Annotated in this window: 84 protein-coding genes, 1 tRNA gene and 3 pseudogenes; 47 read left to right on the forward strand and 41 right to left on the reverse strand. The window is 60.0% G+C overall.

What is annotated here, in order from left to right:
* Positions 1–240 precede the first annotated feature (240 nt).
* The 8 genes and pseudogenes from AC0IXA_RS23850 (at position 241) to AC0IXA_RS23885 (ending at position 9,666) form a co-directional block, all read left to right on the forward strand.
* On the forward strand, positions 241–768 hold the full coding sequence (locus tag AC0IXA_RS23850) for an RNA polymerase sigma factor (protein ID WP_016773525.1): 528 nt from the start codon (positions 241–243) through the stop codon (positions 766–768).
* A gap of 101 nt (positions 769–869) precedes the next feature.
* Positions 870–1,835 carry a FecR family protein gene (locus AC0IXA_RS23855; protein WP_471814622.1) on the forward strand — a complete coding sequence of 322 codons (966 nt, stop codon included), beginning with the start codon at positions 870–872 and terminating at the stop codon, positions 1,833–1,835.
* Positions 1,836–1,957: 122 nt separating this feature from the next.
* On the forward strand, positions 1,958–4,543 hold the full coding sequence (locus AC0IXA_RS23860; protein WP_471814623.1) for a TonB-dependent receptor: 2,586 nt from the start codon (positions 1,958–1,960) through the stop codon (positions 4,541–4,543).
* A gap of 109 nt (positions 4,544–4,652) precedes the next feature.
* Positions 4,653–5,249 carry a biliverdin-producing heme oxygenase gene (locus tag AC0IXA_RS23865; RefSeq protein WP_110646603.1) on the forward strand — a complete coding sequence of 199 codons (597 nt, stop codon included), beginning with the start codon at positions 4,653–4,655 and terminating at the stop codon, positions 5,247–5,249.
* Positions 5,250–5,410: 161 nt separating this feature from the next.
* Positions 5,411–5,821, forward strand: coding sequence for a YbaN family protein (locus AC0IXA_RS23870; RefSeq protein WP_073472019.1), 411 nt, complete (start codon positions 5,411–5,413; stop codon positions 5,819–5,821).
* A gap of 441 nt (positions 5,822–6,262) precedes the next feature.
* Positions 6,263–7,270 (forward strand): annotated as a pseudogene (locus tag AC0IXA_RS23875) (methyl-accepting chemotaxis protein); the annotation flags it as partial.
* A gap of 330 nt (positions 7,271–7,600) precedes the next feature.
* A pseudogene (locus AC0IXA_RS23880) lies at positions 7,601–8,128 on the forward strand (methyl-accepting chemotaxis protein); the annotation flags it as partial.
* Between the two features lie 191 nt (positions 8,129–8,319).
* On the forward strand, positions 8,320–9,666 hold the full coding sequence (locus AC0IXA_RS23885; protein WP_471814624.1) for a CoA transferase: 1,347 nt from the start codon (positions 8,320–8,322) through the stop codon (positions 9,664–9,666).
* Positions 9,667–9,771: 105 nt separating this feature from the next.
* Here the strand turns inward: AC0IXA_RS23885 and arcD (AC0IXA_RS23890) are convergent, their stop codons facing one another.
* On the reverse strand, positions 9,772–11,199 hold the full coding sequence (gene arcD, locus AC0IXA_RS23890) for an arginine-ornithine antiporter (RefSeq protein WP_024014072.1): 1,428 nt from the start codon (positions 11,197–11,199) through the stop codon (positions 9,772–9,774).
* Between the two features lie 437 nt (positions 11,200–11,636).
* Between arcD (AC0IXA_RS23890) and arcD (AC0IXA_RS23895) the strand changes: the two genes are divergently transcribed.
* From arcD (AC0IXA_RS23895) to AC0IXA_RS23950, 12 genes are all read left to right on the forward strand, one after another.
* Positions 11,637–13,064 (forward strand): arginine-ornithine antiporter, encoded by a 1,428-nt coding sequence (gene arcD / locus AC0IXA_RS23895; RefSeq protein ID WP_016773517.1) that lies wholly within the window; start codon positions 11,637–11,639, stop codon positions 13,062–13,064.
* A 35-nt stretch (positions 13,065–13,099) separates the two neighbouring features.
* Positions 13,100–14,356 carry an arginine deiminase gene (gene arcA / locus AC0IXA_RS23900; RefSeq protein ID WP_016773516.1) on the forward strand — a complete coding sequence of 419 codons (1,257 nt, stop codon included), beginning with the start codon at positions 13,100–13,102 and terminating at the stop codon, positions 14,354–14,356.
* A gap of 69 nt (positions 14,357–14,425) precedes the next feature.
* On the forward strand, positions 14,426–15,436 hold the full coding sequence (locus AC0IXA_RS23905; RefSeq protein ID WP_041479782.1) for an ornithine carbamoyltransferase: 1,011 nt from the start codon (positions 14,426–14,428) through the stop codon (positions 15,434–15,436).
* Between the two features lie 139 nt (positions 15,437–15,575).
* Entirely contained in the window at positions 15,576–16,505 is a 930-nt protein-coding gene (gene arcC, locus AC0IXA_RS23910; RefSeq protein ID WP_122700292.1) for a carbamate kinase, read from the forward strand.
* Between the two features lie 62 nt (positions 16,506–16,567).
* On the forward strand, positions 16,568–16,930 hold the full coding sequence (locus tag AC0IXA_RS23915) for a DUF5064 family protein (RefSeq protein ID WP_471814625.1): 363 nt from the start codon (positions 16,568–16,570) through the stop codon (positions 16,928–16,930).
* Between the two features lie 204 nt (positions 16,931–17,134).
* Positions 17,135–18,643, forward strand: a complete 1,509-nt coding sequence (locus AC0IXA_RS23920) for a sigma-54-dependent transcriptional regulator (RefSeq protein ID WP_110646607.1) — start codon at positions 17,135–17,137, stop codon at positions 18,641–18,643.
* A gap of 450 nt (positions 18,644–19,093) precedes the next feature.
* Positions 19,094–19,477, forward strand: a complete 384-nt coding sequence (gene gcvH / locus AC0IXA_RS23925; protein ID WP_039758162.1) for a glycine cleavage system protein GcvH — start codon at positions 19,094–19,096, stop codon at positions 19,475–19,477.
* Between the two features lie 11 nt (positions 19,478–19,488).
* Positions 19,489–22,341 (forward strand): aminomethyl-transferring glycine dehydrogenase, encoded by a 2,853-nt coding sequence (gene gcvP / locus AC0IXA_RS23930; protein WP_471814626.1) that lies wholly within the window; start codon positions 19,489–19,491, stop codon positions 22,339–22,341.
* A 204-nt stretch (positions 22,342–22,545) separates the two neighbouring features.
* Positions 22,546–23,922, forward strand: coding sequence for an L-serine ammonia-lyase (locus AC0IXA_RS23935; RefSeq protein WP_125925570.1), 1,377 nt, complete (start codon positions 22,546–22,548; stop codon positions 23,920–23,922).
* Between the two features lie 51 nt (positions 23,923–23,973).
* Positions 23,974–25,098, forward strand: a complete 1,125-nt coding sequence (gene gcvT, locus AC0IXA_RS23940) for a glycine cleavage system aminomethyltransferase GcvT (RefSeq protein ID WP_471814627.1) — start codon at positions 23,974–23,976, stop codon at positions 25,096–25,098.
* Between the two features lie 403 nt (positions 25,099–25,501).
* A complete protein-coding gene (locus tag AC0IXA_RS23945) occupies positions 25,502–25,714 on the forward strand; it encodes a cold-shock protein (RefSeq protein ID WP_003227496.1) in 213 nt (70 codons plus the stop codon).
* A gap of 97 nt (positions 25,715–25,811) precedes the next feature.
* Complete coding sequence (locus tag AC0IXA_RS23950) at positions 25,812–26,300, forward strand: RDD family protein (RefSeq protein WP_024014082.1); 489 nt, start codon at positions 25,812–25,814, stop codon at positions 26,298–26,300.
* A 177-nt stretch (positions 26,301–26,477) separates the two neighbouring features.
* Here AC0IXA_RS23950 and nadA read toward each other — a convergent pair whose 3' ends face one another.
* From nadA to AC0IXA_RS24045, 19 genes are all read right to left on the reverse strand, one after another.
* A complete protein-coding gene (gene nadA, locus AC0IXA_RS23955; RefSeq protein WP_203419237.1) occupies positions 26,478–27,536 on the reverse strand; it encodes a quinolinate synthase NadA in 1,059 nt (352 codons plus the stop codon).
* Between the two features lie 272 nt (positions 27,537–27,808).
* Positions 27,809–27,884 (reverse strand) — tRNA-Lys (locus AC0IXA_RS23960).
* 63 nt (positions 27,885–27,947) lie between these two features.
* Positions 27,948–28,640 (reverse strand): 7-cyano-7-deazaguanine synthase QueC, encoded by a 693-nt coding sequence (queC, locus tag AC0IXA_RS23965; protein ID WP_471814628.1) that lies wholly within the window; start codon positions 28,638–28,640, stop codon positions 27,948–27,950.
* Position 28,641: 1 nt separating this feature from the next.
* On the reverse strand, positions 28,642–29,289 hold the full coding sequence (gene queE / locus AC0IXA_RS23970) for a 7-carboxy-7-deazaguanine synthase QueE (protein ID WP_016770671.1): 648 nt from the start codon (positions 29,287–29,289) through the stop codon (positions 28,642–28,644).
* A 167-nt stretch (positions 29,290–29,456) separates the two neighbouring features.
* Positions 29,457–30,296 carry a tol-pal system protein YbgF gene (gene ybgF / locus AC0IXA_RS23975; RefSeq protein ID WP_024014085.1) on the reverse strand — a complete coding sequence of 280 codons (840 nt, stop codon included), beginning with the start codon at positions 30,294–30,296 and terminating at the stop codon, positions 29,457–29,459.
* A gap of 6 nt (positions 30,297–30,302) precedes the next feature.
* Entirely contained in the window at positions 30,303–30,800 is a 498-nt protein-coding gene (gene pal / locus AC0IXA_RS23980; protein WP_003178634.1) for a peptidoglycan-associated lipoprotein Pal, read from the reverse strand.
* Positions 30,801–30,852: 52 nt separating this feature from the next.
* On the reverse strand, positions 30,853–32,133 hold the full coding sequence (gene tolB, locus AC0IXA_RS23985; protein WP_016773506.1) for a Tol-Pal system beta propeller repeat protein TolB: 1,281 nt from the start codon (positions 32,131–32,133) through the stop codon (positions 30,853–30,855).
* A gap of 17 nt (positions 32,134–32,150) precedes the next feature.
* Complete coding sequence (gene tolA, locus AC0IXA_RS23990; protein ID WP_016773505.1) at positions 32,151–33,227, reverse strand: cell envelope integrity protein TolA; 1,077 nt, start codon at positions 33,225–33,227, stop codon at positions 32,151–32,153.
* A complete protein-coding gene (tolR, locus tag AC0IXA_RS23995; protein ID WP_160767866.1) occupies positions 33,227–33,679 on the reverse strand; it encodes a protein TolR in 453 nt (150 codons plus the stop codon). The genes tolA and tolR overlap by 1 nt, the downstream gene beginning before the upstream one ends.
* A 23-nt stretch (positions 33,680–33,702) precedes the next feature.
* Entirely contained in the window at positions 33,703–34,398 is a 696-nt protein-coding gene (gene tolQ, locus AC0IXA_RS24000) for a protein TolQ (protein ID WP_008080223.1), read from the reverse strand.
* Positions 34,388–34,855 carry a tol-pal system-associated acyl-CoA thioesterase gene (gene ybgC / locus AC0IXA_RS24005; protein ID WP_041479792.1) on the reverse strand — a complete coding sequence of 156 codons (468 nt, stop codon included), beginning with the start codon at positions 34,853–34,855 and terminating at the stop codon, positions 34,388–34,390. The genes tolQ and ybgC overlap by 11 nt, the downstream gene beginning before the upstream one ends.
* Positions 34,856–34,982: 127 nt before the next feature.
* Positions 34,983–36,044, reverse strand: coding sequence for a Holliday junction branch migration DNA helicase RuvB (ruvB, locus tag AC0IXA_RS24010; RefSeq protein WP_471814629.1), 1,062 nt, complete (start codon positions 36,042–36,044; stop codon positions 34,983–34,985).
* Positions 36,045–36,653: a Holliday junction branch migration protein RuvA gene (ruvA, locus tag AC0IXA_RS24015; protein WP_024014088.1), complete on the reverse strand. Its 609-nt coding sequence runs from the start codon at positions 36,651–36,653 to the stop codon at positions 36,045–36,047.
* A 114-nt stretch (positions 36,654–36,767) separates the two neighbouring features.
* Positions 36,768–37,295 carry a crossover junction endodeoxyribonuclease RuvC gene (ruvC, locus tag AC0IXA_RS24020; RefSeq protein WP_016773501.1) on the reverse strand — a complete coding sequence of 176 codons (528 nt, stop codon included), beginning with the start codon at positions 37,293–37,295 and terminating at the stop codon, positions 36,768–36,770.
* Between the two features lie 155 nt (positions 37,296–37,450).
* Positions 37,451–38,197: a YebC/PmpR family DNA-binding transcriptional regulator gene (locus tag AC0IXA_RS24025; protein WP_076563942.1), complete on the reverse strand. Its 747-nt coding sequence runs from the start codon at positions 38,195–38,197 to the stop codon at positions 37,451–37,453.
* A gap of 119 nt (positions 38,198–38,316) precedes the next feature.
* Positions 38,317–40,092: an aspartate--tRNA ligase gene (gene aspS / locus AC0IXA_RS24030; protein WP_064365013.1), complete on the reverse strand. Its 1,776-nt coding sequence runs from the start codon at positions 40,090–40,092 to the stop codon at positions 38,317–38,319.
* A gap of 98 nt (positions 40,093–40,190) precedes the next feature.
* A complete protein-coding gene (locus AC0IXA_RS24035) occupies positions 40,191–40,412 on the reverse strand; it encodes an FmdB family zinc ribbon protein (RefSeq protein ID WP_016773499.1) in 222 nt (73 codons plus the stop codon).
* Between the two features lie 130 nt (positions 40,413–40,542).
* Positions 40,543–40,881, reverse strand: a complete 339-nt coding sequence (locus AC0IXA_RS24040) for a ribbon-helix-helix domain-containing protein (protein WP_038861040.1) — start codon at positions 40,879–40,881, stop codon at positions 40,543–40,545.
* Positions 40,882–41,062: 181 nt separating this feature from the next.
* The gene (locus tag AC0IXA_RS24045) at positions 41,063–41,533 is read right to left on the reverse strand and encodes a Dps family protein (protein ID WP_016773497.1); all 471 of its coding nucleotides are present in this window, start codon (positions 41,531–41,533) and stop codon (positions 41,063–41,065) included.
* Positions 41,534–41,844: 311 nt separating this feature from the next.
* Here AC0IXA_RS24045 and AC0IXA_RS24050 point away from each other — a divergent pair, with 311 nt between their 5' ends.
* The gene (locus AC0IXA_RS24050; protein ID WP_016773496.1) at positions 41,845–42,447 is read left to right on the forward strand and encodes a cold-shock protein; all 603 of its coding nucleotides are present in this window, start codon (positions 41,845–41,847) and stop codon (positions 42,445–42,447) included.
* A gap of 65 nt (positions 42,448–42,512) precedes the next feature.
* On the opposite strand, the gene AC0IXA_RS24055 is transcribed toward AC0IXA_RS24050, so the two are convergent.
* Together AC0IXA_RS24055 and AC0IXA_RS24060 are read right to left on the reverse strand one after the other, a co-directional pair.
* A complete protein-coding gene (locus AC0IXA_RS24055) occupies positions 42,513–42,719 on the reverse strand; it encodes a SlyX family protein (RefSeq protein ID WP_039758193.1) in 207 nt (68 codons plus the stop codon).
* 3 nt (positions 42,720–42,722) lie between these two features.
* On the reverse strand, positions 42,723–43,148 hold the full coding sequence (locus tag AC0IXA_RS24060) for an HIT family protein (protein ID WP_341638945.1): 426 nt from the start codon (positions 43,146–43,148) through the stop codon (positions 42,723–42,725).
* A gap of 888 nt (positions 43,149–44,036) precedes the next feature.
* Between AC0IXA_RS24060 and AC0IXA_RS24065 the strand changes: the two genes are divergently transcribed.
* Complete coding sequence (locus AC0IXA_RS24065) at positions 44,037–45,386, forward strand: OprD family porin (protein ID WP_076563946.1); 1,350 nt, start codon at positions 44,037–44,039, stop codon at positions 45,384–45,386.
* Between the two features lie 112 nt (positions 45,387–45,498).
* Here AC0IXA_RS24065 and AC0IXA_RS24070 read toward each other — a convergent pair whose 3' ends face one another.
* Positions 45,499–46,341: a mechanosensitive ion channel family protein gene (locus tag AC0IXA_RS24070; protein WP_471814630.1), complete on the reverse strand. Its 843-nt coding sequence runs from the start codon at positions 46,339–46,341 to the stop codon at positions 45,499–45,501.
* Between the two features lie 152 nt (positions 46,342–46,493).
* Entirely contained in the window at positions 46,494–46,979 is a 486-nt protein-coding gene (locus tag AC0IXA_RS24075) for a YajQ family cyclic di-GMP-binding protein (protein ID WP_110646614.1), read from the reverse strand.
* Positions 46,980–47,119: 140 nt separating this feature from the next.
* Between AC0IXA_RS24075 and AC0IXA_RS24080 the strand changes: the two genes are divergently transcribed.
* Genes AC0IXA_RS24080 through AC0IXA_RS24090 form a run of 3 tightly spaced genes read left to right on the forward strand, consistent with a single transcriptional unit; the run spans position 47,120 to position 50,707 of the window.
* A complete protein-coding gene (locus tag AC0IXA_RS24080) occupies positions 47,120–48,037 on the forward strand; it encodes a putative 2-dehydropantoate 2-reductase (protein ID WP_471814631.1) in 918 nt (305 codons plus the stop codon).
* Positions 48,038–48,082: 45 nt separating this feature from the next.
* The gene (locus AC0IXA_RS24085) at positions 48,083–50,119 is read left to right on the forward strand and encodes a sensor histidine kinase (protein ID WP_016773489.1); all 2,037 of its coding nucleotides are present in this window, start codon (positions 48,083–48,085) and stop codon (positions 50,117–50,119) included.
* A 3-nt stretch (positions 50,120–50,122) separates the two neighbouring features.
* Positions 50,123–50,707, forward strand: a complete 585-nt coding sequence (locus AC0IXA_RS24090) for a cob(I)yrinic acid a,c-diamide adenosyltransferase (protein WP_471814632.1) — start codon at positions 50,123–50,125, stop codon at positions 50,705–50,707.
* A 123-nt stretch (positions 50,708–50,830) separates the two neighbouring features.
* On the opposite strand, the gene AC0IXA_RS24095 is transcribed toward AC0IXA_RS24090, so the two are convergent.
* The 4 genes from AC0IXA_RS24095 to secA form a co-directional block, all read right to left on the reverse strand.
* Positions 50,831–51,775, reverse strand: a complete 945-nt coding sequence (locus AC0IXA_RS24095; protein ID WP_471814633.1) for a Nudix family hydrolase — start codon at positions 51,773–51,775, stop codon at positions 50,831–50,833.
* Positions 51,772–52,404, reverse strand: coding sequence for a glutathione S-transferase family protein (locus AC0IXA_RS24100; protein ID WP_471814634.1), 633 nt, complete (start codon positions 52,402–52,404; stop codon positions 51,772–51,774). The genes AC0IXA_RS24095 and AC0IXA_RS24100 overlap by 4 nt, the downstream gene beginning before the upstream one ends.
* Before the next feature lie 178 nt (positions 52,405–52,582).
* Entirely contained in the window at positions 52,583–53,800 is a 1,218-nt protein-coding gene (argJ, locus tag AC0IXA_RS24105) for a bifunctional glutamate N-acetyltransferase/amino-acid acetyltransferase ArgJ (protein ID WP_041479803.1), read from the reverse strand.
* A 122-nt stretch (positions 53,801–53,922) separates the two neighbouring features.
* Positions 53,923–56,664, reverse strand: coding sequence for a preprotein translocase subunit SecA (gene secA, locus AC0IXA_RS24110; protein WP_038861039.1), 2,742 nt, complete (start codon positions 56,662–56,664; stop codon positions 53,923–53,925).
* A 308-nt stretch (positions 56,665–56,972) separates the two neighbouring features.
* On the opposite strand from secA, the gene AC0IXA_RS24115 reads away from it, so the two are divergent.
* Positions 56,973–57,428 carry a DUF721 domain-containing protein gene (locus AC0IXA_RS24115; protein WP_110646619.1) on the forward strand — a complete coding sequence of 152 codons (456 nt, stop codon included), beginning with the start codon at positions 56,973–56,975 and terminating at the stop codon, positions 57,426–57,428.
* 90 nt (positions 57,429–57,518) lie between these two features.
* On the opposite strand, the gene AC0IXA_RS24120 is transcribed toward AC0IXA_RS24115, so the two are convergent.
* On the reverse strand, positions 57,519–59,006 hold the full coding sequence (locus AC0IXA_RS24120) for a helicase HerA-like domain-containing protein (RefSeq protein WP_341638938.1): 1,488 nt from the start codon (positions 59,004–59,006) through the stop codon (positions 57,519–57,521).
* Positions 59,007–59,192: 186 nt separating this feature from the next.
* Here AC0IXA_RS24120 and AC0IXA_RS24125 point away from each other — a divergent pair.
* From AC0IXA_RS24125 to AC0IXA_RS24145, 5 genes and pseudogenes are all read left to right on the forward strand, one after another.
* Positions 59,193–60,224: pseudogene (locus tag AC0IXA_RS24125) on the forward strand (HAMP domain-containing protein); the annotation flags it as partial.
* 93 nt (positions 60,225–60,317) lie between these two features.
* Positions 60,318–61,082 (forward strand): methyl-accepting chemotaxis protein, encoded by a 765-nt coding sequence (locus tag AC0IXA_RS24130; RefSeq protein ID WP_425375757.1) that lies wholly within the window; start codon positions 60,318–60,320, stop codon positions 61,080–61,082.
* Between the two features lie 216 nt (positions 61,083–61,298).
* Positions 61,299–62,390, forward strand: a complete 1,092-nt coding sequence (locus AC0IXA_RS24135; RefSeq protein WP_341639015.1) for a glycosyltransferase family 4 protein — start codon at positions 61,299–61,301, stop codon at positions 62,388–62,390.
* On the forward strand, positions 62,383–63,153 hold the full coding sequence (locus AC0IXA_RS24140; protein WP_341638936.1) for a polysaccharide deacetylase family protein: 771 nt from the start codon (positions 62,383–62,385) through the stop codon (positions 63,151–63,153). The genes AC0IXA_RS24135 and AC0IXA_RS24140 overlap by 8 nt, the downstream gene beginning before the upstream one ends.
* Complete coding sequence (locus AC0IXA_RS24145) at positions 63,150–64,148, forward strand: lysylphosphatidylglycerol synthase transmembrane domain-containing protein (RefSeq protein WP_110602535.1); 999 nt, start codon at positions 63,150–63,152, stop codon at positions 64,146–64,148. The genes AC0IXA_RS24140 and AC0IXA_RS24145 overlap by 4 nt, the downstream gene beginning before the upstream one ends.
* Here AC0IXA_RS24145 and AC0IXA_RS24150 read toward each other — a convergent pair.
* On the reverse strand, positions 64,132–64,308 hold the full coding sequence (locus tag AC0IXA_RS24150; protein WP_163018872.1) for a hypothetical protein: 177 nt from the start codon (positions 64,306–64,308) through the stop codon (positions 64,132–64,134). The genes AC0IXA_RS24145 and AC0IXA_RS24150 overlap by 17 nt on opposite strands.
* 81 nt (positions 64,309–64,389) lie before the next feature.
* Positions 64,390–65,238, reverse strand: coding sequence for a formyltetrahydrofolate deformylase (gene purU / locus AC0IXA_RS24155; protein ID WP_016773477.1), 849 nt, complete (start codon positions 65,236–65,238; stop codon positions 64,390–64,392).
* Between the two features lie 337 nt (positions 65,239–65,575).
* On the opposite strand from purU, the gene mvaT reads away from it, so the two are divergent.
* Positions 65,576–65,953: a histone-like nucleoid-structuring protein MvaT gene (gene mvaT / locus AC0IXA_RS24160; protein ID WP_016773476.1), complete on the forward strand. Its 378-nt coding sequence runs from the start codon at positions 65,576–65,578 to the stop codon at positions 65,951–65,953.
* Between the two features lie 98 nt (positions 65,954–66,051).
* On the opposite strand, the gene sbcB is transcribed toward mvaT, so the two are convergent.
* Positions 66,052–67,482 (reverse strand): exodeoxyribonuclease I, encoded by a 1,431-nt coding sequence (gene sbcB, locus AC0IXA_RS24165; protein ID WP_471814635.1) that lies wholly within the window; start codon positions 67,480–67,482, stop codon positions 66,052–66,054.
* 267 nt (positions 67,483–67,749) lie between these two features.
* On the opposite strand from sbcB, the gene AC0IXA_RS24170 reads away from it, so the two are divergent.
* From AC0IXA_RS24170 to AC0IXA_RS24195, 6 genes are read left to right on the forward strand one after another with little or no spacing between them, the layout of a single operon-like run.
* Entirely contained in the window at positions 67,750–68,466 is a 717-nt protein-coding gene (locus tag AC0IXA_RS24170; protein WP_041479810.1) for an RDD family protein, read from the forward strand.
* Complete coding sequence (locus tag AC0IXA_RS24175; RefSeq protein WP_341638933.1) at positions 68,463–69,440, forward strand: stage II sporulation protein M; 978 nt, start codon at positions 68,463–68,465, stop codon at positions 69,438–69,440. The genes AC0IXA_RS24170 and AC0IXA_RS24175 overlap by 4 nt, the downstream gene beginning before the upstream one ends.
* Positions 69,427–70,965 (forward strand): DUF4129 domain-containing protein, encoded by a 1,539-nt coding sequence (locus tag AC0IXA_RS24180; RefSeq protein ID WP_471814636.1) that lies wholly within the window; start codon positions 69,427–69,429, stop codon positions 70,963–70,965. The genes AC0IXA_RS24175 and AC0IXA_RS24180 overlap by 14 nt, the downstream gene beginning before the upstream one ends.
* A complete protein-coding gene (locus AC0IXA_RS24185; RefSeq protein ID WP_471814637.1) occupies positions 70,962–72,125 on the forward strand; it encodes a DUF4350 domain-containing protein in 1,164 nt (387 codons plus the stop codon). The genes AC0IXA_RS24180 and AC0IXA_RS24185 overlap by 4 nt, the downstream gene beginning before the upstream one ends.
* Positions 72,122–73,123, forward strand: a complete 1,002-nt coding sequence (locus tag AC0IXA_RS24190; RefSeq protein WP_041479813.1) for an AAA family ATPase — start codon at positions 72,122–72,124, stop codon at positions 73,121–73,123. Before AC0IXA_RS24185 ends, AC0IXA_RS24190 begins: the two co-directional genes overlap by 4 nt.
* Positions 73,120–74,448: a DUF58 domain-containing protein gene (locus AC0IXA_RS24195; protein WP_471814638.1), complete on the forward strand. Its 1,329-nt coding sequence runs from the start codon at positions 73,120–73,122 to the stop codon at positions 74,446–74,448. The genes AC0IXA_RS24190 and AC0IXA_RS24195 overlap by 4 nt, the downstream gene beginning before the upstream one ends.
* A gap of 13 nt (positions 74,449–74,461) precedes the next feature.
* Here AC0IXA_RS24195 and AC0IXA_RS24200 read toward each other — a convergent pair whose 3' ends face one another.
* The 4 genes from AC0IXA_RS24200 to AC0IXA_RS24215 all read right to left on the reverse strand — a co-directional run bounded on the left by AC0IXA_RS24200 (position 74,462) and on the right by AC0IXA_RS24215 (position 89,396).
* Positions 74,462–78,766: an Ig-like domain-containing protein gene (locus tag AC0IXA_RS24200; protein WP_471814639.1), complete on the reverse strand. Its 4,305-nt coding sequence runs from the start codon at positions 78,764–78,766 to the stop codon at positions 74,462–74,464.
* Entirely contained in the window at positions 78,759–82,844 is a 4,086-nt protein-coding gene (locus AC0IXA_RS24205) for a Tc toxin subunit A-related protein (RefSeq protein ID WP_471814640.1), read from the reverse strand. Before AC0IXA_RS24205 ends, AC0IXA_RS24200 begins: the two co-directional genes overlap by 8 nt.
* Positions 82,845–82,885: 41 nt before the next feature.
* Positions 82,886–86,536 (reverse strand): Tc toxin subunit A, encoded by a 3,651-nt coding sequence (locus AC0IXA_RS24210; protein ID WP_471814641.1) that lies wholly within the window; start codon positions 86,534–86,536, stop codon positions 82,886–82,888.
* Positions 86,537–86,669: 133 nt separating this feature from the next.
* Positions 86,670–89,396 (reverse strand): Ig-like domain-containing protein, encoded by a 2,727-nt coding sequence (locus AC0IXA_RS24215; protein WP_471814642.1) that lies wholly within the window; start codon positions 89,394–89,396, stop codon positions 86,670–86,672.
* 452 nt (positions 89,397–89,848) lie between these two features.
* On the opposite strand from AC0IXA_RS24215, the gene AC0IXA_RS24220 reads away from it, so the two are divergent.
* On the forward strand, positions 89,849–90,226 hold the full coding sequence (locus AC0IXA_RS24220) for a DUF6124 family protein (protein WP_024014114.1): 378 nt from the start codon (positions 89,849–89,851) through the stop codon (positions 90,224–90,226).
* 92 nt (positions 90,227–90,318) lie between these two features.
* Here the strand turns inward: AC0IXA_RS24220 and AC0IXA_RS24225 are convergent, their stop codons facing one another.
* Both AC0IXA_RS24225 and AC0IXA_RS24230 read right to left on the reverse strand, forming a co-directional pair.
* On the reverse strand, positions 90,319–90,678 hold the full coding sequence (locus tag AC0IXA_RS24225; RefSeq protein ID WP_125917092.1) for a PilZ domain-containing protein: 360 nt from the start codon (positions 90,676–90,678) through the stop codon (positions 90,319–90,321).
* A 230-nt stretch (positions 90,679–90,908) separates the two neighbouring features.
* Positions 90,909–91,295: a tetratricopeptide repeat protein gene (locus AC0IXA_RS24230; protein WP_016773461.1), complete on the reverse strand. Its 387-nt coding sequence runs from the start codon at positions 91,293–91,295 to the stop codon at positions 90,909–90,911.
* A gap of 172 nt (positions 91,296–91,467) precedes the next feature.
* On the opposite strand from AC0IXA_RS24230, the gene pyk reads away from it, so the two are divergent.
* Positions 91,468–92,919, forward strand: coding sequence for a pyruvate kinase (gene pyk / locus AC0IXA_RS24235; protein WP_024014116.1), 1,452 nt, complete (start codon positions 91,468–91,470; stop codon positions 92,917–92,919).
* 201 nt (positions 92,920–93,120) lie between these two features.
* Positions 93,121–94,416, forward strand: coding sequence for a hypothetical protein (locus AC0IXA_RS24240; protein ID WP_471814643.1), 1,296 nt, complete (start codon positions 93,121–93,123; stop codon positions 94,414–94,416).
* Positions 94,417–94,553: 137 nt separating this feature from the next.
* Here the strand turns inward: AC0IXA_RS24240 and AC0IXA_RS24245 are convergent, their stop codons facing one another.
* The 3 genes from AC0IXA_RS24245 to AC0IXA_RS24255 are packed head-to-tail and all read right to left on the reverse strand — an operon-like array spanning position 94,554 to position 97,360.
* The gene (locus AC0IXA_RS24245) at positions 94,554–95,297 is read right to left on the reverse strand and encodes an enoyl-CoA hydratase-related protein (RefSeq protein WP_341638923.1); all 744 of its coding nucleotides are present in this window, start codon (positions 95,295–95,297) and stop codon (positions 94,554–94,556) included.
* Positions 95,298–95,325: 28 nt separating this feature from the next.
* Positions 95,326–96,261 (reverse strand): iron-sulfur-binding ferredoxin reductase, encoded by a 936-nt coding sequence (locus tag AC0IXA_RS24250; protein ID WP_341638922.1) that lies wholly within the window; start codon positions 96,259–96,261, stop codon positions 95,326–95,328.
* Positions 96,254–97,360 (reverse strand): GGDEF domain-containing protein, encoded by a 1,107-nt coding sequence (locus tag AC0IXA_RS24255; RefSeq protein WP_341638921.1) that lies wholly within the window; start codon positions 97,358–97,360, stop codon positions 96,254–96,256. The genes AC0IXA_RS24250 and AC0IXA_RS24255 overlap by 8 nt, the downstream gene beginning before the upstream one ends.
* A gap of 486 nt (positions 97,361–97,846) precedes the next feature.
* On the opposite strand from AC0IXA_RS24255, the gene AC0IXA_RS24260 reads away from it, so the two are divergent.
* The 6 genes from AC0IXA_RS24260 to AC0IXA_RS24285 all read left to right on the forward strand — a co-directional run bounded on the left by AC0IXA_RS24260 (position 97,847) and on the right by AC0IXA_RS24285 (position 112,774).
* A complete protein-coding gene (locus AC0IXA_RS24260; protein ID WP_024014122.1) occupies positions 97,847–99,370 on the forward strand; it encodes a fumarate hydratase in 1,524 nt (507 codons plus the stop codon).
* A gap of 199 nt (positions 99,371–99,569) precedes the next feature.
* Positions 99,570–104,051 (forward strand): SpvB/TcaC N-terminal domain-containing protein, encoded by a 4,482-nt coding sequence (locus tag AC0IXA_RS24265; protein WP_341638920.1) that lies wholly within the window; start codon positions 99,570–99,572, stop codon positions 104,049–104,051.
* Positions 104,048–106,813 (forward strand): RHS repeat domain-containing protein, encoded by a 2,766-nt coding sequence (locus AC0IXA_RS24270; protein WP_471814644.1) that lies wholly within the window; start codon positions 104,048–104,050, stop codon positions 106,811–106,813. Before AC0IXA_RS24265 ends, AC0IXA_RS24270 begins: the two co-directional genes overlap by 4 nt.
* Positions 106,810–109,608: an RHS repeat-associated core domain-containing protein gene (locus AC0IXA_RS24275; RefSeq protein ID WP_341638918.1), complete on the forward strand. Its 2,799-nt coding sequence runs from the start codon at positions 106,810–106,812 to the stop codon at positions 109,606–109,608. The genes AC0IXA_RS24270 and AC0IXA_RS24275 overlap by 4 nt, the downstream gene beginning before the upstream one ends.
* A gap of 77 nt (positions 109,609–109,685) precedes the next feature.
* On the forward strand, positions 109,686–111,446 hold the full coding sequence (locus AC0IXA_RS24280) for an ATP-binding protein (protein WP_341638917.1): 1,761 nt from the start codon (positions 109,686–109,688) through the stop codon (positions 111,444–111,446).
* Positions 111,446–112,774, forward strand: a complete 1,329-nt coding sequence (locus AC0IXA_RS24285) for a sigma-54-dependent transcriptional regulator (protein WP_341638916.1) — start codon at positions 111,446–111,448, stop codon at positions 112,772–112,774. The genes AC0IXA_RS24280 and AC0IXA_RS24285 overlap by 1 nt, the downstream gene beginning before the upstream one ends.
* The last annotated feature ends 291 nt before the right edge of the window (positions 112,775–113,065 follow it).

Consider the following 113,065-nt stretch of genomic DNA (forward strand, 5'->3'; position numbering starts at 1 on the left):
CGATGATCAGTCGAGAACTATCGCTCCTGACGGAGCGTTAGTCGAGATACAAGGAGCTGCCGAAGGCTGCGATCTTTGCTTTTGACTTTCTAAAAACAAGATCAAAAGATCGCAGCCTTCGGCAGCTCCTACAGGAGTCCGGTTTCACACTGAGCTTTACCGTTCTCAGACAAATCAGCGCTTGACCATTTAGCTGGATGATAAGCATTATCATTCGCTCGAAATGGATCAGGTCCTCCCGTGAGTCAATCGCGCTTCAACCACGTCTTCCTCGCCCAGCGCACCTCCCTGCTGCGCACGCTGGAACGGATGGTCAACAATCACAGCACCGCTGAAGACCTGTTGCAGGAGACCTACCTGCGCGTGACCCGGGCGTTGAGCGAACGGGCCATCGATCACCTTGAACCCTTTGTCTTCCAGACCGCGCGCAATCTGGCGCTGGATCATTTGCGTGCGCGCAAGATCCATGCGCGGACCATGGTCGACGACGTGCCGCAAGATGTCGTGCAGAGCATCGCCGCGCCGGCCAGCAGCGCCGAAGACGCCGCCCATGCTGAACAATTGCTGGAGCGTTTGAACGTGAGCCTCAGCCAACTCAGCCCGCGTCAGCAGCAGATCTTCATCCTCAGCCGTTTGCACGGCCACAGCTATCAGGAAATCGCTGATGAACTTGATGTTTCGCTGAGCACCGTGCAGAAGGAACTGAAACTGATCATGTCGATCTGCATCGGCGTTGCCGAACGGCATAACGGCAGCGGCAAGTTTTGAGCTGCAAGCTACAAGTAAAAACAAAAAGCAGTATTGCATCCGGCTTGCAGCTTGCAGCTTGAAGCTAGAAACTGCTTCGCCAGAAGCCCTGAGGAACCACCGTGACGGACACCCACCGCTCGCCTTCGCCCGATTCGGCGCGGGACGCTGCAGCTGCAATGGACCAGGCGCTGGACTGGCTCATCGTGCTCGGCAGCCCGGATGAGGAACAGACCCGGCAATTTCATGCCTGGCTGGCGGCTGATCCGTTGAATGCCGAGGCGTTCGCCAAGGCCCAGGCGATCTGGGACGGCCCGCAAGTCGCGCTGTGCGCCGAGGCTCTGGCAGCAAAACCGGTAAAAATCACTTATCTCAAACGCTTGCTTCCGCACTGGAAACCGCTGGCCACCGCTGCGGTGCTGATCCTCGGGCTGTTCAGTTTCAGCAACCTGCCGATGCGCATTCAAGCGGATCACCTCACCGTGGTTGGCGAGCGTCAGCGGCTGCAACTGGAAGACGGCTCGAAGGTTCTGCTCAATACCAATTCGGCGTTTTCCAGCACCATCAACGATCAACAACGTGTGGCGCGGCTGTTTCAGGGCGAGGCGTTTTTCGAGATCGCCAGCGGGCGCAATCAGCCGCTGGAGATCGACGCAGGTCCGGTAACGGCCAGCGTCCACGACACCGCATTCGCCGTGCGCTACCTCGACGGGGTCGCGCAAGTGAATGTGCAGCGTGGCGATGTCGATCTGCGCGCTACCCACAACGATGCCCGGGTGCGCCTGCGCGCCGGGGAAAGCATTCGCATCGGCCCCAACGGTTTTGATCGTCCGGCCAAGCTCGACGCCAATGCCGATCTGGCCTGGGTTGAAGGCCGCCTGGTGTTCGAGAACTGCCCGCTGAATCAGGTGCTGGCCGAGCTGCGCCGCTACTATCCGGGCTGGATCATCAACAACAACGAGCAACTGGCCGACGTCGCCGTCACCGGCAATTACCGTCTCGACCAGCCGCTCGACGTGGTCCGCTCCCTCGCCCACATCACCTCGGCGCGCCTGCAGGAATTCCCTGCGCTGGTGATTCTGAACTGAATGAGAATTATTTTTACTCGATAGCCAATGGCAGTACGTCTCGTTATAGCCAATGCAATTGATTCGCATCTAACCATGCCGATCAGCACCTATAAAGATTCGTGCGACACGGAGCGCTATCGATGTCCTCACGCCTTACCCGCCAGACTGCTTCCCCTTCCCGCGTACTGTCGCTGCTGACTGCGGCCATCCTCATGGCTGGCACCGCACCGCTGCTGGCGGCCGCCGAGCAACCGACACGCAACATGGGCGATTACGCGTTCGCCATCGGCCAGCAACCACTGGTTTCGGCATTGAATGCCTTTACCGCCGTGACCGGTTGGCAGGTCGGCCTGCCGGCCGAGTTGGGGCAGAACGTCTCGTCGCCGGGCGTGCGCGGTTCGCTACCGCCGGAGAAAGCCCTCGAGCGCCTGTTGGTGGGGACCAACCTGAGCTTCCGCAAACTGAGCAACAACAATGTCGTGCTGGAAAAACGCAACAGCAGCGGCACGCTCAATCTCGATCAGGTGACCATCAGCGCCACTCGCCAGGAACAGTCGGTCAACAGCGTGCCCTCGACGGTCAGCGTGCATGATCGCCAAGCGCTTGACCGCAACAACGTCAACACGATCAAGGATCTGGTGCGCTACGAGCCGGGCGTTTCCGTTGGCGGCGCCGGTCAGCGAGGCGGCATCAGCGGCTACAACATTCGCGGTATCGACGGCGACCGCATCCTGACTCAAGTCGATGGCGTGGAGATCCCTAACGGCTTCTTCAACGGCCCCTACGCCAAGAGCCAGCGCAACTACGTCGACCCGGAAATCGTCAAGCGCGTGGAGATCCTCCGTGGCCCGGCCTCGGTGCTGTACGGCAGCAACGCCATCGGCGGCGCGGTCAGTTACTACACGCTGGACGCCGACGACATCATCAAACCGGGCAAGGACGTCGGCGCGCGTCTGAAAAGCGGTTACAGCTCCGCCGATGACAGCTGGCTGAAGTCCGCCACCGTCGCCGGCCGCAGCGGTCAGTTCGACGGCTTGCTGCATTACAGCCAGCGCGACGGACACGAAACCGAGTCCTTCGGCGGCAACAACGGCACCGGCCTTGCGCGCACCGCCGCCAACCCGGAAGACGTGCGCGCAACCAACGTCCTGGCCAAGCTCGGCTGGAACTACAACGACGATTCGCGCCTGGGCCTGACTTACGAAAAGTACAAGGACGATCGCGACACCGATCAGAAAAGTGCCTACGGCGGCCCGTACTTCAACGGCGCGCCGACCATTCCGAGCAGCGTCCTGCCCGGCGGCATGTACCAGTGGCGCACCGGCAACGACACCATCACCCGCGAGCGTTTCGGTATCGAACACTCGTTCGCCCTCGACAGCCTGCTGGTCGATAACGTCAAGTGGAGCCTCAATCACCAGATCGCCAAGACCGACCAGAGCACCGAGGAGTTGTACTACCCGATCACTCGTAAAGTGCTGCGTACCCGAGACACGATCTACGAAGAAAAACAGTGGGTGTTCGACGCGCAACTGGACAAGGCTTTCGCCATCGGTGACACCGATCACCTGCTGACTTACGGCACCACGATCAAACAGCAGAAAGTCACCGGTTCACGCAGCGGCGACGGCACCTGCGTGGCCGTCGGTCGCGGCTGCACGGCGATTGGCGCGACCAGTGCGGCGGACGTGCTGGCCAAGGCCTCTGATTTCCCCGATCCGACCATCAATACCTACAGCCTGTTCGCCCAGGATCAGATCAGCTGGAACGACTGGACCTTCCTGCCGGGCCTGCGCTACGACTACACCCAGCTCAAGCCGCACATCACCGAGGAATTCCTCAACACCGTGAATGCCGACGGCCAGGGCACGGTCAGCGACAAGAACAAGACCTGGCACAAAGTCTCGCCAAAATTCGGCCTGACCTATGCACTGACGGACAACTACACCTGGTACGGCCAGTACGCCGAAGGCTTCCGCACGCCCACGGCAAAATCGCTGTACGGGCGTTTCGAGAACAACACCACCGGCTACACCGTGGCGCCCAACTCCGACCTTGAGCCGGAAAAAAGCAAAGGTTTCGAAACCGGCCTGCGCGGGAATTTCGAGCAGGGCTCGTTCGACGTCGCGGTGTTTTATAACAAGTATCGCGACTTCATCAACGAGGATGCGGTCAAGCCGGGCGACGATCAGTTGACCTTCCAGAGCAACAACATCAAGCGCGCCACCATCAAGGGTGCGGAACTCAAAGGTCGCTTGAACCTGGATGCGTTCGGCGCGCCGCAAGGCCTGTATACCCAAGGCTCGATCGCCTACGCCTACGGGCGCAACAACGACAGCGGCGAGCCGATCAACAGCGTCAATCCGCTCACCGGCGTGTTCGGTCTCGGTTACGACCAGGACACCTATGGCGGCCTGCTGAGCTGGACCGTGGTGAAGAAAAAGGACCGCGTCGACGACAGCAATTTCAAATCGCCGGACGGCGTCAGCAGTCAGTTCAAAACCCCGGGCTTCGGCATTCTCGATCTGGCCGGCTATTACAAGGTGACCGACGACGTCACCGTCAGCGGCGGCGTCTACAACCTGACCGACAAGAAATACTGGCTATGGGATGACGTGCGCGGTTACGACAGCGTTGGCGAAGCCTCGGTGACGCAACCGGCCAACCTCGATCGCCTGACCCAACCGGGACGCAACTTCGCGATCAACCTGATCTGGGACATCTGACCCGCCCGGCCTCACTGCGCGTGTTATCGCTGCGCAGTGAGGTTTTTTTACTGTCCGCCGCCCGCCCGTACGTCTTGTTATCAAGCGCCTCATTTATCAAGGACACCCCATGACTGCCCCGGAAAAAGCCCTGCGTTCGCAACGCTTGAACCAGATCACCCACGAGCCGCACAGCAAACTCGATGCGCTGGTCAAAGCCCACGCGCCGTTCGAAACCCGCGCCAGCTTCGCCCGTTTCGTCGTCGCGCAATACCTGTTCCAGGCGGAACTGGTCGAGCTGTACAACGATGCCGAACTGACCGCGATCGTCCCGGATCTGCCGGCCCGTTGCCGCGCCGAAGCGGCCAGGGCTGACCTCGCCGACCTCGACACCGAAGTCCCGGCGCCGGTGGCCGGCGCGCTGAAAAACCCGAGCAAGGCGCGGGCGCTGGGCTGGATCTTTGTTTCCGAGGGTTCCAAGCTCGGCGCGGCGTTCCTGATCAAGCGCGCGGTGGCGCTGGAGTTGAGCGAAAGCTTCGGTGCCCGGCATCTGGCGGAACCGCAAGGTGGCCGCGCCGAGGGCTGGAAAAGCTTCGTACGCACCCTCGATGCGTTGCCGTTCACGGCAGAGGAAGAAGCCGAAGTGGAGCAAGGTGCACTGGATGCGTTCAACCGCTTTACCGTGCTGCTGGAACGGGCTTATGCCATAGAAGCCGAAGTGGCCTGAAGCAACTCTTATCCCTTGTGGGAGCGAGCCTGCTCGCGAAGACGGCAGCAAATTCAACATCAATGTGCCTGATCAACCGCTTTCGCGAGCAGGCTCGCTCCCACAGGGCTCACCACAAATCTGTAAGATCCCCGTTCCGCTTCAGAAGCCACCGCTGAGCCATGCCCGCACCCGCCCCATCAAAACTCGCCCGTCTGCTGTTCGGCCTGCTGGCCTATGTCAGCCTCGGCATTGGCCTGGTCGCCATCGTCGTGCCCGGTCTGCCGACCACCGAGTTCATCCTCCTCGCCGCGTGGGCCGCGACCCGCAGTTCGCCGCGCTTGAGTGCGTGGCTGGAAAATCATCGCCTGTTCGGGCCGATCCTGAGTAACTGGCGCAACGGCAGGATCATCGCGCGCAAGGCCAAGCTCAGTGCCACCGTCAGCATGCTGCTGTGTGCGACGTTGATGCTGGTGATGCTCGATCACGGCTGGCCGATCTATCTGGCGATTGCCGGCATGGGCCTGGGCAACCTGTGGATCTGGTCGCGCCCGGAGACGCCCGTCGCGGTAGTGAAACATCCCTGTAATTAAAGCCTTTTCAGCACTTTCCCCTGCGCAAACGTTTAGCAGCGACCGTCCGTCGGCAAGCGCCTCATGCCGTTTCGCTTAACGCCGATGAGCATTGAATGACGCTGAATGGATTTGGCAAACCGGGCTCCCGGCCCAGCCACCTGTTTATTCCATTCGCGAGATCGCCCCATGTTCGACTCTCTTTCCATTCGCCTGAAAATCGTCCTGCTCTCCGGCCTGTGCCTGCTCGGAGTGGTGGCACTGATTGTCAGCATGAACATCTACCAGACCAACCAGAACGACGCGCTGGTCAGTCAATCCAGCAACCAGTTGCTCACCGCCAGCGTGCAGAACCTGTTGCAGGCCAAGGCCGCCGAGCAAGCGGTGCGGGTGCAGAAAACCTTTGGTGAAAGCCTGCTGGTGGTCACCGCCCTCGCCGATCAGATCAAGGATCTGCGGACGATGGCGGCCAAGCGTTCACTCGAAGCCGGCGCCGTTCGGGAAGAGTTGAACCAGAGTCTGAAAACCGCTTTCGAGCGCAACGATAAAGTCCTCGGTATCTGGTTGGCCTTCGAACCCAACGGCCTCGACGGCAAGGACAGCGAATTCGCCAACGATGCCGCGCGGCAGTCCAACGAAGCCGGGCGCTTCGCCTCGTACTGGAGCCGTGCCGCCGGCGCCGCGCTGAATACAATCATGGTCGAAGACGACCTGACCAAAACCACCCTCAGCGTCAGCGGCACGCCGTACAACAGTTGGTACACCTGCCCTCGCGACAACAAGCGCACCTGCCTGCTCGACCCGTATGCCGACACCGTCGGTGGCAAGGAAATGCTCATGACGACCATTTCCGTGCCGCTGCTGGTGGATGGCAAAGCGATCGGCGTGGTCGGTGTCGACATCGCGCTCGACGCCCTGCAAGCCGCCGCCGTCGACTCGCAGCGCAGCCTGTTCAACAACGCCGGGCATATGCTGATCGTCTCCGGCAGCGGCGTGCTGGCGGCCGACAGTGCTGACGCGACGCGGGTCGGCAAAAAAATCGGCGACACCCTCGGCGCCGATGGCAATGATGTATTGCAACTGGTCGGCAGCGGTACGGCGAAAATCCTCGAACAGGGCGAGCTGATTCGCGCGGTTTACCCGGTCGACCCGATCGGCAATTCGCGCGCCTGGGGCGTGGTCATCGACCTGCCAGAGCACGTGCTGCTGGCCGATTCGGTGAAGCTGCAAGCGGTACTCGATGACGCACAACACACCGGCGTGATCACTGCCCTGCTGGTAGCGGGCGTGGCCGGTCTGGTCGGCCTGCTGCTGATCTGGCTCACCGCCTCCGGCGTCACCCGTCCGATCAACAGCGTCGCCGACATGTTGAAGAACATCGCCAGCGGCGAAGGCGATCTGACCCAGCGCCTGAACTACAGCAAGAAAGATGAACTGGGCGAACTGGTGAACTGGTTCAACCGCTTCCTCGACAAGCTTCAGCCGACCATCGCGCAGATCAAACAGAGCATCACCGAAGCGCGCGGCACGGCCGATCAGTCGTCGGAAATTGCCCGCCAGACCAGCGAAGGCATGCAGGTGCAGTTCCGCGAGATCGATCAGGTCGCCACCGCCTCCAACGAAATGAGCGCCACTGCCCACGACGTCGCCAACAGTGCCTCGAACGCGGCAAACGCCGCCAAGGGTGCCGATCAGTCGGCGAAGGACGGTATGGCGATCATCGAGCGCAGCACCCGCGACATCAATCAACTCGCCGATGAAGTCAGCAAAGCGGTGACCGAAGTCGAAGCGCTGGCGGTCAACAGCGAGCAGATCGGCTCGGTGCTGGAAGTGATTCGCAGCATCGCCGAACAGACCAACCTGCTGGCTCTCAACGCCGCCATCGAAGCCGCCCGCGCCGGCGAAAGCGGTCGCGGTTTTGCCGTGGTCGCCGACGAGGTGCGCAACCTGGCCAAGCGCACGCAGGATTCGGTGGAAGAAATCCGCATCGTCATCGAGCGCATCCAGACCGGCACCCGTGGCGTGGTCGCGACCATGCACTCGAGCCAGACCCAGGCGCACAACAATGCCGGGCAGATTCGTCAGGCGGTCGATGCACTGGGCAAGATCAGCGACGCGGTGACGGTGATCAGCGACATGAACCTGCAGATCGCCAGCGCCGCCGAAGAGCAAAGCGCAGTGGCCGAAGAGGTCAACCGCAACGTCTCGGCGATCCGCACCGTGACCGAAACCCTGACCGAGCAGGCCACCGAATCGGCAGCGATCAGCAGCCAGCTCAACAGCCTGGCGAGCCAGCAGATGAAATTGATGGATCAGTTTCGCGTGTAACTATCCAGCATAAATCCCTGTGGGAGCGAGCCTGCTCGCGAAGCGGTCGTCATATCCAACATCTGTGTTGACTGACACGACGCCTTCGCGAGCAGGCTCGCTCCCACAGGGGAAACGGGTTCACACCCTGGTTTCATCTAAACCGCGATTCTTTTGCACTATCATCGCCCTCTCGTTCCGGAGGGCCTTCGATGACTGATATGCTCACGTCCATCCAAACCGCACTCGGCCTGCCCCACACGCCGATCCCCTTCAACGGTGACGGCGCGTTGCCCTCGGCGTTCGCCGTCACTGAACTGGCCTGCGCCAGCATCGCCGCTGCCGGGCAAGCGCTCAGCGAATTGCTTCACCAGCAAACCGGGCATTTGCCTGCGGTTGCAGTCGACCGCCGTCTGGCCTCGTTATGGTTCTCCACCTCGCTGCGCCCGATCGGCTGGCAGGTGCCGCCCTTATGGGATGCGATCGCCGGCGACTATGCGACCCGGGACGGCTGGATCCGTCTGCACACCAACGCCCCGCACCACCGCGCCGCCGCAGAACGCGTGCTCGGTGCCTGGGCCGATCGTGCCGCAATGGCGGCGAAAGTCGCACAGTGGGCGAGCGCGGAGCTTGAACAGGCGGTGATCGATGCCAAGGGCTGCGCCGCCGAAATGCGCAGTTGGGCGCAGTGGCAGCAGCATCCGCAAGGGCTGGCGGTGAATGCCGAAGCGCTGGTGCAGTTCATCGAGCAGACGGACGAGAACCGCAGCCCATGGCAAGGTTCGATCGCACGACCGCTGGCCGGGGTCAAGGTGCTGGATCTGACCCGCGTCCTCGCCGGCCCCACCGCCAGCCGCTTTCTCGCCGGGCTGGGCGCCAACGTCTTGCGCATCGATCCACCGAGCTGGAACGAACCCGGTGTGGTCCCGGAAATGACCGTGGGCAAACGCTGTGCGCGGCTGGATCTGCAGGCTCCTGCGGATCGCGCGGTGTTTGAAGGCCTGTTGAAAGACGCCGACATTCTGCTGCACGGCTACCGCGCCGATGCGCTGGAAAATCTGGGGTTTGGTATTGAACGCCGAAGGCAACTGGCACCGGGGCTGATCGACGTCTGTCTCAACGCCTACGGCTGGAGCGGCCCCTGGCAGAACCGCCGGGGTTTCGACAGCCTGGTGCAGATGAGCAGCGGCATCGCCGAGGCCGGACAGCATTGGAAGCACAGCGATAAACCGACGCCGCTGCCGGTGCAGGCGCTGGATCATGCGACCGGGTATCTGCTGGCGGCGAGTGCGATCAGATTGCTGACTGAACGACTGGCCAACGGTCGCGGGGGCTCGGCGCGGTTGTCGCTGGCACGGACGGCGAAACTGTTGCTCGAGCATGGGCCGGGGACGCATGACCTGCTGCGGGCCGAAGATGCGCTGGATCAGGATCCGGCGATTGAACACACCGCGTGGGGGCCGGCGCGGAGGTTGCGCGTACCGGTGCAGGTCAGCGGGACGGTGGTGCGGTGGGATTGGCCGGCCGTCGAATTAGGGTCACATCAGGCGCAGTGGTGATTTTGAGGCCGCCTTCGCGAGCAGGCTCGCTCCCACATGGATTCGCGTAGTCCTGTGGGAGCGAGCCTGCTCGCGAAGGGGCCTGACCTGCCAAAGCAAATCCGCCTACAAACTCAATACCCCGCTATACAACCCATACGCCGCCAGCCCCGCCCCGATCACCACGCAGGCAAAAATCCCTTTCTCCACCGTGGTAAAAACCGGCTGCCCCTGTTCACGCTTGGCCTTGGCAAACAGAATGACCCCCGGCGCATACAGCAGCGCCGAAAGCAGCAGATACTTCACCCCGCCGGCGTACAACAGCCACACCGCGTAAACCAGGGCGATGCCGCCAATCAGCAGATCCTTGGTGCGCTCGGCCGAGGCGTGTTCGTAGGTTTCGCCGCGCCCGCTGAGCAGTACCGCGTAGGCCGCTGACCACAGGTACGGCACCAGAATCATCGACGACGCCAGGTAAATCAGACTGGTGTAAGTCCCCGCCGAGAACAGTGTGATCAGCAGGAAAATCTGGATCATCACATTGGTCAGCCACAGCGCGTTGACCGGCACGTGGTTCTTGTTTTCCTTCTTGAGGAATGCCGGCATGGTCTTGTCCTTGGCCGTGGCGAAAAGGATTTCCGCGCAGAGCAAGGCCCAGGACAACAATGCACCGAGCAAGGAAATCGCCAACCCGACGCTGATCAGCAATGCGCCCCACGGCCCGACGATGTGCTCGAGCACCGCTGCCAGCGAAGGATTCTGCAGATTGGCCAGTTCCGGCTGGCTCATGATCCCCAGCGACAGCACGTTGACCAGCACCAGCAGCGCCAGCACGCCGAGAAAACCGATCACCGTGGCGCGGCCGACGTCGCTGCGTTTCTCCGCGCGAGCCGAATAGACGCTGGCGCCTTCGATGCCGATGAACACGAACACGGTGACCAGCATCATGTTGCGCACCTGATCCATCACCCCGCCGAAGTTCGGGTTGCTGCGACCCCAGATGTCGCGGGTGAAGATGTCAGCCTTGAACGCGACGGCAGCGATGACGATGAACATGATCAGCGGCACGACCTTGGCCACGGTGGTCAACTGGTTGATCAGCGCCGCCTCCTTGATCCCGCGCATCACCAGAAAATGCACCGCCCACAACAGCACCGAAGCGCAGCCGATGGCGATCGGCGTGTTGCCCTGACCGAACACCGGGAAGAAATAGCCAAGGGTGCTGAACAGCAAGACAAAATAGCCGACGTTGCCCAGCCAGGCACTGATCCAGTAACCCCACGCTGATGAAAATCCCATGTAGTCGCCAAACCCGGCCTTGGCGTAGGCGTAGACGCCCGAGTCCAGCTCCGGCTTGCGATTGGCCAGGGTCTGAAAGACGAACGCCAGCGTCAGCATGCCTATCGCAGTAATGCCCCAACCGATCAGGATCGCCCCTGCATCGGCGCGTGCCGCCATGTTTTGCGGTAACGAGAAAATCCCCCCGCCGATCATCGACCCCACCACCAGCGCGATCAACGCACCAAGGCGCAGCTTTTGCGTCGGTTGCGACATGCAGATCTCCTTGAAAGAGTCGTTGTTGTTTATTTGTAACAACACCCGACTAAAAGCCTAAGGGTAGATGACGTTTATCAGGTAATGCCGAATCTCGCAGCGTTATATATAGCCGACCACGATAAGGCGTAGCACATTAAGTCAGTTTTGTGCGCCGATCTTGATTATTCGATTCTGTGCTGAAAACAGATGACCGACATTTGCCAATCGCTGAAAAGCAACTAGCGTCATAGTTCGAAAGCATTAATAGCTATTCTCGACTGCCTCAGCGAAATGGCTCTGGAATGGGCCTTTTAGGCTACAGCGTTATGCCCGCAACGGGCGGACAAGTCATTCATTAACAATGGAATGTGACCATGCACTGATCCATGTCAGCTGTTCGAACAGACAACAGTACTAGGCTGTGAGCTCTCCTTTCCTGCAATGGAGTCATGCAAATGTCTGAAGCGCCCGGAAAACTAAGACTCGGTGCACTGGTTGCACTGGTAGTCGGTTCAATGATCGGTGGCGGGATATTTTCGTTGCCACAAAACATGGCCGCCAGCGCCGACGTCGGTGCAGTGCTGATCGGCTGGGCCATCACCGCAGTCGGCATGCTCACCCTCGCATTTGTCTTTCAGACCCTCGCCAATCGCAAGCCTGACCTGGACGGCGGTGTCTACGCCTACGCCAAGGCCGGATTCGGCGACTACATGGGTTTCTCCTCGGCCTGGGGCTACTGGATCAGCGCCTGGCTGGGCAACGTCGGCTACTTCGTTCTGCTGTTCAGCACCCTCGGCTATTTCTTTCCGATCTTCGGCGAAGGCAATACCCCGGCGGCGGTGATCGGCGCGTCCTTGCTGCTGTGGGGCGTGCATTTTCTGGTGTTGCGCGGGATCAAGGAAGCGGCGTTCATCAACCTGGTGACCACCGTCGCCAAGGTCGTGCCGCTGCTGCTGTTCGTGTTGATCGCAGTCTTCGCGTTCAGACTGGACATCTTCACCGCCGACATCTGGGGCGTGAAAAACCCTGATCTGGGGAGTGTGATGAACCAGGTGCGCAACATGATGCTGGTCACCGTCTGGGTGTTCATCGGCATCGAAGGCGCGAGCATCTTCTCCGCCCGCGCCGAGAAGCGCTCTGACGTCGGCAAGGCCACCGTGATCGGCTTCATCACCGTGCTGCTGTTTCTGGTGCTGGTGAACGTGCTGTCGCTGGGCATCATGACCCAGCCGGAACTGGCGAAACTGCAGAACCCGTCGATGGCCGCCGTGCTCGAGCATGTGGTCGGTCACTGGGGTGCGGTGCTGATCAGCGTCGGCCTGATCATCTCGCTGCTCGGCGCGCTGCTGTCGTGGGTGCTGCTGTGTGCCGAGATCATGTTCGCCGCCGCCAAAGACCACACCATGCCGGAGTTCCTGCGCAAGGAAAACGCCAACCACGTGCCGGTCAACGCCCTGTGGCTGACCAACGCGATGGTGCAGGTGTTCCTGATCATCACCCTGTTCTCGGCCAGCACTTACCTGTCACTGATCTACCTCGCCACCTCGATGATTCTGGTGCCGTACCTGTGGTCGGCGGCCTATGCCCTGCTGCTGGCGGTGCGCGGCGAGAGCTACGAAGGCTTTGCCGCCGAGCGGCGCAAGGATCTGATCATCGGCGGTATCGCCCTGATCTATGCGGTGTGGTTGTTGTACGCCGGCGGGGTCAAGTACCTGCTGCTGTCGGCCCTGCTCTATGCGCCCGGGGCGATCCTGTTCGCCAAGGCCAAGCTGGAACTCAAACAACCGGTTTTCACCAACGTCGAGAAGCTGATTTTCGCCGCAGTGGTCGTGGGCGCCGTGGTGGCGGCCTACGGTCTCTACGATGGCTTCCTGACGCTGTAACCCCTGATTGAATTGTCATCTGGAGGAACACAGAAATGACCACGGAAAAAGTGAAGTACGGCGTCCACTCCGAAGCCGGGAAACTGCGTAAAGTCATGGTTTGCTCCCCAGGTCTGGCCCATCAGCGGCTGACCCCGAACAACTGCGATGAACTGCTGTTCGATGACGTGTTGTGGGTGGCGCAGGCCAAGCGCGACCATTTCGACTTTGTCACCAAGATGCGCGAGCGCGGCATCGACGTGGTGGAAATGCACAACCTGCTGACCGACATCGTCGCCATTCCCGAAGCGCTGGACTGGATTCTTGAGCGCAAGGTGACCGCCGACTCGGTGGGCCTGGGCCTGATCAGCGAAGTGAAATCCTGGCTGAAAAGCCTCGAGCCACGGCACATCGCCGAATTCCTGATTGGCGGCGTCTCGGCCGATGATCTGCCGGACAGCTTCGGCGGCAAGACCATCCAGATGTTCCGCGACTTCCTCGGCCACTCCAGCTTCATCCTGCCGCCGCTGCCCAACACCCAGTTCACCCGCGATACCACCTGCTGGATCTACGGTGGTGTGACGCTGAACCCGATGTACTGGCCGGCGCGCCGTCAGGAAACCCTGCTGACCACCGCCATCTACAAATTCCATCCGCAGTTCACCAACGCCGAATTCGAGATCTGGTACGGCGACCCGGACAAGGATCACGGCAACTCTACCCTTGAGGGCGGCGACGTCATGCCGATCGGCAACGGCGTGGTGCTGATCGGTATGGGCGAGCGTTCATCGCGTCAGGCCATCGGCCAACTGGCGCTGAACCTGTTCAACAACAAAGCGGTGGAAAAAGTCATAGTCGCCGGCCTGCCGAAGTCCCGCGCAGCAATGCACCTGGACACCGTGTTCAGCTTCTGCGACCGCGACCTGGTGACGATCTTCCCGGAAGTGGTCAACCAGATCGTCGCCTTCACCCTGCGCCCTGACGAAAGCAAACAGGGCGGCATCGACATCCGCCGCGAAGAAGGCAGCTTCCTCGACACCGTCGCTGCGGCGCTCAACCTGCCGAAACTGCGCGTGGTGGAAACCGGCGGCAACAGCTTCGCCGCCGAACGCGAGCAATGGGACGACGGCAACAACGTGGTGGCCATGGAACCGGGCGTGGTCATCGGCTACGACCGCAACACCTACACCAACACCCTGCTGCGCAAGGCTGGCGTGGAGGTCATCACCATCAGCGCCGGCGAACTCGGCCGCGGCCGTGGCGGCGGCCACTGCATGACCTGCCCGATCATCCGCGACCCAATCGACTACTAAACGACCGTCCCCCCGGCCGCACCCATCCCGTAGCGGCCGGGCCGATTACCGAATCCAAGGAGAATCATCATGGCGTTTAATATCCACAACCGTAATTTGCTGAGCCTGGAACACCACACCCCACGTGAACTGCGTTACCTGCTCGACCTGTCCCGCGATCTGAAACGCGCGAAATACACCGGCACCGAGCAACAGCATCTGAAGGGCAACAACATCGCCCTGATCTTCGAAAAGACCTCGACCCGCACCCGTTGCGCGTTCGAAGTGGCGGCCTATGACCAGGGCGCCAACGTCACTTACATCGACCCGAACTCCTCGCAAATCGGCCACAAGGAAAGCATGAAGGACACCGCCCGCGTGCTCGGGCGCATGTACGACGCTATCGAGTACCGTGGCTTCAAACAGGAAATCGTCGAGGAGCTGGCCAAGTTCGCCGGCGTGCCGGTGTTCAACGGCCTGACCGATGAATATCACCCGACCCAGATGATCGCCGACGTGCTGACCATGCGTGAACACGCTGACAAGCCGATCCACGAAATCAGCTACGCCTACTTGGGCGACGCGCGCAACAACATGGGCAACTCGCTGCTGCTGATCGGCGCCAAACTCGGCATGGACGTGCGCATCTGCGCACCGAAAGCCCTGTGGCCGCTGGACGATCTGGTGGCGCGCTGCAAAAAATATGGCGAAGAAAGCGGTGCGCGCATCACCCTCACCGAAGACCCGAAAGAAGCGGTCAAAGGCGTCGACTTCATTCACACCGATGTCTGGGTGTCGATGGGCGAACCGGTGGAAGCCTGGGCCGAGCGCATTCAGCAACTGCTGCCGTATCAGGTCAACGCCGAGCTGATGAAGGCCACCGGCAACCCGCGCACCAAGTTCATGCACTGCCTGCCGGCCTTTCACAACAGCGACACCAAGGTCGGCAAACAGATCGCCGAGCAGTATCCGCACCTGAAAAACGGCATCGAAGTGACCGACGACGTGTTCGAGTCGCCAGCCTGCATCGCCTTCGAGCAAGCGGAAAACCGCATGCACACGATCAAGGCGATTCTGGTCTCGACCCTGGCTGATCTCTAACTGGTTGAAGATGATCGTTCCCACGCTCCCGCGTGGGAATGCATCCCGTGACGCTCTGCGTCACAGCGGACGCAGAGCGTCCGTGGCGGCATTCCCACGCAGAGCGTGGGAACGATCAACACGAAAAAGGACATGCACCATGCGTATCGTCGTAGCCCTGGGCGGTAACGCCCTGCTCCGCCGTGGTGAGCCGATGACCGCTGACAACCAGCGCGCCAACATCCGCATCGCCACCGAGCAAATCGCCAAGATCCATCCCGGCAACCAACTGGTCATCGCTCACGGCAATGGCCCGCAAGTCGGTCTGCTGTCGCTGCAAGCGGCGGCCTATACCTCTGTCACCCCCTACCCGCTGGACGTGCTCGGCGCTGAAACCGAAGGCATGATCGGCTACATCATCGAACAGGAACTGGGCAATCTGCTCGACTTCGAAGTGCCGTTCGCCACACTCCTGACCCAGGTCGAAGTCGACGCCAACGACCCGGCATTCAAGAACCCGACCAAACCGATCGGCCCGGTCTACGAGAAAGCCGAAGCGGAAAAACTCGCCGCCGAGAAAGGCTGGGCAATTGCTGCCGATGGCGACAAATTCCGCCGCGTCGTCGCCAGCCCACGGCCGAAGCGCATCTTCGAAATCCGCCCGATCAAGTGGCTGCTGGACAAGGGCAGCATCGTCATCTGCGCCGGAGGCGGCGGTATTCCGACCATGTATGACGAAAACCGTAACCTCAAGGGTATCGAGGCGGTGATCGACAAGGATCTGTGTTCGTCGTTGCTGGCCGAGCAATTGGAAGCCGACCTGCTGGTGATCGCCACCGACGTCAACGCGGCTTTTATCGACTATGGCAAACCAACCCAGAAAGCCATCGCCGAAGCCCACCCGGACGAACTCGAACGTCTCGGTTTCGCCGCAGGCTCAATGGGACCGAAGGTGCAGGCAGCCTGCGAATTCGCGCGCCATACTGGCAAGGTCGCGGTGATCGGTTCGCTGGCCGATATCGAAGCCATCGTTCAGGGCACCGCCGGTACGCGGGTCAGCACGGCGAAGCCGGGGATCAGCTACCGATAACAATAAACGCCGGGGCAGGTTCAACGCCTGCCCCGCTTCCATGCCTTGAAAGGAGTAGCTCAATGGCCCAGTTCGAACCCGGTCATCTGCACATCGAGCGGCACGCGTTGACCGACGATGACGTCAATTACAACGTGCATCTGGACTATGAAGTGTTCACCGATCCGCAGAAAGGCAAAGGGATTCAGTTCACCCTGCACGGCAGCATGCAGGGCAAGGACATGAAGGAGGCGTTTTTCCTGCCCAAGGAAGAGGCCTACAACTTCGCCCGCGATGTCACGCAGATTGCCGAGAAGTACGGAATCCCCAAGACCCACAGCCAGATCGGCTCGGTGCACAAGCATTACGATCTGATGTTTGAAGACATTCGGCAGAAGTTGAATATGCAGTCGGGGGATCCGGTGAACCTCGAGCATTTCGAATAACCGGAATCCACCACACTGATCGTTCCCACGCTCCGCGTGGGAATGCATCCCGTGACGCTCCGCGTCACAGCGGACGCGGAGCGTCCGTGGCGGCATTCCCACGCAGAGCGTGGGAACGATCAGCGCAGGGACACAGATTTCACCATTAGCCCGCCCCAAGGCATACTTGCCCCCCTCCGCTCTGCAGATCACTGAACCGCCCCCATGCGTATCCACGTCAGCTTCATCGACCGCGTCGGCATCACCCAGGAAGTCCTGGCTATCCTCGGTGGGCGCAATCTCAATCTGGATGCGGTGGAGATGATCCCGCCGAACGTCTACATCGACGCGCCGACGCTGAGCCCGCAAGTGCTCGAAGAACTGAAAGATGCGCTGTTTCGCGTGCTCGGCGTGGAAGCGGTGACCGTGGTCGACATCCTGCCCGGCCAGCGTCGGCATCTGCAGCTAGATGCCCTGCTCGCGGCGATGACCGACCCGGTGCTGGCCCTCGACAGCGCCGGCAAGGTGCTGCTGGCCAACCCGGCGCTGATTGCCCTGTACGGTCGCGAACCGGCCGGCGAAAGCGTCTCGGCGCTGTTCAATGATCCCGGTCTGCTCGACACCCTGCTGGAAAACGGCTTTCGCCTGCCGCTGCGCGAGATCACCGTCAACGGCCAGACCCTGCTGCTCGACGCCACGCCGATCACCGACGCCGGCGCCCTGCTGACCCTGTATCAACCAAATCGCATCGGCGAACAACTCTCGGCACTGCATCACGATCACGCCGAAGGCTTCGACGCCCTGCTCGGCGAATCCCCGGCGATCCGCACACTCAAGGCCCGCGCGCAACGGGTCGCCGCCCTTGATGCACCGCTATTGATTCAAGGCGAAACCGGCACCGGCAAAGAATTGGTGGCCCGTGCCTGTCACGCGATCAGTGCCCGGCACAGCGCTCCTTTTCTGGCGTTGAACTGCGCGGCGCTGCCGGAGAACCTCGCCGAAAGCGAACTGTTCGGCTACGCCCCCGGCGCCTTCACTGGCGCGGCGCGTGGCGGTAAACCGGGGCTGATGGAACTGGCCAACCAGGGCACGGTGTTTCTCGATGAGATCGGCGAGATGTCGCCGTACTTGCAGGCCAAACTCCTGCGTTTTCTCAACGACGGCAGCTTCCGCCGCGTCGGTGGTGATCGGGAAGTAAAGGTCAACGTGCGCATCCTCAGCGCGACCCACCGCGACCTGGAAAAAATGGTCAGCGAAGGCCTGTTCCGCGAGGACCTGTTCTATCGCCTCAACGTGCTCAACGTCGAAGTGCCGCCGCTGCGTGAACGCGGTCAGGACATCCTGCTGCTGGCGCGCTACTTCATGCAGCAGGCCTGTGCGCAGATCCAGCGCCCGGTCTGCCGCCTGGCACCGGGGACTTATCCGGCGCTGCTCGGCAATCGCTGGCCGGGCAACGTGCGGCAATTGCAGAACGTGATTTTTCGCGCAGCAGCGATCTGCGAGAGCAGCTTGGTCGATATCGGTGACCTCGACATCGCCGGCACTTCGGTGGCGCGCCAGGCCGATACCGATGTCGACAGCCTTGAGCAAGCGGTCGAATCTTTCGAGAGAGAGCTGTTGGAAAAGCTCTACGTCAGCTACCCCTCGACCCGGCAATTGGCGAGCCGCTTGCAGACCTCGCACACCGCCATTGCCCATCGCCTGCGCAAATACGGCATTCCCAATAAACCCTGACTCACCGCGCATCCCTATTGCAGGAAATTCCCCATGTGGGAGCGAGCCTGCTCGCGAAAGCGGTCTATCAGCAAAATAGCTGGCGCCTGACACACCGTCTTCGCGAGCAGGCTCGCTCCCACAGGATTTATGGCGGATTCGAAATCCGTCCAAAAACGACCTCCATCTGTACCGAAAGCGCTACAGCGGAACGATATCGCTACACCCGCCTGTGACCAGCGCTGCGCAACGCTTTGATCCGATTAAGCTTTTCTCCCCGCCCCAAGCTGTAGCGATTTCGCTACAACAGCAACATCCCAACAAACACCAAAACAACTCAAGCCATTGATTTATATAGATAAATCAACCTTGGCCGCATTCTTGCTACCTGCCTCCTCATCTATTAAGGGCTTCCCCGCCCCAAGCTTTCCACCGCGTCCACCAGACGAGTCTGGCCCCTGAGGAGTTTCCATGAGCGAGTTGCGTTTTACTGAAGATCACGAATGGCTGCGCACCGAAGCCGACGGCAGCGTTACTGTCGGCATCACCGCATTCGCGCAGAACGCCTTGGGCGACGTGGTGTTCGTGCAACTGCCTGAGCTGCAGGCTTACGAAAAAGGCGCTGAAGCCGCCACCGTGGAATCGGTGAAAGCCGCCAGCGGCGTGTACATGCCGCTCGATGGCGACGTGCTGGAAGTCAACCCGGCGCTGCAAGACGCTCCTGAGCTGGTCAACGAAGATCCGCTGGGCGAAGGCTGGTTCTTCCGCTTTCAGCCAAGCGACGCCGCCGCTGTCGGCAAATTGCTCGATCAGGACGCTTACGACCGCCTGATCAAAGCCCAAGCCGAAGCCTGAGGAATTACCCCATGACCGCCATCAATCTCGGTACCGCCAACGAATTCATCGCCCGTCACATCGGCCCGCGCGCCGGTGACGAGCAAGCCATGCTCAACAGCCTCGGCTTCGATTCCCTCGAAGCCCTGAGCGCCAGCGTCATCCCGGAAAGCATCAAGGGCACCAGCGTGCTGGGCATGGACGACGGCCTCAGCGAGGCCGACGCCCTGGCGATGATCAAAGCCATCGCCGGCAAGAATCAGCTGTTCAAGACCTACATCGGCCAGGGCTACTACAACTGCCACACGCCGTCGCCGATCCTGCGCAACCTGCTGGAAAATCCGGCCTGGTACACCGCTTACACCCCGTACCAACCAGAAATTTCCCAGGGCCGTCTCGAAGCGCTGCTGAACTTCCAGACCATGATCAGCGACCTCACCGGCCTGCCGATCGCCAACGCCTCCTTGCTCGACGAAGCCACCGCCGCTGCCGAAGCCATGACCTTCTGCAAACGCCTGAGCAAGAACAAGGGCAGCCACCAGTTCTTCGCCTCGATCCACAGCCATCCGCAGACCCTCGACGTGCTGCGCACCCGTGCCGAGCCGCTGGGTATTGACGTGGTCGTGGGTGATGAGCGCGAACTGACTGACGTCACGCCGTTCTTTGGCGCGCTGCTGCAATACCCTGCGAGCAACGGTGATGTGTTCGACTACCGCGAGCTGACCGAGCGCTTCCACGCCGCCAACGCTTTGGTCGCTGTGGCCGCTGATTTGCTGGCCCTGACGCTGCTGACCGCACCGGGCGAATTCGGTGCCGACGTCGCCATCGGTTCGGCGCAACGCTTCGGCGTGCCGCTGGGCTTCGGTGGCCCGCACGCCGCTTACTTCTCCACCAAGGATGCGTTCAAGCGCGACATGCCGGGCCGCCTGGTCGGCGTCTCGGTTGACCGTTTCGGCAAGCCAGCGCTGCGTCTGGCGATGCAGACCCGCGAGCAACACATCCGCCGCGAGAAGGCCACCTCGAACATCTGCACCGCCCAGGTGCTACTGGCCAACATCGCCAGCATGTACGCCGTCTACCACGGCCCGAAAGGCCTGACCCAGATCGCCAACCGCGTGCATCACCTGACCGCGATTCTGGCCAAGGGCCTGACCGCGCTGGGCGCTCAAGTCGAGCAGGCAAACTTCTTCGACACCCTGACCGTTGCTACCGGCGCACACACCGCCGCGCTGCACGACAAGGCGCATGCTCAGCAGATCAACCTGCGTGTGATCGACGCTGAACGTCTGGGCCTGTCGGTCGACGAAACCACCACTCAGGCTGATATCGAAACCCTGTGGGGCCTGTTCGCCGACGGCAAGACCCTGCCGGACTTCGCTGCGCTGGCCGCCTCGGTGCAGAGCACCATTCCTGCTGAGCTGGTGCGCCAGTCGCCGATCCTCAGCCACCCGGTGTTCAACCGTTATCACTCGGAAACCGAGCTGATGCGCTACCTGCGCAAACTGGCGGACAAGGACCTGGCACTCGATCGCACCATGATCCCGCTGGGCTCGTGCACCATGAAACTCAACGCCGCCAGCGAAATGATCCCGGTGACCTGGGCCGAATTCGGTGCACTGCACCCGTTCGCCCCGGCCGCACAAAGCGCCGGTTACCAGCAACTGACCGACGAGCTGGAAGCGATGCTCTGCGCCGCCACCGGTTACGACTCGATCTCGCTGCAACCGAACGCCGGCTCACAAGGTGAATACGCAGGTCTCCTGGCAATCCGCGCCTACCACCAGAGCCGTGGCGATGAGCGCCGCGACATCTGCCTGATCCCGTCGTCGGCTCACGGCACCAACCCGGCCACCGCGCAAATGGCTGGCATGCGCGTTGTCGTCACCGCATGCGATGCCCGTGGCAACGTCGACATTGAAGACCTGCGCGCCAAAGCGATCGAGCACCGCGAACACCTCGCCGCGCTGATGATCACCTACCCGTCGACCCACGGCGTGTTCGAAGAAGGCATTCGCGAAATCTGCGCGATCATTCACGACAACGGCGGCCAGGTGTACATCGACGGCGCCAACATGAACGCCATGGTCGGCCTCTGCGCACCGGGCAAGTTCGGCGGCGACGTTTCGCACCTGAACCTGCACAAAACCTTCTGCATCCCGCACGGCGGTGGCGGCCCGGGCGTCGGCCCGATCGGCGTCAAATCGCACCTGACCCCGTTCCTGCCGGGCCACGGCCAGATGGAACGCAAGGAAGGCGCGGTCTGCGCGGCGCCGTTCGGCAGCGCAAGCATTCTGCCGATCACCTGGATGTACATTCGCATGATGGGCGGCGCTGGTCTGAAGCGCGCTTCGCAACTGGCGATCCTCAATGCCAACTACATTTCCCGTCGCCTCGAAGAGCATTACCCAGTGCTCTACACCGGCAGCAACGGCCTGGTGGCGCACGAGTGCATTCTTGATCTGCGTCCATTGAAAGACAGCAGCGGCATCAGCGTCGATGACGTCGCCAAACGCCTGATCGACTTCGGTTTCCACGCGCCGACCATGTCGTTTCCGGTCGCCGGCACGCTGATGATCGAGCCGACCGAAAGCGAATCCAAGGAAGAACTGGACCGCTTCTGCGACGCGATGATCCGCATCCGCGAAGAAATTCGCGCAGTGGAAAACGGCACCCTGGACAAGGAAGACAACCCACTGAAAAACGCCCCGCACACCGCAGCGGAACTGGTTGGCGAATGGACGCACCCGTACAGCCGCGAGCAAGCGGTGTACCCGGTCGCGTCGCTGATCGAAGGCAAATACTGGCCGCCGGTCGGCCGGGTCGACAACGTCTTCGGCGATCGCAACCTGGTGTGCGCCTGCCCGTCGATCGAAAGCTACGCTTAATGGAATGAGGGGCTGAATATCGGCCCCGATTTCAGCAACACCCTAGATCCCCCTGTGGGAGCGAGCCTGCTCGCGAAGGCGCCATTTCAGCCAGCGTAAATGTTGGCTGATCCGACGCTTTCGCGAGCAGGCTCGCTCCCACAAGGGATCTGCACCGATGTCAAACTGCGCCAATCCCCATAACAAGAAACCGGAGAACCACTCATGTCGTTAAGCGTGTTCGACCTGTTCAAGATTGGCATCGGCCCCTCCAGTTCCCACACCGTCGGCCCGATGCGTGCTGCTGCGCGTTTCGCCGAAGGGCTGCGCCGGGAAAACCTGCTGACCAGCACCGCCAGCGTGCGTGTCGAGCTGTACGGTTCGCTCGGCGCTACCGGTAAAGGACACGGCAGCGACAAAGCCGTGCTGCTCGGCCTCGAAGGCGAACATCCGGACACTGTCGACACCGAAACCGTCGCCGCGCGCCTGCAAGAAATTCGCGGCAATGGCCGACTGAATCTGCTCGGTGAACACAACATCGCGTTCAACGAGAAAGACCATCTGGCGATGATCCGCAAACCGTTGGCCTATCACCCCAACGGCATGATCTTTCGCGCCTTCGACGCAGCGGGGATTCAGATCCGCAGTCGCGAGTACTACTCGGTCGGCGGTGGTTTCGTTGTCGATGAAGATGCGGCCGGTGCCGATCGCATCGTCGAAGACGCCACGCCACTGACCTTCCCCTTCAAAAGTGCCAAGGATTTGCTCGGTCATTGCGCTACCTATGGCCTGTCGATCAGTCAGGTGATGCTGACCAACGAGAGCGCCTGGCGCCCTGAAGCGGAAACCCGTGCCGGCCTGCTGAAAATCTGGCAGGTGATGCAGGACTGCGTCGCTGCCGGCTGTCGTAACGAAGGCATTTTGCCGGGCGGCTTGAAGGTCAAACGCCGGGCGGCGGCGCTGCATCGGCAATTGTGCAAGAACCCGGAATCGGCGCTGCGCGATCCGCTGTCGGTGCTCGACTGGGTCAATCTTTATGCGTTGGCGGTCAACGAAGAAAACGCCAACGGCGGGCGCGTGGTTACTGCGCCCACCAATGGCGCGGCGGGCATCATTCCGGCGGTGCTGCATTACTACATGCGTTTTATCCCCGGGGCGAATGACGACGGCGTCGTGCGCTTTCTGCTGACCGCTGCCGCAATCGGCATTCTCTACAAGGAAAACGCTTCGATCTCCGGCGCCGAAGTCGGTTGTCAGGGTGAAGTCGGCGTGGCCTGTTCGATGGCGGCCGGTGCTCTGTGCGAAGTGCTCGGAGGCAGCGTGCAGCAAGTCGAGAACGCCGCGGAAATCGGCATGGAACACAACCTCGGCCTGACCTGCGACCCGATCGGCGGTCTGGTGCAGGTGCCCTGTATCGAGCGCAACGCGATGGGCTCGGTGAAAGCCATCAACGCCGTGCGCATGGCCATGCGTGGTGACGGTCAGCATTTCGTCTCCCTCGACAAAGTCATCCGCACCATGCGCCAGACCGGCGCCGACATGAAAAGCAAATACAAGGAAACCGCCCGCGGCGGCCTGGCGGTCAACATTATCGAATGCTAATTAGCCCCCTCTCCCTGCGGGAGAGGATTGGTATGAATCAAGGAGTCCCGCATGACCACCGAACACCTGTCGAAAACCCCGCTACACGCACTGCACCTCGAACTCGGCGCACGCATGGTGCCGTTCGCCGGCTACGACATGCCCGTGCAATACCCGCTCGGCGTGATGAAAGAACACCAGCACACCCGTGAGCAAGCCGGGTTGTTCGACGTTTCGCACATGGGCCAGATTCGTCTGACCGGCGCCAATGCGGCCAAAGCCCTGGAAACCCTGGTGCCGGTGGACATCATCGACCTGCCGGTGGGCATGCAGCGTTATGCGATGTTCACCAACGAAAGCGGTGGCATTCTCGATGACCTGATGGTCGCGAATCTGGGCAATGACGAGCTGTTCCTGGTGGTCAACGCCGCGTGCAAGGATCAGGATCTCGCGCATCTGCAAAAACACATCGGCGATCAGTGCACCATTACGGCGCTGTTCGAAGAGCGCGCCCTGCTCGCCCTGCAAGGTCCGGCAGCCGTCACCGTGCTGGCGCGTCTTGCGCCGGACGTGGCGAAGATGACGTTCATGCAGTTCAACCGCGTGTCGTTGCTGGGCGTGGACTGCTTTGTCAGCCGTTCGGGCTACACCGGTGAAGACGGTTTCGAAATCTCGGTACCGGCCGCTGAAGCGGAGAAACTAGCCCGTGCCCTGCTAGCCGAGCCAGAGGTCCAGGCCATCGGCCTTGGCGCCCGCGACTCGCTGCGTCTGGAAGCCGGCCTGTGCCTGTACGGCCATGACATGAACACCGAGACCACACCGATCGAAGCCAGCCTCCTGTGGGCGATCTCCAAGCCACGCCGCGCCGATGGCGCACGGGCCGGGGGCTTCCCGGGCGCCGAGCAAATTTTCGCGCAGCAACAAAATGGCGTGTCACGCAAACGCGTCGGCCTGCTGCCGCAGGAGCGCACCCCGGTGCGTGAAGGCGCAGAAATCGTCAACGAGGCCGGCGAGATCATCGGCAGCGTCTGCAGCGGCGGCTTTGGTCCGACCTTGGGCGGGCCATTGGCGATGGGATACCTTGACACCGCTTACGTCGCGCTCGATACACCTGTGTGGGCCATCGTCCGTGGGAAAAAGGTGCAAATGCTTGTAAGCAAAATGCCATTTGTTCCACAACGCTACTATCGCGGTTGATCGACTGTTTCTATAAGTAACGCGATTGCGTTAAACGTGCACTAATGTGTAACGCAATCGCCATAAAACAGTGCGTTTTTTAACATCCGTTTCGAATATGAACGTTGCTTATAACGCTTGCTGAAAATAGAACCAGACAATCGTCTAAGACTGAACTAGTTTGCTGACGAAATGCCATGAAGAGCAGTAAAACCGGGGCCTTCGCAGGGCTTGTTTTTTCTCCCGTAGTTGGCGTAGAGTTTGTCCACTGTGTTTGCATGGGTCAGCTTGGAATCGTGACCTGGGCAGTAGCCTACAAGTTAGCTACATCCCGCTCGACGTCTTCTTACTCCTTGCAACCAGCTCCAGTACTCTTTCATGTGAAAGGGGCTGTCATCAATTTATGCGTCAAAGGAAATAAGAAATGTCCACACGTCAGAGCGGTACCGTCAAGTGGTTTAACGACGAGAAAGGTTTTGGTTTTATCACTCCAGAAAGCGGTCCGGATCTGTTCGTACATTTCCGCGCCATTCAGGGCAACGGCTTCAAGAGCCTGAAAGAAGGCCAGAAAGTGACTTTCGTTGCTGTGCAAGGCCAGAAAGGCATGCAGGCTGACGAAGTACAAGCAGAAGCCTGATCTTCTGATACGAAAAAGCCCCTGATATTGATATCAGGGGCTTTTTTGTGCGCGCTAATCCGTAAAATGGCGCTTCCATTCGCGTCCCGAGGCTGCCATGTCGAAACACCTGCTCACGCCGCAAGGGGACTTTCCCCCCGTTGCTCTCGGTCGTCGTCTGGCGGCAATGTTCTACGACTTCCTGCTGTGCACCGCCCTGCTGATCGTCACCGGCTTCATCTACAAGTTGATCCAGGCGGCGATCATTGGCGAAGAACGCCTGCGGGTGATGACCGACGCCGGCCAGCTCGATGGTGATCCGCTGTATTCCACAGTGCTGCTGTTGGTATTGTTCGGCTTCTTCGCCAAGTTCTGGACCCACGGCGGGCAGACACTGGGCATGCAGGTGTGGGGGATCCGCGTGCAGAACGCCAACGGCACGGCCATCAGCCTGTGGCAGGCGCTGTTGCGCTTTATGGTGTCGATCGCGTCGTGGTTGTGTGTCGGGCTGGGGTTCTTCTGGTCGCTGTTCGACAAGCAGAAACGCACTTGGCATGACATCTATTCGGATACCCGTGTGGTGCGGATCCCGAAGAAGAGCAAATAATTTCCATACTCAAGAGTCCCCCCTGTGGCGAGGGGATTTATCCCCGTCCGGCTGCGTAGCAGTCGTAAAGAAGCACACGCGGTATCCCTGATATGCCGCGGTGTTTGATTTAGGGCGGCTTCGCCACCCAACGGGGATAAATCCCCTCACCACAGGGCTCTCTACTACAAAGGGTAGTCAGGCGTTACCGGCCAGCTTCATCCGCGCTGCCTGGGTGAAGTCCAGCATGCGCTTCAATGGGCGGATCGCTTGAGGAATCAGCGCCGGATCGACAAAGATCTCGTTGGTGCCTTCTTTCAAGCTCTTGAGCGTGCGCTCAAGGGTGTTCATGGCCATCCACGGGCAATGTGCGCAACTGCGACAAGCCGCGCCGTTACCGGCGGTAGGCGCTTCGATGAAGACTTTGTCCGGGCACAGCTGCTGCATCTTGTAGAAGATGCCACGGTCGGTGGCGACGATCAGGGTCTTGTTTGGCAGGCTTTGCGCGGCGGCGATCAACTGACTGGTAGAACCGACGGCATCCGCCAGTTCGATCACCGAAGTCGGCGACTCCGGATGCACCAGAATCGCTGCGTCCGGGTACAGCGCTTTCATGTCTTCGAGCTGCTTGGACTTGAACTCTTCGTGGACGATGCAGGCACCGTCCCAAAGCAGCATGTCGGCACCGGTCTTGCGCTGAATGTAAGTGCCCAGGTGCTTGTCCGGGCCCCAGATGATCGTCTCGCCGTTGTCCATCAGGCTTTCGACGATTTCCAGTGCGCAGCTCGAAGTCACCACCCAGTCAGCCCGAGCCTTCACCGCGGCGGAAGTGTTGGCATACACCACCACGGTACGTTCCGGGTGCTGGTCGCAGAACACCGAGAACTCATCGACCGGGCAACCCAGGTCCAGCGAGCAGGTCGCCTCCAGGGTTGGCATCAGCACGCGCTTTTCCGGGTTGAGAATTTTTGCCGTCTCGCCCATGAACTTGACGCCGGCGACCACCACGGTCTTGGCCGGATGGGCGTTGCCGAAGCGGGCCATTTCCAGGGAGTCGGAAACACAGCCGCCGGTTTCTTCGGCCAGGGCCTGAATCACCGGATCGCAATAAAAGTGGGCGACCAGCACCGCGTCCTGAGCCTTGAGCTCGGCGGCGATGGCGGAACGGTAATAAGCCTCCTCTTCTGCCGTCAGCGGTTTAGGCTGCTTGGCGTCGAGGTGGGCTTGAACCAGAAGGCGTTCGGAAATCTGCGTCATGTTCGCAAGACCTGCAGGCGCATTCGCGCGAAAGTCGAGTATACACCCGGCTCCGGACCACTAGAGGGTACCGCCGGGAGAGTGAGTATCATCAGGCACGGGACAGCGTTGAAGCTGCGCAAGGCTACAGAATATCCCGTTGATACAAAAGATGATTCTGACCTGCGTCAGGTGTGGCCGCGCTGAAACATCGAACGCCTGAATTGCAGGCAAAAAAAAACCCGGAAATCCTCACTTTCGTGGGCCTTCCGGATTTTCTAAACCGCCAAATATGGTGGGTCGTGTGGGATTCGAACCTACGACCAATTGGTTAAAAGCCAACTGCTCTACCAACTGAGCTAACGACCCGCTGTGTGGTGGCGCGTATAATACTGATTTTTAAGGACTATTCAACACCTTTTTTGAAAAAGATCAAAAATAAGGGGTTGGATCCTCCACACCAGCTGCCGCGAAGCCTTCCGCACGCAGGCGGCAGCTGTCGCATTTGCCGCAAGCGCGGCCGTCATCGTCTGCCTGATAGCAGGAAACCGTCAGGCCATAATCCACGCCCAGCTTCACGCCAGCCTGGACGATCTGCGCCTTGCTGAGATTTTGCAGTGGCGCCTGAATGCGGAAGCCGTTGCCTTCCACGCCGGCCTTGGTTGCCAGGTTGGCCATGCGCTCGAACGACTCGATGAACTCGGGACGGCAGTCCGGGTAGCCGGAATAATCCACTGCGTTGACGCCGATGAAAATATCGCGCGCGCCGAGCACTTCGGCCCAACCCAATGCCAACGACAGGAAAACCGTGTTACGCGCCGGCACGTAAGTCACCGGAATGCCTTCGCCCAGCTCTTCCGGAATGTCGATGCTGGTGTCGGTCAGCGCCGAGCCGCCCATGCCATTGAGGTTCAGCCCGATGACCTTGTGCTCGACCACACCCAGGTCGCGAGCAACGCGGGCGGCGGCGTGCAATTCGGCATGCGAGCGCTGGCCGTAATCGAAGCTCATGGTGTAGCAGGCGTAGCCTTCGGCGCGTGCCATCGCCACCACGGTGGCCGAGTCGAGGCCGCCGGACAACAGGATCACCGCACGTTTTTGAGTAGTGTTCAGTTGTTCAGTCATCTCAGCGCCCCGGCTCGTCGTTCCAAAGATATTTATGCAGCTGCAATTGCAGGCGTACCGGCAGGTTGTCCGCCACCACCCAGTCCGCCAGTTCCCGAGCATTCAGGTCGTGGTGACTCGGCGAAAACAGTACTTCGCCGGCGCGCTGGTCGAGACCGTACTGGATCAGCTTGGAAACCGCCCAGTCGTAGTCTTCCCGCGAGCAGATGACAAACTTCACCTGATCGTTGCGGGTCAGCAGTTCGATGTTCTCGTATCGGTTGCGATGGGCTTCTTTCGAGCCCGGCGTTTTCAGATCGACGACGCGACTGACACGCGGATCGACAGCGGATACGTCGAGGGCGCCGCTGGTTTCCAGCGAGACCTCGTAACCGGCATCACACAACCGCTCAAGCAAAGGAATGGCGTTCGGCTGAGCCAACGGCTCACCGCCGGTGACACAAACGTAGCGCGGACGATATCCGGCCACTTGCTCAAGGATGTCGTCGAGGGTGCGGACGGTGCCGCCGCTGAACGCGTAAGCGCTGTCGCAGTACTGGCAACGCAACGGGCAACCGGTCAGGCGCACGAAAACCGTGGGCAGCCCGGCAGTCCGAGTTTCACCCTGCAACGAGTAGAAAACTTCGGTAATTCTCAATGTGTCTTGCATAGTCGCCACGGGCGTAACAGCTAAACAGGCTGTCCGCCTCCGTCAGGCACTTCAGGCAATCCCGCCAACGCGTAGACCACAAGAAGCGTGTTTCAGAAAAAGGGCGTGAATTCTAACGAAAAAACCCGCGACAAGCGCGGGTTTCTTCAAAACACGGATGAACAGGCTTACATGCGCTGTAAATCACGCTGGGCCAGCTGCGCGGCGGAAGTGCCCGGATATTGCGACACCACCTGCTGCAGAATGCCTTTGACCTTGTCGGTGTGACCGAGGCGGCGCTCTACGTCAGCCAGCTTGTACAGCGAGTCCGGCACTTTGTTGTGCTTGGGATACAGCTGCGAAACCTTGGCAAAGGCCTGACCTGCACCTTGCAGATCACCCTTGGCCAGGTTCACTTCGCCCAACCAGTACTGAGCGTTGCCCGCGTACTGGCTGTTGGGGTATTTGCGCAGGAAAGCGGCGAAGGCCTGGCTGGCCTTGTCGAAATCCTTGGCTTTGATCAGGTCGAAAGCGGCATCGTAATACAGCTTTTCCTTGGCCGGATCAGCCGGTTCGCTACCCGCGGCAGGTGCCTGGGCTGCCGCAGCAGCACCCGCGCCTGCGGCAGCACCGGCAGCAGCACTTGCATCGCCACCGGCAGAAGAATTCTCGGGAGTCGCGGCTGGTGCAACGCCGGATCCTATGCGCCGATCAAGATCCTGGTATCGCTCCAGGGATTCCTGCTTCATGCGCGAAACCTGATTCTGCAGTTCTTCGATCACGCCCTGTTGGCGCGAGATCTGATCCTGCATCTGTTGCAATTGGTTGAACAGCATGCCTTGTGCCGAGGCAGGGGCCGAAGCCGCTCCCCCGGCATAGGCGCCGTTCGTACCGTAACCCGCAGGCGGATAACTGCTCCCGCTATTGTTATAACCGGAGTTGTCATCGACCACAGGAACCGCAGCCCACGCCGCAAGCGGCGCGAGGCTGAGAGCCAGAACAGTTACAGCACGACGGCACGTTCGCATATCGAATTACTTACGCAGTTCGACGCGACGGTTCTGGGCCCAGGACTGCTCGTCGTTGCCGGTAGCAACTGGACGCTCTTCGCCGTAGGAAACCAGTTCCAGCTGAGCTGGGGAAACACCTTGCAGTACCAGGTAGCGCTGAACGGCTTTCGCACGACGCTCGCCCAGTGCCATGTTGTACTCACGAGTACCACGTTCGTCGGTGTTGCCTTCCAGAACAACGCGAGCGCCGTTTGCTTTCAGGTCTTTGGCGTGAACGTCCAGAGCGCGCATGGCTTCTGGCTTCAGGTCCGAGCTGTCGTATTCGAAGTAGAAGGTGGTGATTGCGCGCAGAGCAGCTTCTTCGCTCAGGGAACCGTCAACGGCACCAGTGTTTGCGCCGTAACCAGCGTTTGGATCAACAGCGCCTTCACCGGCGTTGTCGCCGCCTTTGGACGAGCAACCTACAGCTACAGCCATGGCCAGAGCCAGCGCAGCAAATTTACCAAACTTCAGCATTTCCATCGTGAAACTCCTAATGAACCCCAGTGTGTTAAGTAAAACGTGTAGCGCCCGCTCACTTCAGGTAAGGGGACCAGGACGGTTCTCTGACTTCGCCTTGAGCGGTAGGAAGCGGGAGCCTCACGCGCCCATTAATGGACACGAGCATCAAGACTCCCCGGCCCTGTTGGCGGGTGGCGTAGATTACCATGGTGCCGTTGGGCGCAACAGTAGGTGACTCGTCCAGAGTGCTATCAGTGAGGATCTTTACACTACCCCGCTGCAGATCCTGAGCTGCCACCTTGAAATTGGTGAAGCCATCCTGACGATGGATCATCACCAAAGTCTTTTCATCAGCCGACAGTTTCGGGTTGGCGTTGTAGTTGCCCACGAACGTCACACGCTCGGCACCACCGCCACCGACGCTGGTTTTATAGATTTGCGGCTTGCCGCCACGGTCCGAGGTGAAATAGATGGTCGAGCCATCCTTGCCCCAGAACGGTTCGGTATTGATGCCCTGGCCGTTGGTTACGCGGCTGATCTGACGCGAACCGAGGTTCATTACGTAGATGTCCGGGTTACCGTCTTTCGACAGCACGAACGCCAGGCGATTGCCGTCCGGCGACCAGGCTGGCGCGCCGTTGAGGCCTTCGAAGTTGGTGATCTGCTCACGGCGACCGGTGTCGATGTTCTGCATGAAGATACGCGGACGCTTCTGCTCGAACGACACGTAGGCGATACGCTTGCCATCCGGTGCAAAACGCGGCGACAGAATCGGCTCGCGCGATTGCAGCAGAGTCACTGCGCGTGCGCCGTCATAGTCGGAGCGTTGCAGGGTGTAACGGGTGTTCTTCTCGGAAAAGCGCTCGGCCGTTACGTAAAGCAGACGCGTCGAGAAGGCACCTTCAATGCCGGTCAGCTTCTGGAACGACTGATCGGAAATGAAGTGCGCCATGTCACGGATCTGGTCGGTCGTACCGGAGACACTGCCGTCCGCCACTTTCTGTTCGGTGGCGACGTTGAACAGTGCCCACTGCACCTGCAGGCGACCGCCCGCTGGAGCGATGCTGCCGACCATCATGTACTGAGCACCCACCGCCTTCCAGTCACGGAAGATGATTTCGCTCGGCTGGCTTGGCTGGCTGATCATGTTGGCTTTCGGAATCGGCGAGTAATAGCCCGAGTTGCGCAAGTCGTTGCCAATGATTTCAGCCATGTCATCCGGCAGCACGGCGCCGCCCTGCATGCCGAACGGTACGACGGCGATCGGAGTAGCCCGATCGCTGCCGCTGGTGACCAGAATGTTCTTTTCATCTGCCGCCGCGATCCCTGCCATGCAGCAGATCACGACCAGCATTCCTCGAAGAAGGTTTCTCACAAGGCTAGATCCTCAGGTGTGAATGTCATCTTGAATGAACGATACGGAGCGAAATCGCTCGGCTTCATTCCCTGCATTTCTGTCAAACGTCCAATATTCTTCACTGCCGCGACTGCCGAAGCATCGAACGGACCGTCACCGCTGGACTTGGCCACGCTGACCGAGGTCACCGTACCGTCCGGCAACATGCCGATTTGCAGCACGACCGTCATGCCTTTGCGCGCCGAAGGAGGACGAGCCCAGCCTTCTGCTGCGCGAGCGCGAATCAGGTCATCGAAACTGCCGGCAACCTCGTCACCCTGCTCATCGGCCAGGGCCTGCTGACGCTGCGGCGTGTCGGAAAGCAGATCTGCCAGGGCCTGGGCCTTTTTGTCTTCGGCAGATTTGCGTGCCGCTTCCTGCGCTTTCTTCTTCGCAGCATCGGCAGCAGCTTTCTTCTTCGCGTCTTCGGCGACTTTCTTCTTCGCCTCTTCAGCTTCAGCTTTCTTCTTGGCGTCTTCGGCGGCTTTCTTCTTCGCGTCTTCGACGATCTTCTTCTTGGCTTCTTCGGCAGCGGCTTTCTTCGCCTCTTCCTCAGCAGCCTTCTTCGCTTCGTCTTCGGCCTTCTTCTTGGCTATATCAGCCAATTGTTTCTCTTCGGCCTTTTTCGCTTCGGCTTTTTTCGCGTCGTCGGCTTTCTTGGCTTCATCAGCCTTTTTCGCTTCGTCCGCTTTCTTCGCCTCGTCGGCCTTCTTGGCTTCCTCGGCCTTTTGAGCCGCTTCCTCTTTCTTTTGTTCCGCCGCCTTCACCGCTTCCTGCTCGATCTTTTTCTGTTCCATCTGTTCGACTTCGGTCTGGCGCGCGGCGGATTTCTTCGCCTCACCCGCAATCTTCTGATTGGTCTGGGTGGTCGCCTGACTTTTCGATTTCAGCTGGTACAGAGTCGCCTGGACGATCGGCTTGGCCGGCGGCAGTTCGGGCGTGAAGGCAAAACTGACGAACAGCATGCCGAACACCAGCACGTGCAGGACGATTGCCAGAACACTAGGCCAGAAGTAGCTTTCCGAGGCGGACGGCTCTCGCTGTTGCTGCATCAGGGGGCCTCGGTAATCAGACCAACGTTACCGACCCCGGCTTTCTGCAACCCGCCCATGGCACCCATGACGGCGCCGTAGTCGACAGTCTTGTCACCACGAATGAATACCTGGGTGCGTTTGCCGCCCTCGGTGCCGGCGCGGATGATCTTGGTCACCGCGTCAGTCATCTGTGGCAGGGTCATGGCCCTGTCCTGTTGCTTCTCGGTGTCGACTTCGCTGCCAAGGTTCCAGTAGTAGGTCTTGTCAGCCTTGATCGAAATGGTCAGGACCTGGGTGTTGTTGTCCTGCGGCAAGGCTTCGCTGGAAACCTTGGGCAGATCAACTTTCACGCCCTGATTGAGCATCGGCGCGGTCACCATGAAGATGACCAGCAGCACCAACATCACGTCGATGTAGGGCACCACGTTCATCTCGGCGACCGGCTTGCGCTTTTTGCGAGCTCGAGCGATTAAAGCCATCGGGAAATACCTGCTTATTCTTCGCTGGTGTGCACTTTGCGGTGCAGGATCGCCTGGAATTCATCGGCGAAGGTGTAGTAGCGGCCCAGCAAGGTTTCGCTGCGCGCAGCAAAACGGTTGTAAGCGATGACCGCCGGGATCGCAGCGAACAGGCCGATCGCGGTGGCGATCAGGGCTTCGGCGATACCCGGAGCAACGGTGGCGAGGGTCGCTTGCTGAGCGCTGGCCAGACCGCGGAAGGAGTTCATGATCCCCCAAACGGTACCGAACAGACCGATGTACGGGCTGACCGAACCAACAGTGGCGAGGAACGGCAGGCTCTGCTCGAGTTTCTCTTCTTCGCGCGAGATGGCCACGCGCATGGCACGGGCGACACCTTCCATCACCGCCTCTGGATCGACCCCTGGCTGCTGACGCAGACGGGAGAATTCCTTGAAGCCGGCACGGAAGATCTGCTCCACGCCCGAATCCGGATCAGGGTTGCTGCCAGCCTGACGGTACAGTTTGGACAGGTCGATACCCGACCAGAAGCGCTCTTCGAAGCTCTCCAGGGCGCGTCGACCGGCGCGCAGCAAATTGCTGCGCTGAAAGATCATGATCCATGAGGTCACCGATGCGGCCACCAGGGTCAACATTACCAACTGCACCACGATGCTGGCATTGCTGACCAGGCTCCACATGGAGGAATGGTCGACGACGTTAGCTTCCACGCTTTATCTCCTGCTTTGAGTGTGTACCCGGGCCGACCGCGTCGGCGAAGGCCGCACGCAGGTCTTCGGGAAGGGCCCGGGGTTTCAAACTGTCGGTGCGCACGCAGGCCACCAAAAACTGCCCTTCGCAGAGCAGCACATTATCCGTGGCCCGCCTGACCTGCTGTTTGAAGCGCAGGCTGGCACGGTTCAATTCGATTACATCAGCGCTTACCAGCAATTCGTCGTCCAGTCGCGCCGGCGCGTGGTAGCGCGCTTCGCTGGAATGCACGACGAACAACAGGTCCTCTCCGGCAAGCACAGATTGGGCAAAGCCCAGTTCCCGCAGCCGCTCGGTTCGAGCCCGTTCCATAAACTTGAGGTAATTAACGTAATACACGATGCCGCCCGCATCGGTGTCCTCGTAATAAACGCGACAACGATGTGCGAACGGCTCAAGCCCGTTTTGCGCGCGCATACTCTAGTGCTTACTCCTCAGGTTGCCAATCCGGCCAGACAACTGTTTTTCGTGGTTTCAAAGCTTTAACGCAAAAGTACCGTCGTCTGACAGTACAAACCCTGAATAAATCACCAGCAAATGTGTATCAATCGTCGACGGCGTCGAGAAACTCGCCTGCCACGGGCATCTCGCCCATGCGTGACGGAACATTCAAACCAAAGTGCAGGTAGGCATGCCGCGTCACTACCCTGCCCCGAGGCGTGCGCATGATATAGCCCTGCTGGATCAGATACGGTTCGAGCACGTCTTCAATGGTGTGGCGTTCTTCACTGATCGCCGCCGCCAGACTGTCGATACCGACCGGGCCGCCGTCGAACTTCTCGATCATGGTCAGCAGCAGACGCCGGTCCTGATGATCGAAACCATGTTCGTCGACATCCAGCAGATTCAGCGCCAGATCCGCCACCGCTTTGGTGATGTGACCCTTGGCGCGTACTTCGGCGAAATCGCGCACCCGCCGCAGCAGACGGTTGGCGATTCGCGGTGTGCCACGGGCGCGACGGGCGATCTCGAACGAACCTTCCGGATCCAGCGGCAGACCGAGAATCGCCGCCGAACGACTGACGATGGTTGCCAGATCCGCGGTGCTGTAGAACTCCAGGCGCTGGACGATACCGAAGCGGTCACGCAGCGGATTGGTCAGCATGCCCGCGCGAGTGGTGGCGCCCACCAGAGTGAAAGGCGGCAGATCGAGCTTGATCGAGCGCGCCGCCGGCCCTTCGCCGATCATGATGTCGAGCTGAAAATCTTCCATGGCCGGATACAGCACTTCTTCAACGATCGGCGACAGACGATGGATTTCGTCGATGAACAACACGTCGTGCGGCTCAAGATTGGTCAGCAACGCGGCCAGATCACCCGGACGCTCCAGCACTGGCCCAGAGGTGCTCTTGATCGACACACCCATTTCCTGGGCAATGATGTTCGCCAGCGTAGTCTTGCCCAGCCCCGGTGGGCCGAAGATCAGGGTGTGATCGAGGGATTCACTGCGGCCACGGGCAGCCTGGATAAACAGCTCCATCTGCTCGCGCACGGTCGGCTGGCCAATGTAGTCGGCCAGACTGACCGGGCGGATGGCCCGGTCCTGGACTTCTTCGCGCTCGCGCGGGCTGTGCGCGGCGGCGATCAGACGATCAGCTTCAATCACTTAAATCATTCCCTTCAGAGCGCGGCGGATCAGGTCTTCGCTGCTCAGGTTCTTGTCTTTGATCGCGGAAATCGCCTTGCTCGCTTCCTGCGGCTTGTAGCCCAGCGAGATCAACGCACTGACCGCATCGGTCTCGGCGCTGTTGACCGGTGCCGGGCCGTCCGGCTGATTCGGCACCAGCGCGAACATCGCCGGCGAGGTTTCCCAGGCCTTGAAGCGGTCTTTCAATTCCACCAGCAAACGCTCGGCGGTTTTCTTGCCAACCCCCGGGACCTTGGTCAACGCCGAAGTGTCCTGAGACTGCACGCAGCGCACCAACTCATCGACTTCCAGGCTCGACATCAACGCCAGCGCCAGTTTCGGTCCGACCCCGTTGAGCCGGATCAGCTCGCGAAAGAAGTCTCGCTCACGCTTGCCGGCAAAACCATAGAGCAATTGCGCATCTTCGCGTACGACCAAATGGGTGTGCAGGGTCAGCGGTTCACCGACCGACGGCAACCGATAAAGCGTGGTCATCGGCACTTCCACCTCATAGCCGAGGCCATTGACATCGAGAATCAGGTGCGGCGGCTGTTTCTCAGCCAGGGTGCCGCGCAAGCGTCCAATCACGTTTTGAATCCTTGAGCGCTGGCCAGCCGTGGGCTGGCGACGATTGAAGGTGGCTTGCGCGCCGGCAACACAGGCACCGCAAAACCACTTTCAGGAAAATTGATGCTGATGCTATCAGAGACGCAGGCGCCCGCCACGACTGCGTGCGGTTCCCAGCCCGTGCGGCAGCAGGCTTGAGCGCGTGTGCGCATGGCAAATGGCGATCGCGAGGGCGTCGGAGGCGTCGATCTGCGGCTTGCTCGTCAACTTGAGCATGTGCATGACCATCATCTGCACCTGCTCCTTATTGGCCGCACCGGTGCCGACCACCGCCTGTTTGACTTGCGTGGCGGTGTACTCGGCGATTTCCAGACACTCTTCGGCGCCGGCGACAATCGCAGCGCCCCGTGCCTGTCCGAGCTTCAGCGCCGAGTCGGCGTTTTTCGCCATGAACACCTTTTCGATGCCCATGGTCACCGGGCCGTAGGTCTTGATGATTTCGCGCACGCCGCGATAGACGATCTGCAGACGTTCATGCAGCTCGCCGGAGCCGGTGCGAATGCAGCCCGAGGCCACATAGATGCAGCCGCCGCGCCCGGTATCGCGAACGATCCCGTAACCGGTGATGCGCGAACCGGGGTCGATACCAAGAATTAGAGTCATAACGCCTGCAGATTCATAAAACGATTTACCTGACAGCCAATAGCAAATGTGGGAGCGAGCCTGCTCGCGAAGGCGGTATGTCAGCAGATACAGGTGCTGAATGACACACCGCTTTCGCGAGCAGGCTCGCTCCCACAGGGAAGACTAGTCGCTTATCAGCCAAGCTGAGCGGCGACGTCTTCCGGGATATCCGCGTTGGAGTAGACGTTCTGCACGTCGTCCAGGTCCTCAAGCATGTCGATCAGCTTGAGCACCTTCTCCGCACCTTCCAGATCCAGCTCGGCGCTGGTGGTTGGCTGCATGACGATTTCCGCGTCGTCGCCCTTGAACCCGGCCGCTTCCAGCGCGTTGCGCACCGCATAGAAACCGGTGAACGAGGTAAATACATCGATCGAACCGTCGTCGTGGGTGACCACGTCATCGGCATCGGCTTCCAGTGCCGCTTCGGTCAGTGCGTCTTCATCGACACCCGGAGCGAAGCTGATCTGGCCCTTGCGCTCGAACAGATACGCCACCGAACCGTCAGTGCCGAGGTTGCCGCCACACTTGCTGAACGCATGACGCACGGCTGCGGCGGTACGGTTGCGGTTGTCGGTCATGCACTCGACCATCACCGCCACGCCGCCCGGGCCGTAACCTTCGTAGGTCAGTTCTTCAACGTTGTCCGCTTCAGTGGCGCCGGCACCGCGCGCGACGGCACGGTCGATGATGTCGCGGCTCATGTTGGCGCTCAACGCCTTGTCCAGAGCCAGACGCAGACGCGGGTTGGAACCCGGATCGCCGCCACCCTGACGGGCCGCAACGGTCAGTTCACGGATCCATTTGGTGAAGATCTTGCCCCTCTTGGCATCCTGACGTTCTTTGCGGTGCTTGATGTTTGCCCACTTGGAATGACCTGCCATAACTTGCTCCGAATGCTCTTTGAAACCTTGCCCGCCCTGCTGGTGCAGCGGCCGGCAATTGAAAAATTCGACCTGAGAAAGAAAAAAGGCGCATCCGAAGATGCGCCTTCAGGCCCGTCTTACTCAGCCTTTGGCGTTTCGCGCAGGCGAATGTGCAGCTCGCGCAATGCCTTGGCATCCACTACGCCCGGAGCCTGCGTCATCACGTCGGCAGCACTCTGGGTTTTCGGGAAGGCGATCACTTCACGGATCGACTGGGCGCCGGTCATCAGCATCACCAGACGGTCCAGACCGAAGGCCAGACCACCGTGCGGCGGTGCACCATACTTCAGTGCGTCGAGCAGGAAGCCGAACTTCTCTTCCTGTTCCGCTTCGTTGATGCCCAGCAGGCGGAATACCGCTTGCTGCATTTCCTTGCGGTGAATACGGATCGAACCGCCGCCCAGCTCGGTGCCGTTCAAGACCATGTCGTACGCACGGGACAGTGCGCCGGCCGGGTTGGCTTCGAGTTCCTGCGGGGTGCACTTCGGTGCGGTGAACGGGTGGTGCAGCGCCGAGAAGCTGCCGTCGTCGTTCTCTTCGAACATCGGGAAGTCGACGACCCACATTGGTGCCCACTCGCAGGTCAGCAGCTTGAGGTCGTGACCCAGCTTGATACGCAGCGCGCCCAGGGCTTCGCTGACGATCTTGGCCTTGTCGGCACCGAAGAACACGATGTCGCCATCGACTGCGCCAACGCGATCGAGGATCACGTTGAGCTTGTCTTCAGGGATGTTTTTCACGATCGGCGATTGCAGGCCTTCAACACCGGCAGCACGCTCGTTGACCTTGATGTAAGCCAGGCCCTTGGCACCGTAGATGCCGACGAACTTGGTGTAGTCGTCGATCTGCTTGCGCGGCATGCTCGCCCCGCCTGGAACGCGCAGTGCGGCGATGCGGCACTTCGGATCGTTGGCCGGGCCGCTGAATACCTTGAAATCGACTTCCTTGAGCTGGTCGGCAACGTCGACCAGTTCCAGTGGAATACGCAGGTCCGGCTTGTCCGAACCGTAACGGCGCATGGCTTCTTCGAAGGTCATGTGCGGGAATTCGCCGAATTCCAGATCCAGCACTTCCTTGAACAGGTTGCGGATCATCTGCTCGGTCAGGCCCATGATCTCTTTTTCATCGAGGAAGCTGGTCTCGATGTCGATCTGGGTGAATTCCGGCTGACGGTCGGCACGCAGGTCTTCGTCACGGAAGCACTTGGCGATCTGGTAGTAACGGTCGAAGCCGGCCACCATCAGCAGTTGCTTGAACAGCTGCGGCGATTGCGGCAGGGCGAAGAACGAACCGGCGTGGGTACGGCTCGGCACCAGATAGTCACGCGCGCCTTCCGGGGTGGCCCGGGTAAGGATCGGCGTTTCGACGTCGAGGAAGCCGTTCTCGTCGAGGAAGCGGCGGATGCTGGTGGTCATGCGCGAGCGCAGACGCAGCTTCTCGGCCATTTCCGGACGACGCAGATCGAGGAAGCGATAGCGCAGGCGGGTTTCTTCGCCGACGTCGGAGAACTCGTTGAGCGGGAACGGCGGGGTTTCCGACTCGTTCAGCACTTCCAGTTCATAACCCAACACTTCGATCATGCCCGAGGCCATGTTGGCGTTGGTCGCGCCGGCCGGACGCAGACGCACCTTGCCGGTGATCTTCACGACGTATTCGCTACGCACGCGATCGGCAGCGGCGAAGCTCTCGGCGCGATCCGGGTCGAACACCACCTGGGCCAGACCATCACGATCACGGATGTCGAGGAAAATCACCCCGCCGTGGTCGCGGCGACGGTGAACCCATCCGCAAAGGGTAATTTCCTGGCCTTCCAGGCTTTCGTTCAGTTGGCCGCAATAGTGGCTGCGCATCATGGTGTGGTTCGCTTCTCGTAATTCGAAATTCGGTGGAGATCCGGCCGCGATCAAGCAAGGCGGAAACTCACGCGTGTCGTTCGTTCAGGGTTGGAACCCTAGTCAGCTTTGTCGCCACCGGCCAGATTCTTCTTGGCTCCGGTCTTGAAGTCAGTCTCGTACCAACCGTTGCCGCTGAGGCGAAAACCCGGCATGGACAGCTGCTTCTTCAGTTCGGGCGCCTGGCAGGCAGGGCAGTCGACCAACGGTGCGTCGCTGATCTTCTGAATGGCTTCCAACTGATGACCACAGGAAGCACATTGGTAATCGTACATTGGCATGGAGGTGTCTCGGCGATCAGATTGCTGCCGCGCGCAGGGCTTTGCGGCGAAAGCGCGGGATTATATCGATTAAATGCGGGCTGTGCAGCCGTAACGCTGCACAGCCCGCAACCTCGTTGCAACCGCCGTTTCAGCGCGAAACGGCGGGTGCGAGATCTTTGATCCCGTTCATGACACAAACCACCCGTACCAGCGCACTGAAATTCTTCACCCCGCCGTAACGCAGATGCACCTCGCGATCGACGTGGGATAACAGTGTGCTGACCGAACAATGATTGTCCTCGGCCATGCCGCCGAGAATATTCCAGTAGACCTGCTCCAGGCGCAGGCAGGTCGCAAAACCGTTGAGGCGAATCGATCGCGACAACGGCCGGATCAGATTCATGTCGAACTCGCTGACAAACGGGTCGACTTTAATTACGTGCCGCGAAGCCGACATCCTGTCGCTTCGCCTGTCTCCTTCTACCATAGCGTTGACACTCCTTTGCCATGACTGCTGATTTATAAGGCAACATCCTGCGCCTTCATAAAAACCCAGTGACAAAGTTAGCGCCATACGACTTGTTGACCAGCCTCGTAGGATAAGCCAACGACAACGGTAAGAGTCTGGAGAGCATGCGGACGACCTCACGCCGTCCGCAGCGGCTGGGTCACTCCTCGAGCAGCGCGCGCAGCATCCACGCAGTTTTCTCGTGCACTTGCATACGCTGGGTCAGCAGGTCAGCAGTCGGCTCATCGCTGACCTTGTCCAGCAGCGGGAAAATGCCGCGCGCGGTACGGGTCACCGCTTCCTGGCCTTCGACCAATTGCTTGATCATGTCTTCGGCGCTTGGCACGCCGACCTCTTCTTTAATAGAAGAAAGACGCGCGTAGGTCGCGTAAGCACCGGGCGCCGGGAAGCCCAACGCACGGATACGCTCGGCGATCGAATCGACGGCCAGCGCCAGCTCGTTGTATTGCTCTTCGAACATCAGGTGCAGCGTGCGGAACATCGGGCCGGTGACGTTCCAGTGAAAGTTATGGGTTTTCAGATACAGCACATAGGTGTCCGACAGCAGCCGCGACAGCCCTTCGACGATGGATTTGCGGTCTTCTTCACTGATACCGATATCAATTGCCATGCTTACCCCCTAACAGTGATTGAATTCATCCAGCAGGTTCAACCCCACTTTAGCAAGGCAAGCGCCCGCTCGCAGCTATCAATCCGTGATCTGACTGCGACAAATCGACCGTTTCTCTGCCGCTGGCCGGGCTGATTTGAGTAGCCGCAGGCTTTGCTGTTAAATAGGCAGTGTGTCGCCATGCCCTATTTTCCGGGGCGTTGCGCATAGGCTGATGCCGTGTACGTGTCCACCGCCTCTTATTTTGTCCTGAAGCGAACCGTGCGCCTTCAGCTCTTCCTTGTGAGCCGTCATAACGTGAGCCAATCAAAATGTTGAAAATCGTCCACCTGCTAATGGGCGCAGCAGCCTTGCTGCTGTCGTTCATACCCAGCCTGAAAGCCGAAGCCGTTCCTTACCTGCAACAGCCCGATGCACTTTACCTGGCCTTTTTCGGCCTGCTGAACCTGGTCATCGCTCCAGTGATTCCCTACTGGAACAAAGGCCCGCGCCAGCATCTGCAAAATCTGGTCAGCGCCCTTCTGGTCCTGACCGTCGTCCTGCAAACTTTGACCCTGATCGCGCCGATGCCGGTCATCGCTGGCCAACCGGCGGTGTTGTTCAGCCTGGTGATCGCCCTGGTTGCCGTGCTGCTGCATTTGGCTGTCAGCTTCTACAAATCGTCACCGGCCGCTGCGCCGACTACCTATGACATGAGCAATCGCGATACCGGCACCGTGAAGTGGTTCAACACTTCCAAGGGTTTCGGGTTTATCTCCCGGGATTCGGGCGATGATATTTTCGTGCACTTCCGCGCCATTCGCGGCGAAGGCCACCGTGTTCTGGTCGAAGGCCAGCGCGTCGAGTTCTCGGTGATGAACCGAGACAAGGGCCTGCAAGCCGAGGACGTGATCGCCGCTCTGCCGCGTCGCTGATCCAAAGCAAAAAAAAACCGCGAACAGCCTGGCTGTCCGCGGTTTTTTTATGCTTGGCGAATGGCTCAATAATGCGGCGGTGGCGCATCTTCTTCAAAAGCACCGAACTGCCCGACCATTTCTTCGTGACGCTTGATCAGCGCTTCCATCTGCAATTGCAGGCGCTCGATGACTTTCTGCTGGGCCACCAGCACATCGTTCAATGCCTGAATGGTGTCATCCTGAAAGGCCAGACGGCTTTCCAAATCGGTAACGCGTTCTTCAAGGCTCATGACTCAGCCCTCCACAAAGGTGAATTCTTCGGTCAGCACCAGACGCAAGCGTTCGCGAATGGCTGCCACCTGTTCCGCGCTGTACGGATTGGCCGGGTGCCTGCCCCAGACCGGCGCCGGCCAGGCGGCATCGTCGCGTTTACGCACGATGACATGCATGTGCAACTGACTGACAACATTACCCAGGGTTGCCACGTTCAGCTTGTCGGCGTCGAACGAATCCTTGAGCAACTCGGCAAGGGTGGTGGTTTCCCGCCAGAGCTGCTGCTGATCGGCGACATCCAACTGAAACAACTCGCTGATATCCTCGCGACGAGGTACCAGGATGAACCAAGGGTAATTGCTGTCGTTGGACAGCAACAGCCGGCACAACGGAAAGTCGCCGATGACCAGGGCGTCCTGTTGAAGTCGTGAATCCAAAGCAAACACTGTGAGCACTCCCGCTGATCCTATGACTCAGCTTAGCGGCGGCGCCGTAAAAGCAGCGCGCCAAGCGACAGAACGGCAGCATACCTGCGAATGCAGCGGGCTTCACGCTTCCCTCCGACAGTAATTCAGTAAGCGCGCCTACATAAGACATTTATCTCGCCGACGCACCAATACAGCCCCGGACATGAGCCTTGACGTGAAGATCCGCATGAAAACCCCTGATCTGTCGACCCTCGAATCGGGCGGCGCCAGTTTTACTCGGGCCCGATTGTGATCTTTTTGCACCAAAACTGCACAACACGTCTACGCTCAGTGGGTCGGGCATCCGCCAAATACTCAATGCGGGGTGAACCGGTAACGTTTTTGGTTGTCCTGCGCGCCTTTGGTGCGTTGCAACACCATTGGGAGATCGTCGTCAAGCCCGCAACAAAACAGCCCCGAGGCCCCGTTTTCACAAGGTTTTCACATATCCGGACGCCCAGAAAAAAAATAACCGCAGCGATTTTGCGGTTTGTGCACGCTTGTTGCATTCGTAACGGTATGGACTATAAGCGCACCACTGGAAGTGGTCGCCTGAAGCCAATAAAAACAGTGGCAGGGTTGCCCGATGGAGATTCAAGTGTTTTGCCAGGGACTCTTTTTTAGCGATGCAAAAGGCCCGGAAACAGCGATAAAGTTGTCAGTCCGGCTGCATCGGTACTGTGAATTTGCGACATCCAGCGCTCCCTTTGCGACAACGCCGTAAAGAAGCTGAAAGGTTGGTTTCGCAAGTATCGCCAACATTGTCGGCGTGATATAAGTTTGCGCCGACACAAAAAGAAAGAGCCGCCCAGATAATAAAACAGGTGGGACGGCAGTACTCTTCTAAAACCAAAGGAGCAAATCACGATGCGCGTGATGAAGTGGAGCATGATCGCACTGGCAGTTGCAGCAGCAGCCAGTTCGCAGTTGGCTACGGCCGCCCCGTTTGTAAGTGACCAGGCAGAAGCCAAAGGTTTCGTTGAAGACGCGACACTCACCGAGACGTTGAAGAACTACTACTTCAACCGCGACAACAAGAACGGTGGCCGTGACCAGAAAGACTGGACCCAGGGTTTCCTCGGCAACTTCACCTCCGGTTATACCCAGGGCACCGTGGGTGTAGGTATTGATGCCTACGGCTATCTGGCCTTGAAACTGGATGGCGGTGACGGTACTTCCGGTACTGGCAACATGAGCCGTAGCGATACCGTCAAGGCCAACGGCTATGCCCGTGACGTCAATGACAGTCAGGGCAAGGCAGGCGCTTCGATCAAGTTCCGCGTCTCCAAGACCGAACTGAAATTCGGCGACATGCAGCCAAGCACTTCTCCAGTGTTCGCTGTCGGCGGTTCCCGCATCCTCCCGCAAACTGCCACTGGCTTCCAGTTGCAGAGCAGCGAAGTGAAAGATCTGGACTTGGAAGCCGGCCACTTCTACTCCGGCTCCAGCCAGGACAAGAACGCACGCGATGGCGGCCTCTACGCTACCTACGCCGGTGTTGAAGCGAACAACATCGACTACTTCGGCGGCAAGTACTCGATCACTGACAACCTCACTGCATCGCTGTACGGCGCCAAGCTGGAAGACATCTGGAACCAGTACTACGCCAACGTGAACCTCACCACCCCGTTCGGTGGTGATACTTCGCTGAACACCGACTTCAACATCTACCGCACCACCGACACCGGTAGCGCCGAAGCGGGCGACATCAGCAACACCACGTTCTCGCTGGCAACCGCTTTGTCGTTCCTCAAAGCGCACACCTTCACCCTGGCGTTCCAGAAGGTCAACGGCGACACCCCGTTCGACTACATCGGCGTGGGCAAGAACAACCGTGGTGGCGACTCGATCTTCCTTGCCAACTCCATCCAGTACTCTGACTTCAACGGCGCTGGCGAGAAATCCGTGCAAGCCCGTTACGACCTGAAAATGGCCGAGTACGGCGTTCCTGGCCTGAGCTTCATGGTTCGTTACGTCAAAGGTTGGGATATCGACGGTACCAACACTCCAGCGGGCAGCGCTTACGCCGGTCTGTATGGTGAAGATGGCAAACACCACGAAACCAACTTTGAAGCCAAGTACGTTGTTCAAAGCGGTCCGGCTAAAGACCTGTCCTTCCGCATTCGTCAAGCTTGGCACGTTGCTAACGCCGACGAAGGTGAAGGCGATGTCAAAGAGTTCCGTCTGATCACCGAGTACCCGCTGAACATCCTGTAATTGTCAGCGGTTAGTTTCAAAGCATAAAAAAAGGCCCATCTTCGATGGGCCTTTTTTATTTTCACTTATTTAAAAGACTGACTAACAAAGCAAGTAGTTAGCTAGCAACCTATCATTGTGTCGCCGATTCTTGCACTACACGTATAACCCGCTGCGGAAATGGAATATCAATACCAGCACTCTTCAAACGATCACGCGCCTGCTCATTGAACATGAACATCACATCCCAATAATCCGCAGTTTTCACCCACACCCGCAGGGAGACAGTGATCGAGCTATCACCCAATGTCGAAATCACCGCCTGTGGTTCCGGGTCCTGCATGACGCGGGGATCCTTGGCCAGATCCAGCAATACCTGACGGGCTTTCTGCAGATCCGCTTCGTAATCCACCCCCACATCAAACACGACTCTGCGGGTTGGCTGGCGGTTGGTGTTGGTGATGATGCCGTTCGACAGGTTGCCGTTGGGCAGGATGATGGTCTTGTTGTCGCCAGTACGCAGCACGGTGTGGAAAATCTGGATGCTGTCGACGGTGCCCGCTACACCTTGGGCTTCGATCCAGTCACCGATGCGGAACGGGCGGAACAGCAGAATCAGCACGCCGCCAGCGAAGTTCGCCAGGCTGCCCTGCAAGGCCAAGCCAATCGCCAGACCCGCAGCACCGATGGCCGCGACGAACGAGGTGGTTTCGACGCCGATCATCGACGCGACGCTGACAATCAGCAGCACCTTGAGAATGATGTTGGCCAGGCTGCTGATAAAGCCTTGCAGCGCGAGGTCGGCATTGCGCAGGGCGAGCAGACCGCCGAGTTTTTGCGTGACCTTGTTGATCAGCCACCAGCCGATGGCCAGGGTAATTACTGCCAGCAGCACGCGGCTGCCGTATTCCATGATCATCGGGATCCACGCCTGGGACGCCTTGACCAGGTGGTCCACTTCCGCATTCAAATCCATGTTCTATCTCCTGATTTCCGGCTTCCCGGGGTGTATTCAAAACAACTGTGGGAACGAGCCTGCTCGCGAATGCGGCGTGTCAGTCAACTTTTCGCTGAATGAAACACCGCATTCGCGAGCAGGCTCGCTCCCACATAGCCTTCAGACCAAGCTTAGTCGCGGAAGTTGTTGAACTGCAGCGGCATGCCGAATTCCTTGGCACGCAGGGCCGCGATGGCTTCCTGCAAATCGTCGCGCTTTTTGCCAGTGACACGCACCTGCTCGCCCTGAATGGCGGCCTGGACCTTGAGCTTGGCTTCCTTGATGTGGCCGACGATCTTCTTCGCCAGCTCTTTGTCGATGCCCTCCTTGAGGACGGCGTCCTGCTTCATCAGCTTGCCGGAAGCGTAAGCGTCCTTGACCTCGAGGCACTGCACGTCGATCTTGCGCTTGGTCAGCGCCAGCTTGAGGATTTCGATCATCGCTTCGAGCTGGAAAGCGGCTTCGGCGGTAAGGCTGACGGTCAGGTCTTTTTCCTTGAACTCGAAGCTGCCTTTGCCTTTCAGGTCATAACGACGATCGAGTTCCTTCACGGCGTTCTCGACCGCGTTGGTGAGCTCGTGTTTGTCCAGTTCGGATACCACGTCGAACGACGGCATGTAATCTCTCCAATAAAAAGGCGCGCTCGATGTGCATGGAGCGCGCTTGGCTTGCGGTTAAAATCGGGCTCATTATAACGGGTCTTTTCCTACCGATACGGCGAGCCGCACATGCCAGCAAGCAATCGAGCAAAAAACTGATGTCGACCACCTGGCACGTACTTGGCGCCGGCAGCCTCGGCACACTCTGGGCTACACGGCTGGCTCGCGCCGGCTTGCCGGTGCGCCTGATCCTGCGTGATGCGGCGCGCTTGCATAGCTACGAGGCAGTGGGCGGATTGACCCTGGTAGAAAACGGACAAGCTCATACCTATGCAGTTCCCGGCGAAACCCCGGACAGCCCCGAGCCGATTCGCCGATTGCTGGTTGCGTGCAAGGCCTATGACGCCGAAGAGGCCGTCGCCCGCCTCGCTTCCCGCCTCGCGCCGGACGCCGAACTGATCCTGCTGCAGAACGGCCTCGGCAGTCAGGACGCCGTCGCCGCGCGGGTGCCGCAGGCGCGCTGCATCAGCGCCTCCAGCACCGAGGGCGCGTTCCGTGACGGCGATTGGCGCGTAGTGTTCGCCGGTCACGGGTTCAACTGGCTGGGCGATGGCGCAAATCCGCTGGCGCCGGTCTGGCTGGACGATCTGCAAGCGGCGAACATTCCCCATGAATGGAGCGCCGACATCCTTACTCGCCTGTGGCGCAAACTGGCGCTGAACTGCGCGATCAACCCGCTGACCGTGCTGCACGATTGCCGCAACGGCGGGCTGAGCGAGCATCACTGCGAAGTCGCCACGCTCTGCGCCGAACTGGCTGAACTGTTGGAGAGCTGCGGCCAGCCGGCTGCGGCGCAAAACCTGCAAGCGGAAGTCGAACGAGTGATCCACGCCACCGCTGCCAATTACTCTTCGATGTATCAGGACGTCGCCAACCAGCGCCGCACCGAGATCAGCTATCTGTTGGGCCACGCCTGCAAAGTTGCCGAGCGCCATCAGTTGCATCTGCCGCATCTGCACCAGTTGCAGCAACGCCTGATCGCTCATCTGCACAAGCGTGGATTGCCCAGCGACTGAGCAGCCGCTAGGCTGACCACTTGTTCCCCTGCTGCGATAAACCTGATGCCATTGCGCCAGCGCCTTGAAAACCTGCCGGTCGGCCAGAAACTGCTGGCCGCCCTGCTGGTGTTGTTGACCACGGTTCTGCTGGTCGCCAACCTGACCTTTATCAGCGCCGCCTACTACATTTCTCAGGAAAGCATGGCGCCTCAGGCCCTGCAGACCATCGGCCGGCTGATCGCCAATCCGAGTCTGGTCAGCGATGCGCTGGAGTCGCCGCGCAGCGCCGAGCGCCTGCTCAAGGAGCTCGACAGTTATTCACCGCTGCGCGCCGCCGCCCTGTATGACGGCAAGGGTGAACGCCTGGCGCAAGTGCAGCGCGGCGAAAAACTCAGTCTCCCCGAGCGCTACCGCCACGTCGAAGCCTGGCAACTCACCGAGTTTCGCAGCAATCAACTGATCACCCTGCCCCGCCCCGGTGCCGCGCCGGGGCATCTGTTGCTGGTGGCCAGCAGCGAACTGCCGATGGCGTTCTACACCGGTACCCTGACCGCCAGCCTCGGCATCCTGATCTTCAGCGTACTGCTGTGGCTGGTCATCGCCCGGCAGATCAAGCGCCTGATTACCCGGCCGATTCACCAGCTGGAGGAATTGTCCCGGCAGGTCACCCGCGAAGAGAACTACGCCCTGCGCGCCGCGCGCGGCAACCACGACGAAATCGGCAGTCTGGCCGAGGCGTTCAACACCATGCTTTCGCGCATCGAAGCCCGCGAGCAGCAACTCAAACGCGCCCGCGACGACTCGCAAGCCGCCTACGATCAGGCGCAGGGGTTGGCCGAGGAAACCCGCCATACCAACCGCAAACTGGAGCTGGAAGTCCAGGTGCGCAGCAAGATCGAGAAGAAGCTCACCGGCTTCCAGAATTATCTCAACAGCATCATCGACTCGATGCCGTCGGCGCTGATCGCCCTCGACGAGCAGCTCTACGTCACCCAGTGGAACCAAGAGGCCAGCGCACTTTCCGGGACACGCCTGGACGAGGCGCTGAATCAGCCGATCTTCCTCGCCTTCGAACCGCTCAAGCCGTTTTTGCCGCAGCTCAAGGCCACTGTCGAACAGCACACCGTGGCCAAAGTCGACCGAGTGACGTGGTTCAAGGACGATGAACCCAAACACTATGCACTCACGTTTTATCCGCTGATGGGCGGGGCCGGGCGTGGCGTGGTGATTCGTATCGACGACATCACTCAGCGTCTGTCGCTGGAAGAAATGATGGTGCAGTCGGAGAAAATGCTATCGGTCGGTGGCCTTGCGGCCGGCATGGCCCACGAAATCAACAACCCGCTCGGCGCGATCCTGCACAACGTGCAGAACATTCGTCGGCGTCTGTCGGCGGATCTGCCGAAGAACATCGAGACCGCCGAGCAACTGGGCATCGAACTGGACACGGTCAACCGCTACCTGCAAGGCCGCGAAGTCCCGCAACTGCTCGACGGCATTCAGCAGGCCGGCGCCCGCGCGGCGAAGATCGTCACGCACATGCTCAGCTTCAGCCGCCGCAGCACCCGGCAAATGGCGCCGTGCGATCTGCCGGCGCTGATCGATCAAGCCGTTGAGATCGCCGGCAACGATTTCGATCTGGCCATCGGCTTCGACTTCAAGGGTCAAGCCATCATCCGCCAGTTCGACCCGGCCCTGGGTCCGGTGCCGGGTACTGCCAACGAACTGGAACAGGTGCTGCTCAATCTGCTGAAAAACGCCGCGCAGGCCATTCATCAGCGCGAAGACGACAGCGAGCCGGGCCGGATCATTCTGCGCACCAGACTCAATCCGCCGTGGGCCGAGATCCAAGTCGAAGACAACGGCATCGGCATGAGCGAGAACGTGCGCAAGCGTACCTTCGAGCCGTTCTTCACCACCAAGGAAATCGGCCAGGGCACCGGCCTGGGCCTGTCGGTGTCGTACTTCATCATCACCAACAATCACAAGGGCCAGATGGAAGTGCAATCGGCGCCAGGCCAGGGCACTTGCTTCACCCTGCGTCTGCCGCTGGCGCAACCTGCGCCGCTGACCACCGAAACCAATCCACTACCGAGGTAACCCATGGGCTTTCGCTTGTCGAAGATCTACACCCGCACCGGCGACAAAGGCGAAACCGGCCTCGGTGACGGCCGCCGCGTTCCCAAGGATCACCCGCGCATCGAGGCGATCGGCGAGGTCGATACGCTGAACAGTCAGGTCGGCGTGCTGCTGGCGGGTTTGCTCGCCGAGCGCGCAGTGCACCCGGGACTGAATGAAATCATCGAAGTGCTGGCGCCGTGTCAGCATCGCCTGTTCGACCTCGGCGGTGAACTGGCGATGCCGGAATACCAGGCGTTGAACGAGGCTGAAATCGAGCGGCTGGAAGCGGCGATCGATGTATGGAATGAAGAGCTGGGGCCGCTGGAGAACTTCATCTTGCCGGGTGGTTCGATGTTGATTGCGCAGGCGCATGTCTGCCGCAGTCTGGCGCGCGGTGCCGAGCGCCGCTGTCAGCATTTGAACTCGGTTGAGCCATTGGCCGGGGTTGGCCTGGCGTATATCAATCGGTTGTCGGATTTGCTGTTTGTTGTGGCGCGGTTGATTGCGCGGCGGCAGGGGGTGGCGGAGATTTTGTGGCAGCCGGCTGTGAGACCTGAAGGAAAGTAGCGCCTGTCAGGACGCCTTCGCGAGCAGGCTCGCTCCCACATTTGCCTGCATTCTGAATGGAGAAATGCAATCCACTGTGGGAGCGAGCCTGCTCGCGAAGAGGCCGCTAGCCTCAATCGAGAATCAAGCTTCTGGCCAGAACGCCCGAATCCCCGCCACACCCTGAGCCCCAGCACCCCAAGCCTTCTCGCGTTCCGCCGGCCCTACTCCACCGAGCAGAAACACCGGTTTGCTGAAACCCTCAATCAGTGCCGCAGCCTGTTCCCAACCCAATGGCTGTGCATCCGGGTGCGTCAGCGTCGGCTGCACCGGCGACAGGGTGACAAAGTCGACGCCCATCTGCTCGGCCAGCGCCAGCTCTTCAGCGTTATGGCACGACGCCGCGAGCCAGCGCTCGGCCGGCAACGGACGTCCTGCCGCTGCGTATTTACGCAGTTGGGCAGCGGTGATGTGCCACCCGGCAGACGGGAAATCACCGAGCCATTCGAAAGGCCCTTTGATCATCAACTGCGCCTTGCCGGCGCACAGGCCCACCGCATCCACCGCCAGATCACGGTATTTCGGGTCGTAGCCGTTGGGTGCTCGCAGCTGGATCAATTTGATCCCGCCGGCGATCGCCTTCTGGATGCCGCGCAACAGTGCCGGGCCTTCCAGATCTTCCGGTGTGATCAGGTATTCGGCAGGCAAGCGCGCCGCCGCGACGATCGGCTGATTGGCCGCCGGGAACTCGTAGTTGATCAATTCCCTGGCAGTGACCCAAGCCAGTGGCTGGCCTTCAGCACCGTGGGGCTCGCCGCTGAACGCCGAGACTTCCCAGACATCCAGCAACACCTGTTTGTCCGGGTAATCGTGGCGAACCTTGATCAGCGGCCGCGCAGCGTCAACGAAGATGCCCAGCTCTTCGTGCAGCTCGCGAGCCAGTGCCGATTCGACCGACTCGTCAGCCTCGACCTTGCCACCGGGAAACTCCCACAAGCCGCCCTGATGCTGGGTGTCGGCACGGCGGGCGATCAGAATTTTGCCGGCACCGTCACGGATGACGGCAGCGGCGACATGGACGCGTTTCACGGATTCAATTCCTCCAATCCAGCCTTTTGCCACGCCTTGAAGGCGGGCCATTGGTAGATGGTTTCAACATAAGCTTCGTCGACCGCTGGCAGCTTCACCTGATAGGTACGCAGGCGCACGGCGATCGGCGCGAAAAAGGCGTCGGCGAGGCTGACACGACCGAACAGGTATGGCCCCTCTTCCGTCGCCGCCGCGCGGCATTCGGCCCATAGCGCGAGCATGCGTTCGATATCGACCTTCACTTCTGGCGGCACAGGGTTCAGCGGTGCGTCCTGGCTCAGGTTGAACGGCATGTGATTGCGCATGGCGAAGAAGCCGCTGTGCATCTGTGCGCAGGCCGAGCGGGCCTGGGCGCGGGCGAAGGTATCGCTCGGCCAGAGTTGCTCGGACGGAAACTGCTCAGCGAGGTATTCAGCGATGGCCAGCGAATCGGCAATCGTGCCACGGGTGGTTTGCAGCAGCGGCACCTTGCCGGTCGGCGAATGCTTGAGCAGGCGCTCGCGGGTGTCGGGCTTGCCGAGCTTGATCAGCTCTTCGCTGTAGTGTGCGCCGGTCAGTTCAAGCGCCAGCGCCGCACGCAGGGACCAGGAGGAAAGCAGTTTGTCGCCGATGATCAGGTGCAGGGACATGGTGTGGCGCCTTTTCGTCAGAGGAAACTTCAAGATTTATTGTGTCGCAACCTCCGCTTTCGCGAGCTAGCTCGCTCCCACAGGTTCTGAGGTGTACACAATATTTGTGAACGGCCGTAACCACTGTGGGAGCGAGCTTGCTCGCGAAGAGGCCAGCAGCCCGCTCCTACCGTTCAGGTCACGTGCGGTATTCAGCGTTGATCTTCACGTACTCATGCGACAGGTCGGTGGTCCAGATGGTTTCGCTGCAATCGCCGCGACCGAGTTCGATGCGAATGGTGATTTCTTCCTGCTGCATCACCGCCGAGCCCTGTGCTTCAGTGTAGGTCGCGGCGCGGGCGCCACGGCTGGCGATGCACACGTCGCCGAGGAACACGTCGATCTTGCTCACGTCCAGATCCGGCACGCCGGCACGACCCACGGCAGCGAGGATACGGCCCCAGTTCGGGTCAGAGGCGAACAGCGCGGTCTTGATCAGCGGCGAGTGGGCCACGGTGTAACCGACGTCCAGGCATTCCTGGTGGTTGCCGCCGCCATTCACTTCAACGGTAACGAATTTGGTCGCGCCTTCGCCGTCACGCACGATGGCCTGGGCGACGTCCATGCACACTTCGAACACCGCTTGCTTCAGCTTGGCGAACAGCTCGCCTTCAGCGCGGGTGATTTCCGGCAGCGCGGCCTTGCCAGTGGCGATCAGCATGCAGCAGTCGTTGGTCGAGGTGTCGCCGTCGATGGTGATGCGGTTGAACGACTTGTTGGCGCCGTCGAGCATCAGGTTGTGCAGCACCTCGCGGGAGACTTTGGCGTCGGTGGCGATGTAACCCAGCATGGTCGCCATGTTCGGGCGAATCATGCCGGCACCTTTGCTGATGCCGGTGACAGTGATGGTCACGCCGTCATGCTCGAACTGGCGGCTGGCGCCCTTGGGCAGCGTGTCAGTGGTCATGATGCCGGTGGCGGCGGCTTCCCAGTTGTTCTCCGACAGATCATCCAGCGCAGCTTGCAGCGCGCCTTCGATCTTCTCGACCGGCAGCGGCTCGCCGATCACGCCAGTGGAGTACGGCAGAATCTGGCTGGCATCGACGCCGGTCAGCTCGGCCAACTTAGCGGTGGTGCGCTCGGCAGCCGCCAAGCCAGGCTCGCCGGTGCCGGCGTTGGCATTGCCGGTGTTGGTCAGCAAGTACCGCACGGCATTGTGCACGCGCTTTTTCGCCAGGATCACCGGCGCGGCGCAAAACGCGTTCAGGGTGAACACGCCAGCCACGGTCGAACCTTCAGCACAGCGCATCACCACCACATCCTTGCGCCCCGGGCGCTTGATGCCGGCCGAGGCGATACCGAGTTCAAAACCGGCAACCGGGTGCAACGTTGGCAAAGGACCAAGACCAACAGCCATGAATGCGCTCCTTACTCAATGATGTCAGCACCGCCACGGGAAAGGACGGTGGGATAAATGGCAAAACGCCGCGACGGCAGGAGCCGGTCGCGGCGCGGGGTGTTCAGCGATTGAAACGGGTTTTACTGGATCTGCCCGTGGCAATGCTTGTATTTCTTGCCCGAACCGCAGTAGCACAGTTCGTTGCGGCCCAGCTTCTGCTCGTTGCGAACCGGGGCAGCGGCGGTGGCCAGTGCCACATCGACCTCTTCACCCAACGCTTCCGGCTGATCCAGCCCAGGCGCTTCGGCATGTTCGAACTGCATGCGCGCCGCCAGTGCTTCGGCTTCCTGACGCAGGCGTTGCTCTTCGGCTTCCGGATCTTCGCGACGAACCTGAACGTGCGAGAGCACGCGGATCGAGTCGCGCTTGATCGAATCGAGCAGCTCGGAGAACAGCGTGAACGACTCGCGCTTGTATTCCTGCTTCGGGTTCTTCTGCGCATAGCCACGCAGGTGAATGCCGTGACGCAGGTGATCCATGGTCGACAGGTGGTCTTTCCACAGGTCGTCGAGTACGCGCAGGACGATCTGCTTCTCGAACGAGCGCAGCGCCTCGGCACCGGCCTGATCTTCTTTCTCGTTGTACGCCGCCATCAGCTCGGTCATGAGCTTCTCGCGCAGGGTTTCTTCGTACAGGTGATCGTCTTCGTCGAGCCATTGCTGGATCGGCAGTTTCACGCCGAAATCGCTTTCGATCGACGCTTCCAGACCGGCCACGTCCCACTGCTCTGGCAGCGATTGCGGCGGAATGTGCGCGCTGACGGTAGCGTTGAGCACGTCCTGACGGAAATCGGCGATGGTTTCGCCGATGTTGTCAGCGGCCAGCAACGTGTTACGCATGTGATAGATCACTTTACGCTGTTCGTTGTTGACGTCGTCGAACTCGAGCAGTTGCTTGCGGATGTCGAAGTTGCGGCCTTCAACCTTGCGCTGCGCCTTCTCGATTGCGTTGGTCACCATGCGGTGCTCGATCGCTTCGCCCGGCTGCATGCCCAGGGCTTTCATGAAGTTCTTCACCCGGTCGGAGGCGAAGATGCGCATCAGGCTGTCTTCCAGCGACAGGTAGAAGCGGCTCGAACCGGCATCGCCCTGACGGCCGGCGCGGCCACGCAGCTGGTTGTCGATACGGCGCGATTCATGACGCTCGGAAGCAATGACCTGCAAGCCGCCGGACTCCAGCACTTGCTGGTGACGCTTCTGCCAGTCGGCCTTGATCTGGGCGATCTGCTCAGGGGTCGGGTTTTCCAGCGAAGCGACTTCCACTTCCCAGTTGCCGCCCAACAGGATGTCGGTACCACGACCGGCCATGTTGGTGGCGATGGTCAGCGCACCCGGACGACCGGCCTGCGCGATGATTTCAGCTTCTTTTTCGTGGAACTTCGCGTTGAGAACCTTGTGTTCGATGCCTTCTTTGACGAGCAACTCGGACATGTGCTCGGAGGTCTCGATGGTCGCGGTACCCACCAGCACCGGACGACCGGCGGCCATGCTTTCCTTGATGTCGGCCACGATCGCCGCGTATTTCTCTTCGGCGGTGAGGAACACCAGGTCGTTGTAGTCTTTACGCGCCAACGGCTTGTTCGGCGGGATGACCATGACTTCCAGACCATAGATCTGGTGGAATTCGAACGCTTCGGTGTCGGCGGTACCGGTCATGCCGGACAGCTTGGTGTACAGACGGAAGTAGTTCTGGAAGGTGGTCGAGGCCAGGGTCTGGCTCTCGGCCTGAATGTTCAGACCTTCCTTGGCTTCGATAGCCTGGTGCAGGCCTTCGGACAGTCGACGACCCGGCATGGTACGACCGGTGTGTTCGTCGACCAGTACGACCTGACCGTCCTGGACGATGTATTCGATGTTGCGGTTGAACAGCTTGTGCGCACGCAGACCGGCGTAGACGTGGGTCAGCAGGCCAAGGTTGTGCGCCGAGTACAGGCTCTCGCCTTCGGCCAGCAGGCCGACGCGGGTGAGCATTTCTTCGATGAACTGGTGACCGGCTTCGTTGAGTTCGACCTGACGGGTCTTTTCGTCAACGGTGTAGTGACCGGCCTTGGTGACCTGGCCTTCAACTTCTTCGACGTGCAGTTCCAGCTGCGGGATCAGCTTGTTGATCTCCATGTACAGCTTGGAGCTGTCCTCGGCCTGACCGGAAATGATCAGCGGAGTACGCGCTTCGTCGATGAGGATGGAGTCGACTTCGTCGATCACGGCAAAGTTGAGTTCGCGCTGGAATTTTTCATCCATGCTGAACGCCATGTTGTCGCGCAGGTAGTCGAAACCGAATTCGTTGTTGGTGCCGTAGGTGATGTCGGCGGCGTAGGCGGCACGCTTCTCTTCCGGCGGCTGGAACGGCGTCACGACGCCGACAGTGAGGCCGAGGAATTCATACAGCGGGCGCATCCAGTTGGCGTCTCGGCGGGCCAGGTAGTCGTTCACGGTCACAACGTGCACGCCCTTGCCGGACAGTGCGTTGAGGTAAACACCCAGGGTGGCCACGAGGGTCTTGCCCTCACCGGTGCGCATTTCGGCAATCTTGCCTTCGTGCAGAGTCATGCCGCCGACGAGTTGTACGTCGAAGTGGCGCATGCCCATCACACGCTTGCCGGCCTCGCGGGCGACGGCGAAGGCTTCCGGCAACAGCTTGTCGAGGGTTTCCCCTTTGGCGATACGGGCCTTGAACTCGGCGGTCTTGGCGCGCAATTGATCGTCCGAAAGGGCCACCATTTGCTCTTCGAAGGCATTGACGAGCTGCACCGTCTTGAGCATGCGTTTGACTTCACGCTCGTTCTTGCTTCCAAAAAGTTTCTTTAACAAAGGCGCAAACATATCGGCAGGATCTTCCACACTAAAGGGATGGAGGGCGGCCCCGTGAGTCGCCCGTGCAGCCCTCATGGCCGCATGCGAACGAGCATTCTACCCGGAAACGGTGGTGAGGAAAGTGGCGATGTTCCACGATGCTGGCACTGCGCTTTGACGGGGCTCACTTAAAATAGGGGCGTTTTGCTCAACTTCAACCCGTCGGGGGAAAGAAGTCAGGCGTTGATTTAATGAGCAAATCAGGGACAAAAGCAATGGCCCAGAGGTTCCGCAGCTTTCTGCTACCATGGCGCCTCTGTTCCTTCAGGTGTTCGATCATGGCGTTTCGCCCTCTCACGGCCAGAGCACCCGCCGTTCTGTTACGTGAAGCCAAACCGCTGAAAGCCATCCTCGGCCATGCCCAGCGTCTGGAGCATTTGCAGCGCCTGCTCGAAAGCCAGCTGCAACCGGCCGCTCGCGAGCATTGCCGGGTAGCCAAGTGGCGCGAAGGCGAGCTGTCGCTGGTGGTCACTGACGGCCATTGGGCGACGCGACTGCGCTATCAGCAGAAACGTCTGCAACGACAACTGCAATTGTTCGAAGAGTTCGCCAACCTGACCCGGATCAAATTCAGCGTGCGCCCGCCGATCATCCAGCACCGGGCGGTTGGACACACCATGGATTTGTCCAGCAGTGCGGCGGAGACGATTCAATCGACGGCCGACGGGATCAGCGATCCGGGATTGCGCGCGGCGCTGGAGCGGTTGGCGGCGCATGCCAAGGGTAAAGCCTGAAGCAAAAGCAACAGATCGCAGCCTTCGGCAGCTCCTACAGAATGAATGCATTTCAACTGTAGGAGCTGCCGAAGGCTGCGATCTTTGCTTTTAGCGGCGCTTGCTGCCGCCGAGCAGCGACCCCATCAACCCGCGCACCAACTGCTTGCCGAGATTATTGGCCGCCTGGCGCATCGCCGATTTCAGCGCCTGCCCTGCCGCCGTGCCGAGGAATTCGCCAGCGCGGTCAGCCAGGCTCGGCTCTTCGGCCGCAGCTTTGCCCGCTGGTGTTTCAGCCTCGGGCGCCAGCCCTTTGCGTCCCATCAGGATTTCATAGGCCGACTCGCGGTCGATCGGCTTGTCATAACGGCCCTTGAACGGTGAGCCGGCGATCAGCACGGTTCGCTCGGTTTCAGTCAGCGGGCCGATCCGCGATTGCGGCGGCGCCACCAGCACGCGCTGGACCATTTCCGGCGTGCCCTTCTCGGTCAGCGTGCCGACCAGCGCCTCACCAATACCTAACTCAGTCAGCACCGACAAACTGTCGAACGCCGGATTCGGCCGAAAACCATCCGCCACGGCGCGCAGGGATTTCTGTTCTTTGGCGGTGAACGCACGCAGGCCGTGTTGAATGCGCAAGCCCAACTGCGCCAGCACGTCATCCGGCAGATCCGCTGGCGACTGGGTGACGAAGTACACGCCAACACCCTTGGAACGAATCAAACGCACCACTTGTTCCAGGCGTTCCTGCAACGCCTTGGGCGTGTCGCCGAACAACAAGTGCGCCTCATCGAAGAACAGCGCCAGCAGCGGCTTGTCAGCATCGCCGCGCTCGGGTAGTTGCTCGAACAACTCGGCCAGCAGCCACAGCAGGAACGTTGCGTAAACCTTCGGCGCCTCGTGCACCAGACGGCTGGCGTCGAGCAGATGGATGCGTCCCCGGCCATCGGCGCCCGGTTGCAGGATGTCTTCAAGTTGCAGCGCCGGCTCGCCGAACAGGGCTTCGGCGCCCTGCTGTTCCAGCGTCGCCAAGCGGCGCAGCAGCGCCTGGCTGGAACCGGTGGTCATCAGCGCCGCGTCTTCGCCGAGCAACTGCGGATTGTCCTTGAGGTGATTGAGCAGCGCTTTCAGATCCTTGAGATCCAGCAGCAACAACCCTTCGCGATCCGCCACCTTGAAGGCCGCGTACAGCGCCGACTGCTGACTGTCGGTCAGCTCGAGCAGGCTGCCGATCAGTAGCGGACCCATTTCGCTCAGCGTGGTGCGCAGCGGATGACCGGATTCACCGTGGATGTCCCACAGCGTCACGGGATAAGCCTGCGGCGTATGACCGAGCCAAGGCATGCCGGCGATGCGCTCGGCCACTTTGCCCTGCGGGTTGCCGGCAGCACCGAGGCCGCACAGGTCGCCTTTGATATCTGCGGCGAACACCGCCACACCGGCGTCGCTGAAGGCTTCAGCCAGGCGCTGCAAGGTCACGGTTTTACCGGTGCCGGTAGCGCCAGCGATCAGCCCGTGGCGGTTGGCCAGGCGCATGGCCTGAGCGATGGGTTGCGCGGCCGGACCAGCGCCGATAACGAGTTGCGAGGAGTCAGGCATTTTCTCACCCAATGGTTAATCTTTGATGACACATGGCCGATACATAAATTGGATAGACCCATCAGAAAATCGGGTCGGACATTTCCCTAAGGAGAGCCGGAAATATCAGTTTTTCAACCTTGCCCATAGTGCGCGTCTCTATCAAAGCACGCCCAGGACATTAAGACCTTAGCGGAACCCCAAGCCATGAACAAAAACCTGCGCTTCAGCCATAAGATTTTGCTTGCCGCCGCTCTCATCGTCATTGCCGCTTTCGCCTCGTTCACGTTGTACAACGACTGGCTGCAACGCAATGCGATCCGCGATGACCTGAACAACTACCTCAATGAAATGGGCGAGGTCACCGCCGGCAATATCCAGACCTGGCTCAGCGGGCGCATCCTGCTGATCGAGAACGCCGCGCAGAACATCGCCATCAACCCGGAACCTGCCACGGTCGCCAGCCTGCTCGAACAGAAAAGCTTGACCTCGACGTTCATGGCCAGCTATCTGGGCGATGCCACTGGCCACTTCACCATCCGCCCGGACGTGAAGATGCCGGACGGTTTCGATCCGCGCGTACGCCCTTGGTATAAAGGTGCCGAAAGCAGCAGCACCTCGACCCTGACCGAACCCTACATTGATGCGGCCACCGGCCAGTTGATCATCTCCATCGCCACCGCGTCGAAAAAGGCCGGGCAGAGCGTCGGCGTGGTCGGCGGCGACCTCAGCCTGCAATCGCTGGTCGACACCCTCGCCGCACGGGATTTCGACGGCATGGGCTATGCGTTTCTGATCAGCGCCGACGGCAAGATCCTCGTCCACCCGGACAAGGCTTTGGTGATGAAATCGCTGAAAGAAGCCTATCCGCAGGACACGCCGCGCATCAGCAGCGATTTCAGCGAAGTGAGCGTCGACGGTAAAACCCGCATCGTCACCTTCGCCCCGATCAAGGGTCTGCCGTCGGTGAACTGGTACATCGGTCTGTCGATCGACAAGGACCAGGCCTACTCGATGCTCAGCGAATTCCGCACCTCGGCGGTGATCGCGACGATTATTGCCGTGGCGATCATCATCGCCCTGCTCGGCATGCTGATCCGCCTGCTGATCCAGCCGCTGCACGTGATGACCCGCGCCATGGAAGACATCGCCGACGGTGAAGGCGATCTGACCAAACGCCTGAACATCGTCAATAACGATGAATTCGGCACCCTCGGCACCGCGTTCAACCGCTTCGTCGAGCGCATTCACGGTTCGATCCGCGAAGTGTCCTCGGCCACCGGTCAGGTCAATGAAGTCGCTCTGCGCGTGGTCGCTGCGTCGAACTCGTCGATGTACAACTCGGACCAGCAAGCTTCGCGCACCAGTAGCGTCGCTGCGGCGATCAATCAGCTCGGCGCCGCCGCCCAGGAAATTGCTCGCAATGCCGCCCAGGCTTCGAATCAGGCCAGTGACGCCCGAGGTCTGGCCGAGGATGGCCAGCAGGTGGTCGAGCGCAGCATCAAGGCGATGAATCAACTGTCGAGCATGCTCAGCGCGTCGAGCACCAATATCGAGTCGCTGAACAGCAAGACCGTCAACATCGGCCAGATTCTCGAAGTGATCACCAGCATTTCCCAGCAGACCAATCTGTTGGCGCTGAACGCCGCGATCGAAGCCGCGCGCGCCGGTGAGGCCGGTCGTGGTTTCGCCGTGGTGGCCGACGAAGTGCGCAACCTCGCGCACCGCACGCAGGAATCGGCACAACAGGTGCAGACCATGATCGAGGAGCTGCAAGTCGGCGCCCGGGAATCGGTGAGCACCATGAGCGACAGCCAGCGCCACAGCCAGGACAGCGTCGAGATCGCCAACCTTGCCGGCGAACGCCTGAACAGCGTGACCCTGCGCATTGGCGAGATTGACGGGATGAACCAGTCGGTGGCAACCGCGACCGAGGAGCAGACTGCGGTGGTTGAGTCGATCAACGTCGATATCACCGAGATCAACACGCTGAACCAGGAGGGTGTAGAGAACCTGCAAGCGACCTTGCGCGCGTGCTCGGATCTGGAGCAGCAGGCTTCGCGTCTCAAGCAACTGGTGGGCAGCTTCAGGATTTAAGCTGCGGCGACTGGCCTCTTCGCGAGCAGGCTCGCTCCCACAGGGAAAATGCATTCCATTGTGGGAGCGGGCCTGCTCGCGAATATCTACCTTCCAACAAAACCCGACCACCCCCCCACCGCGCAATCCCGACCGAACATCTATTCTGGATAAAGGTCAATCAAGGGAGAACAACACAGCGGAGGGTTGCTCACCGTGCATATCGCCGACATCACCATGTTCTACGCCCCGGCCAGCGGAGGCGTGCGGACTTATCTGGATGCCAAACACCGTCGCCTTGGCGAGCGCAACGCCATTCGCCACAGCCTGCTGATCCCCGGCGCGAGACTGGGTGAACACGACGGCATTTACACGGTTCCGGCGCCCGCCCTGCCCTTCGGCAAAGGTTATCGCTTCCCCCTGCGCCTGGCGCCATGGCGAAACGTCCTGCAGGATTTGCAGCCGGATCTGATTGAAGTCGGCGATCCCTACCTCACCGCATGGGCGGCGCTGGATGCGCGGCGGCAGCTGGATGTGCCGGTGATCGGCTTTTATCACTCGGATCTGCCGCTGCTGGCGGGCAATCGCATGGGCCATTGGGTCACACCGAATGTCGAGGCTTACGTGACTCGTCTGTACGGCAATTTCGATCGTGTGCTCGCGCCGAGCCAGGTCATGGCCGACAAGCTCATCGGGCTTGGCGTGCGCAACGTCCATGTGCAACCGCTGGGCGTGGATCTGCACACTTTCCATCCCGACGCCCGCGACCCCGGCCTGCGTGCCGAGCTGGGAATCGCTGAAGACACCCGCCTGCTGATCTTTGCCGGGCGCGGTTCCAAGGAGAAAAACCTGCCGGTGCTGCTCAAGTGCATGCAACGGCTTGGTCCGCGTTACCACTTGCTGCTGGTCGGCTCGTCGATGCCCGCAGCGGTGCCGGACAACGTCAGCGTTATCGACGAATTCTGCCCGGCGCCGAAAGTCGCGCGGCTGATGGCCAGCGCCGATGCGCTGCTGCATGCCGGCGACCAGGAAACCTTCGGACTGGTCATCCTTGAGGCCATGGCCTGCGGCATTCCCGTGGTGGCGGTTGCGGCCGGGGCGTTTGAAGAGATCGTCAACGATTCCTGCGGTCTGCTCTGCGCGCCGAACAATCCCCAGGCCATGGCCAATGCCGTGCGTGAGCTGTTCAGTCGCGGCTGCGATCGGCTCGGTCAACAGGCGCGCCAGCACGTCGAACGGCATTACGCCTGGGACACCGTGGTCGACAGCCTGCTCAGCCACTACCACGCCGTGCTCGGCCATACGCTGCCACGGGTGGCCAATGGTTGAAGAAATGAAAGCTGTTTGCCTGGTGTTGCATGATGTGGCGCCCTCGACGTGGGCGGATTACCAGCCCTTCGTCGAGGCTGTCGATGCCTTGGGTGATGTGCCGATGACGTGGCTGGTGGTGCCGGACTTCCATCGCCACGATGTACTCGATGACAACCCTGAGTTTCGCCGAGTGCTCGATGCCAGGGTCGCCCGAGGCGATGAACTGGCGCTGCACGGTTACTACCACGACGATCAGCAACCCCTGCCGAACAACCCGCGCGACTGGTTCATGCGCCGGGTCTACACCCACGAAGGCGAGTTCTATCGCCTGTCCCGCGAAGCAGCCTTGGCCCGCCTGCATGCGGGTCTGGAAATGTTTCAGCGCTACGACTGGCCGGTGCAGGGTTTCGTCGCCCCGGCCTGGCTGATGAGCGACGGCACCCGCCAGGCCTTGCGCGAATTGCCGCTCAGCTACACCAGCGATCCGCAGCACCTTTATCGCTTGCCCGACTTCAGCGCCATCAATGCACCGGGGCTGGTGTGGAGTGCGCGCAGTGCCTGGCGGCGCGGCTTATCGAAAATCGTCAGCGACCAGCGTGAACAGCGCTGGCGCGAGGCATCGGTGATTCGCCTGGGGCTGCATCCGGTGGACATGCGTCACCGCTTTTCTCGCGATTACTGGTTGCACACGTTGCAGCGGCTGCTGGCGGAAGGACGCGTGCCGCTGACCAAGATCGACTGGCTGGCCCGACAGCGCGGACAACTGGAACGTGCAGCATGAAGCGCAGCCTGTTGTTGCTGATCGGCCTGCTCGCGGCGGTGCTGATTCCGGTGCTGCTCGGCGGCGGCGAAACCTGGGCGCGCCTGCGCAGCTTCCCGCTGAACTGGCTGTTGATCATGTTCGGCATGATCCTGCTGTGCTGGGGCATCAATACGTTGCGCCTGCGTTTGTTGCTCGGCGACCAGCGTGAAAAGGTCGCGCCATTGAAAAGTCTCGGCGTGGTGATGGCGGCCGAGTTCGCGTACTGCGCCACGCCGGGTGGCAGCGGCGGGCCGCTGACGATCATGGCTCTGCTCGCCCGTTGCGGCGTGCGTCCGGCGCGGGGCAGCGCGGTGTTTGCGATGGATCAGCTCAGCGATCTGCTGTTCTTTCTCTGCGCCCTGAGCGGGATTCTGATTTACGCGCTGTTCCAGCACCTCAGCGATCGTCTCGAGTGGCTGCTGACCGTCAGCGCCGTTTCGCTGTTTGGCGGTTTGTTCAGTTGCGTGTTGATTGCGCGTTATCACCGCGCATTGATTCGCCTGAGCGGGCGGCTGTTGGCAGGGATGAACATCACGGCACGCACTCGCCGTCGCTGGGCGCGCAAGTTGCTGCACTTCCTCGCGGCATTTACCGATACCTTGAAACTGCCCTGGCAAACGCTGGTTCAGGTTTTTGCTCTGACCTGCGTGCATTGGTTGCTGCGCTACAGCGTGCTGTATCTGGCCTTGCGCGGGCTCGGCGCGGATTTGCAGTGGGCATGGAGTTTTCTGGTGCAGATGCTCTCGCTCGGCGCCGGCCAGTTCAGCCTGCTACCCGGCGGCGCGGGAGCCGCAGAATTGACCTCGGCCGCGCTGCTCGCACCGATGGTGGGCAAATCCACCGCAGCGGCGGCGATCCTGATCTGGCGCGTCGTGACGTATTACTTCTATCTGCTGGTTGGCGGCCCGGTGTTCGTGTTGATGCTGGGCAAGCCGTTGCTGAAGAAGTTGATGAACGTCAGGCAGGCTTCTTAGGTTCGTCCTGCTCTTGCTGAAGTTGCTCCCAAAGCTCGGCGGCGCCGGGGAATTCGGTGCCGTCGTCCGGGCTCATGTCCTCCGGGTCGTAACGACTCAGGCAACCTTCACCAAGGGTGGCGGGCGCTTTTGAAGTGGCTTTGTCCAGTGGATCGCTCATGGCTTTTCCTCGGGCTCAAATGACAAGGGCCTGAGCGATTCAACGCCCAGGCCCCTGGTTTTTCAAGCGTGGCGTGCTCGATCAGAACACAACCGTCTTGTTGCCGTGCACCAGCACGCGGTCTTCCAGGTGATAACGCAGGCCGCGGGCCAGCACCATCTTCTCGACGTCACGGCCGAAACGCACCATGTCTTCAATGCTGTCGCTGTGGCTGACACGCACCACGTCCTGCTCGATGATCGGGCCGGCGTCCAGCTCTTCGGTCACGTAGTGGCAGGTCGCGCCGATCAGCTTCACACCGCGCAGGGATGCCTGGTGATACGGCTTAGCGCCGACGAACGATGGCAGGAAGCTGTGGTGAATGTTGATGACCTTGTGCGCGTATTCGCGGCACATGTCCGGCGGCAGGATTTGCATGTAGCGCGCCAGCACTACCACTTCGGCGTCGTGTTGTTTGACCAGCCGCGATACTTCGTCGAATGCCGGCTGCTTGTCCTGCGGATTGACCGGCACGTGGTAGTAAGGGATGCCGTGCCACTCGACCATGCTGCGCAGGTCGTCGTGGTTGGAGATCACGCAGGAGATTTCGCAATCCAGTTCGTCGCTGTGCCAGCGGTGCAGCAGGTCGGCCAGGCAGTGGGATTCGCGGCTGGCCATCAGCACCACGCGTTTTTTCTGCTCGGTGTCGGTGATGCGCCAGTCCATCGAGAACTCTTCGGCGATCGGCGCGAACTTCTCGCGCAACTCTTCAATACCGAACGGCAGGGAATCGGCACGGATTTCGTGACGCATGAAGAACCAGCCCACTTGATTGTCAGAGTGGTGGCTCGCTTCGGTGATCCAGCCGTTATGAGAGGCCAGAAAATTACTGACTTTGGCAACGATGCCAACGCGGTCCGGGCAAGAGATCACCAGCCGAAAAGTGCGCATGAGGGGGAAACTCCAGAACTTCACAAAGGCCGCCATTCTAGCGACTGCGCAGGAAAACTGCAGTACGCATACGCGCCGGGTGGAACAAAGCCTGGCGAAACGGCTTTCTGACGCAGGTCTTACGTCAAGACCGTGACGCTTTAGAAGGGCTTTTGTCAGACAACTGTAAATGTCTGTGCTGACTGCATCACATTATTTAACTGAACATTCAAATCGCGGCTAATTCCTGTAACTCATTTAAATAAAAACCCGATCTAAATGTTTACTTGATGAAACAGCCTGACTATTATTGCGGCACTGTCCCCTGTCATTCAGCATTCTACAAAAGGTAGTACTCATGTCCTTGATCAACGAATATCGCGCCACCGAAGAAGCCATCAAAGAGCTGCAAGCCCGTCTGAAGAACCTGTCCGAAGACGACAAACTGCAAGCCGAACTGGAATTCGAAGGCAAACTGCGCACGCTGATGGGTGAATACTCCAAGTCGCTGCGTGACATCATCGCGCTGCTGGATCCAGAAGCCAAATCCAAGGCTCCACGTGGCGGCGCAGTAAAAACTACCGGCACCAAGCGTGCACGCAAAGTTAAGCAATACAAAAATCCGCACAACGGTGAAGTCATCGAAACCAAAGGTGGCAACCACAAGACTCTGAAAGAGTGGAAAGCCAAGTGGGGCGGCGACGTGGTTGAAGGCTGGGCTACCCTGCTGGGCTAAGCCGCGACACTTTCGCCGAGCGATCCGCGAACAAAAGAACGCCAGCTAGCGCTGGCGTTTTTTTATGCCCGTAATTCATTGTCCGGGCATGTTCAATTTCACAGATTCAAACGTTTGCGTAATGCCTGGACATAACTCTGCCAGTCATTGAGCACCTCTCGCTGCATCGGTGACGCACTAAGCGACCATTGCTCGGCGGCCTCGATAAATGACTGCACGGTATTCGGCGCACCTGCCTCGGGTTGCGTCAGGCGCTGCTGACAGAATAATTTCCAGCGCTCTTGCTCGGCCACATCCAGGGTCTCCGGAAAGTTGCGTGCTCGATATCGAAAAAGTAATTCAGGCAAACGTTCATCATCGAAAGGCCACTGCTCTTGCGCCAATTGCGCAGGGTCGGCCGTTCGAACTTGTTCGCATAAACGACGATCACGATCACCGATAAATCCATCGTACAACTGCTGCTCGGGATCTTCGCTGGGAGTGAAATCTTCGCTGGCATAAATCGCCGCGACTTTATCTTTCCAGACTTGTTGTGCGTCAGTTAGTCGCACTGTCCGCTCCTGATAAAGCGCCATGTCCAGCCCAAGGCGCTGCTGGTCTTGTGCGCGCAATACCGCCAGCGGCGCTACAACCGGGCAATGATTGATATGAATCAGCTTGAGCGGTACCGGTAACTCACCTTCGGCCAACTCATCGCGACGGGTATAAAGACGCTGACGCAGGGCTTGCGCATCGAGGTCCAGCAACCCCTGCGGATCAAGATGCAGATCACAGACGATCAGAGCGTTGCGATTCTTCGGGTGCCAGGCCAGCGGCAGCACCACGCCGACATAACTGCGCGCCGCCGAGAAACGCCCGGACACATGCACCAGTGGCTGCAACAGGCGGATCTGATCCATCACCTTCTGTTTGCTGCGCAACTGGAACAGCCACTCGTAGAGCTTGGGTTGTTTCTCGCGAATCAGCCGCGCCAACGCGATGGTGGCGCGCACATCCGACAGGGCTTCGTGAGCGTGCCCGTGATCGATATTGTTGGCCGCCGTGAGGCGTTCAAGCTTGAGGGTCACGCGGCCTTCATCATCGGTCGGCCAGACCAGACCGTCCGGGCGCAATGCGTAAGCGGCGCGCACCACATCAATCAGATCCCAGCGACTGTTGCCACCCTGCCATTCACGGGCATAGGGGTCGAAGAAATTGCGATACAGGCTGTAGCGGGTCATCTCGTCGTCGAAACGCAAGGTGTTGTAACCGGCGCCACAGGTTCCCGGTGTGGCCAGTTGCGCATGCACGCGAGTCATGAAATCGGCTTCGCTCAGGCCTTTTTCAGCGAGCTGACCGGGGGTGATGCCAGTGATCGCGCATGCCGCCGGGTGCGGCAGGATGTCTTCGCTGGGCTGGCAATAGAGGTTGACCGGCTCGTCGATCTCGTTGAGTGCATGGTCGGTGCGAATACCGGCCACCTGCAGCGGTCGGTCGTTGCGCGGATTGATGCCAGTGGTTTCGTAGTCGTACCAGAAGATTGAAGTCACGGGCGAATCCTGAACAGAAGATCGGCGAAGTCTAGGCGTTTCAGGGTTGCCACGGCCAGCCTGGTCGCCCTCGAACAGCAATTTCTCCAGATTCCTACAACTGGAATGCATTGCCCTTGTGGGAGCGAGCCTGCTCGCGAAGGCTTTCCGTCAGTTGCACATAGGCTGACTGATCCACCACATTCGCGAGCAGGCTCGCTCCCACACCCGAGAGGCTGCTAGCATCAGGCGCACTTGCCCCCCGAACAGGCGAACATCAGGTAGCCCATGCTCGAGCCCACAGCACCGCGAAGGAAAGCACCGCTGGATACGCGCCATCAGGTCGAAACGCCGGAAGGCATCGACCTGCCGTTGCGCCCCGCCGGGTTGATGGTGCGCGCGGTGGCGTTTGCCATCGATCTGGGCATTCGCGGCTTGATCCTCGGCGTGCTGTTTATCGCGCTGGCATTTCTCGGCAAGCTCGGCATGGGCCTCGGTTCCTTGCTGCTGTTTGCCATCAGCTGGTGGTACATGGTCTTGTTCGAGGTGCTGCGCCAGGGCCGCTCGCCGGGTAAGCAATGGCTGGGTTTGCGCGTGGTACACGATGACGGCACGCCGATCGGCTGGTCGGCCTCGCTATTGCGCAACCTGCTGCGCTTTGTCGATCTACTGCCCTTCGGCTATTTCCTCGGTGCGCTCAGTTGCCTGCAACACCCGACCTTCAAACGCCTCGGCGATATTGCCGCCGGCACGTTGGTGGTTTACAGCGAGCGCCCGCTGAGCCGCCCGCAACTGCCTGACGCTGAACCTCGCCGCAGCCCCGTTCCGCTGACCTTGAGCGAACAACGCGCGGTGCTCGGTTTCGCCGAGCGTCAGGCTGAACTGTCACCCGCACGGGTCAACGAGCTGGCGGCATTGCTGGCGCAGCCGCTGCACATCTCTGCGCCCAAAGCCGTGTCTGAACTCAACGGCATCGCGCGCGGCCTGTTGGGGCCGAGCGCATGAAGCAGAGCCTGTTCGAAAGTCGCCACAAGGCCGAATGGGAGCGCTTCGCCGTGGCGCTCGAACGCCTCGAACACGGCAAGGATACGGCGCAAGTCAGCGATTTTCCCAAGGCCTATCGACGTCTCTGCCAACATCTGGCTCTGGCCCAGGCGCGCGGCTACAGCAGTTTTCTGATCGATTCGTTGCAACAACAAGTACTGCGCGGCCATCAACAGCTCTATCGGCATCGCAGTCGGCTCGGGGCGCAAATCATCAGCTTTATCCTCGCCGACTTCCCGCGACTGGTGCGCGAACAATGGCGCTTCGTTGCGGCCGCCAGCCTGTTGTTCTTCGGCAGCCTGATCGGTTTCGGCGTGCTGGTTTATCTGTTCCCGGAACTGATCTACAACCTGATCCCGGCCGAGCAGGTGCGCGAGATGCAAGGCATGTACGACCCCGTTGCCGGCCACCTCGGCCGCTCGGCGGAACGGGCGGCCAGCGAAGACTGGGTAATGTTCGGCTATTACGTGATGCACAACACGGGCATCGCCTTTCAGACGTTCGCCAGCGGTTTGCTGATGGGTGTGGGCAGCGGTTTTTTCCTGCTTTACAACGGCATGATCATCGGCGCGGTGGCCGGGCATCTCAGCGAGATCGGTTTCGGCCAGACCTTCTGGTCGTTCGTGATCGGTCACGGCGCGTTCGAACTGAGCGCCATTGCCCTCGCCGGCGCGGCGGGCCTCAAGCTGGGCTGGGCGCTGATCGCCCCCGGACGCCTGACATGGGGCGAGGCGCTGCGCTTGGCGGCGCGCAAAAGTGTGTTGCTGGTGTGTGGGGCCATGCTGTTCCTGTTGATCGCAGCCTTTATCGAGGCTTACTGGTCGTCGAAAACCAGTGTCACGCCGCTGACCAAATACGCCGTCGGCACCGCGCTGTGGCTGGCCGTCGCGGTGTATCTGCTGTTTGCCGGAAGGACCCGCCATGCGCCTGAGTGACGCCAGCGTAGTGATCCGCCCGCGCACGACCTGGGAAGCCATGGACCTGGGCGTATTGATGAGCCAGCAGCATCGGCGGTTGTTGATGACCAGTTGGGCGATCGTCACCCTGCCGCTGTTCGCCCTGCTCAGCCTGCTGCTGTGGGATTCGCCATCACTGGCGGTGTTCATTTTCTGGTGGCTGAAACCGGCCTACGAACGCCTGCCGCTGTACATCCTCTCCAAAGCGCTGTTCGGCGAAACCCCGACGCTCAAGCAAGCCTTGCGTGAATGGCCGCGCCTGCTCAGGCCGCAACTGCTGGCCAGTCTGACCTGGCGCCGGCTGAGCCTGAGTCGCAGCTTTGTGCTGCCAGTGACGCAACTCGAAGGTCTCGACGGCGAGGCCAGACAACAACGTCTGCAGGTGCTGCTGCAACGCAACGGCGGCGCCGCGCAATGGTTGACGATCATCGGCGTGCATCTGGAAACCGCACTGTGGATCGGCTTGATGCTGCTGTTCTACATGCTCTTGCCGCAGCAGATCGAAACCGACTGGGACTGGCAGTCACTGCTGCTCGCCGCTGATCAGGACTGGCGCTGGCTGGAGCACCTGACCAACGTTTTTTATGCGCTGATCCTGGTGGCTTGGGGACCGGTGTATGTCGCCTGCGGTTTCAGCCTGTACCTGAACCGCCGCACGCAACTGGAAGCCTGGGACATTGAACTGGTCTTCCGCCGTCTGCGCCAGCGCTTGAACAACGGCGTGCTCGGCGTGTTGCTGGCGGCGTGTCTGCTGCTGCCGAACCTGCAACCGGTGTGGGCCAGCGATGCGCCGGATGCTCCACGGTTGCTCAATCAGCCGCTGACCAGTCAGGCCGCGCGCGACAGCATCCAGTCGCTGCTCGAGCAACCGCCGTTCAAGAACAAGGAAAGCGTCACCCGTTATCGCTTTGGCGACGACCCGGCAAGTCCGGCCAAAGACGCGCAAGCGGGTGAGGCACCGCAGTGGCTGAAAACCCTGCTCGGCTGGCTCGATGGTCGACACCTTGATGCCTTGGCGAACGTGATTGAGGTGCTGTTGTGGGGCGCGCTGATTGCCGCGCTGGGCTGGCTGGCCTGGCGTTATCGCGAATTCCTCGGGGCTTTCGTCAGCCGCCGCCCGAACCGGCCTGCGCGCAGCAAACCGCCGGCGTCGCCACAAGTCTTCGGCCTCGATCTGAACCGTGAAACCCTGCCGGATGACATTGCCAGCAGCGCCGAACAATTGTGGCTGAGTGAACCTCGCGCCGCGCTGGGCCTGCTCTATCGCGGCCTGCTCAGCCATCTGTTGCATGATTTCGACCTGACGCTGAAAGCCGCCGACACCGAGAGCCAGATCCTCAACCGCATCGAGCAATTGCAACGCCCGGACCTGCTCGCCTACAGCCGCAACCTCACTGTTCACTGGCAGAACATGGCCTACGGGCACCGAGTTCCAGCTGCGCACCTGCAAGCAGAGCTGTGCAACGGCTGGCGTGAATTGTTCGGCAAAGGATCCGGGCATTGAACCGGCGCATCGGCTGGTCGTTGGCTACGCTGGCGCTTTTGCTGCTGGGCGGCTTGAGTCTGTTCCTCTACCTCAAAGCCCGGCCCTATCAGGAAACCGTCGATCACGGCCCCTCGCCTGCCGCGCAAGCCAATCCTTATCTGGCGGCAGAAATGTTCCTGCGCGAGCGCGGCCTCGCGGTCAGTCACGCCGAGACCCTGGCGGTACTGCCGCAGATCGATCCGCATAGCCACACTTTGCTTTTGTTTGGCGAGCGCGCGCGGATGACGCCGCGTGAAGTCGATCAGGTGCTGAACTGGACTCGCGCCGGAGGACGTCTGGTGTTCGTCGCCGAATCGTTGTGGGATGCGCAAACCGGGCAAAGTAATGATCTGCTGCTCGATAAGGTGCAACTGCACCAATCGCTGAGCAAGGACTTGAAAGATCCTCCCGAGGACGGGGAAAAGGACCGCTTCCCGAAACTGACCAAACTGTATCTGGAAGATGAAGACGCGCCGGCCTACGCCGGTTTCGACACCGACTTCCACCTCGACGACCCGAACAATGTCGCGCAAGCCTGGGCCAACAGCGCCAAAGCCACGCACATGATGCAACGGGTGTACGGCCTCGGCACGATCACCGTGGTCACCGATGCCGAGCTGTGGAAAACCGGCGCTATCGGCAAATACGACAACGCCTGGCTGCTCTGGTATCTGAGCGCCGACACCGACGTCACGCTGATTTACAACACCGCGCACGATGGCTTGTGGACCTTGCTCTGGCGCTACTTCCCGCAGGCCATCGTCGCCCTGCTCGCCTTGATCGGCCTGTGGTTGTGGCAGGCCGGCGTACGCCACGGCCCGGTGCAAATGCCGGCGCCAGCGGGTCGCCGACAATTGCTCGAACATCTGCGTGCCAGCGCCGACTTCCTGCTGCGCCACAACGGCCAGCAGGCGCTGCTGCAAGCCTTGCAACAAGACATCCTGCGCCGCGCCCGCCGCCGCCATCCCGGTTTCGATCAATTGAATGTCGCCGAACAGTGGCTAGCGTTATCGCGCCTGACTCGGCAACCCACCCGCGCCATCAGCCAGGCCCTGAGCCCACGACCGAAGCAGCGTTTGTCCAGCGCCGAATTCAGCCGTCAGGTCGCTCATCTGCAAACTTTGAGGAACGCGTTATGACTGAACAGATCGAGCCCGGCAGCGCGACGCACGCCGCCCAGCAGCGCCAGCGTGCCAGCCAGTTGGCGCAGGCAGTGCGCAACGAATTGAACAAGGCGCTGATTGGCCAGGATGCGGTGGTCGACGCTGTCCTGACCGCGCTGATTGCCGGCGGCCATGTGCTGCTCGAAGGCGTGCCCGGCCTGGGCAAGACCTTGCTGGTGAGGGCCTTGGCTCGTTGCTTCGGCGGCGAGTTCGCGCGCATCCAGTTCACCCCGGACCTGATGCCCAGCGACGTTACCGGTCACGCCGTGTATGACTTGCAGACCGAGCAGTTCAAGCTGCGCAAAGGACCGCTGTTCACCAACCTGCTGCTGGCCGACGAGATCAACCGCGCCCCGGCGAAAACCCAGGCAGCGCTGCTCGAAGCCATGCAGGAGCGCCAGGTGACACTCGAAGGTCGCGCCCTGCCCATCGCGCAACCGTTCATGGTGCTGGCGACGCAGAATCCGATCGAACAGGAAGGCACCTATCCACTGCCGGAAGCCGAGCTTGACCGTTTCATGCTCAAGGTGCGCATGGATTACCCCGACGCCGATCAGGAGCTGAACATGGTCCGTCAGGTCTGTCGTTCGACCCGCGCCGACATGCTCGATGTGCAACCGCTGCGCACCGTGTTGCAAGCCAAGGATGTGCAGGCGTTGCAGCGTATTGCCAGCGATCTGCCGCTGGACGATCAGGTCCTCGACTACGCCGTGCGCCTGGCGCGCAGCACGCGCACCTGGCCGGGCCTCACCCTCGGCGCCGGACCGCGCGCCTCGATTGCACTGGTTCGTTGTGCCCGTGCCCGGGCGCTGCTGCGCGGCGGCGAGTTCGTGATTCCGGACGACATCAAAGGCTGCGCGCTGGCGGTGCTGCGCCATCGCGTGCGCATCGCGCCGGAGCTGGATATCGAAGGCCTGCAGGTCGATCAGGTGCTCACGCAATTGCTCGATCAAGTGCCGGCACCGCGCCTGTGAAACCGTCTCGGCTGCTGCTGATCTGGCTGGCGCTGCTGCTGGGCGTCAGCATCGTGCTCGGCGCCTTTCAGGCACTTGGCAGAGAGCTCCCGTCGAGCCTGATTTCGATCAACTGGGGGTTGCTCCTGGCGCTGTTGGTCTTGGCGGTTATCGACGCCGTACGCCTCAGACGCCTGCCCTCGCCGCGCATCAAACGACAGATGCCCGGCAGCCTGGCGCTCGGGCGCTGGGGAGAGGTAAAGCTGGAGGTCGCCCATGAGTTTGCCGAGCCACTGAACATCAATCTCTTCGACCACGTACCCGACGGCCTCGCGTTTGAATATCTGCCAACAGTTGTCGAGCTTCAACCCGGCCATGTCAGTCAGCTCACCTACCGTCTGCGACCTCTCGAACGCGGGCATTTCTGCTTCGAACAGTGCGAAGTCAACCTGCCCAGCCTCTTGGGATTATGGTCCGGCAAACGCCTGCTGAGAGTCCGCGACGAGACCCGTGTCTACCCGGACTTCGCCCGGCTTTACGGCGGTGAGTTGCGCGCCGTCGACAACTGGCTCAGCCAGCTCGGCGTGCGCCAGCGACAACGTCGCGGTCAGGGTCAGGAGTTCCATCAGTTGCGCGAATTTCGCGAGGGCGACAGCCTGCGCCAGATCGACTGGAAAGCCACCGCCCGCCAGCGCACGCCGATTGCCCGCGAGTACGAAGACGAGCGCGATCAACAGATCATCTTCCTGCTCGATTGCGGCCGGCAGATGCGCAGTCACGATGGTGAGCTGTCGCACTTCGATCACGCGCTCAATGCCTGTCTCTTGCTCAGTTACGTAGCGTTGCGCCAGGGCGATGCGGTGGGATTGAGTACGTTCGCCGATGATCAACCGCGCCATGTCGTGCCAGTCAAAGGCAGCGGGCAACTGAACGTGCTGCTGAACACGGTTTACGACCTCGACAGCACACAGCATCCGGCTGATTATCAGGCCGCCGTCAACCAACTCCTGACGCGACAAAAGCGCCGCGCGCTGGTAGTGCTGGTGACCAATTTGCGCGATGACGATGATCAACTGCTCGGCGCGGTCAAACGCCTGAGCGCGCAGCACCGGGTGCTGGTGGCGAGCCTGCGCGAGGAAGCGCTGGATACGTTACGCCAGACGCCAGTGCAAACACTGCCCGAAGCATTGGCCTACTGCGGCACGGTGAATTATTTGAATGAACGGATAGAACTCCATGAACAGTTGAATGCTCATGGAGTTGTCGTGATGGATGTTCGGCCCGCGGAGTTGGGAGCCGCGTTAGTGAGCCGCTATCTTGGCTGGAAAAAATCCGCGACGCTCTAGCGCGACCGCACGCTCAGACTACGACCAGAGTCAATGACATCTGGGTTGTTCCCACAGGGTTTTTCACGCTTGCACTGACAACAACCGAGCCAGTTTCAACCGGTGCAAAAACCACCTTCGACCATCCCTTGTCATCGCTGACAGTCTCTCTCAACGGAACATCATCAACGGTCCAGAGCACGCTCATATCGACCACTGGCTCGGTCAGGTTTTTAACCACCTGCACTGCAATCGTCACAGGCTTGCCTACTTGCCCGATGAGGGGCACGGCATAAATGGAACGCAAGATAACGCTAGGCCGGGCAACCACATTGATCTTTGCCAGGGAAACCGCGCCCGGATTCAGCCAGGCCTCGAGATCAAATTCCCCGACTTCAGCAGCCAGAAATGATGCCGGAGCGATCCCGTACTCGTCGGAAATCGATGTGGGCAGCGACTTTCCGGCGAATTGCCAATTGACCGGCAGGTTTGTTACGGGTGTGCCTTGCGGGTTGAGTTTCACCACTGCCCAGGCATTCACTTCGTCTGCACGATAGATCATTGCCCTGTCGCAACTGAGCGATTCAATCACCGGCACTTGCCCGGTATAGGTCAATACAGCCATATCCCAACCGGCCAGCCCGCCTTCAACGGTCGCTGACAGAACGCCGTCACTCAAACCCATGAAAGTCCAGTCGGCAATTCCCTCGTCATCGGTTACCGAGCTCACTATGTGCCCGCCAAACTCCCACGTCACGAGCACTCCGGCCAAGGGCTGTGCGGTCAACGCAGACACCACTCTCGCTTTTGCATGCACCCGGGGTTCGTCGGCAGACTGCCGGGCGTCGGACGGTTCATAAAGTTCTGCGATCTGCCTCGGTTGGGCGAGGACAAGATCCATTGCAATCGAAGCCGTATTACCAGCATCCCCAACTGTTGCGATGACCTGACTGGAACCTGGCGTTGTGGGAACAAAGCGTACTGTTGCCCTCCCGTAAAAGTCGGTCTCGGCGTTCAAAACGCCAAGGTCAGTATGCGTAAATGTCACCAGCACCCCTGCCATGGGTTTTGCGCTGATGGACGAGACGACCTGGATCGTCTGTTCAAAGACATCTCCCCAAAGCAGCTGCGAACCGGCATTGCTGGCCGTCAATCCGATTTTCATCACCCGCGAACCTGCACCCTGCGACATCGCGTTGGTCGGCGACAGCCGTGCCAGCCGTTCGGCGCAAAGTCGCAAGGCGAAACTGCCGTCCGTGGAATCTCCCGCGCGCAACCCGAACCTTGCCATTCCATTCCTGACAACCTGCGCCACGCCCAGCTCTGGCTCATAGCTATTGCCCAGTACCGCAGGCGCAGTGCCGATATGCCCCATACGTACGGTCTGCCCGTTAAATTCTTCCGGGAAAAACGCCACGATACTGTGCCTGCCTTTACGACGGGGGAAACCGGTGGTGTCACCCCAGACCTGACTGGTCTGACCATCGAAACTGACGTTGACTCGAGGCCAGAGATCTTCTGCCAACGGTTTGAAGGTGGCGCTTCTCTGCTCTGAGGTATTGTCGTAAAGACTGAGCAAAGTGGCCTGCACCGTATGCATGTCGATGGTCGCGGGAAGCACGGCGAAGCCGGAATTGCCATCGCTGTCCGTGTTGACCACTACGGGGGCTGCGCCCGAGTGCCAGGTAACCGGCACATCGGCAACTGCCTCTGCGGTAAAACGCGACACCACATTAGCCCATGTCCAGGCCTGATCGAGATCGACTACCGGATCCACCGGTGACTCGAGTATGAAATTGAAACTCAAGGCGTTATGTCCCAATTCCATTGGTGTGACGGGTGCGAGGAATGCCAATTGGGGCAGGTTTGCAGCGAGCGCAAAGTCGCCCGCTTTTGTGCTGCTGCGCAAGTCGAGTTGCCAGAAAGCGCCCTCTGCACCAAGCGCTTGAGACTGCGCCAAGGGCGGACTCACGATCGCATTCAGTTCATCGGCAGGCGTTCCCGACCACTCCAGCGCTGCTGACAGGCCCACCAGCGGGCTTAGCTCATTGAGACAGACCGTAAACTGATGATCCGCACCGAGGCAGGGATATAGCTCCTGCCCATCGAGTGCTGCCGTTACCCGATCCAGCCTGACGCCAAGCTCACGGGTCAGATCCGGATTGATGAATCGCCCGCACAACTCGCGATCATCTGCAACGTCATCGGCCCGCAAACGCAACTCAAAGGGGCTGCTGCGACTGTCGGCAGCGCTGGAAGACAGGCTCCATGTCAGTCCATCAGCCCCCAGCGGGAAAGAAATGCCCGGATCAGCAGGTTTCAGGCCGATCAGTGGGTCGTTCTCTCGCCAATCAAGGCTGATGCGTCTGGTGCCGATCCATGGGCTGCCGGGAACAGGGGTGACCCTGAGAGTGTGCGTATGGCCATGTCGGCACAGCAGACCAATGGTCTGCAGATCGACGGCTTCGCCGTCCAGGGTTATTGCGACATGCTCTTTCCAGAGGCTGGTCGCAATTGCCTTCACGATGAATTCCTTCTCGCTCGGCTCGGCTTCTTCGTGAGCCTTGATGGTGGCAATGACGCGATGGTCTCCGGCACTTGCAGGCTGATACTGATGACTGGCCCAACCGCCAGTGCCTGTCAGAGTCATCGGCATGTTCCCATCCGGCTCCTTCCAGAAAACCAACGCGCCCTCTACCGGTTCACCTGTTCCTGATGTCGTCCTGTGCAGCACCTGCACCCACATCCGTGCACTTTCGTTTTCATCCACCACGCAAATCCTGTCAGGCCCCCGCACCTGACCGGGTATGACCACGTTGCGTGCCAGCGACATCGGTTTGGCAGGCGAGCCTTCCAACAGGTGGCCAGAGGTCAACCGCAAGGAAAATTGGCCATCCTGTTTGTCATCGTTATCCAGACGATAGGCAAGTAATCCATCCGCCCCTATACGAACAGGTATTTCGAGCGGCGGCGAAACAGTAACGCCCAGTTTCTCCGCAGGCTCGCCATTCCATCGCAGCGCCACCTCGGTGCCTCGAAGCACGTCGGGGAACCGGATCTGCAAATGCCAGGTCGTCCCGCGATTGGGGTAGCCCTTCAGTTCCCACGGCTGCTCGTCTCCGGCTTCAGTGATCGTGCGAACCTCCTTCAACGGGTCGGTCGCGAGGACCTTGACCTCAAAGACCTCCGTCACTGCGCCGCTAGCGTAATAGAGACTCTCGACCGAGGCTTCAATACGCACATCACCGGCAGCGCTCGGTTTTTGTTCAAACCAGGCCCAGCCCTCGTGATCGGTCGACGTCGTGGTTTTGACGTCAGTGTCTTTTACCGTCCAGGTGACTGTCCTTCCTTCCTGTGCCTTGTCGGTGTAATGCGAGCCAACGCAGACGCCGACCCTGATGGATTGGTCATACTCCATCACCACGTAATGCGCCGCCTCTTTCAGTTGAATGAACTTCAGGCGGTGGTCACCCAATGAGACCGGAATATCCAGCACGGGTGCATGGAACTCGTTTGATAACTGCAGGTTGAAAAGGTACGGGGGATCGCCGTCGATCTCTGGGCAAACCAGGCTCCAGGAGTCATCCAGCGGTTTGTCCTTGCCCCAGTCTGGATCGGCGACAATTGCACCCTGCGGATTGGCTTTGTTGTGCAGGGACGCCCGCGTGCCCCGCCACGCATCATCCTGAGCATGGATGCATTTGAAACGATGCGCTGCCGAACCCAGCGCGCCCAGACAAAGAGGTACGGCACGGCCCAGTGGCAATTGTTGCCCGTCCAGTTCCAGGGTCAACACCTGCGCCGCCGGCAAGTGCAACTGAAGATTGATCCGGGTGATACGCAACGAGGAGAAGTAGTCGCCCTCTTTGTTGACCGGACTGATGGCGTGGACTTTGAGAATGTGAGTGTCCACAAGCGGCAATGTCACATCCAATTGGTACGAGCGCGGTTTGAACAGGCGAGGCAGGCCAGCGCGCTGGCGCAGAAGATCGTCATGCCGATCACGGCGCACGCCCGGGTGCAAGGGAATTTGCTGGGTAACAGGCAGTCCGGCCACACTCAGCTCCAGCAGGCCCTCCTCCTCGTGGTCCATTTCACAAAGAAAGCTGATGACATACCTGACGTCATCGCTGGCGCTCTTGAACAAGGTGACTTCCTGATAAGCGGAAGAACCGTCGAGAGCAGACAGGATATTCACGCGCTCGCCACCCTCCAGTTGCTCTCCCTTGGTTACGACGTAGCTTGGGTTGACGGGCCCCCTTTTCCACTGCGCGAGGCTCTGAGAGAAGTCACCATTGATGATCAAATTCCGCTCGGCCTGAATACTGGAGTCAAGCATGATGATGGCTCCGTTCGGCATTACGTTGCAGAGCATTCACTCTGGCTTCAACCAGATTTTCCACCGCCAGGGTGAAGGTCGGCTCACCAGCCTTGGCCGTAAAACGGAGGGTAACAATGAGGTCTGTAATGGACGCAAGCACCGCAGATTGTGCCGGTTCGCGACACCGCGGAAAATGGATTTCCCAAGAGGAAACGGCCCCGGAAGACTCAAAGGCACGAAGCAGACCCGTATCCTGGTCCTCCATGACGCGCCCATCATCAGCAACCCCACTGGAAATACCGATTTGCTGTCCCGAGCGCGTATTGAACAGTACATCGGCAGGTGGCGTGGTGCTGTCGGGGTCATGCAGATATTCCACCGCCCGCGGCACTGGCCGAACCACGGTGCGACTGCCGGTCTGGGTCAACGTGGCCCTGAGGTTTTCGTAGGGTCCGAGCAATGCCGGGCAGTCCACTTCAACCGATCGGATCAGCCGGCAGTACTCGCCGGGATGGTCGCGATTGAAGTTCAGCTCACTTACAGAGAAGGCCAGCCTTCCGCCATTCTGCAGTTGTTCAAGCGCCTGCGCCCAGTTGGGGGCAGCAGCCTGAGGCTCGACCGCATCATCGAAGAGCTGCCTAACGGAAATCGTTTTGGCCCGCTCGATGGATCGCTCGAAGTCTTGCAAGTGATTGCGTTGCTCACGCATCAGAAAGCCGATCAACTGCTGGCCAGCGAGCAAACCGTGATGCTTCTCGGACCAGGCCTGAGGCAAAGGTGACTGTGAATCGTAATCACCGGTTTGCGCGATGCGCGATGCCTGGGCACTGATGCACAGACTGTAGGTTGCATCATAAGCCTGGTAGTACAACGCCTTGAGTTGTGCCAGCAGCCAGTCGTAAAGCTGACTGTGGGCAGTGCGTTTTTGCAGGAAGTCGTACACGGCCATAGATTGGAGATTGGTTTGCAGGACCAATTGCAGACTGGCCCGGGCGGCATCCACAGCTATCACCTGCGCATTGATCTGCTCATCCAGCGCCTGCAGTTCGGCGAGTGCCAGGTTGCGTTGCAAACCCCACTCGCGGCGACGCAGACGATAGCCTTCGGTCACCGCTCTTTTTTCCGCATCTGCCTGTTTGCCCAGGGAGGCGATCTGCAAGCCCTGTGCGATGGCATGCAAAACACCTTCTGGAAAAGCATTGCCGTTGGCCGCGCCAAAGACTTTGGGAATGACCGAAATCCCCCCCGCAGCAGCCTGAACGCCGACCGAGCTCTGATTGAGTTCTTTGGCAGCGTGAAGGTCATCCATGACCTTGTATTCTTCTGCCGTGACGTTCTCGTCAAACCAGGCGGCGTATTCATCGGCACGTTGCTTTACGGCTGCGTGGCTTTGGCGCAAGGCCGCCAGCGTCGCATTCATCTGAGCCAGGGATTTTTCCTGAATGGCTTTCGTCCACTCGGCCTGTTCAATCAGATGCCGCTGCTGCAGCTCTACCTGTTGTGCCGTGTCGCGCTGTTCCATGAAGCGCAGCATCTCACTGCCGAGACTCTGCAGCTCTTGCGCAGAACGCAGTGCAAATTCACTGGTCACTCGCCAGCTATAACCGTTGATGACTGGCCGCCCCCCCATTCGCTGCGGCCCGGCGCTGCTTCCGGCAGCGAGATTGAGCAACAGTTGCGCAGGATCACCCGGCGGTTCATACACAGGCAGGTCGAGCGGTTTTCCGTCAATGGTCAACCAATGACGCAAGTTGTACAGGCGTTGCCCAAGTAATTGGAACAGCGTCAGCAAGCGCTCGTTGGTCGGCAGTTTGAATGGTGGGGTAGCCAGCAGCCCCATCACGGGTGCGAAATCAGCCGAAGGCGGCACGTCTGCAAGGGAATACAGATGCGTTCTCTCAAATGCTTCCAGCGTCGGGCGCGCGTCGCTCTTGTCAATCAGCGCGCCGAGCGTTTGTGTCTGCCAATCAGTCACCGAGCGCGACGAAGGCGGGTCGCCCATCAAGTTCTGGGCCTGCACGTAACACTCCTTGGCCAGCACCAGACTGTCCCGAGTCTGTTGGCGGTAATACCAGTCCCCTTCCTCGACCAGATTCTTGACGTACTCCAGGAAAGTCAGGATCTGAAAATGCTTTGGCGCCGCGTAACTGATGGCGTACGGATCTTCTTCCACCAGACACTCAGGGCCGGCATTGCCAGGACTCACCAACGGCCGGCAGCGCCAGTAGTCGCGTGGGTCGCTTGGCTGCGGGGTATCCGAAGCCTGCGCGATCGCTTGCGGATCGAACACCCTGCGCCACCAGGCTTCGGCCTCGCGATAACGATTTTCGTCGCGAAAGCGGATAGCCACCAGATGGATCAGATGGAAGAACAGTTCCCAGAAATACAGACCATTGGCACCATTGAAGGCACCGTTAGGCTCACTGACCGGCCCGGCTTCCGAGATCGGTTCAGGCAGAAACTGTGTCGTCCAGTCGAGCACCGCATCCACGGAAATGTTGGCGAGGCCGACCAACCGCGGACCGAAAAGCGAATTGAGGCGTACCCGTGCCAATGTTCCCGGCGTGTTGAAGGCCAGAAACTGCGCCGCGTCATGCCGATTCTTTTCCAGCACCGCAGGGTCGAAACCGACGATGGCGGTCATTGTCAGCACGAACTGTTTACGGCCATAGGTTGCAGAGGCAGTAGTCGCGCCGAAAGTGAAGGTAATGGGGCTGGTGAAGCCGCCTGAACCACGCGTGTAGGTAAGCCAGTCGGTGGCCCATCCACCGTCTGTCGAATACGCTCCACTGGTTTCTTTCGGATCCCCGACCGAGGGTTGGCTGGTCAGCGTCAAATCGAAATCAACGGTTGCCACGCCCCCGGTGCTATTTGGCCTGCAAATGCCCCTGACAAACAGGATGTCTCCCGTGGAGTGAGTCAGCATAAAAGCATCCAGTTCGTAGAACTCAGTCAACGTCCCGGGCGTCTGGACCGTCGTGACCATTTTTGGCCGGGTTTGCTCAGTCAACGAATGCTGGACCGTCAGAACGCTGTCGAAACGCTGCTCCAGCATTTCCAGCCAACCCTCTTCATAGGTCGGGACAGAGCGAAACAGCGTATCGCGCACCACCGGCGTCTGCGCTACAGCACCGTTGAAAAACAGCACGCCGAGAACGCCATTGGGCTGACTTGGGGTAACACGGACCGTGGCAATCAAACGGCTCCCGGCTGGCGGAGGCGCGTCGAGATCTCCAATGCTTTGCAAATTTGTTGCAGGCGACCAGTCTCCGTTCTGCGATTTGAAGGCTATGTTGATGTTTACCTTGTACGGAACATAGCCATCCTTGCCTTTGTCCCCGAGTTTTTCCGAAAGCTCAGCCCAGACCAGACACGGCCGACCGTTCCAGAACACCGGCCGCATATCCAACACGGTTCCGGTCGCCCCTGCATCGACCATCTCCCACTCGTTCCATGCCGCAGGGTTGACGTCGGTGCAGGTAGGCGTCAATTCGATCCGCGCTTCGCGCCAAAAATATCGATAAGGCGCAACACGCTCGCGGCCAACAAAGAAATAACGCCCGTCCACCGCGGTACTGCCATTCAGAAAAGCACTGATGACTTCCAGGTTGCAGACTTCTTCAAAGGACTTCAGGTAATTGCGCAAAGCTATCAATACCGAATCGCTGCTCAGCCGCGTCTGATTCAGATCCGTCATCAGCGTCTGGAACAAACGAGTCGTGCGCGGCCTTGCGAACGGTGTCATGAAGTTTTCCGGCTGGACGAGGAGCGACATCGAGGCCGACCAGCCCGAATAATTGCTTAGCAGTTTCCAGCGTTTCAGATCTTCTTCGGGAAATTCTGTTTCCGAATAACCCGGCTCAAGCTTGCGGTAGGCGGCGTTGATGAATTTCTGCGCGCAACTGATCGCCTCGGCACCCAGGGCACCAGGTACTTTCTGCGTGTCGAGTGAGTCCAGACGCAACAATTCATTCAGGTGCTCAGCGTTTCTTATGATCTTGAACCGACCAACGCTCTCGCCGAAATGGCCCAGGCAATAATCCGTCAACGCAGCGCGACGTTGTTCCAGCAAATCATTGATGATGCTTTGGCTCATGATCTTTACCTTCTGGCGGGGAGATACCCAAACGTCATGCTTCATTCGGAAGCAGGAAGAGGTGCGAACCGAATCACTTCAAAATCCACACTTTTTTCGCTGGTTTCCGAGAGCACCCTGCAAACGAATGTGCCTCCGGTGGGACTTGAGACAACCGCTCGGGCAACGCCTTGCTGAGTGGTCTGCCCCTGCTGGGGCTGAATCACCACCTCAACGGCCAGTAAAGGCTCGTCACCGATGGCTGTTGCGGACCAACTCACCCAGCGGTTTTTGCCCAGATTGCCGAAGCTATCCATGAGAACCGCGGTCAACTCGACCGCTTGCCGTTCTGGAACCACGCTCGTGGGCACTCTGGACATGAAGGCTGAGGGGAAATCCAGGAGCAGACCGTCGTCGGTCAACTGGATGAGCGGCCCCTCCTGCGGCGTGATCAATGGCACCCAGAACAGGGGACGTTCAGCCCCCATGACTTTTCCAGGCGTGTAGGTTGCCGTGGCGATACCCGTTATTGGCTGGGTTTTGCCAATGGCCAGCGTGCCGAGACTGGCCTGTCCGCGAATGACCACACCGCTGAGCGGTTTGCCATCCTGGTCAGTCAGCTTGATAGTGAAAATGATCTGGCCTGGACTACCGGCAATCACCTCGGTGTTATCCACGTCGATCTGCATGTTGATGAGCGGCGCGCGAAGCTCTGCGGATAGGCGAACTGCAGGCGCCGTTTCCGACAGGCTCAATGAGGCATGCTCGGCAGCGCTTTTGTAAAAAGCCTTGTCGACGGCCTCGGGCAGCGTCCCCAGCAGAAAAATGGTCAGCGCATCCATATTGGTATGGGCAGCGAGTTCGAGCACCCGAACCAATAAGTCGAGCTGCTTGAGGTTCTTCAAGAGTCCATATTGCGGGTCGATCCGACCGATGCACTCATGCACCTCCTGCTCGCTCCAGTCGAAGAACCGTGCCAGCCAGACTTCCGATGCCTGCTGCGCCAGGCGCAGCGCATCGGTGGATAAATCCTTCGGATCACCCCATTCCCTGATCTGCCTCAGGTACTCAAGCATCTCGGTATGAGGCTGCTCGCTGATCTTCAAGGCATGAGTCAGAACCGTCAGGTAATACAGGGTAGCGACGCTAAAGTCATGGGGCTGATCCTGCTCCCACCAATCGTTGAGCCCGTAATCGAGAAGCGCATCCAGTGTTTCGAGGCTGATGTCGAGTTCGGCCACGACAGCGCTGCGCCGACGCATGTCAGCCAGCAATGAAAACAAAGGATCAAGAGATTCCTCCGTCAGGCCGCGTGACAGTGCCCAGTCGTCTCCCGCATGCTCGACAATTCTGACCAACAGCTCATAAACGCTCGAATCTGCCCAGTTCAAAACCCTCAGCGCCCGCTCTGCATCGAGCCCGGTATAAACAGCCAGACATTCACGAGCGACCGAAAGCTGAGCGGCACGCGCCTGCAGCAGAACCGTGAGCATGAGCTCGACAATGGGAGTACGCACACTGATGTCATCTTCATCCAGCCCCTCCCTGACCGCTTTGTCGAGTTCCACCCTGGCGAAGCCAACGTATTGGTCATCGGTTCCGTCTCGAGATTTCACCAGGCCCAAAGGGTCGGTCAGCGAAGACAGCAGATCCGTCCAGTTGCGGCCTACCAGCGCGGGCACGCCGGCGGTCAGGAAACCGGTATGAGTCAACAATGCCTCGCCGAGCAAATTGCGGACCTGCTCGAACAAACGCAGTTCAGGCTCGTCCGCCACATTGGACACCTGAGGATCCGCCACCTGCTGCAGCATCCACAGCACCGGTAAATCGCGCGTTCCACACCAGTACCGGCATGCAGCCAATGCCGAAATGAGGTTCAGTACATCGGGCACAGTGTCACCGGCCGCGGGTTCTCCTTTGATCACCGGAACGCCCGCCAGACCGTCAGCCCAAGCCTCCCGGCCAAGCAACATGAGCATCAACAGCCCCTCGACAGGCGTCATGCCCAACAAGCGTGGCAATTTCACCAGTCGGTAAAACGCCGACAGAATCTCCCGGCTGCGCACGAGCGTGTTGGTTCGGCCATGGGCACGGGCAATCGCCAGCGCCAGATACTGGTATGTCTGCAGGTCGATTTCCAGCGCGCTGCAGATTCGGCTGACGGTAATTTCCGGCACACCTTGCGCCGGCAGCAATGGAAACTCGCCGTTATCAAGCAGCAATGGATCGCGGTAGTCGCCCTGGACGTTATTGAAGATCTGATCGAATTGTGAAGGTGCCTGCCCGCGGCCATAGATCGAGAACTTGTCGATGAACACCGCGAAATCCGCAGCCTTGCAGTCGAAGCCTTCACGCAGGGTCTGGAACAACCCCAACGCATGCACGGTATGGTCGGTCAGCCGGATGGCGGGTTTCTCGGGTTTGTCAGGGGCATCCGGGATGCCGGCCCACTCGGCATTGAAAGCGGCCACCAGCAGCGAGTCCACCTCCTCGGGAGGCAGCTTCAGCCATAGATCCAGGCGCCGCTTGCGGTTCATCCGGTCGTATCGCCCCGGGACCATGGGGGATTCGCTCAAACGGTGCAGAAGATTTTCGTAATTGACACTGACGGCGGGTGATTCGCCGCCGTTGATGTACACCGAACCGGAACGCTCGCTTTCCTGATCGTCGGTCGGCCCATAGATTTTCACGTTAGCCGACCGTGTTGGTGCATAACGACGAATCGACAGAAAAGCCTCCACTCCTTCGGCATCCAGTCTGGTGCGCTGAGCGAAAAAGGCCACTTGATTGAGGTTCTGCCAGTCCAACCCGGTTGTACCGTAATTCCTTAAGTAGAATGCCTCTCTGATGTCAGTGTCGACGTCGTCGGGAATGAGGTCCTCGGTCAACAATTCTCGCTGGAACGGCCCCAGCCGCGAGGCATGAGCCAGCGCACGGCCGGCATCGTCATCCCAAGCGTGCGGAATCAGAAAGTTGGGGTATTCGATATCTGTCCAGCGGGCAAAATGTCCCACTGAAAGACCGCGATCAGCAACCACCGCATTGATGGTTGCCCAGTGCTTGAAATACGGCAGACCATTGGGGTAGCGCCGCTGGATCAAGGCGTCTTCCAGCTCCAACTCTGTTTTGTCGATAAACCTTTCCAGCACCTTGATGATAATGTTGACAGCAGAAACCGTCTGGTGCATCGCGTTGTGGTCGATGGCTAATTCCTTGATATCGGCACGACGCGTATGGAGTGGAATCGTGCCGATCGCCTCATCGGGGTTACCATATTTTTCGACGTTGTTCTCGACCCACCTCCACAGTTCTACCAGATAGGCGACTACTCCCGTGGCATCTTCAAGCGCGCCAACGGGTGCGAACTGGTCATATGCCGGGCTGAACAAAAGCTCGTAATTGGGCCCGGTATTGAACCCCCCCGCCGCGTAAGGTGCCGGTCGAGCCTGGGCGGTCAATGACTGCTCGATAAACTGCCGGCGCAGATAAATGGCCAGAGCATTGGCCCGACGCAGAAACCTCCTCGCCTCCTCGATGCTGATTCCAAAGTCTCTGGCCAGTCCCACGGGCCCCTTTTCCACCAAGGGAAAAATCGAGCCGCCGCTTTCCAGCCAGTTTCTCAGACCGGCGAGATTTTCCTGGCTCTGCTGCTCGCCGAAGACCTGCTCGAACAACTCCAGGCTGGGGCGTTTCGCGGTATTTTTCATGGTCATGCTGTCAGTCCTTGAACAGGTGATGTGCGCTGGCGAGCAACCTCACCGGCACCGGCTGATACGCCCATTCAACGCTCCAGCACAGCAACGGTCTACTGTCATAAATGACAGTCCTCATGACCGTTTATCGGAACTACCTGTGAGAATGGTCAGGCGACTCGGCCGGCACATCAAAACGCCCGCTTTCGGCATCGTCTGACATCGGCGTCCCTGTGCTGGACGTTTGCCGGAAACGGCACCATTGGGCGCCGATGGGCAGCGGCTCCGCCGGCGTAGCTGTCCAGCCGGCGTCAGTGACCGCAACGGGGCCGGCAAGCACGACATCCGGGTTGTACCAGCTCATCAGCATTCCCGTGCCCGGTCTGCCCGAGCCCGTGAAGGCCGCCACCGGAGAAACCCAAGAACCTGGCCTTGGGTATGTGAATTGCGGAAGGAAAAGCCTCACCTGACTCTCCCACTCGCTGGGGACAGAATGAAACTCACCCTTGGAGGCCACAACGCTCAATGTCACCGCCCCATCGGGTAGCTCCAGCGTTGCCGGGATTGACCAGCTCGCGTCGTCAAGCACCGGGGCCGTGCCCAATACGTATTCTCCGCGCTTGAGCGTGATCAGGTCACCAGAAACGCCGAACCCGGACACCGTCACCGTAGCGCCAAGGAATTCTTCGGGAGTGGGTGATTCGGGCATCGGCGCGACGGGTACGACCCGACACGGCACGTCAGGGCCGGGTTTTGACGTTTTTCCCTCGAACGTCTGAGTCGCCCAAAGGATTTCGTCTCCGACCTCCAGCACAACGCTGGCTTCCCACGTACCGTTCACACCGATCTGGACATCGCGCAACAGCGCCTCATCGAGCCCGCGGCGCCAAACGGTAACCAACCCGTCTCGCCGACCTGTACCCGACAGAACTGCCGTGCGCGTCAGATCGCCTCCAGGAAGCGGCCGCACGAACTCGGGCGGCATGACGACGACGTCGAATTGGCGCACCTCACTGTCTGGTGAGGCCCGGTCGTTGAGGGTTTGCTGCGCGGTGATGAACCATGTCTTGATGGCGAGTCCGGTGAGCGACACAGACCACGGGCCGTCCTGCCCGAGAATCACGGGCTCACCCAAGCGCTTGCCTTCCTGCGCGTCCCAAAGCTGCATCGAAGCGCCTGCCATGCCGAAGTCACCGGTCACCGTCAGATCACTGTCCGTTTCCTGTTCGGGCAGCGGCGTTCTGATCGCGGGTTTGAGCCGTTCCCTGTAGACCGTGAACGTCAGGGAGCCCGGCTTCGATGTGAGTCCGACGACTGTCTGCTTCGCTTCGATGGTGTAGCGCACCCCATCCGTAAATGGAGTCGGGCGCCGGAAGGTCCAGGTTTCCCCGGTGACCGTCGCTGCAAACGAGGAGCCGCTGTCGCTGAACGTGATGTTCACCAACGCGCCGGGGAAGCAGGTACCGCTGAAGATCGGCGTGAGCCCGTTCTCGGGAGGGACATCGAGACCGGGTTCGCGAGGCAGGATGCTGATTTCATACTCCATCCAGCCTTCAGAACCGTCCAGCTCTTGTCGGATCGATATTTTCCGTTTGTTCGTCGGCCCCCAGGATTCCAGAGCCTGCGTGGACCACAGCCTGTTTCTGACGACAACAGGCGTAGCTATTTCGGCTCCGGCAAAAAGGCTGACGGTAGCGCGGTCGACCCCTTCGCCGCTGAAGGTGGGTTGATACTCGCCGTCATCAGTAACCTCTCTGACAGGTTGTAATTCCTTGCTGAGCGTGAAGAGAAGTGGCAATGATTCGATCCAGCCGCCGCTGTTGTCGGGGACTCGTTGTCGGGCACTCAATTGGAAGTTGCCCGGCTTCCAGTCCAGCGCTGTTGTTTCCCAATTTCCCCCTGCTACTTTTACCGATACAGGCTCCGTTCCGCCCGGGCCGCCGAGGATTTTGATATCGACCATCGCATCGGTGAGGCCAGTACCGGAAAACCGTATTTCGCCATCAGGAAGAAAGACTACAGAGGGCGCTGGCAATTGCATGGGACGGATTTTTACAGCCCTTGCGACGCTACGTTTTGACTTCAAAATGCCATTATCCTGGTACACCGTCAGCGAATGAACACCCGGTTCCAGGTTCAATGGGACAACCCACTCCTCTTCAGTCAACTTGCCACTTTGCCCTACCTGCACGTCTGTGAAATCGATGAATGCCTTCACAGTTGCACCAACTACGCCAGCAGTGCCGGAAAGCGAAAAAGCCACATCCTGGATATCACCCGGCCGTGGTAATTCAATGACTGGTATGCGTAATCCAGAGGTGTAGGTTTGCGGTAAGGATTTTTCTGAAGTGTATGTTTGATTCCCGATAGAAAAGCGCGCCAGAGCAACATATTCGTAATCTCTATCGTCAGGCTCGAAACCCGGCAGCCAAGCTGGGGAGTTCCACCTGCCATCACGTGCGACGGTAGTTATTCCGAAAGCGTGCTTCTCGCCTGCGCCAGTTCCTGTTACTTCGATTCGAGTATCAGGCAGACCGCTACCGTTGACTTGGCTGCCAGTACCTTCCTGCGGTTCGATGATCGGCGCGGGAAACTGTGTGGTGACCGAGACCGCTGTTTCATAGATCACGCTGAAGGCCGTTATACCGACAGCGCCAGCAGGCATGTAATGCGGCAACGTAAAGCTCCACACACCCTGACTCGCGTGGGTCGTGAACCTGAGCGGCGTGAAGTTCCCGGTGATCGTAATACGCACATCTTCGTTCCAGATGAGACCTCTGCCGGAAATAGTTGTCTGGCTCACGTCGATTACAGCGCCATTGGCGGGCTGATCAATTATCAAGGTAATGCCTTCGGGCAATTGTTCAGTATCGTCAGTCATGAAACCCCCGGGGGCACTGGTTCGTTCGGTGCAGAAAGCCACAACGGCCCAAGCGAGCACACCTGTAAAACCTGACAGTCCCGATCAACGGTAACTATTCCCACACTGCAACATGCTGACGTCCTTCAGCCGTTAACACGCGGCTACATCAGGTTGCGCCGTTGCCTACACATCACTCAGAATCCGCCGGCTTGTGCGCTTTGAAGCTGCCCCGTAACGTGATCCGTGCCGCTGCCAATCAGTGGTCGGGTTTAGTCGCCCGGGGGTTTGTCATCAAGGTGTATAAGCGTCATCCAGTCGGGTAATCCCTATCCCCGCACTCGATGGTGGCTGTACGCAGGGCGCTTCGGCGCGCCGGTTTTTGGTGATACCCCCGGTCGACTAACCTGCGTCCAGCCGCCACCCTTTCGTTTAGTCGCGAGGGGTGAAGGCCCCAACCAAGGGTTATCACCATGATCAAACCAACACCCAATCCCCCTGAAACCGAAGACTCGACCTCCCCCTACGCTTCCCCCGATTCCACCAGACTCCACGAGGCCGCTGAAAAAGCCCTCGATCACTACCTGAAAAAACCCGGCGCTGCGCCGTCGTGCAATTCCGTCGATCGCGGCATGCAGATGTTCATGGTCGCGCCCGACATCAACCCCGAAGCGATGGCCATTCAAACCTACGAAACCTTTTCTTCGGTCAGCATTCTGCTGCTCGACTTGGCGGACAGCCTCGAGGACAAGCCGCGACATCTGGCGATGGCGATCTATCAGTTGAGCGAGATGGGGTTATTGCTGGCGGAGAAGGCGCTGGATCAGGAGCGGGCGATCGCGGTGGCGTGATGTCAAGATCAAAAGATCGCAGCCTGCGGCAGCTCCTACATCTGGAATGCGTTCCCCTGTAGGAGCTGCCGCAGGCTGCGATCTTTTGCTGTTCAGGCAGAAGCCGGCAACGGCTGAAAACTGAAGTACTGCTTCAGCGCCAGCACCAGCTCGCCGAACTCCGCCGGCGCACGCCGCAGGATGAAACCTGCGTCGTAATGCAGCGGTGTGGCGTCTTCATGGCACCACACGCAGCAGGCGCTGAAATCGATAACTTGCTGGCTGCCATCGCGGGCCGGGACTTTGAGGCGTAACTGGAAATCTGCGCCGATCATCATCGGCAACTGGCTGATCAGCATCAGCCCGTCCGCAGACACGTTGCCGAGAAAGCCGACGGGTTTGTCGGTAATGCTATTGAACACTCTGAGGTAATACGGCAACTGGTGCCGTTCGATCCGGCGGTCGGTAAACATGATGTGCTGTACGCCATGCAGGGCTCCGCAAGGAGCCGCACCTGTGCTTCGGAACGAGCCTTTAGGCAGGCCCGCTCTCCCCGCTTCCGGTGTGACGGTCGCGACAATCGCCGTCACTTTTACCACTGCCAGTCGCAGGTGTTGCGCCGCCGTCGAGACAAGCCTCGCAAGCGGTTTACTTGACTATAGCGGAGCTTGTACAGACGGCCAGATTTTGTACGACAGTACCGTCAGAAGCGTGTCGGCCGCACCACCGCAGCGGCGCTGCGTGTCGGGTAATGGCCCAGGCTCTGCAAGGTTTCCAGACGCGCGCGGGCGCGGTAGGCGTATTCGCTGTTGGGGTACGAAGCGATGATGAACTGGTAGGTCTGCACCGCGTCGATGTACAGCTTCTGCCGTTCCAGGCACTGGCCGCGCATCATCGACACTTCCGGCCACACGTACGGGCGGGCGCGGCTGGCACGTTCTACTTTGGACAGTTCAAGCATGACCTGCTCGCAATTGCCACGTTCATAGGCGCTGTAGGCGTTGTTCAAATGATGGTTCATCGACCAACGGGTGCAGCCCGTCGCGGCGAGGACGCTGAGGGCAAGGGCGGCAATGGGCAACAATCGCATGGGGGTTCTCCTGTCTTGTGCTCTGTATCGACCCCTGGTCGAAAATCTTCAGGCGCGTTTGTCCCGAAGTTGCCACGTTCAATAAAGAAAACGATAAGTAGTGCATTCGAACAATGACTACACCCTTCGAGCATAGTAGCCTCTGCCTGCGCTTGAACTCAGGAGTCTTTGCATGTCCGTCCGTCGTACCAAAATCGTCGCTACCCTTGGCCCGGCCAGTAACTCGCCGGAAGTTCTCGAACAGCTGATTCTGGCTGGTCTGGACGTTGCCCGTCTGAACTTCTCCCACGGCACCCCCGACGAGCACAAGGCTCGCGCGAAACTGGTGCGTGACCTCGCTGCCAAGCACGGCCGCTTCGTCGCCCTGCTCGGCGACCTGCAAGGCCCGAAAATCCGTATCGCCAAATTCGCCAACAAGAAGATCGAGCTGAAGATCGGTGACAAGTTCACCTTCTCCACCAGCCATCCGTTGACCGAAGGCAACCAGCAAGTGGTCGGCATCGACTACCCGGATCTGGTCAAGGACTGCGGCGTGGGCGACGAGCTGCTGCTCGACGACGGCCGCGTGGTGATGCGTGTTGAAACCGCCACTGCCACCGAGCTGCATTGCGTGGTGACCATCGGCGGCCCGCTGTCCGACCACAAAGGCATCAACCGTCGCGGTGGTGGTCTGACTGCCCCGGCCCTGACTGAAAAAGACAAGGCCGACATCAAGCTCGCCGCCGAAATGGAAGTCGACTACCTCGCAGTGTCCTTCCCGCGTGACGCCGCCGACATGGAATACGCCCGTCAACTGCGTGACGAGGCCGGCGGCACTGCCTGGCTGGTGGCGAAGATCGAACGCGCCGAAGCCGTGGCCGACGACGAAACCCTCGATGGCCTGATCAAGGCTTCCGACGCAGTGATGGTTGCCCGTGGCGACCTCGGTGTGGAAATCGGCGACGCCGAGCTGGTGGGCATTCAGAAGAAAATCATTCTGCACGCACGCCGCCACAACAAAGCGGTGATCGTCGCGACGCAGATGATGGAGTCGATGATCCAGAACCCGATGCCGACCCGCGCCGAAGTGTCCGACGTGGCCAACGCCGTGCTCGACTACACCGACGCTGTGATGCTCTCGGCAGAATCCGCCGCTGGTCTTTACCCGCTGGAAGCCGTGCAGGCGATGGCGCGCATCTGCGTCGGCGCCGAGAAGCACCCGACCGGCAAGACCTCCAGCCACCGCATCGGCAAGGAATTCAGCCGTTGCGACGAAAGCATCGCGCTGGCGACCATGTACACCGCCAACCACTTCCCGGGCGTCAAAGCGATCATTGCGTTGACTGAAAGCGGCTTCACCCCGCTGATCATGTCGCGTATCCGCTCTTCGGTGCCGATCTACGCGTTCACCCCGCACCGCGAAGCCCAGGCCCGCGCGGCGATGTTCCGTGGCGTCTACACCATCCCGTTCGACCCGGCCTCGCTGGAGCCGCACGAAGTCAGCCAGAAAGCCATCGACGAACTGACCAAGCGCGGCGTTGTGGAAAAAGGCGACTGGGTCATCCTGACCAAGGGCGACAGCTACCACACCACTGGCGGCACCAACGGCATGAAGATCCTGCATGTCGGTGATCCGCAGGTCTGAGTGACCGGCCGCTGAAACGCAAAAGCCCCGCCATGTAAATGGCGGGGCTTTTTGTTGTCTGCATGTCGCTGAAAACCAGTTTTCACAGAACGTCAACTGTCAGTTCTGTCAGTTGTTGCAAGAGCCATTCTTGACTAGCGTGCTACTTCACCACCCAACCACTCAAGACTGGGCACGAGTCGTGATCAAGGAGGATTGAAGATGGACGTTGCGGCAAACATCTCGCCAGGTAAATTCGACCCAACGTTTGGCAATCAGGGCGTTGCCACTCCGAAAAAACCTCCCGATTTTTCAGGAAACCTTGTCCTGCGGGGGGTGATGGTCGACAAATCAGGGCGCACCTATATCGCGGGAAGCGTAGGCCAATCGAACGGTGATGCCTACTACTTGATCAGACTGGATAGCAATGGCGTACACGACACTCAATTTGGCCAGAGTGGCTACGTAACCGGTCAATTTGAGGACGGAGAAGGATCGCATTCCTTCGCTAACGAAATAGTGGAACAGGCCGACGGCAAACTGCTGCTCATCGGCAGTTTCTTTCAGGCTAACCTCAAGCGTGCCATAGGAGTCGTGCGTCTCGACATCGCTGGCAACCTTGATCCGGCATTCAACGAAACCGGCAAAGTCGCTGTTTACCTCACGGATGACGACACGGCAGATCAGAAGCACCAGCAACTACCCAACGCAGCGAACTCAAAAACCGGTAGCCAGCGGTCGACCGTTCTGCCTGACGGCAAGATCGTATTGCATACCACCGTAGATCGGGATGGAAACAAAGTGGCGACAGCCGTCATTCGGCTCTTGCCTGACGGCACACGGGATATTGAATTTAACGAGGGAGAAATCGCCTATGTTCTCCACCCGAATTTCACTCACACGGAGCTATACGATCTATTGGCAAAACAGGATGGGACCTACGTGCTCGCGGGCTGTGTACGTGGCAATCATCCTTACCGGGCAGTACTCAACCGCTTGACTGCTACCGGGAAAATTGATGACTCGTTCGCCGTTGATGGCTTTGAAGTGATGGATCCGATAGAGAACTCGCTGAGCGTCAATGTCTTGAAAGTTATCGGGCAGACGAATAAGCGGCTGTTATCCGTTGGGTATACGGAGCCTGCACACCATGGCGTATTGATCAGCCGGGAATCCGACGGCAAACCCAACACCCAGTTCAACGCAGGCAAACCACTTCTGAGCAGACTGCAAGGCATTGACACCTTATGGCTTGACGCGTCCATCCAGAGCAGCGGACACATACTTGTTGCCGGGCTGAGTCAAGTGTCCTCTGGTTTTAACCATGTTATTGCCAGATTCACCGATGACGGCAAATTGGATACGGATTTTGCGGATGGCAAAGGCTGGCGAGTGTTCGACCTGGAGAGGGGGATCTGGACTGGGGTTGCAATCGGTGAAGGTAAAATGACGTTCCTCGGCCAAAGGCAAGTCGACGGGCAACAGGTTCAATGCGTCGGCCGTGGGTTGATCGAGTGACCTGGCGACGAGTTTACCGGCTGCCCCTGATTGAGAGTTTTATGGTCTGGTCAACCCCTTTCGCGAGCAGGCTCGCTCCCAACTTTGAAATGCGTTCCCCCGTGGGAGCGAGCCTGCTCGCGAAGGCGTCTTGACCTTCACCGAAAAAACTCGCTCAACGCCGCCACCGCCTCCGGCGAACGCAGGCGCTGGGTGAACAACGCACCCTCCTCCTCGATCACCTTGCGCACCAGATCCCGATCCGGCGCTCGCATCAATTGCTTGCTGATGCGCACCGCTTCGGCCGGCAATTCATCAAACCGCAGCGCCACTTCTCGCGCCTTGCTCAACGCCGCTTCACCGCTGTCCAGCGCTTGTGTGGCGATCCCCCACTGCACAGCCTGTTCGCCGTTAAAGCCTTCCCCAAGCAGCAATAACTCAGCCGCTTTCGCCTGCCCGAGCAAACGCGGCAGGATCAGGCTGGAACCGAATTCGGGACACAATCCGAGGTTGACGAACGGCATGCGCAGCCTGGCGTCGCGGCTGACATAGACCAGATCGCAGTGCAGCAACATCGTCGTGCCGATGCCTACCGCTGCACCGGCGACTGCGGCGATCACTGGTTTGCGGCATTCGAGCAGGTTAAGCATGAAGTGAAACACCGGGCTGTCGAGGTCGCTCGGCGGTTGCTCGAGGAAGTCGGCAATGTCGTTGCCGGCGGTGAAGCACTCGGCGCTGCCGCTGATCAGCACGGCATTGATTTGCGGGTCATCGTTGGCCTGTTTCAGCGCCTCGGCGAGGCGGCTGTACATGGCGCGGGTCAGGGCGTTTTTCTTGTCCGGGCGGTTGAGGCGCAAGGTCAGCAAACCGCGTTCGCGTTCCAGCAGGATGGCTTCGGTCATGGCGTGTCTCGCGTCTGAAAATCAGCGCTCAACCACGGCTCACAAACACGTCGGCCAGCAGTTGATTGCGCGGCAATCCGGCCAGGTACAGACGCTTGGCGAAGGCGTCGACACTGGCCGTCGAGCCGCAGACTAAGGCCAGGGTCTGCCGGGAAACAAGGCGCAGTTGCGCCAAAGCGGCGGCCGACTCGGCCGCGGTCCACAGCTCGACACTGAGGTTTTCCCGCTGCGCGGCCAATGCGGCAAGGGGTTTGGCCAGATAGTGTTCGCGTTCGTCATGGGCCAGGTGAATGACGCGGATGGCGCCTTGGTGATCCTGACGCAAGGCTTCGCGCAGCACACCGAACAACGGACCTAAACCGGTACCGGCGGCCAGCAGCCATAGCGACCGGGCGTGCCAGTCCGCATCGTAATGCAAGGCGCCGCCGCGCAGTTCGCCGAGGCGGATCGAGTCGCCGATTTGCAGCTTGCGGGCGGCATCGACGAATTCGCCGGGCTGGCGGCAGTCGAGGTGAAACTCAAGAAAGCGGTCTTCTTGCGGCAGGCTCGCCAGCGAGTAAGGCCGGGCGATGTGGCCGATCCACAACACCAGATGCTGGCCGGCGCTGTAGCGCAATGGCCGCTGCGGGGTCAGGCGCAGGCGCAGAACGCTATCGCTGAGCCAGTCCAGCGCTTCGACCAAGGCCGGGCGACCGTCGCTGATCGGGTCGAAGGTGTGTACCTGCAAGTCTTCGACCACCTGACACTGACAGGCCAGGCGCCACCCGTCCTGACGTTGCTCGGCACTCAAGGCGTCCGGACGGCTGTCGCTGGGCAGGCCTTGCACGCATTGCACCAGACAGGCATGGCAACTGCCGGCGCGGCAGCTGTAGGGCACGGCGACGCCGTTGTGGTTGAGGGCATCGAGCAGATTGCTGCCCGCCTCAACCGTCCACTGCCGATCACCGACACGCAATTCAGGCATCGACGTTCTCCCACGCGGCGGCACAGCGATTGCGCCCGTCACGCTTGGCCCGGTACAACGCCTGATCGGCGCGCTGCAACGCCTCGTCCAGATCATCGCCGACCGCCAGCAGGGTCATGCCCGCCGACAGGCTCAGGTTGCGCACTTGCAGGCCCATCAATTCCACCTCGCTGAAGGCGATGCGCAAACGCTCGCAACACGCGGTCAGACGTTCAGCATCACAGTCGGGCACCAGCACCACGAACTCCTCGCCACCATAGCGCGCCAGCACGTCACCGTCGCGCAGGCAGGCTTGCGCCACACCGGCAAACGCCTGCAACACCTGATCGCCGGCGGCGTGGCCGTGCAGATCGTTGATGCGTTTGAAGTGGTCCAGATCGATCAGCGCCAGCCCGTGCATCACGTCGCTGTCCAGCGCATTCAGCTCGCGCGAGGCGATGCGCAGGAAATGCCGGCGATTGAACAGCCCGGTCAGTTCGTCGGTGGCCACCAGATCCTCAAGCTGGCGCATCATCCCGCGCAGGGTGTCCTGATGCGCCTGCAAGGCAAACCGGCGCTGACGCTGACGTTGCCGCGAGACCTGGACAAAGCGTGCGTAAAGCACCAGCCACGCCAAAACCATCGCCAGAATGCACACTTGCAACGCCGCGAGCGCAGGCTCCGCCAGACGGAAATGGTAAGCGTCCCACAGGGTAATCGCGGAGAAACTGAAGAACACCAGCAGCGCGCAGCGGATGAACACCTGTCGGGTGAGATGGAACAGGCCGAACAGCAGGATCAGCACATAAAACACCAGAAACGCGCCGCGTGCCTCGTCGACATGGGCGATCAGCCACGTCTGCCAGCCGAGGCCCATCAGCACTTGCGCTTCGGTCAGGCTGGGGTCGGCGAAGCGCTGGTTGCGCCCGCTCCAGAACATGGCGAAAAGGCTCGCCTGACTGATGACCACCAGGGCGCTGCCGATGGCCACGCCACTCAGAGATTGCTGATAATGCCCGGTGAAAAACGCCAGCCACAGCAGCAGCAAAGCCAATCCGTAGGTGGCCGCAGCGAGGGCGAAGCGTTTGAGCAAAAGGCGTTGAATGGCGTTATGGGTCAATCGTTGACTCACCGTGCGATAGGAGGCTGACCGAGTGTCCTACTCTACAGACCGGATGCCACTTTAGAGGGCCGGTCGCTAAATGACCACCGATTTTCGGGCTCGAAAATTGACGTCAAATGCATGACCTGATTGAGCTGCATTGATGCCTGCACCAGGTCCCTGTGGTGAGGGGATTTATCTTCGATGGGCTGCGAAGTGGCCCCTTGCAACCGGTCAATCACTCTGAGCTCACAGGTTTTACGACTGCTGCGCAGCCGAGCGGGGATAAATCCCCTCGCCACAGGGTCATCCGACCAAAAGCCAATGTGCCCCCACCACCGAGGCGCGGTATACTGCCGCGCCTTTTTAGCGTCGCGCCACAAAGGGACAGCCATAAGCCGCAAGCCTCAAGCGGCAAGCTCAAGCTGTCCGCGTAATGCTTTAACTTGCCGCTCGAAGCTAGAAGCCTGTAGCTTCCCCACCGTTTTCAGAGGAGCGCGACTCATGACCGTGATCAAGCAAGATGACCTGATTCAGAGCGTTGCCGACGCCCTGCAGTTCATTTCCTATTACCACCCCGTGGATTTCATCCAGGCGATGCACGAAGCCTACCTGCGCGAAGAATCGCCAGCGGCCCGTGATTCGATGGCGCAGATCCTGATCAACTCGCGCATGTGCGCCACCGGCCATCGCCCGATCTGCCAGGACACCGGTATCGTCACCGTATTCGTCCGTGTCGGCATGGACGTGCGCTGGGATGGCGCCACCATGGGCCTGGACGACATGATCAACGAAGGCGTGCGTCGCGCTTACAACCTGCCGGAAAACGTCCTGCGGGCATCGATCCTTGCCGACCCGGCAGGCGCTCGCAAGAACACCAAAGACAACACCCCGGCCGTAATTCACTACTCCATCGTCCCGGGTAACACCGTGGAAGTGGACGTGGCGGCCAAGGGCGGCGGTTCCGAGAACAAGTCGAAAATGGCCATGCTCAACCCGTCCGACTCGATCGTCGACTGGGTATTGAAGACCGTGCCGACCATGGGCGCCGGCTGGTGCCCACCGGGCATGCTGGGTATCGGCATCGGCGGCACCGCCGAGAAGGCCGCAGTGATGGCCAAGGAAGTGTTGATGGAATCCATCGACATCCACGAGCTGAAGGCCCGTGGTCCGCAGAACCGCATCGAAGAAATGCGTCTGGAACTGTTCGAAAAGGTCAACCAGTTGGGCATCGGCGCCCAGGGCCTCGGTGGCCTGACCACCGTGCTCGACGTGAAAATCATGGACTACCCGACCCACGCTGCCTCGCTGCCGGTGTGCATGATCCCCAACTGCGCCGCCACCCGTCACGCACACTTCGTGCTCGACGGTTCCGGTCCAGCCTCGCTGGAAGCGCCACCGCTGGACGCCTACCCGGAAATCGTCTGGGAAGCCGGCCCGTCGGCCCGTCGCGTCAACCTCGACACCCTGACCCCGGAAGAGGTGCAGAGCTGGAAGCCGGGCGAAACCGTGCTGCTCAACGGCAAGATGCTCACCGGTCGCGACGCCGCGCACAAGCGCATGGTCGAGATGCTCAACAAGGGTGAAACCCTGCCGGTGGATCTGAAAGGTCGTTTCATCTATTACGTCGGCCCGGTTGATCCGGTCGGTGACGAAGTGGTTGGCCCGGCCGGCCCGACCACCGCAACGCGGATGGACAAGTTCACCCGCCAGATCCTCGAGCAGACCGGCCTGCTGGGCATGATCGGCAAATCCGAGCGCGGCCCGACCGCGATCGAAGCGATCAAGGACAACAAGGCCGTGTACCTGATGGCTGTCGGCGGCGCCGCTTACCTGGTTGCGCAAGCGATCAAGAAGTCCAAGGTGCTGGCATTTGCCGAGCTGGGCATGGAAGCGATCTACGAGTTCGAGGTCAAGGACATGCCGGTCACCGTAGCGGTGGACAGCAAAGGCGAGTCGGTACACATCACTGGCCCGGCGATCTGGCAACAGAAGATCAGCGAAAGCCTGGCGGTAGAAGTGCAGTAAGCTTCTGGCATCATGAAAACGGCCGGTGCATCCGCAAAGATGCCCCGGCCGTTTTTGTGTGTTCAAACCAATTGCGATAAAAGAATCGCCCAAGCACAGAAAACGATCTTGCGCACCTGTCAGATCTGACAGGTCCATCTTAGGCCCACTCCTGTTAGCGTCTATCCATACGCCCTATGTAGCGCGAATGGACTCGACCATGGCCGATCAAGACCTCAGCATCACAGCTCCTTCCATCGCCAGAAGCTCATCGATCGCCACCATCGGCAAAAGCTGGAGCGCGGTAGGGCCGACCGCCTCGGCTGGATGCGAATTGCCGATTCCGCTATCGAGCGGTCGTGGTTACGACCCGCAAATACCCCTGTCAATCAACAGCCAGAGCGGTAACGGTTCGTTTGGCCTTGGTTGCCACCTGGGCCTGAGCCAGATCAGCCGCCGCACCAATAAAGGTGTCCCACGTTATGCCGAGCACGATGAAATCATCGGGCATGACGGCGAGGTGTGGATGCCGGAGCTCGATGATGGAGGAAACCTGAAGTCGCGCACGGAACACAGCTACAGAGACCGTCCCATTCCCGAACACAACGTCGTGACTTACCGGGCGCGGATCGAAAGTGATTTTTCCCTGCGCGAATGCTGGTATCCGGCTGACGGCGGAGCCCCCTTCTGGCTGATCCATGGCGCCGACGGTACGTTGCATGTCTACGGCAAAACCACCGCCTCCCGCCGTGCCGACCCCGACGACCCATCACGCATCAGCGGCTGGCTTTTATGTGAAAGCATGAACGCCCATGGCGAACACATCTGCTACGAGTACAAGGCCGACGATCAGCCTGACGAGCAAGACCCGATTCACGACTACCGCGCCCAGCGCTATCTGCGACGGGTGTGTTACGGCAATGCCACGGCGAGCGATCGCCTTTACAGCTGGGACACTGACCGACCGACGGATCTGCCATGGCATTTTCAACTGGTGTTCGATTACGGCGAACGCAGCAATTCGTTGACCGAGGTCCCGAGCTACGAAGAAGTGAACCGCTGGCGGCTGCGACCGGATCCGTTTTCCACCTATGGCCAGGGTTTTGAACTGAGCACCCGCAGGCTGTGCCAGCAAGTGTTGATGTTTCATCACTTCCCCGAAGGGCTGGCGACAGAGGCGAAGCTTGTACGTCGCCTGCTGTTGGAATATCGACCGATCCAGAACACTGCGCCGTGGGCCTACAGTCAGATCACCGCGGCGCACTACCAGGCCTTCGATGCGCAAGGCAATGTCGAGCATTCACCGCCGCTAGAGTTCGAATACTCGCCCTTCGAGATCAACAAGACACCTGCACGCCTGTTGGAAAACGAGACTCAACCGGGCATCGAAGACAGCGGGTTCTACCAATGCGTCGATCTGTATGGCGAGGGCGTGCCGGGTTTTCTCTGCCGCTATGACAACGCCTGGTACTACCGCGAGCCGCTGCGCGCGGCGCCTGGCACTGAATTGATCGGTTACGGCCCATGGGCTCTGCTGGACAGGATCCCGGTGGCAGATCGTAACCGCGCCGTGGCGCAACTGCTGGATCTGACCGGTGATGGGCGCCTGGACCTGATCATCGCCCGGTTGGGTTACTGCGGTTTCCATGCGCTGAATGCGCAGCGCCAATTCGAACTGTTCAGCGCGTTCGACACGTTTCCCAGGGAACACCAGGATCTGACTTTGACCATGGGGGATTTCAGCGGCGACGGGCTGATGTCAGCGGCCCGCATCAGCCCCGACCGTGTGCGCCTCTATGCCAGCCTGCGCGAACACGGCTTCGCCGCCGCACAGGAAATACCCCATGAATACGCAGACGACCGTCTGCCGGTGTTCAGCAACTCGCGAAGCGAACTGGTGCTTCTGGGCAACCTGCTTGGCAGCGACATGCCCGAGCTGTGCCGCATCCGCCATGACGAGGTCCGCTGCTGGCCGAATCTTGGTCATGGCACATTCGGTCAAGGTCGCAAGATCAGCGCCCTGCCCTTCACCCATGAAGAATTCGACGCCTCGCGAGTACGTCTGGCCGATCTCGATGGCTCCGGCGCGCCCGCGCTGATCTATCTCAAATCCGAAGGGTTCGACATTTACCTGAACCGGGGCGGCAATGGTCTGGAGCAGATTCCCGTCAGCGTGCCGTGGCCTGAAGACGTGCGCTATGACCGTTTGTGCCAGGTCAGTTTCGCCGACCTGCAAGGCCTCGGTTGCGCCAGCCTGATTTTGACGGTGCCGCATATCCAGCCGCGGCATTGGCGCTACGATTTTGTTGCAGCCAAGCCCTACCTGCTGGTCAACAGTAACAACAACATGGGCTGTTCCAGCGGCGTGACTTATCGCAGCTCGGCTCAGGAATGGCTGGATGAAAAGGAGCGGCTGCTGGCGCTTGAGCGTGCACCGGTATGTCATCTGCCATTTCCGCTGGCCGTGGTGAAAAAACAGGAGCAGCACGACGAGATCACCGGCAACCGGTTGACCCAGTCGTTCACTTGGCGCGAAGGGTTCTACGACGGCAGGGAGAGGGAATTTCGCGGGTTCGGCTACTTGCAGCAACTTGACTGCGAGGTTGGAACCGATCCTTCAGAGCCTGGCTTCAGCGAGCCGGTGCAAACATGCACCTGGTTTCACAACGGTCAGGAAATCAATCGCTCCCGCGACGATTATTTCAGCGCGGACGTGGACGCCTGCCCGTTGGGCGAAACCCTGTTCAGTCGTTACCACCCCAAAGGTGAAATGGATGAGCCCGTCACCCCGGAGGGGTCCGACAGTCGCTATCGGATTGCGCAGGCACTGGTTGGCTCGGTCGCTCGAACAGAAATTTTCCCCTACCGCGCCGATGCGCAGGCGCCCGGTGCAGCCGCGCTGTACTCGGTAGAAGAGAAGCGCTATCTGGTTCGCGAGGTGCGGCCGCAGGGGCCATATGCCGCAGCCGTTCTGCTGCCCCTTCAGGTCGAAGCCATCAGCTATCAGTACGACGGCTTTATCAACGACCCGCTGTGCCGCCACGATGTCACCCTGCGCTGGAACGCTTATGGCGCCGCGACCCACGCACTTACGGTGAGCTATGCGCGCAGGTTGACCGCCCAGAGCCCGCCCCCCTTCACCGAAGACCATCTGAATCAATGGTGGTCCGACGCTCACGACGAGGCGCAGCAATACTTTTACATCAGTGAAACCCGTGCACGTCTGATCAATCTGCCAGAGCCACAGCAGTGGCGATTGGGCTTGCCGTATCTGGAACGGGGCGATGCGCTGAAACTGGCCAAAGGTACGCTCCCCGGCGAGTTGAACCCGGCACGGGTGTCTTTCGAATCACTGAGAGAGCGGCAGGATACGCAAGAATGGGCCGTCGAAAGGGTACTGACTTCCCAATCCATACAGCGCTATGTGGACGTAGAGGGCATTGAACTGGATGACGGCGTCGCCGGATTCGAAGCCCTGTCACATTCTCTGGAGCTTGCCCTGCTGGATAAAACCGCGCTGGACGCTTACAGCATTGTGCCGGACCTGAATATCCGCGAGGCCCTCGCGGCAATTGGTTACGACCCCATGCAACTGCTGTTCGAAACGCCGCCGAGCGAGGAACAAAACCTATGGTCGTCGCGGTTCAATCTGGCTCGGTACGGCGGCTTGCAAGCGTTCTACAACGTGCTCGATTTCAATGAAACGCCAAGCCATGGCGTGACCAAGGCCGAATACGATCAACACTACCTGGCGGTGATGCGCGTGGAATTGCCCGACGGGTGTGCGGTTGAGGTAGCGGAGTTCGATTACCACGCCCTCAAACCCAGGCTGATCAAGGACGCCAACGACAACTTCGAAGAAGTCATTTACGAGCCTTCCGGGCAGCCACTGGTCGTCAGCTTTTACGGTACCGAGAATGGTGAACCTGCCGGATTCGAGAAGCTGGGCGTTGGCTGGACCTTGCCGGACACCAGTCCGGAATACGCCATCCAGTTTCCAGAGGACACCGTAGGCAAAGCAGCAAGTACTCTGCACAAAAACCCGTTTAGCTGGATGGGATCAATCCCCTCCTCCACCCTTCAAACCCGGTCGATCATGCAAGGCGACCTGTTGCCCGGCGGGCAGATCCGTGCCAGTGCCCGTCGCCGACTTGCGCAAAGCCACGCACTGACGCCTGAAGACCAGCAATTGATCGAGGCCATTGAACTGGCTTACCGAGAACCGGTACACACCGTGGTGCTCAGCGCCGACCGCTACCCCACAGACCCCATCGTCGCGCAGATCCAGATCGTCAAAACCTGCGTAGATGGCTTTGGTCGGGTACTGCAGACCCAGCAAAAGGTCGACCCGGGGCTGGCTTATGTGGTGGGCGAGGATGGTGAATTGCTCATCGAAGAAGGTGAGCAACCGACGCAGACACGCTGGCGTATCAGCGAACGCGTCGAGTACAACAACAAAGGTCTGCCGCAGCGCCAATACCGGCCGTTTTTCGCCAACACCCACCGCTACGTCAATGATCAATCCCTGCGCAAGCTCGGGCTCTTCGATCAGCTGTTCTATGACGCGCCGGGGCGTCCGACCAGGCTGGTCAACGCCAAAGGCGACTTTTCCCGCGAGACTTATCATCCCTGGTATCACACCAGCGAAGACTTCAACGACACCGCCGAAGAGGTGGTGTCCTCGAGTGAGTCGGGAGCATGACCGCCTCCCTGCACTGGCGCACGCCGACGCTGGCAGTCGTCGACGGACGTGGCCTGCCAGTCCGCCAGGTCGCTTATCTGCGTACCGTGGCGGATGACACGCCGCGAGCTCTTGTGACCCGCCAGCGCCACGATGTCGCCGGGCGTATGGTCGCGCAACAGGATCCACGCCTGCCGATAGCGAACAGCACCAGCGTGTTTTCGCTGAACGGTATCGCCGTGTTTACCAGCAGCCGGGATAGCGGCTGGCGCCTGGCCCTGTTGGGCAGGGACGGAGAGCCCAGACACCGTTGGGACGAGCGTGGCCATGTCTGGCAATCAACCTTTGACGAGCAATTGCGCCTGGTGCAGCTCGAAGTCTCGGGAAACGGCGAAAATCAGCTCGATACCTTCACTTACGCCCCCGGTTCTGCCAGAGCGGGCTCCAACCTGCGCGGCCGGTTGATCCGGCAGACAGATCCGTCAGGCTCGTTGGATATCACCAGCTATGCCCTCACCGGACAGGCACTGGTGGAAAAGCGCACTTTTCAAGATAACGAAGCGTTCACTAGCCACCAGGTGTTCAGTCCGCTTGGCGCCGTGCTTGAACAGACCGATGCCGGCGGCCATCGCAGAGCATCGCGCTATGGTCTCGCCGGGCAACTCAGGCAAATGGAACTGCAAGTGAAGGCGAACACCACGCAAGTTCTGCAGGATGCGCAGTACAACGCCAACAACCAGATCATTTCCCAACTGGCTGGTAACGGTGTCCTGAGTCAGTGGACGTATGACCCGGCCGACGGACGCCTGCATACGCGCACCAGTCAGAAAACCGCTCACCCCAGATTGCAGGATCTGCAATATTTCTACGATCGCGTCGGTAACATCACTCGCATCGAGGACCACGCCTTCGAGCCCGTCTGGTTCGCCAATCAACGGGTCGACGGCCACCGTGAATTCGACTACGACTCCCTGTACCGCCTGATCCGCGCGACCGGTCATGACGACGCCCTGCCCCCGGACATTCCCGGCTTGCCGCAACCGCCCGACGAGAAAAACCGCCTCAACTACACCCAGACGTATAGCTACGACGATGGCGGCAATCTGACCGAACTGCGTCATCAGCGCGACGGCGCCAGCCGCACCCGGCGCATATACATCGACGATCAAAGCAATCGCGGGGTGCGTTGGGAAACGGGCGACGAGCCGCCGGACTTCGGTACCTGGTTCGACCCGCACGGCAATCAACGCAAGCTGCGCCACGGTCCGTCATTGCAATGGAGCAGGCGTGATGAGCTGGAGCGCGTGGATCTGGTTATCCGTCAAGACAGCGATAACGATGCCGAGTATTACCAGTACAGCGCCGGCCAGCGGGTCCTCAAATGTCATGAATGGTTCACCGACAAGGTCCGCCACTTCCACCAGGTGCGCTACCTGCCGGGGTTGGAAATTCGCAGCAAGGACAACGGCGAGGAGCTGCACATCATCAGCCTCGGTAACGCGCGCTGCCTGCATTGGGCGCAACGTTCAGTGCCGATAGACGACCAGATACGTTACACCCTCGAAGACCACCTCGGCTCTTGCGTAATGGAGCTCAATGAAAACGCTGTGGTCACCAGCGCAGAAGGCTATTACCCGTTCGGCGAAACCGCGTGGATGGCGCCGGAGTCGGAAATCGAATACCGCTTTATCCGTTATTCCGGCAAGGAAATGGATGTCAGCGGTTTGTACTACTACGGCGCCCGCTATTACGCACCGTGGTTGCAGCGTTGGGTCAGTTCGGACCCGGCGGGGGATGTGGATGGGTTGAATCTGTATGGTTTTGTCGGTAACAACCCGGTCTCTTTTGTGGATGTGCAGGGGAACAGCCGAGAAGGACATGAGATTGTCAACTTCGCAAACTTTCTGACCGTTCTTAGTGATTACTCTGTTACTGCTCAAGAACAGATTCAGAACTTCTCACACGGACAATACGGTGTCGAATTGCTGGGGAATTTCGCGGGAGAAGGCATCAATGCCGCTGCCGGTTTCCTCGGCGGCCTTTACCTCGGTGCGAAAATAGGCTCAATGCTTCCCGACAACCCGCACATGGTCAATTTTACTGAACAGGGTAAACCACCATTTCTCGAAGGGTTGGTCGGCGGGAACATCGCCGGCACCATCACGGGGGAACTTGCTGATCGCCTCATGTCCCCTGCAAATCTGATCAAGCCCTTGATTCCACAAACGTCAGCAATGAGCGTCGCAGCCATTGATGAAAAGATCGGTCTCACACAGGGTCGACTGGATACCAGCCCGGCCAATGCAAGCCTGATATTTATGAACTACGTCGTCGGATCAGTTATTGGAGGCGTCGGCGCAACGCTCAATATGGGGCAACGTGTACAAGAAGCCGAGGACATCAAAAACGGATTGGATCCGGTAAAGATTCAGAAAATCGAAACCATGCTTGCAGACTGGAAAGAAGCCCTCACTTCCCGAATGGCCATCGCCGAAAAAGCGTACAGGCGTCTGGGGCGAAACACGTTCGATGCAGGTCTTGTGATACCTAATGCAGGCCACTCAACAGCTGCGGGGCCTATCCGACTCGAAGCCCTTCGAGAGGAAATCAGTAAGGTTTTGGGATTTATCGAAACCAGCCAGACCATGATGAGTTGGTACAAGGAAGACGCACTCACAGACAACCGTTTTTTGCGCAAACAAGCTCAACCGAAATCCAGGTTCAAAGCGGCATTTCAGGACTTTGTCAGGCCATTCACCCGACATACATATCCACACCAATGAAATTCGATACCGTTCATTCGCGCACTCCTGCGTTGACGGTCACCGACGCACGTGGCCTGCCAGTCCGCCAGGTCGCTTATCTGCGTACCGTGGCGGATGACACGCCGAGAGCTCTTGTGACCCGCCAGCGCCACGATGTCGCCGGGCGTATGGTCGCGCAACAGGATCCACGCCTGCCGATAGCGAACAGCACCAGCGTGTTTTCGCTGAACGGTATCGCCGTGTTTACCAGCAGCCGGGATAGCGGCTGGCGCCTGGCCCTGTTGGGCAGGGACGGAGAGCCCAGACACCGTTGGGACGAGCGTGGCCATGTCTGGCAATCAACCTTTGACGAGCAATTGCGCCTGGTGCAGCTCGAAGTCTCGGGAAACGGCGAAAATCAGCTCGATACCTTCACTTACGCCCCCGGTTCTGCCGGAGCGTGCTCCAACCTGCGCGGCCGGTTGATCCGGCAGACAGATCCGTCAGGCTCGTTGGATATCACCAGCTATGCCCTCACCAGACAGGCACTGGTGGAAAAGCGCACTTTTCACGATAACGAAGCGTTCACCAGCCATCAGGTCTTCAGCCCATTGGGCGCTGTGCTGCAGCAGACCGATGCCGGTGGTTATCGCAGAGCGTCAAGCTACGGTCTTGCCGGCCAGCTCAAACAGGTGGAGCTGCAAGTCGGGGAGCAGGTCACACAGGTTCTGCGGGATGCGCAGTACAACGCGAACAATCAGATCACCTCGCAACTGGCCGGTAACGGTGTCCTAAGTCAGTGGACGTACGACCCGGCGGACGGACGCCTGCGCACGCGGATCAGTCAGAAACCCGGTCAGCCCAGATTGCAGGATCTCGCCTACTTCTACGACCGCGTCGGCAATATCACCCGCATCGAAGACCGCGCCTTCGAGCCTACCTGGTTCGCCAACCAGCGGGTCGATGGCCACCGCACATTCATCTACGACTCGTTGTATCGGTTGATCCGCGCGACCGGTCATGACGACGCCCTGCCCCCGGAAATTCCCGGCCTGCCGCGACCGCCCGACGAGCAAAACCGCCTCAACTACACCCAGACGTATAGCTACGACGACGGCGGCAATCTGACCGAATTGCGTCATCAGCGCGACGGCGGCGGTCGCACGAGGCGTATGCGCGTCGATGACAAAAGCAACCGCGCAGTGCGCTGGGAAAGCGATGACCAACCGGACTTTGGCAGCTGGTTCGACTTGCACGGCAATCAATGCAGGCTGCGGCACGGTCCGACATTGCACTGGAACAATCGCGACGAGCTGGAACATATAGATCTGGTGATTCGCAAGGACAGCGCCAACGACACTGAGTATTACCGCTACAGCCAGGGCGTGCGGGTACTCAAATACCGCGAAACGGTCGCCAGGGGTGTCAACCACGTCGATAAAGTGCGCTACCTGCCCGGCCTGGAAATCCGCACCAAGGACAATGGCGAAGAACTGCACATCATCAGCCTCGGTAATGCGCGCTGCCTGCATTGGGTGCAAGCGGGGCCAGCCGACAAGACCCAACTGCGTTACACCCTTGAAGACCACCTCGGCTCTTGCGTGATGGAGCTCAACAAAGACGCTGTGGTCACCAGCGCAGAAGGCTATTACCCGTTCGGCGAAACCGCATGGGTGGCCCCGGAATCGGAAATCGAATACCGCTTCGTCCGTTACTCCGGCAAGGAAATGGATGTCAGCGGTTTGTACTACTACGGCGCCCGCTATTACGCGCCATGGTTGCAGCGTTGGGTCAGTGCAGATCCGGCGGGGGATGTGGATGGGTTGAATCTGTACTCGTTCGTTGCCAACAACCCAATCAAATTCTCTGATCAGGACGGCCAATCCCTGCTGGACGCTTTTCACATAGAAAGGCCCGAAGAACGGGATGCCAGGAAAGCAGCGAGCGCCTCACAACAGCGACAGTACCAAGCGAACATGCGGTTATCAAAAGCCATCGATCGGCATTTTGATATTCTCAAGCTCACCTCCAGAAGGGCTCAGGAAGCCGATCAGCAAATTGATAACCACCGCTCGGCAGCACAACACGGGAAGTCCGCGGCCCTCAGAACCGCGGCACATATCGGAGGGCAGGCCGTCAGTTACGCGGCGGGCATCGGAATCGGCGCAACGATGGCGGCGCTGGGCAGCGTGACCGGCCCGGTCGGTGTAGCGTTCGGGGTGTTTCTCGGCGTGCTGGCAAAAAAAGCCGTCAGCGTGGGAGTGGATTACGTCGCAGACAGCATGAGCTTCAGCGCGTCAGTCAAATTCAAGGCGGGCAAGCTTGATCCGGGCCGAATTGTGGGTCGGTCCGAATACAAGAGCAGCAACTACGGTCATTATGCGCTCAACAAATTCAGGGCCATCGGCAGAGGCATCATAACGCTGAACCAGGCTGGCTGGCTGAGAGGCGCCAAGGAAGTCGCGACGGCGGGCGCCGGTGTTGCAGCGAAATACGCCGCACCTTCGGCTGCCAGCGAAGCCAGCGCCGCCTTCAGTACTCTGGCAGGCACGTTCGAGATCCTGCATGAGATATCCGGCGCAGGCGCCCCGCTCAGTCCCGAGAAAGTGGAGAGAGCGCAAACGTTCATCAACGGGATGATTGATGTACTGAACAAAAACGTCGACGAAATTACTCAGGCGTTTGATGACGCGGGGCGTACCTCCATCCATACATACAGATTGCTGAGCAGGTTCTTTGGCAATGCACCGGGCGATACACTGCAAAGCATTCGCAGGGCCACCGATGTCACTATCGGCCATCTCAAGAACACACAGGCAAGACTCAAGGGATAGCCGGTGACGTGCGATCACGTAGCGAAACGCGATCTGCATGCTATCGTGCCGCTCCTCCTACCATCCGTTAGACCAGCATGCTGCCGACTTCCCGTACCCTGCGTCTGTCGTTGTATTCCCTGCTGATCATCGCCGGCACGGTCATTGCCGCGACGCTCGCGATGCGCCACGCCGAGCGTCAGGCGCTGGAAGAAGACGCCGCCCGCGCCAATCAGCAACTGGGGTTGTACGCCAACTCCTTGCACACCCTGATCGACCGCTATCGCGCCCTGCCCGCCGTGCTGGCGCTGGACCCGCAATTGCGTTCGGCCCTGGCCGGCCCGGTCGATGCTGCGCAGCAAGCGGCATTGAATGTGAAGCTGGAAAAAATCAACGGTGCGGCGCAGTCCTCGACCCTTGAACTGCTGGATCGCACAGGCCTGGCCGTGGCCGCCAGCAACTGGCGCTTGCCCAGCAGTTACGTTGGCCACAATTACGGCTTCCGCCCCTACTTCAGCCAGACCCGCACCCAAGGCACCGGGCGTTTCTACGCAGTGGGCGTGACCAGCGGCATTCCCGGCTATTTCCTTTCCAGCGCGGTGCTCGGTGACCACGACGAGTTTCTCGGTGCGATGGTGGTCAAGCTGGAATTTCCCGAACTGGAACGCGAATGGAGCCAGGGCAGCGACACGCTGCTGGTCAGCGATGCACGCGGGATCATCTTTATCGCCAATCAGCCGGGCTGGCGTTATCGCGCCTTGCGGCCGCTGAGCGCCGATGATCTGACCGAGATCAAAAGCACGCGTCAGTACGACAAGCAATCGCTGCTGCCGCTGACTCATTTGCCGCTACGGCGCTTCGATGACAACAGCGATCTGCGCCGGGTCGAAGGTCCGCAGGGCACGGCGGACTATTTATGGGAATCGCTGCCACTGGCGACCGAAGGCTGGACCCTGCATCTGCTGCGCCGCCCGCAAGTGGCCTTCGAAGATTTGCGCAACGCCGCGCTGGCCGCCGCCGGTGTGTGGCTGGCGCTGGTGTTCTTGTTGCTGTTTCTCAATCAGCGCTGGCGGCTGGCCAAGGTCCGTCAGCGCAATCGCGAAGAACTCGAGCGTCTGGTCGAGGAGCGCACCCGCGACTTGCGCACCGCGCAGGAAGGTTTGGTGCAGTCGGCCAAACTCGCCGCGCTGGGGCAGATGTCCGCCGCGCTGGCCCACGAAATCAATCAACCGTTGACCGCTCAGCGCATGCAACTGGCCACCCTGCGCCTGCTGCTCGAACATGGCCGCGTCGATGACGCGTACAAGGCGCTGAAACCGGTGGATGACATGCTCACGCGCATGGCTGCCCTCACCGGCCACCTCAAGACTTTCGCCCGCAAGAGCCCGAGCGGCCTGCGCGAACGTCTGGATCTGGCGACGGTTGTCGATCAGTCGCTGCAACTGCTCGATGCGCGGCTGCGTGACGAACAGGTCAGCCTGGTGCTGCATCTGACCCGCCCGGCGTGGGTGCGCGGTGACGCGATTCGTCTGGAACAGGTGTTGATCAATTTGCTGCGCAATGCGCTGGATGCAATGCAGGGTAAAGCCTGCAAGCGCCTGGAAATCCGTCTGGAGGCCGATGAGCAATTGTGGCGGCTCAGCGTCAGCGACAACGGCGGCGGCATTGCCGAGGAACATCTGGGCCAGGTGTTCGATCCGTTCTTTACCACCAAACCGGTGGGCGATGGTCTGGGCCTGGGGCTGGCAGTATCCTTCGCCATCGTGCATGAATCCGGCGGGCGCCTGAGCGTCGAGAATGGCGACCACGGCGCGGTGTTCAGCCTGACCCTGCCAATCGATCTGGAGGCACACATCTGATGCTCAATTCGGTGATGGTGGTCGACGACGAAAGCAGCATTCGCGACGCCGTTGAACAGTGGCTGAGCCTGTCGGGGTTTCAGGTGCAATTGTTCAGCCGTGCCGAAGAATGCCTCGCCGCGCTCCCGGAACATTTTGCCGGGGTGATCCTCAGCGACGTGCGCATGCCCGGCATGGACGGTTTGCAATTGCTCGCGCAAGTGCAACAGCGCGACGCCGATCTGCCGGTGATTCTGCTTACCGGCCATGGCGATGTGCCGATGGCGGTCGAAGCCATGCGCGACGGCGCCTACGACTTTCTGGAAAAACCGTTCAGCCCGGAAACCCTGCTCGGCAGCCTGCGCCGGGCGCTGGACAAACGCCGCCTGGTTCTGGAAAACCGTGCCCTGCACGAACTGGCCGACAACCGCGCAAAGCTCGATGCGACGCTGCTCGGCGTGTCCCGCGGCTTGCAGACATTGCGTCGGCAAGTGCTGGATCTGGCGACGTTGCCGGTCAACGTGCTGATCCGTGGTGAAACCGGCAGCGGCAAGGAACTGGTCGCGCGTTGCCTGCATGATTTCGGCCCGCGCGCCGGCAAACCTTTCGTGGCGCTGAACTGCGCGGCGATCCCGGAGCAACTATTCGAGGCCGAACTGTTCGGCCATGAGAGCGGCGCGTTTACCGGCGCCTCGGGCAAGCGCATCGGCAAGCTGGAATACGCCGATGGCGGCACGCTGTTTCTCGACGAGATCGAAAGCATGCCGCTGGCCCAGCAGGTGAAATTGCTGCGGGTCTTGCAGGAGCAAAAGCTTGAACGGCTGGGGTCGAACCAGAGCATTCGCGTCGATTTGCGTATCGTCGCGGCGACCAAACCGGACCTGCTCGATGAAGCCCGCGCCGGGCGTTTTCGTGAGGACCTGGCTTATCGCCTCAACGTCGCCGAACTGCGCTTGCCGCCGCTGCGCGATCGCCGCGAAGACATTCCGTTGCTGTTCGAGACCTTTGCGCAGAATGCCGCCCAGCGTCTGGGCCGGACCTTTCCGCCGTTGACCGGTGCGCAGCTCAGTCACCTGCTCAGCCATGACTGGCCGGGCAACGTGCGCGAACTGGCCAACGTTGCCGAGCGTCAGGTACTGCGGCTTGATGAACCGGTCGCCGGAATCGATCCAGGGCAATCGCTGGCGGCGCAGCAGGAAGCGTTCGAAGCGCAATGCCTGCGCGCGGCGTTGACCCGGCACAAAGGTGATGTGAAAGCGGTGCTTGAAGAACTGCAACTGCCGCGCCGTACGTTCAATGAAAAGATGCAGCGGCATGGGTTGAGTCGGGAGATGTTTCTGGCGGAGTGAGGCAGAGATTTGTGGTGTAGCTGAAATCCATCCCCCTCACCCCAGCCCTCTCCCCCAGGGGGCGAGGGGGAAGGGAGCCGATCTCCATGCTTTCCCGAATCTGTATTCGACTCGATATTGCAGGTCGATGTAACCCACAAGAACACCTCGGTCAGTCCCCTCTCCCTCTGGAAGAGGGCTAGGGTGAGGGGCTTTTGATCTTCACGCGGTAAGCGGAAATCCGCTCACTCAGCCCAATCAGTCGGCACAAATCCGCTCACTCCTCCCCGCCACCCCCTCTAAACCGGCCCC

The sequence above is a fragment of the Pseudomonas sp. AC083 genome, from assembly GCF_979253165.1.

Bases quoted from the DNA above. Each gene is read 5' to 3' on its own strand.
- AC0IXA_RS23860 (WP_471814623.1), top strand. From the start codon at position 1,958: ATGTCCTCACGCCTTACCCGCCAGACTGCTTCCCCTTCCCGCGTACTG.
- AC0IXA_RS23865 (WP_110646603.1), top strand. From the start codon at position 4,653: ATGACTGCCCCGGAAAAAGCCCTGCGTTCGCAACGCTTGAACCAGATC.
- AC0IXA_RS23870 (WP_073472019.1), top strand. From the start codon at position 5,411: ATGCCCGCACCCGCCCCATCAAAACTCGCCCGTCTGCTGTTCGGCCTG.
- AC0IXA_RS23885 (WP_471814624.1), top strand. From the start codon at position 8,320: ATGACTGATATGCTCACGTCCATCCAAACCGCACTCGGCCTGCCCCAC.
- arcD (WP_024014072.1), bottom strand. From the start codon at position 11,199: ATGTCGCAACCGACGCAAAAGCTGCGCCTTGGTGCGTTGATCGCGCTG.
- arcD (WP_016773517.1), top strand. From the start codon at position 11,637: ATGTCTGAAGCGCCCGGAAAACTAAGACTCGGTGCACTGGTTGCACTG.
- arcA (WP_016773516.1), top strand. From the start codon at position 13,100: ATGACCACGGAAAAAGTGAAGTACGGCGTCCACTCCGAAGCCGGGAAA.
- AC0IXA_RS23905 (WP_041479782.1), top strand. From the start codon at position 14,426: ATGGCGTTTAATATCCACAACCGTAATTTGCTGAGCCTGGAACACCAC.
- arcC (WP_122700292.1), top strand. From the start codon at position 15,576: ATGCGTATCGTCGTAGCCCTGGGCGGTAACGCCCTGCTCCGCCGTGGT.
- AC0IXA_RS23915 (WP_471814625.1), top strand. From the start codon at position 16,568: ATGGCCCAGTTCGAACCCGGTCATCTGCACATCGAGCGGCACGCGTTG.
- AC0IXA_RS23920 (WP_110646607.1), top strand. From the start codon at position 17,135: ATGCGTATCCACGTCAGCTTCATCGACCGCGTCGGCATCACCCAGGAA.
- gcvH (WP_039758162.1), top strand. From the start codon at position 19,094: ATGAGCGAGTTGCGTTTTACTGAAGATCACGAATGGCTGCGCACCGAA.
- gcvP (WP_471814626.1), top strand. From the start codon at position 19,489: ATGACCGCCATCAATCTCGGTACCGCCAACGAATTCATCGCCCGTCAC.
- AC0IXA_RS23935 (WP_125925570.1), top strand. From the start codon at position 22,546: ATGTCGTTAAGCGTGTTCGACCTGTTCAAGATTGGCATCGGCCCCTCC.
- gcvT (WP_471814627.1), top strand. From the start codon at position 23,974: ATGACCACCGAACACCTGTCGAAAACCCCGCTACACGCACTGCACCTC.
- AC0IXA_RS23945 (WP_003227496.1), top strand. From the start codon at position 25,502: ATGTCCACACGTCAGAGCGGTACCGTCAAGTGGTTTAACGACGAGAAA.
- AC0IXA_RS23950 (WP_024014082.1), top strand. From the start codon at position 25,812: ATGTCGAAACACCTGCTCACGCCGCAAGGGGACTTTCCCCCCGTTGCT.
- nadA (WP_203419237.1), bottom strand. From the start codon at position 27,536: ATGACGCAGATTTCCGAACGCCTTCTGGTTCAAGCCCACCTCGACGCC.
- queC (WP_471814628.1), bottom strand. From the start codon at position 28,640: ATGACTGAACAACTGAACACTACTCAAAAACGTGCGGTGATCCTGTTG.
- queE (WP_016770671.1), bottom strand. From the start codon at position 29,289: ATGCAAGACACATTGAGAATTACCGAAGTTTTCTACTCGTTGCAGGGT.
- ybgF (WP_024014085.1), bottom strand. From the start codon at position 30,296: ATGCGAACGTGCCGTCGTGCTGTAACTGTTCTGGCTCTCAGCCTCGCG.
- pal (WP_003178634.1), bottom strand. From the start codon at position 30,800: ATGGAAATGCTGAAGTTTGGTAAATTTGCTGCGCTGGCTCTGGCCATG.
- tolB (WP_016773506.1), bottom strand. From the start codon at position 32,133: ATGCTGGTCGTGATCTGCTGCATGGCAGGGATCGCGGCGGCAGATGAA.
- tolA (WP_016773505.1), bottom strand. From the start codon at position 33,227: ATGCAGCAACAGCGAGAGCCGTCCGCCTCGGAAAGCTACTTCTGGCCT.
- ybgC (WP_041479792.1), bottom strand. From the start codon at position 34,855: ATGCGCGCGCAAAACGGGCTTGAGCCGTTCGCACATCGTTGTCGCGTT.
- ruvC (WP_016773501.1), bottom strand. From the start codon at position 37,295: ATGACTCTAATTCTTGGTATCGACCCCGGTTCGCGCATCACCGGTTAC.
- AC0IXA_RS24025 (WP_076563942.1), bottom strand. From the start codon at position 38,197: ATGGCAGGTCATTCCAAGTGGGCAAACATCAAGCACCGCAAAGAACGT.
- aspS (WP_064365013.1), bottom strand. From the start codon at position 40,092: ATGATGCGCAGCCACTATTGCGGCCAACTGAACGAAAGCCTGGAAGGC.
- AC0IXA_RS24035 (WP_016773499.1), bottom strand. From the start codon at position 40,412: ATGCCAATGTACGATTACCAATGTGCTTCCTGTGGTCATCAGTTGGAA.
- AC0IXA_RS24040 (WP_038861040.1), bottom strand. From the start codon at position 40,881: ATGGTAGAAGGAGACAGGCGAAGCGACAGGATGTCGGCTTCGCGGCAC.
- AC0IXA_RS24045 (WP_016773497.1), bottom strand. From the start codon at position 41,533: ATGGCAATTGATATCGGTATCAGTGAAGAAGACCGCAAATCCATCGTC.
- AC0IXA_RS24050 (WP_016773496.1), top strand. From the start codon at position 41,845: ATGTTGAAAATCGTCCACCTGCTAATGGGCGCAGCAGCCTTGCTGCTG.
- AC0IXA_RS24055 (WP_039758193.1), bottom strand. From the start codon at position 42,719: ATGAGCCTTGAAGAACGCGTTACCGATTTGGAAAGCCGTCTGGCCTTT.
- AC0IXA_RS24065 (WP_076563946.1), top strand. From the start codon at position 44,037: ATGCGCGTGATGAAGTGGAGCATGATCGCACTGGCAGTTGCAGCAGCA.
- AC0IXA_RS24070 (WP_471814630.1), bottom strand. From the start codon at position 46,341: ATGGATTTGAATGCGGAAGTGGACCACCTGGTCAAGGCGTCCCAGGCG.
- AC0IXA_RS24075 (WP_110646614.1), bottom strand. From the start codon at position 46,979: ATGCCGTCGTTCGACGTGGTATCCGAACTGGACAAACACGAGCTCACC.
- AC0IXA_RS24080 (WP_471814631.1), top strand. From the start codon at position 47,120: ATGTCGACCACCTGGCACGTACTTGGCGCCGGCAGCCTCGGCACACTC.
- AC0IXA_RS24085 (WP_016773489.1), top strand. From the start codon at position 48,083: ATGCCATTGCGCCAGCGCCTTGAAAACCTGCCGGTCGGCCAGAAACTG.
- AC0IXA_RS24090 (WP_471814632.1), top strand. From the start codon at position 50,123: ATGGGCTTTCGCTTGTCGAAGATCTACACCCGCACCGGCGACAAAGGC.
- AC0IXA_RS24100 (WP_471814634.1), bottom strand. From the start codon at position 52,404: ATGTCCCTGCACCTGATCATCGGCGACAAACTGCTTTCCTCCTGGTCC.
- argJ (WP_041479803.1), bottom strand. From the start codon at position 53,800: ATGGCTGTTGGTCTTGGTCCTTTGCCAACGTTGCACCCGGTTGCCGGT.
- secA (WP_038861039.1), bottom strand. From the start codon at position 56,664: ATGTTTGCGCCTTTGTTAAAGAAACTTTTTGGAAGCAAGAACGAGCGT.
- AC0IXA_RS24115 (WP_110646619.1), top strand. From the start codon at position 56,973: ATGGCGTTTCGCCCTCTCACGGCCAGAGCACCCGCCGTTCTGTTACGT.
- AC0IXA_RS24120 (WP_341638938.1), bottom strand. From the start codon at position 59,006: ATGCCTGACTCCTCGCAACTCGTTATCGGCGCTGGTCCGGCCGCGCAA.
- AC0IXA_RS24130 (WP_425375757.1), top strand. From the start codon at position 60,318: ATGTACAACTCGGACCAGCAAGCTTCGCGCACCAGTAGCGTCGCTGCG.
- AC0IXA_RS24135 (WP_341639015.1), top strand. From the start codon at position 61,299: ATGTTCTACGCCCCGGCCAGCGGAGGCGTGCGGACTTATCTGGATGCC.
- AC0IXA_RS24140 (WP_341638936.1), top strand. From the start codon at position 62,383: ATGGTTGAAGAAATGAAAGCTGTTTGCCTGGTGTTGCATGATGTGGCG.
- AC0IXA_RS24145 (WP_110602535.1), top strand. From the start codon at position 63,150: ATGAAGCGCAGCCTGTTGTTGCTGATCGGCCTGCTCGCGGCGGTGCTG.
- AC0IXA_RS24150 (WP_163018872.1), bottom strand. From the start codon at position 64,308: ATGAGCGATCCACTGGACAAAGCCACTTCAAAAGCGCCCGCCACCCTT.
- purU (WP_016773477.1), bottom strand. From the start codon at position 65,238: ATGCGCACTTTTCGGCTGGTGATCTCTTGCCCGGACCGCGTTGGCATC.
- mvaT (WP_016773476.1), top strand. From the start codon at position 65,576: ATGTCCTTGATCAACGAATATCGCGCCACCGAAGAAGCCATCAAAGAG.
- AC0IXA_RS24170 (WP_041479810.1), top strand. From the start codon at position 67,750: ATGCTCGAGCCCACAGCACCGCGAAGGAAAGCACCGCTGGATACGCGC.
- AC0IXA_RS24175 (WP_341638933.1), top strand. From the start codon at position 68,463: ATGAAGCAGAGCCTGTTCGAAAGTCGCCACAAGGCCGAATGGGAGCGC.
- AC0IXA_RS24180 (WP_471814636.1), top strand. From the start codon at position 69,427: ATGCGCCTGAGTGACGCCAGCGTAGTGATCCGCCCGCGCACGACCTGG.
- AC0IXA_RS24190 (WP_041479813.1), top strand. From the start codon at position 72,122: ATGACTGAACAGATCGAGCCCGGCAGCGCGACGCACGCCGCCCAGCAG.
- AC0IXA_RS24200 (WP_471814639.1), bottom strand. From the start codon at position 78,766: ATGCTTGACTCCAGTATTCAGGCCGAGCGGAATTTGATCATCAATGGT.
- AC0IXA_RS24205 (WP_471814640.1), bottom strand. From the start codon at position 82,844: ATGAGCCAAAGCATCATCAATGATTTGCTGGAACAACGTCGCGCTGCG.
- AC0IXA_RS24210 (WP_471814641.1), bottom strand. From the start codon at position 86,536: ATGACCATGAAAAATACCGCGAAACGCCCCAGCCTGGAGTTGTTCGAG.
- AC0IXA_RS24215 (WP_471814642.1), bottom strand. From the start codon at position 89,396: ATGACTGACGATACTGAACAATTGCCCGAAGGCATTACCTTGATAATT.
- AC0IXA_RS24220 (WP_024014114.1), top strand. From the start codon at position 89,849: ATGATCAAACCAACACCCAATCCCCCTGAAACCGAAGACTCGACCTCC.
- AC0IXA_RS24225 (WP_125917092.1), bottom strand. From the start codon at position 90,678: ATGTTTACCGACCGCCGGATCGAACGGCACCAGTTGCCGTATTACCTC.
- AC0IXA_RS24230 (WP_016773461.1), bottom strand. From the start codon at position 91,295: ATGCGATTGTTGCCCATTGCCGCCCTTGCCCTCAGCGTCCTCGCCGCG.
- pyk (WP_024014116.1), top strand. From the start codon at position 91,468: ATGTCCGTCCGTCGTACCAAAATCGTCGCTACCCTTGGCCCGGCCAGT.
- AC0IXA_RS24240 (WP_471814643.1), top strand. From the start codon at position 93,121: ATGGACGTTGCGGCAAACATCTCGCCAGGTAAATTCGACCCAACGTTT.
- AC0IXA_RS24245 (WP_341638923.1), bottom strand. From the start codon at position 95,297: ATGACCGAAGCCATCCTGCTGGAACGCGAACGCGGTTTGCTGACCTTG.
- AC0IXA_RS24250 (WP_341638922.1), bottom strand. From the start codon at position 96,261: ATGCCTGAATTGCGTGTCGGTGATCGGCAGTGGACGGTTGAGGCGGGC.
- AC0IXA_RS24260 (WP_024014122.1), top strand. From the start codon at position 97,847: ATGACCGTGATCAAGCAAGATGACCTGATTCAGAGCGTTGCCGACGCC.
- AC0IXA_RS24265 (WP_341638920.1), top strand. From the start codon at position 99,570: ATGGCCGATCAAGACCTCAGCATCACAGCTCCTTCCATCGCCAGAAGC.
- AC0IXA_RS24270 (WP_471814644.1), top strand. From the start codon at position 104,048: ATGACCGCCTCCCTGCACTGGCGCACGCCGACGCTGGCAGTCGTCGAC.
- AC0IXA_RS24275 (WP_341638918.1), top strand. From the start codon at position 106,810: ATGAAATTCGATACCGTTCATTCGCGCACTCCTGCGTTGACGGTCACC.
- AC0IXA_RS24280 (WP_341638917.1), top strand. From the start codon at position 109,686: ATGCTGCCGACTTCCCGTACCCTGCGTCTGTCGTTGTATTCCCTGCTG.
- AC0IXA_RS24285 (WP_341638916.1), top strand. From the start codon at position 111,446: ATGCTCAATTCGGTGATGGTGGTCGACGACGAAAGCAGCATTCGCGAC.